110 protein-coding genes, 1 tRNA gene and 1 other RNA gene (1 of these 112 cut by a window edge) are annotated in these 113923 nt (G+C 61.2%); 63 read left to right on the top strand and 49 right to left on the bottom strand.

Annotated elements, in window-relative coordinates; all coding sequences use genetic code 11:
* On the top strand, positions 1-105 hold a 105-nt coding region (locus tag J2046_RS06215), incomplete at its 5' end, for a hypothetical protein (RefSeq protein WP_210050852.1).
* Positions 106-146: 41 nt separating this feature from the next.
* On the opposite strand, the gene J2046_RS06220 is transcribed toward J2046_RS06215, so the two are convergent.
* The 3 genes from J2046_RS06220 to J2046_RS06230 form a co-directional block, all read right to left on the bottom strand.
* Positions 147-1154, bottom strand: coding sequence for an NAD-dependent epimerase/dehydratase family protein (locus tag J2046_RS06220; RefSeq protein WP_210050328.1), 1008 nt, complete (start codon positions 1152-1154; stop codon positions 147-149).
* Between the two features lie 97 nt (positions 1155-1251).
* Positions 1252-1647, bottom strand: coding sequence for a response regulator (locus J2046_RS06225; protein WP_210050329.1), 396 nt, complete (start codon positions 1645-1647; stop codon positions 1252-1254).
* 95 nt (positions 1648-1742) lie between these two features.
* Positions 1743-2600: an alpha/beta fold hydrolase gene (locus J2046_RS06230; RefSeq protein ID WP_210050330.1), complete on the bottom strand. Its 858-nt coding sequence runs from the start codon at positions 2598-2600 to the stop codon at positions 1743-1745.
* 147 nt (positions 2601-2747) lie between these two features.
* On the opposite strand from J2046_RS06230, the gene J2046_RS06235 reads away from it, so the two are divergent.
* On the top strand, positions 2748-3305 hold the full coding sequence (locus J2046_RS06235) for a methyltransferase family protein (protein ID WP_210050331.1): 558 nt from the start codon (positions 2748-2750) through the stop codon (positions 3303-3305).
* 31 nt (positions 3306-3336) lie between these two features.
* On the opposite strand, the gene pncB is transcribed toward J2046_RS06235, so the two are convergent.
* From pncB to J2046_RS06275, 8 genes are all read right to left on the bottom strand, one after another.
* On the bottom strand, positions 3337-4644 hold the full coding sequence (gene pncB, locus J2046_RS06240) for a nicotinate phosphoribosyltransferase (protein ID WP_210050332.1): 1308 nt from the start codon (positions 4642-4644) through the stop codon (positions 3337-3339).
* A 164-nt stretch (positions 4645-4808) separates the two neighbouring features.
* The gene (locus J2046_RS06245) at positions 4809-5141 is read right to left on the bottom strand and encodes a hypothetical protein (RefSeq protein WP_210050884.1); all 333 of its coding nucleotides are present in this window, start codon (positions 5139-5141) and stop codon (positions 4809-4811) included.
* 78 nt (positions 5142-5219) lie between these two features.
* A complete protein-coding gene (locus tag J2046_RS06250) occupies positions 5220-6170 on the bottom strand; it encodes a 2-hydroxyacid dehydrogenase (protein ID WP_210050334.1) in 951 nt (316 codons plus the stop codon).
* A gap of 17 nt (positions 6171-6187) precedes the next feature.
* Complete coding sequence (locus J2046_RS06255; RefSeq protein WP_210050335.1) at positions 6188-7816, bottom strand: ABC transporter ATP-binding protein; 1629 nt, start codon at positions 7814-7816, stop codon at positions 6188-6190.
* Between the two features lie 4 nt (positions 7817-7820).
* On the bottom strand, positions 7821-8966 hold the full coding sequence (locus J2046_RS06260) for an ABC transporter permease (RefSeq protein ID WP_210050337.1): 1146 nt from the start codon (positions 8964-8966) through the stop codon (positions 7821-7823).
* Entirely contained in the window at positions 8966-10048 is a 1083-nt protein-coding gene (locus J2046_RS06265) for a microcin C ABC transporter permease YejB (protein ID WP_210050338.1), read from the bottom strand. The genes J2046_RS06260 and J2046_RS06265 overlap by 1 nt, the downstream gene beginning before the upstream one ends.
* Positions 10049-10192: 144 nt before the next feature.
* Positions 10193-12037: an extracellular solute-binding protein gene (locus J2046_RS06270; RefSeq protein WP_210050340.1), complete on the bottom strand. Its 1845-nt coding sequence runs from the start codon at positions 12035-12037 to the stop codon at positions 10193-10195.
* 85 nt (positions 12038-12122) lie between these two features.
* A complete protein-coding gene (locus J2046_RS06275) occupies positions 12123-12272 on the bottom strand; it encodes a hypothetical protein (RefSeq protein ID WP_210050885.1) in 150 nt (49 codons plus the stop codon).
* Between J2046_RS06275 and mepA the strand changes: the two genes are divergently transcribed.
* From mepA to J2046_RS06305, 6 genes are all read left to right on the top strand, one after another.
* Positions 12271-13290 carry a penicillin-insensitive murein endopeptidase gene (gene mepA, locus J2046_RS06280; RefSeq protein ID WP_233469600.1) on the top strand — a complete coding sequence of 340 codons (1020 nt, stop codon included), beginning with the start codon at positions 12271-12273 and terminating at the stop codon, positions 13288-13290. The genes J2046_RS06275 and mepA overlap by 2 nt on opposite strands.
* 118 nt (positions 13291-13408) lie before the next feature.
* Positions 13409-13789 (top strand): methylglyoxal synthase, encoded by a 381-nt coding sequence (locus tag J2046_RS06285; RefSeq protein ID WP_037151501.1) that lies wholly within the window; start codon positions 13409-13411, stop codon positions 13787-13789.
* Positions 13790-13797: 8 nt separating this feature from the next.
* Positions 13798-14820 carry a glucokinase gene (locus J2046_RS06290; RefSeq protein WP_210050342.1) on the top strand — a complete coding sequence of 341 codons (1023 nt, stop codon included), beginning with the start codon at positions 13798-13800 and terminating at the stop codon, positions 14818-14820.
* Between the two features lie 123 nt (positions 14821-14943).
* A complete protein-coding gene (locus tag J2046_RS06295) occupies positions 14944-16728 on the top strand; it encodes an ABC transporter ATP-binding protein (RefSeq protein ID WP_210050343.1) in 1785 nt (594 codons plus the stop codon).
* A 23-nt stretch (positions 16729-16751) separates the two neighbouring features.
* Positions 16752-17573 (top strand): 4-hydroxy-tetrahydrodipicolinate reductase, encoded by an 822-nt coding sequence (dapB, locus tag J2046_RS06300; RefSeq protein ID WP_210050344.1) that lies wholly within the window; start codon positions 16752-16754, stop codon positions 17571-17573.
* 22 nt (positions 17574-17595) lie between these two features.
* Positions 17596-18231, top strand: coding sequence for a 2,3-bisphosphoglycerate-dependent phosphoglycerate mutase (locus tag J2046_RS06305; protein ID WP_210050345.1), 636 nt, complete (start codon positions 17596-17598; stop codon positions 18229-18231).
* Positions 18232-18293: 62 nt separating this feature from the next.
* Here the strand turns inward: J2046_RS06305 and phnF are convergent, their stop codons facing one another.
* On the bottom strand, positions 18294-19034 hold the full coding sequence (gene phnF, locus J2046_RS06310) for a phosphonate metabolism transcriptional regulator PhnF (RefSeq protein ID WP_210050346.1): 741 nt from the start codon (positions 19032-19034) through the stop codon (positions 18294-18296).
* 83 nt (positions 19035-19117) lie between these two features.
* On the opposite strand from phnF, the gene phnG reads away from it, so the two are divergent.
* The 14 genes from phnG to phnN all read left to right on the top strand — a co-directional run bounded on the left by phnG (position 19118) and on the right by phnN (position 31462).
* The gene (phnG, locus tag J2046_RS06315) at positions 19118-19591 is read left to right on the top strand and encodes a phosphonate C-P lyase system protein PhnG (protein ID WP_210050347.1); all 474 of its coding nucleotides are present in this window, start codon (positions 19118-19120) and stop codon (positions 19589-19591) included.
* On the top strand, positions 19591-20193 hold the full coding sequence (gene phnH, locus J2046_RS06320; RefSeq protein WP_210050349.1) for a phosphonate C-P lyase system protein PhnH: 603 nt from the start codon (positions 19591-19593) through the stop codon (positions 20191-20193). Before phnG ends, phnH begins: the two co-directional genes overlap by 1 nt.
* A 93-nt stretch (positions 20194-20286) precedes the next feature.
* Positions 20287-21393, top strand: coding sequence for a carbon-phosphorus lyase complex subunit (locus J2046_RS06325; RefSeq protein WP_210050350.1), 1107 nt, complete (start codon positions 20287-20289; stop codon positions 21391-21393).
* Entirely contained in the window at positions 21390-22271 is an 882-nt protein-coding gene (locus J2046_RS06330; protein WP_210050352.1) for an alpha-D-ribose 1-methylphosphonate 5-phosphate C-P-lyase PhnJ, read from the top strand. Before J2046_RS06325 ends, J2046_RS06330 begins: the two co-directional genes overlap by 4 nt.
* A complete protein-coding gene (gene phnK, locus J2046_RS06335) occupies positions 22268-23044 on the top strand; it encodes a phosphonate C-P lyase system protein PhnK (protein ID WP_210050353.1) in 777 nt (258 codons plus the stop codon). Before J2046_RS06330 ends, phnK begins: the two co-directional genes overlap by 4 nt.
* An 11-nt stretch (positions 23045-23055) precedes the next feature.
* Complete coding sequence (gene phnL / locus J2046_RS06340) at positions 23056-23766, top strand: phosphonate C-P lyase system protein PhnL (protein WP_210050354.1); 711 nt, start codon at positions 23056-23058, stop codon at positions 23764-23766.
* A complete protein-coding gene (locus J2046_RS06345; RefSeq protein WP_210050355.1) occupies positions 23763-24380 on the top strand; it encodes a DapH/DapD/GlmU-related protein in 618 nt (205 codons plus the stop codon). Before phnL ends, J2046_RS06345 begins: the two co-directional genes overlap by 4 nt.
* 115 nt (positions 24381-24495) lie before the next feature.
* Positions 24496-25353: a phosphonate ABC transporter ATP-binding protein gene (phnC, locus tag J2046_RS06350; RefSeq protein WP_210050356.1), complete on the top strand. Its 858-nt coding sequence runs from the start codon at positions 24496-24498 to the stop codon at positions 25351-25353.
* 84 nt (positions 25354-25437) lie between these two features.
* A complete protein-coding gene (gene phnD / locus J2046_RS06355; protein ID WP_210050357.1) occupies positions 25438-26343 on the top strand; it encodes a phosphonate ABC transporter substrate-binding protein in 906 nt (301 codons plus the stop codon).
* A 77-nt stretch (positions 26344-26420) separates the two neighbouring features.
* Entirely contained in the window at positions 26421-27380 is a 960-nt protein-coding gene (gene phnE / locus J2046_RS06360) for a phosphonate ABC transporter, permease protein PhnE (RefSeq protein ID WP_210050358.1), read from the top strand.
* Between the two features lie 13 nt (positions 27381-27393).
* Positions 27394-28899, top strand: coding sequence for a phosphonate ABC transporter, permease protein PhnE (gene phnE, locus J2046_RS06365; RefSeq protein ID WP_210050359.1), 1506 nt, complete (start codon positions 27394-27396; stop codon positions 28897-28899).
* Between the two features lie 111 nt (positions 28900-29010).
* Positions 29011-29724 (top strand): DUF1045 domain-containing protein, encoded by a 714-nt coding sequence (locus J2046_RS06370; RefSeq protein ID WP_210050361.1) that lies wholly within the window; start codon positions 29011-29013, stop codon positions 29722-29724.
* Entirely contained in the window at positions 29721-30860 is a 1140-nt protein-coding gene (locus tag J2046_RS06375; RefSeq protein ID WP_210050362.1) for an alpha-D-ribose 1-methylphosphonate 5-triphosphate diphosphatase, read from the top strand. Before J2046_RS06370 ends, J2046_RS06375 begins: the two co-directional genes overlap by 4 nt.
* Positions 30860-31462: a phosphonate metabolism protein/1,5-bisphosphokinase (PRPP-forming) PhnN gene (gene phnN / locus J2046_RS06380; RefSeq protein WP_210050363.1), complete on the top strand. Its 603-nt coding sequence runs from the start codon at positions 30860-30862 to the stop codon at positions 31460-31462. Before J2046_RS06375 ends, phnN begins: the two co-directional genes overlap by 1 nt.
* Before the next feature lie 11 nt (positions 31463-31473).
* On the opposite strand, the gene polA is transcribed toward phnN, so the two are convergent.
* The gene (polA, locus tag J2046_RS06385) at positions 31474-34464 is read right to left on the bottom strand and encodes a DNA polymerase I (RefSeq protein WP_210050364.1); all 2991 of its coding nucleotides are present in this window, start codon (positions 34462-34464) and stop codon (positions 31474-31476) included.
* A gap of 416 nt (positions 34465-34880) precedes the next feature.
* Here polA and J2046_RS06390 point away from each other — a divergent pair, with 416 nt between their 5' ends.
* A complete protein-coding gene (locus tag J2046_RS06390; RefSeq protein WP_210050365.1) occupies positions 34881-35312 on the top strand; it encodes a MarR family winged helix-turn-helix transcriptional regulator in 432 nt (143 codons plus the stop codon).
* Between the two features lie 168 nt (positions 35313-35480).
* Positions 35481-36869 (top strand): dipeptidase, encoded by a 1389-nt coding sequence (locus J2046_RS06395; RefSeq protein WP_210050366.1) that lies wholly within the window; start codon positions 35481-35483, stop codon positions 36867-36869.
* Positions 36870-37304: 435 nt separating this feature from the next.
* On the opposite strand, the gene J2046_RS06400 is transcribed toward J2046_RS06395, so the two are convergent.
* The gene (locus tag J2046_RS06400; RefSeq protein WP_037151572.1) at positions 37305-37514 is read right to left on the bottom strand and encodes a cold-shock protein; all 210 of its coding nucleotides are present in this window, start codon (positions 37512-37514) and stop codon (positions 37305-37307) included.
* Between the two features lie 468 nt (positions 37515-37982).
* On the opposite strand from J2046_RS06400, the gene J2046_RS06405 reads away from it, so the two are divergent.
* The gene (locus J2046_RS06405; RefSeq protein WP_210050367.1) at positions 37983-38468 is read left to right on the top strand and encodes a YbaK/EbsC family protein; all 486 of its coding nucleotides are present in this window, start codon (positions 37983-37985) and stop codon (positions 38466-38468) included.
* Between the two features lie 78 nt (positions 38469-38546).
* Here J2046_RS06405 and J2046_RS06410 read toward each other — a convergent pair whose 3' ends face one another.
* The 5 genes from J2046_RS06410 to J2046_RS06430 all read right to left on the bottom strand — a co-directional run bounded on the left by J2046_RS06410 (position 38547) and on the right by J2046_RS06430 (position 40534).
* Positions 38547-38918 (bottom strand): hypothetical protein, encoded by a 372-nt coding sequence (locus J2046_RS06410; protein WP_210050368.1) that lies wholly within the window; start codon positions 38916-38918, stop codon positions 38547-38549.
* A gap of 78 nt (positions 38919-38996) precedes the next feature.
* Positions 38997-39197, bottom strand: a complete 201-nt coding sequence (locus J2046_RS06415) for a hypothetical protein (protein ID WP_210050369.1) — start codon at positions 39195-39197, stop codon at positions 38997-38999.
* Positions 39198-39701: 504 nt separating this feature from the next.
* The gene (locus J2046_RS06420) at positions 39702-39917 is read right to left on the bottom strand and encodes a hypothetical protein (RefSeq protein ID WP_210050371.1); all 216 of its coding nucleotides are present in this window, start codon (positions 39915-39917) and stop codon (positions 39702-39704) included.
* A gap of 130 nt (positions 39918-40047) precedes the next feature.
* Positions 40048-40230, bottom strand: a complete 183-nt coding sequence (locus J2046_RS06425) for a hypothetical protein (protein WP_210050372.1) — start codon at positions 40228-40230, stop codon at positions 40048-40050.
* A gap of 130 nt (positions 40231-40360) precedes the next feature.
* Positions 40361-40534, bottom strand: a complete 174-nt coding sequence (locus J2046_RS06430) for a hypothetical protein (protein WP_210050373.1) — start codon at positions 40532-40534, stop codon at positions 40361-40363.
* 211 nt (positions 40535-40745) lie between these two features.
* Here J2046_RS06430 and J2046_RS06435 point away from each other — a divergent pair, with 211 nt between their 5' ends.
* The 4 genes from J2046_RS06435 to J2046_RS06450 all read left to right on the top strand — a co-directional run bounded on the left by J2046_RS06435 (position 40746) and on the right by J2046_RS06450 (position 47967).
* A complete protein-coding gene (locus J2046_RS06435) occupies positions 40746-43136 on the top strand; it encodes a transglycosylase domain-containing protein (RefSeq protein WP_210050374.1) in 2391 nt (796 codons plus the stop codon).
* 205 nt (positions 43137-43341) lie between these two features.
* Positions 43342-45243 carry a molecular chaperone DnaK gene (dnaK, locus tag J2046_RS06440; RefSeq protein ID WP_210050375.1) on the top strand — a complete coding sequence of 634 codons (1902 nt, stop codon included), beginning with the start codon at positions 43342-43344 and terminating at the stop codon, positions 45241-45243.
* A gap of 95 nt (positions 45244-45338) precedes the next feature.
* Positions 45339-46478 carry a molecular chaperone DnaJ gene (gene dnaJ, locus J2046_RS06445; protein ID WP_037151876.1) on the top strand — a complete coding sequence of 380 codons (1140 nt, stop codon included), beginning with the start codon at positions 45339-45341 and terminating at the stop codon, positions 46476-46478.
* 307 nt (positions 46479-46785) lie between these two features.
* Complete coding sequence (locus tag J2046_RS06450) at positions 46786-47967, top strand: low temperature requirement protein A (protein WP_210050376.1); 1182 nt, start codon at positions 46786-46788, stop codon at positions 47965-47967.
* A gap of 5 nt (positions 47968-47972) precedes the next feature.
* On the opposite strand, the gene J2046_RS06455 is transcribed toward J2046_RS06450, so the two are convergent.
* The 3 genes from J2046_RS06455 to J2046_RS06465 all read right to left on the bottom strand — a co-directional run bounded on the left by J2046_RS06455 (position 47973) and on the right by J2046_RS06465 (position 50276).
* Positions 47973-48179 carry a SlyX family protein gene (locus tag J2046_RS06455; protein WP_210050377.1) on the bottom strand — a complete coding sequence of 69 codons (207 nt, stop codon included), beginning with the start codon at positions 48177-48179 and terminating at the stop codon, positions 47973-47975.
* A complete protein-coding gene (locus J2046_RS06460; protein WP_210050378.1) occupies positions 48172-48705 on the bottom strand; it encodes a cupin domain-containing protein in 534 nt (177 codons plus the stop codon). The genes J2046_RS06455 and J2046_RS06460 overlap by 8 nt, the downstream gene beginning before the upstream one ends.
* Positions 48706-48776: 71 nt before the next feature.
* Positions 48777-50276, bottom strand: coding sequence for a globin-coupled sensor protein (locus J2046_RS06465; RefSeq protein WP_210050379.1), 1500 nt, complete (start codon positions 50274-50276; stop codon positions 48777-48779).
* Positions 50277-50633: 357 nt separating this feature from the next.
* On the opposite strand from J2046_RS06465, the gene recF reads away from it, so the two are divergent.
* From recF to J2046_RS06480, 3 genes are read left to right on the top strand one after another with little or no spacing between them, the layout of a single operon-like run.
* Positions 50634-51758, top strand: coding sequence for a DNA replication/repair protein RecF (gene recF / locus J2046_RS06470; RefSeq protein WP_210050380.1), 1125 nt, complete (start codon positions 50634-50636; stop codon positions 51756-51758).
* A 36-nt stretch (positions 51759-51794) separates the two neighbouring features.
* The gene (moeB, locus tag J2046_RS06475; RefSeq protein ID WP_210050381.1) at positions 51795-52565 is read left to right on the top strand and encodes a molybdopterin-synthase adenylyltransferase MoeB; all 771 of its coding nucleotides are present in this window, start codon (positions 51795-51797) and stop codon (positions 52563-52565) included.
* Positions 52562-53035 carry a GNAT family N-acetyltransferase gene (locus J2046_RS06480; protein WP_210050382.1) on the top strand — a complete coding sequence of 158 codons (474 nt, stop codon included), beginning with the start codon at positions 52562-52564 and terminating at the stop codon, positions 53033-53035. The genes moeB and J2046_RS06480 overlap by 4 nt, the downstream gene beginning before the upstream one ends.
* On the opposite strand, the gene J2046_RS06485 is transcribed toward J2046_RS06480, so the two are convergent.
* Positions 53036-54040, bottom strand: a complete 1005-nt coding sequence (locus J2046_RS06485) for a 2-hydroxyacid dehydrogenase (RefSeq protein ID WP_210050383.1) — start codon at positions 54038-54040, stop codon at positions 53036-53038. It abuts the gene before it with no gap.
* A 155-nt stretch (positions 54041-54195) separates the two neighbouring features.
* Here J2046_RS06485 and J2046_RS06490 point away from each other — a divergent pair, with 155 nt between their 5' ends.
* The gene (locus tag J2046_RS06490; protein WP_037151613.1) at positions 54196-54735 is read left to right on the top strand and encodes an SH3 domain-containing protein; all 540 of its coding nucleotides are present in this window, start codon (positions 54196-54198) and stop codon (positions 54733-54735) included.
* A gap of 18 nt (positions 54736-54753) precedes the next feature.
* Here the strand turns inward: J2046_RS06490 and J2046_RS06495 are convergent, their stop codons facing one another.
* Positions 54754-55746 (bottom strand): adenosine kinase, encoded by a 993-nt coding sequence (locus tag J2046_RS06495; protein ID WP_210050384.1) that lies wholly within the window; start codon positions 55744-55746, stop codon positions 54754-54756.
* 367 nt (positions 55747-56113) lie between these two features.
* Between J2046_RS06495 and J2046_RS06500 the strand changes: the two genes are divergently transcribed.
* A complete protein-coding gene (locus tag J2046_RS06500; RefSeq protein WP_210050385.1) occupies positions 56114-57058 on the top strand; it encodes an AEC family transporter in 945 nt (314 codons plus the stop codon).
* An 87-nt stretch (positions 57059-57145) separates the two neighbouring features.
* Here J2046_RS06500 and J2046_RS06505 read toward each other — a convergent pair whose 3' ends face one another.
* The gene (locus J2046_RS06505; RefSeq protein WP_210050387.1) at positions 57146-57730 is read right to left on the bottom strand and encodes a c-type cytochrome; all 585 of its coding nucleotides are present in this window, start codon (positions 57728-57730) and stop codon (positions 57146-57148) included.
* A 151-nt stretch (positions 57731-57881) separates the two neighbouring features.
* Between J2046_RS06505 and J2046_RS06510 the strand changes: the two genes are divergently transcribed.
* The gene (locus tag J2046_RS06510) at positions 57882-58637 is read left to right on the top strand and encodes a 3-deoxy-manno-octulosonate cytidylyltransferase (RefSeq protein WP_210050389.1); all 756 of its coding nucleotides are present in this window, start codon (positions 57882-57884) and stop codon (positions 58635-58637) included.
* Positions 58638-58649: 12 nt separating this feature from the next.
* Positions 58650-59513 carry a prephenate dehydratase gene (locus J2046_RS06515; RefSeq protein ID WP_210050390.1) on the top strand — a complete coding sequence of 288 codons (864 nt, stop codon included), beginning with the start codon at positions 58650-58652 and terminating at the stop codon, positions 59511-59513.
* Positions 59514-59971: 458 nt separating this feature from the next.
* Here J2046_RS06515 and J2046_RS06520 read toward each other — a convergent pair whose 3' ends face one another.
* The 4 genes from J2046_RS06520 to J2046_RS06535 all read right to left on the bottom strand — a co-directional run bounded on the left by J2046_RS06520 (position 59972) and on the right by J2046_RS06535 (position 62612).
* Positions 59972-60343, bottom strand: a complete 372-nt coding sequence (locus J2046_RS06520) for a VOC family protein (protein WP_210050391.1) — start codon at positions 60341-60343, stop codon at positions 59972-59974.
* Between the two features lie 69 nt (positions 60344-60412).
* The gene (locus J2046_RS06525) at positions 60413-61108 is read right to left on the bottom strand and encodes a helix-turn-helix transcriptional regulator (RefSeq protein ID WP_210050392.1); all 696 of its coding nucleotides are present in this window, start codon (positions 61106-61108) and stop codon (positions 60413-60415) included.
* 119 nt (positions 61109-61227) lie between these two features.
* Positions 61228-62205, bottom strand: a complete 978-nt coding sequence (gene nudC / locus J2046_RS06530; RefSeq protein ID WP_210050393.1) for an NAD(+) diphosphatase — start codon at positions 62203-62205, stop codon at positions 61228-61230.
* 2 nt (positions 62206-62207) lie between these two features.
* Positions 62208-62612: an HIT family protein gene (locus tag J2046_RS06535; protein ID WP_233469601.1), complete on the bottom strand. Its 405-nt coding sequence runs from the start codon at positions 62610-62612 to the stop codon at positions 62208-62210.
* Between the two features lie 250 nt (positions 62613-62862).
* Between J2046_RS06535 and ffs the strand changes: the two genes are divergently transcribed.
* The 6 genes from ffs (at position 62863) to J2046_RS06565 (ending at position 68060) form a co-directional block, all read left to right on the top strand.
* Positions 62863-62959: signal recognition particle sRNA small type (gene ffs / locus J2046_RS06540), an RNA gene on the top strand.
* Positions 62960-63036: 77 nt separating this feature from the next.
* Positions 63037-64917: a DNA polymerase III subunit gamma/tau gene (locus J2046_RS06545; RefSeq protein WP_210050394.1), complete on the top strand. Its 1881-nt coding sequence runs from the start codon at positions 63037-63039 to the stop codon at positions 64915-64917.
* 17 nt (positions 64918-64934) lie between these two features.
* Positions 64935-65258 (top strand): YbaB/EbfC family nucleoid-associated protein, encoded by a 324-nt coding sequence (locus tag J2046_RS06550; RefSeq protein ID WP_210050396.1) that lies wholly within the window; start codon positions 64935-64937, stop codon positions 65256-65258.
* Between the two features lie 31 nt (positions 65259-65289).
* On the top strand, positions 65290-65901 hold the full coding sequence (locus J2046_RS06555) for a LysE family translocator (RefSeq protein WP_210050398.1): 612 nt from the start codon (positions 65290-65292) through the stop codon (positions 65899-65901).
* 98 nt (positions 65902-65999) lie between these two features.
* Complete coding sequence (recR, locus tag J2046_RS06560; RefSeq protein ID WP_210050399.1) at positions 66000-66605, top strand: recombination mediator RecR; 606 nt, start codon at positions 66000-66002, stop codon at positions 66603-66605.
* A 147-nt stretch (positions 66606-66752) separates the two neighbouring features.
* Entirely contained in the window at positions 66753-68060 is a 1308-nt protein-coding gene (locus tag J2046_RS06565; RefSeq protein WP_210050400.1) for a lytic murein transglycosylase, read from the top strand.
* Here the strand turns inward: J2046_RS06565 and J2046_RS06570 are convergent, their stop codons facing one another.
* Positions 68061-68516: a GNAT family N-acetyltransferase gene (locus J2046_RS06570; protein WP_210050401.1), complete on the bottom strand. Its 456-nt coding sequence runs from the start codon at positions 68514-68516 to the stop codon at positions 68061-68063.
* An 11-nt stretch (positions 68517-68527) separates the two neighbouring features.
* Positions 68528-70159, bottom strand: coding sequence for an MFS transporter (locus J2046_RS06575; protein ID WP_210050402.1), 1632 nt, complete (start codon positions 70157-70159; stop codon positions 68528-68530).
* A gap of 241 nt (positions 70160-70400) precedes the next feature.
* Between J2046_RS06575 and rimP the strand changes: the two genes are divergently transcribed.
* The 9 genes from rimP to J2046_RS06620 all read left to right on the top strand — a co-directional run bounded on the left by rimP (position 70401) and on the right by J2046_RS06620 (position 80963).
* Complete coding sequence (gene rimP / locus J2046_RS06580) at positions 70401-70988, top strand: ribosome maturation factor RimP (RefSeq protein ID WP_210050403.1); 588 nt, start codon at positions 70401-70403, stop codon at positions 70986-70988.
* 65 nt (positions 70989-71053) lie between these two features.
* The gene (nusA, locus tag J2046_RS06585; RefSeq protein WP_210050404.1) at positions 71054-72664 is read left to right on the top strand and encodes a transcription termination factor NusA; all 1611 of its coding nucleotides are present in this window, start codon (positions 71054-71056) and stop codon (positions 72662-72664) included.
* Positions 72664-73353, top strand: a complete 690-nt coding sequence (locus tag J2046_RS06590; protein ID WP_233469618.1) for an RNA-binding protein — start codon at positions 72664-72666, stop codon at positions 73351-73353. Before nusA ends, J2046_RS06590 begins: the two co-directional genes overlap by 1 nt.
* 101 nt (positions 73354-73454) lie before the next feature.
* Entirely contained in the window at positions 73455-76211 is a 2757-nt protein-coding gene (gene infB, locus J2046_RS06595; RefSeq protein ID WP_210050407.1) for a translation initiation factor IF-2, read from the top strand.
* Positions 76212-76288: 77 nt separating this feature from the next.
* Positions 76289-77047 (top strand): 2-dehydro-3-deoxy-D-gluconate 5-dehydrogenase KduD, encoded by a 759-nt coding sequence (gene kduD / locus J2046_RS06600; RefSeq protein WP_210050409.1) that lies wholly within the window; start codon positions 76289-76291, stop codon positions 77045-77047.
* Positions 77048-77360: 313 nt separating this feature from the next.
* Positions 77361-78437, top strand: coding sequence for a tonB-system energizer ExbB (gene exbB / locus J2046_RS06605; protein ID WP_210050411.1), 1077 nt, complete (start codon positions 77361-77363; stop codon positions 78435-78437).
* A 6-nt stretch (positions 78438-78443) separates the two neighbouring features.
* Complete coding sequence (exbD, locus tag J2046_RS06610) at positions 78444-78956, top strand: TonB system transport protein ExbD (RefSeq protein WP_210050412.1); 513 nt, start codon at positions 78444-78446, stop codon at positions 78954-78956.
* Positions 78953-79924, top strand: a complete 972-nt coding sequence (locus tag J2046_RS06615; RefSeq protein ID WP_210050413.1) for a TonB family protein — start codon at positions 78953-78955, stop codon at positions 79922-79924. Before exbD ends, J2046_RS06615 begins: the two co-directional genes overlap by 4 nt.
* Before the next feature lie 49 nt (positions 79925-79973).
* Complete coding sequence (locus tag J2046_RS06620; RefSeq protein ID WP_210050414.1) at positions 79974-80963, top strand: Ldh family oxidoreductase; 990 nt, start codon at positions 79974-79976, stop codon at positions 80961-80963.
* On the opposite strand, the gene J2046_RS06625 is transcribed toward J2046_RS06620, so the two are convergent.
* From J2046_RS06625 to J2046_RS06640, 4 genes are all read right to left on the bottom strand, one after another.
* Positions 80960-82318, bottom strand: coding sequence for an ABC transporter permease (locus tag J2046_RS06625; protein ID WP_210050415.1), 1359 nt, complete (start codon positions 82316-82318; stop codon positions 80960-80962). The two genes, J2046_RS06620 and J2046_RS06625, sit on opposite strands and share 4 nt — an antisense overlap.
* Positions 82315-83004 (bottom strand): ABC transporter ATP-binding protein, encoded by a 690-nt coding sequence (locus J2046_RS06630; RefSeq protein ID WP_210050416.1) that lies wholly within the window; start codon positions 83002-83004, stop codon positions 82315-82317. The genes J2046_RS06625 and J2046_RS06630 overlap by 4 nt, the downstream gene beginning before the upstream one ends.
* 2 nt (positions 83005-83006) lie before the next feature.
* Positions 83007-83471: a hypothetical protein gene (locus J2046_RS06635; RefSeq protein ID WP_210050418.1), complete on the bottom strand. Its 465-nt coding sequence runs from the start codon at positions 83469-83471 to the stop codon at positions 83007-83009.
* Between the two features lie 115 nt (positions 83472-83586).
* Complete coding sequence (locus J2046_RS06640; RefSeq protein WP_210050419.1) at positions 83587-85326, bottom strand: alkaline phosphatase; 1740 nt, start codon at positions 85324-85326, stop codon at positions 83587-83589.
* Between the two features lie 495 nt (positions 85327-85821).
* Between J2046_RS06640 and J2046_RS06645 the strand changes: the two genes are divergently transcribed.
* The 4 genes from J2046_RS06645 (at position 85822) to J2046_RS06660 (ending at position 90365) form a co-directional block, all read left to right on the top strand.
* Positions 85822-86445 (top strand): ribonuclease D, encoded by a 624-nt coding sequence (locus J2046_RS06645; protein ID WP_210050420.1) that lies wholly within the window; start codon positions 85822-85824, stop codon positions 86443-86445.
* Positions 86445-87344, top strand: a complete 900-nt coding sequence (locus J2046_RS06650) for a DUF817 domain-containing protein (RefSeq protein WP_210050421.1) — start codon at positions 86445-86447, stop codon at positions 87342-87344. The genes J2046_RS06645 and J2046_RS06650 overlap by 1 nt, the downstream gene beginning before the upstream one ends.
* Before the next feature lie 57 nt (positions 87345-87401).
* Complete coding sequence (locus J2046_RS06655; RefSeq protein WP_210050422.1) at positions 87402-88460, top strand: hypothetical protein; 1059 nt, start codon at positions 87402-87404, stop codon at positions 88458-88460.
* A gap of 216 nt (positions 88461-88676) precedes the next feature.
* Positions 88677-90365, top strand: coding sequence for a prolipoprotein diacylglyceryl transferase (locus tag J2046_RS06660; RefSeq protein WP_210050423.1), 1689 nt, complete (start codon positions 88677-88679; stop codon positions 90363-90365).
* Positions 90366-90458: 93 nt separating this feature from the next.
* Here the strand turns inward: J2046_RS06660 and rpsA are convergent, their stop codons facing one another.
* The 3 genes from rpsA to J2046_RS06675 all read right to left on the bottom strand — a co-directional run bounded on the left by rpsA (position 90459) and on the right by J2046_RS06675 (position 93623).
* Entirely contained in the window at positions 90459-92165 is a 1707-nt protein-coding gene (gene rpsA / locus J2046_RS06665) for a 30S ribosomal protein S1 (protein WP_210050424.1), read from the bottom strand.
* 164 nt (positions 92166-92329) lie between these two features.
* A complete protein-coding gene (cmk, locus tag J2046_RS06670; protein WP_210050425.1) occupies positions 92330-92959 on the bottom strand; it encodes a (d)CMP kinase in 630 nt (209 codons plus the stop codon).
* 22 nt (positions 92960-92981) lie between these two features.
* Positions 92982-93623 carry an FMN-binding negative transcriptional regulator gene (locus J2046_RS06675; RefSeq protein ID WP_210050427.1) on the bottom strand — a complete coding sequence of 214 codons (642 nt, stop codon included), beginning with the start codon at positions 93621-93623 and terminating at the stop codon, positions 92982-92984.
* Positions 93624-93827: 204 nt separating this feature from the next.
* Between J2046_RS06675 and J2046_RS06680 the strand changes: the two genes are divergently transcribed.
* Entirely contained in the window at positions 93828-94214 is a 387-nt protein-coding gene (locus J2046_RS06680; RefSeq protein WP_210050429.1) for a TIGR02300 family protein, read from the top strand.
* Between the two features lie 156 nt (positions 94215-94370).
* Positions 94371-94446 (top strand) — tRNA-Ala (locus tag J2046_RS06685).
* A gap of 458 nt (positions 94447-94904) precedes the next feature.
* Here J2046_RS06685 and J2046_RS06690 read toward each other — a convergent pair.
* The 9 genes from J2046_RS06690 to J2046_RS06730 all read right to left on the bottom strand — a co-directional run bounded on the left by J2046_RS06690 (position 94905) and on the right by J2046_RS06730 (position 105726).
* Positions 94905-95549, bottom strand: coding sequence for a recombinase family protein (locus tag J2046_RS06690; protein ID WP_210050430.1), 645 nt, complete (start codon positions 95547-95549; stop codon positions 94905-94907).
* A 421-nt stretch (positions 95550-95970) separates the two neighbouring features.
* On the bottom strand, positions 95971-96567 hold the full coding sequence (locus tag J2046_RS06695) for a Swt1 family HEPN domain-containing protein (RefSeq protein WP_210050432.1): 597 nt from the start codon (positions 96565-96567) through the stop codon (positions 95971-95973).
* Positions 96557-97183, bottom strand: a complete 627-nt coding sequence (locus J2046_RS06700) for a DUF5343 domain-containing protein (RefSeq protein ID WP_210050434.1) — start codon at positions 97181-97183, stop codon at positions 96557-96559. Before J2046_RS06700 ends, J2046_RS06695 begins: the two co-directional genes overlap by 11 nt.
* Before the next feature lie 262 nt (positions 97184-97445).
* Entirely contained in the window at positions 97446-99206 is a 1761-nt protein-coding gene (locus J2046_RS06705) for an AAA family ATPase (protein WP_210050436.1), read from the bottom strand.
* A gap of 93 nt (positions 99207-99299) precedes the next feature.
* The gene (locus tag J2046_RS06710) at positions 99300-100664 is read right to left on the bottom strand and encodes a tyrosine-type recombinase/integrase (RefSeq protein ID WP_210050437.1); all 1365 of its coding nucleotides are present in this window, start codon (positions 100662-100664) and stop codon (positions 99300-99302) included.
* 166 nt (positions 100665-100830) lie between these two features.
* Positions 100831-101139, bottom strand: a complete 309-nt coding sequence (locus tag J2046_RS06715) for a hypothetical protein (RefSeq protein ID WP_210050438.1) — start codon at positions 101137-101139, stop codon at positions 100831-100833.
* A gap of 27 nt (positions 101140-101166) precedes the next feature.
* Positions 101167-102078 (bottom strand): DMT family transporter, encoded by a 912-nt coding sequence (locus J2046_RS06720; protein WP_325169728.1) that lies wholly within the window; start codon positions 102076-102078, stop codon positions 101167-101169.
* Complete coding sequence (locus tag J2046_RS06725; RefSeq protein WP_210050439.1) at positions 102075-104477, bottom strand: PIG-L family deacetylase; 2403 nt, start codon at positions 104475-104477, stop codon at positions 102075-102077. Before J2046_RS06725 ends, J2046_RS06720 begins: the two co-directional genes overlap by 4 nt.
* A gap of 19 nt (positions 104478-104496) precedes the next feature.
* Positions 104497-105726, bottom strand: coding sequence for an ROK family protein (locus tag J2046_RS06730; RefSeq protein ID WP_210050440.1), 1230 nt, complete (start codon positions 105724-105726; stop codon positions 104497-104499).
* A 258-nt stretch (positions 105727-105984) separates the two neighbouring features.
* On the opposite strand from J2046_RS06730, the gene J2046_RS06735 reads away from it, so the two are divergent.
* From J2046_RS06735 to J2046_RS06760, 6 genes are read left to right on the top strand one after another with little or no spacing between them, the layout of a single operon-like run.
* Entirely contained in the window at positions 105985-107250 is a 1266-nt protein-coding gene (locus tag J2046_RS06735; RefSeq protein ID WP_210050441.1) for an extracellular solute-binding protein, read from the top strand.
* A 15-nt stretch (positions 107251-107265) separates the two neighbouring features.
* A complete protein-coding gene (locus tag J2046_RS06740; protein ID WP_210050442.1) occupies positions 107266-108219 on the top strand; it encodes a carbohydrate ABC transporter permease in 954 nt (317 codons plus the stop codon).
* Positions 108216-109070, top strand: coding sequence for a carbohydrate ABC transporter permease (locus J2046_RS06745; protein WP_210050444.1), 855 nt, complete (start codon positions 108216-108218; stop codon positions 109068-109070). The genes J2046_RS06740 and J2046_RS06745 overlap by 4 nt, the downstream gene beginning before the upstream one ends.
* 4 nt (positions 109071-109074) lie before the next feature.
* Complete coding sequence (gene argH, locus J2046_RS06750) at positions 109075-110589, top strand: argininosuccinate lyase (RefSeq protein WP_210050445.1); 1515 nt, start codon at positions 109075-109077, stop codon at positions 110587-110589.
* On the top strand, positions 110589-111629 hold the full coding sequence (locus tag J2046_RS06755) for an ABC transporter ATP-binding protein (RefSeq protein ID WP_210050446.1): 1041 nt from the start codon (positions 110589-110591) through the stop codon (positions 111627-111629). The genes argH and J2046_RS06755 overlap by 1 nt, the downstream gene beginning before the upstream one ends.
* Positions 111626-112525: a carbohydrate kinase family protein gene (locus tag J2046_RS06760; RefSeq protein WP_210050447.1), complete on the top strand. Its 900-nt coding sequence runs from the start codon at positions 111626-111628 to the stop codon at positions 112523-112525. Before J2046_RS06755 ends, J2046_RS06760 begins: the two co-directional genes overlap by 4 nt.
* Before the next feature lies 1 nt (position 112526).
* Here the strand turns inward: J2046_RS06760 and J2046_RS06765 are convergent, their stop codons facing one another.
* Both J2046_RS06765 and J2046_RS06770 read right to left on the bottom strand, forming a co-directional pair.
* Positions 112527-113528 (bottom strand): ABC transporter ATP-binding protein, encoded by a 1002-nt coding sequence (locus tag J2046_RS06765; protein ID WP_210050448.1) that lies wholly within the window; start codon positions 113526-113528, stop codon positions 112527-112529.
* Between the two features lie 12 nt (positions 113529-113540).
* On the bottom strand, positions 113541-113923 hold the end of the coding sequence (locus tag J2046_RS06770; protein ID WP_210050449.1) for a Gfo/Idh/MocA family protein. The gene runs 682 nt beyond the window's last position; the window shows 383 of its 1065 coding nt (coding positions 683-1065); its start codon lies beyond the right edge, outside the window; its stop codon occupies positions 113541-113543.

A 113923-nucleotide genomic window follows, 5' to 3' on the forward strand; every position in this document is an offset into this window, starting at 1 on the left:
GCCAACCCCGGCAAGATCATCCTCGAAATGATCGAGGTCCAGACCGGCTCCTATCTCGGAGAAGACGACATCATCCGTATAACCGACGAATTCGGGAGGGGCTGAGACGATCGGGGCCTCGGGCGGTTCCGGATCATTGGCACCGATCAGTCGATCTCGTGCCGATGATCCAGATACCACTGAACGAAAGCTCTGACGCCCTCTTCCAGGTTCGTCTCGGGTTTCCTGCCGGTGAGCGCAACAAGCAGATCTGGGCTTGCGAAGGTCCGCGGCACATCGCCTTTCTGCATCGGCAGCATCTTGCGTTTTGCCGGCTTTCCCATGATCCGTTCGATCGTCTCGACGAAGTCGAGGAGGCCGGCCGGCTGGCCACCGCCGATATTGACGATACGGAACGGCCCCTGACTGGAGAGCGTGTCAACCTCGGGGACGCGGTTATCCTCACCGGGATGGATGCGCGACAAATCGACGATCGAATCCACCAGATCATCGATATAGGTGAAATCCCGGCTCATCCTGCCTTCGCCGTAGACCTCGATCTCGCGATCCTCGATCATTGCCTTGACGAACTTGAAGAGCGCCATGTCCGGCCGGCCCCACGGTCCGTAGACGGTGAAGAAGCGGAATGCGGTGGTCGGCACCTTATAGAGATGGGCGTAGCTGTGGGCCATCACCTCCATGGCCTTCTTGCTTGCTGCATAGAACGTGAGCGGCTCATCGGCCTTGTCGGTCTCCCGGAACGGAACCTCCGGATTGGCACCGTAAACCGAAGACGTCGAGGCAAGCATCAGGTGTCCCACACCATAGGTGCGGGCGATTTCCAGGATGTTCCAGGACCCGACAAGATTGGAATCGAGATAGGCCTTGGGATTTTCGAGACTGTAACGCACGCCTGCCTGCGCGGCGAGGTGGACGAGGATATCCGGCTTGAAATCGGCCAAGGATCTTTCCAGCAGCGCCTTGTCTTCCAGCATGCCCATGATGGGGCGGAATGATGGAAACTGCGCCAATCCCGCATTGCGTGCCTCCTTGAGGCGAAGGCTGTAATAGGGAGTCATGCCATCGAAGCCGAGCACTTCGTGCCCTTGTTCAAGCAGGCGCCGCGCCAGATGGAAACCGATGAAGCCTGCCGTTCCGGTGATGAAATAACGCATTGTGAGCCCGCTGCTGCCTGGATGTATCCCAATCCGTTGATTGCCATAGCCTGTCGTCAACGGATTGAACAACCTGTTTTGGTCGAGCAGGCTGAATTTAATGGAAAAGCCGCAATCTTGCCGGCGGGGTTCCCGGCCGGCCGTTCTTGCGGTCGACGGCGAACTGGATCAGGTCCATGGAGGCCTGGTCGGTGAGCGGCTTCGCCATGACGCCGACCGCACCCGAGACCCCGGACGCGACCCGACCTAGATTGCCGGTAATCATGATCACGACGATGTCGTATTCGGCAAGCGCCCTTGCGATCTCGGGACCGGTTTCACCATCGGCAAGGTGTACATCCACGAAGGCGATATCCGTCTCATGCGTATAGTTCAGCGCGCCCGTCATGTCGGGCGCGATGCCGACGACCTCATGCCCACTTCGCTGAATCGCATCCTCGATGTCCATAACCACCAGCGGGCTGTCCTCGACAATCAGGAAACGGTATTCCATGGCCAGATCCTCCCGGCTTCAAGGAGGCAAATAGATTCCGATCGACCATTGGCAATGGGGCCGGCAAACCTGACGTGTTTTTTTGATCGCACCTCTCAAGATGAAGAGGCTGCACGCGGTGCCTGCATCGTACGTCTCACGAGCACGGTATCGACGAAGCGCTCCAAGATGGTGTTGAAAGGCTCCGGCCTCTCCCGAAACAAGGCATGTCCGGCGCCTTCGATCACTTCAACATGATGATCGCGAGCGCGATCCTCGAAGCCGACGACATAGCTTTGGCGGATGAATGGATCGTCCCCGCCATTGACGAGGAACACAGGCACATCGGCATCCAGCACGGCACGGCGCTGATTGTGGCCGTCGCCGCGCAGCATGCTTCGCGAGAAGACTGCCCGCAACCGGCCATCCGTACGGATGAGCCCATTGCGTATGTCGGGTGTCGCGCTCTGGCCGAAACAGATGCTTTCGAAGCGATCGATATCCCGCTCGGACCAGTTCGGCTTCGAGGCCAGCATGAGGTCGAATGACGGGTGAAACCCTCGCAGCATCCCGATCAGGCCCGGCGCGACGGGCGGAGTGCCGGCGATGAGTATCCCCTCCACCGCATGGTTGCGGGCCAGCAGCTCGATCGCGAGGTGACCGCCGAGCGACCAGCCGAATACCGTGAGCCGATGAATGCCCAACCTGCCGAGAACGTCCTCTACCGTCTCGGCAAGGCCGGTCATCGTATAGGCGATGTCAGGGTCAGCCGCATCGTCGGATTCGCCGTGTCCGGGCAGGTCGAGGGCCAGGATACGCGTCTTCTCCAGGAGCCTCGGATCATATTGCCGCTCGAAAACCTTCCGTGAGGAGGAAGAGCCATGCAAGAAGAGCAACGGAAGGCCGGCGCCCTGCGTATCGCTTATTCGGATGCGCCCGTGCCGGGTCGTGATCGTTCGTTCCGCGGCCTTCACGCCGTCATTCCTGACTTCAGATATAACATCGATAAAGTCTGGGGCTTTTTCACAAAGAAAGCTTTAAACTGTGAAGGCGCGCACCAAACTGCCTTGTAACAGGATGAACGGATCGTTAACCTTTGCATCGCTCGCGGGGACAGAGTTATGCAAGGCATTTTGGATACCCTCATTACCATCACCAGTATTACGGTCATCAGCTTTTATACGTGGTCGCTGAAGAACCACTTCACCTCGGTTGCCATGACCTGGAGAGCCCGTCTCATATCCGCGGCGGTGATACTGACGACTTTGCTTTTCCTTTACCTGCAATGGACGGGGACGCAACTGCTCTGGGTGCAGACCGTTGGCCTGATCATCGAGATCGCCGCCGCCGCCCTCTTCTGGTGGGCGATCTGGGCCTCGCGCCAGGCCCGCCTGCGGTTCGCTTTCGATCCCGCCCTGCCCCACGGCATCGTTTCCGATGGCCCCTACCGCTATCTCCGCCATCCCTTCTACAGTTCCTACCTGATGTTCTGGTCCGGATGGGCGCTGGCTTCCTGGTCGTCGATCTGGTCGCCGGTTCCCGTGATCTTCTTCGCGATCGTCTATATCGCCGCGGCGAGGATGGAGGAGCGCAATTTCGAGACCTCGCAGCTTGCCGACGAATACCGGGAATACAAGCGCAGGACGGGATTTTTCATCCCGCGCATCGGCCGGGACTGATTCTCTCCCGACCTGTTTCGTTGACGAATCCTCAAACCAGGACGGCCTGGTCGTGCCGTCCCTCCTGACCGAAGAATTTCAGATAGCGCTCCACCTCGGCCGGATCGCCGGTCGCCTTGCGGGGGTTGTCCGAAAGCTTAACCGCCGGGCGACCATTCGCCTCGCTGACCTTGCATACGACGGAGATCGGCATCAGGCCGGCGATCTCGCGAGGGGCACAGCCGGCAAAGTCGTTCGTGAGGTTGGTGCCCCAGCCGAAGCTCATGCGGGCCCGACCCTCGAAATGCTTGTAGGTGTCGATGATCGCATCGACATCGAGTCCGTCGGAAAAGATCAGCAGCTTGTTTTTCGGATCGCGGCCCATCTTCTTCCACCAGGCAATGATCGTCTCGCCGCCTTCGATCGGTGGAGCACTGTCCGGCCTGAAGCCGGTCCAATCGGCCACCCAATCCGGTGCATCGCGCAGGAAGGCGGCTGTACCAAAAGCATCCGGCAGGACGATGAGCAGGTTACCATGATAAAGCCGGTTCCAGTCCTTCAAAACCTGATAGGGCGCATTGCGCAATTCCTCATCGCTTCTGGCGAGTGCCGCGGCGACCATCGGCAGTTCGTGGGCATTGGTGCCGACCGCTTCGAGGTCGGAATCCATGGCGAGCAGCACATTGCTCGTACCGGTAAAAGCCGGGCCGATGCCCTCCTTCAACGCCTCGACACACCAGCGCTGCCAGAGGAAGCTGTGGCGCCGGCGGGTGCCGAAATCGGAGATGCGCAAGCCTGGAAGTTTCCTCAGCCGCTCGACCTTCTCCCACATCTTGGCCTTCGCCCGCGCGTAGAGCACGTCGAGTGTGAAATAGCCGAACGAGCGCATGGCGGCACGTGAACGCAGCTCGTTGATGATGGCCAGCGCGGGAATTTCCCAGAGCGTCGTCTCCATCCATTTCCCGTAGAAATTCAGCTCATACTGACCGTCACGCTTGGAGAGTTCGTATTCGGGCAGCTTATAGGTGGAGAGCCAGTTCAGGAATTCCGGTTCGAAAATCTGCTTGCGGCCATAGAAGGTGTTACCTGCGAGCCAGATCATCTCCTTCTTGGAAAGGCTCACCGTGCGGGCGTGATCGAGCTGTTCGCGCAGTGCTCCTTCGTCGATCTCCTCGGCCAGTTTGACGCTGGTCGTGCGGTTGATTACGGAGAAGGTCGCGTCGATCTGAGGATAGAGCTTCCAGATCATCTGCAGCATCAGGAGTTTGTAGAAATCCGTATCGATCAAGCTGCGGATGATCGGGTCGAGCTTCCAGGTGTGGTTGTAAACCCTGGTCGCGATATCGGTCTTGGTCGTCATGCTGCCCTTGCCCCGATCTCTGAGAAGACCGGCTCCACCGCCTGAGATGCATTCGGAGGCAACGGCTGATCAACCTCCGGCAGTTTTATCGAAAAAAATGCCGCGGAAGTCCAGAACACAATTCTGGCCGCTAAGATCGCGGCCGAGAGACCTTATCCCGGCTGTCAGTTGTTGGCCGGCGCGTTGCCTGCCGGAGGCATGGATGCCGGCGGATTGGCCGGATCGGCAGAGGGTGCGGCGTCCGGATTTTGCGGCGCCGTGCTGCCCGCAGGTGGCGTTGCTGTCTGTTCAGACGGAGGCGCGGTGGCCTCCCCCCACCATTCGGCGCCGCCCCATGCGAGCATCGCGAGGATGAGGCCTGCAATCAGAACCATCAGGACAGGAAAACCCCTTCGCCCCTGGCGGGCTTCAGTCGGGCTCATCGGTTCCTCTACCGGCGAGCCAATGGGGTTCGGATGCCGCTTCTCGGGGCCTTCTGGATCGGGACGGGTATCCATGAATTCGCTCCTTGTCCGAGCCGGACTAACCCGGCCCATGGACAAGAACGGCTGGCGGATGCGAATGTTCCGGGGTGCTTAGTAGCCGGTCCTGCGGTCCACCACGTGCTGAAGAGGCTGACCCGCTTCATACCGCTCCATCTGGGCCTCGGCATTGCGGAACAGTGCCCGGACATCGGAAGCCGAAGCTGCATGCGGCGTGACGATGACATTTTCCATCGCCCAATAGGGGCTATTGGCCGGCAGAGGCTCCTGCTCGAAAACGTCGAGCGAAGCGCCGCCGAGGATACCTTTCCGGAGTGCCGCGGTAAGATCGGCATCCACCTGGCTGCCGCCACGACCGGCATTGATGAAGACGGGTCTGCCAAGCGCGCCGCCCTGCCGAAGCTTTGCGAAAAGCGACGCATCGAAGATGCTGCGGGTATCCGGCGTCAACGGCAGGAGACCGACGAGAATGTCCGTCTTCGCCAGAAAGGCGTCCAATTCGCCACTGTCGAATGTTTCGATACCTTCGATCATCTTCCTGCTGCGCGACCAGCCGATCACGTCGAAGCCCATGGCCTTCAACTTTTTCACAGAATCGAGGCCAAGCACCCCGAGCCCCATGACCCCCACAGTGAGATCCTTCGCCTCCGGCTGCGAAAGCTCACGCCAGTGCTGTTCGCGCTGCTGTTTCAGATAGGCCGGCACCTGACGAAGGTGGCTCAGGCATTGCAGCACGACCCACTCACTCATCCGAGTGGTCAGGCTCTCGTCGACGAAACGAACGATCGGGATGTCCGGCAGGCTCGGCATGGACAGGATGTGATCGACACCCGCACCGCCCGAAAAGAGGACTTCCAGCTTCGGCGTGCGCTCAAAGAGGTTCGGCGCCGGTTTCCAGATGACTGCGTAACGTGCTTCCGAAAGATCGAGCTCTGGATCCGAGGCATGCAGCACCGTCCGGCCAGGAAAGGCACTGGCGAGTGCGGTATCCACCTCGCGGCGTTCGAACTTCAGATCGATGACGACCGGTTTTTTCGCAGACATGAGCTTACCTTTGACGATTATTGGCTGACGGCGCCGGTCTCGACGGCTTCGAGATTGAAGGCGGCGGCCATCAGCGCACGGGTATAATCCTCCTTCGGCGCACGGAAAATCCGCTCCGACGGCCCTGCCTCCACCACCTTGCCGAGCCGCATGACGATGACATGGTTGGCGAGCGCCTTCACGACTTTGAGGTCGTGACTGATGAAGAGATAGGCGAGATCGTGTTTCTTCTGCAGATCTCGAAGCAGGTCGACCACCTGCGCCTGCACGGTCATGTCCAGCGCCGAAGTGGGTTCATCGAGCATCACGAAACGCGGCTTCAGAACCATGGCGCGGGCGATCGCGATGCGCTGCCGCTGGCCGCCGGAAAATTCGTGCGGATACCGCCAGCGCGTGGCGGGGTCGAGCCCCACTTCCGTCAGCGCCCAGGCGACACGCTCGTCGCGTTCGTCGGCAGAAAGAGCTCGCTCGTGCACCTTCAACCCCTCCGCGATGATATCGCCCACCGACATGCGGGGGCTGAGCGATCCATAGGGGTCCTGGAAGACCACCTGCAGCCGGTCGCGGAACGGCCGCATCTCCTTGAACGAGAACTGATCGATCTGGTTGCCGATGAAGACAATGCGCCCTTGCGAGGAAATAAGGCGGGCAAGCGCCAATCCAAGCGTCGTCTTGCCAGAGCCGGATTCGCCGACGACACCCAGCGTTTCGCCGGCGCGCAGTGTCAGATCGACACCATCCACAGCCTTCACGTGATCGACGACCTTGCGCAACAGCCCTGCCTTGATGGGGAACCAGACGCGGATGTCCTTGCCTTCCATGACCACCGGTTTCGAAGGATCGGTCTGCGGTGGCTCGCCCCTCGGCTCGGAAGCGAGCAGATGGCGCGTATAGGTATGCTGCGGATTGGCGAAAACGTCTTCGACTGCCCCGGTTTCCACGATCTTGCCCTTGGTCATCACGCAGACGCGGTCCGCGAACTTGCGAACGATTCCGAGGTCATGGGTGATGAACAGCATGGACATGCCATGCTCACCCTTGAGACCCCGCAGAAGATCGAGGATCTGCGCCTGTACCGTAACGTCGAGAGCCGTCGTCGGTTCATCTGCGATCAGAAGCTTCGGACGGTTGGCGAGCGCCATGGCGATCATCATGCGCTGCCGCTGTCCGCCGGAAAGCTCGTGCGGATAAGCCTTCAGCCGCTTTTCCGGCTCACGGATGCCGACCTGGTTCAGAAGTTCCAGAATGCGGATGCGGGCCGCTTGCCCGGTGATGCCCTGATGCAGTTGGAGGATTTCGCCGATCTGCTTCTCGATCGCGTGGAGCGGATTGAGCGAGGTCATCGGCTCCTGGAAGATCATGGTAACGTCGTTGCCGCGCACGCGGCGCAATTCAGGCTCGGAAGCCTTGAGCAGATCCCTGCCCTCGAACAGAATCTCGCCCGAAGGATGGCTGGCGGACGGATAGGGCAGCAGTTTCAGGATAGAGTTTGCCGTCACCGACTTGCCGGAACCGGATTCGCCGACCAGGGCTAGGACCTCCCCCGGCCGGATATCGAAGGAAACCCCATCGACGGCAAGGGTAGTGTCTGCGCCCTGATGAAAGGCGACGGAGAGATTGCGGACGGAGAGCAAAGGATCAGTCATCGGCTCACCCGAACGTCTTTCTGGGATCGAAGGCATCGCGCACCGCTTCCCCGATGAAGATCAGCAGTGACAGCATGATCGACATGGTGAAGAAGGCCGTGAAACCCAGCCATGGTGCCTGGAGGTTGTTCTTGCCCTGCGAGATCATTTCCCCAAGCGAAGGCGAACCGGGCGGCAGGCCAAACCCGAGGAAATCCAGCGAGGTCAGCGTCGCGATCGAGCCGGACAGGATGAATGGCAAGAACGTCAGGGTCGCCACCATGGCATTCGGCAAGAGATGCCGGTACATGATCGTCCAGTTGCCGACGCCGAGCGCTCGCGCAGCCCTGACATATTCGAAATTGCGCGCCCTGAGGAATTCGGCACGCACCACGCCGACGAGGCTGACCCACGAGAAGAGCAGCAGGATGCCAAGCAGGATGAAGAAGCCGGGCGGCAGGATCGAGGCAATGATCAGCAGGATGTAGAGAACCGGCATGGCGGACCAGATCTCGATGAAACGCTGCATCAAAAGGTCGGTCCAGCCGCCGAAATAGCCCTGCACCGCGCCGGCAGCGACCCCGACGATCGCCGAACAGATGGTAAGCGCCAGACCGAACAGGACGGAGATGCGGAAGCCATAGATCATGCGGGCGGTGACGTCGCGCGCCTGATCGTCGGTGCCGAGCCAGTTGAGGTTGCCAAGAGTGCAATTCGGGTCTTGATCGCCCTGCGGATAGGCCTTGCAGCGATCACCCTTTTCCATCAGCCAGAAGGGCTTGGTCGGAGCCGAATGCGGGATGTTGGAATTGACCGTTTGGTAAGAATAGCGGATGGGGGGCCAGATCATCCAGCCGTTCGCCTCGATTTCCTGCTGGATATAGTCGGAGCGGTAGTCGGTCGTCGCCAGGAAACCGCCGAACTTTTCCTCCGGATAATCGATAAAGACCGGATAGAGGATTTCGTCCTTGTAGGAGGCGATGATCGGCCGGTCGTTGGCAATGAATTCGGCCAGCAGGCTGAGCACGAAAAGGACCATGAATATCCAGAAGGACCAGAAGCCGCGCTTGTTTGCCCGGAAATTGGCGAGCCGGCGCTTGTTGGTCGGCGACAGGAACGGCCGCTTGCGCGGCGGCGCTACGGGTGTCGTCGCAACGGCGGACGCTTCCATCACACGTCCCTCCGCTCGAAATCGATACGCGGATCGATCCAGGTATAGATGAGGTCGGAAATGAGATTCACCACCAGACCGATCAGCGAGAAGATGTAGAGCGTGCCGAAGACGATCGGGTAATCGCGATTGATGATCGAGAGGTAACCGAGCCTCCCGAGTCCATCCAGCGAGAAGATGTTCTCGATCAGCAGCGAGCCGGTGAAGAAGGCGGAAATAAAAGCCCCGGGAAAGCCGGCAATAACGATCAGCATGGCATTGCGGAATACGTGGCCATAAAGCACCTGCCGCTCATTGAGGCCCTTGGCGCGTGCAGTCGTCACATATTGTTTCTTGATCTCGTCGATGAAGGAATTCTTGGTCAGCAGCGTCGTCGTGGCGAAGGCGGAGAGCGACATGGCGATCAGCGGCAGTGTGAGATGCCAGAAATAGTCGATAATCTTCTCCCACCAGGAGAGTTCGGCGAAATTGTCGGAGACCAAGCCGCGCAGCGGGAACCAGTCGAAGAAGGAGCCGCCGGCGAAAAGCACGATCAGGAGGATGCCGAACAGGAAGCTCGGCACCGCGTAACCGATGATGATGACGCCCGAGGTCCAGACGTCGAAGCTCGAACCGTCCTTTACTGCCTTGCGGATGCCGAGCGGAATCGAGATTACGTAGGAGACGATCAGGATCCAGAAGCCAAGCGAGATAGAAACCGGCATCTTATCGATGATGAGATCGAGAACAGACGTGTTGCGGAAGAAGCTCTCGCCGAAATCGAAACGGATGTAGTTCCACATCATGTCGACGAAGCGCGTCAGCGGCGGCTTGTCGAAACCGAATTGCTGTTCGAGCTTCTTGATGAATTCCGGATCGAGGCCCTGGGCGCCGCGATAGCGGCTTTCTTCACCACCGCCCTGGACCGCAAGATCGTTGCTGCCGCCGGAAAGCCGGTCGCCGGTATCCTGGCCCTGGATCTGGGCAATGATCTGCTCGACAGGGCCGCCGGGCGCGAACTGCACGACGAGAAAGGAAATCGCCATGATGCCGACAATGGTCGGGATCATCAGCAGGAGACGGCGGAGGATGTAGGCGCCCATCAGAATTCCCTGCCCGGCACAACGAGCATTGCCTCACCGCGTATCTCAGCGCAAATCAAATGGCTTTCCCTCGTTTTCTCTTGCGAATCATCGGGCTCATTTGGAACAGTTGCCGAAGGCCCGCGCAAGCCCGCGCTCCATCCTTCACTTCCCAGCGGTTTTGGACCACCAGATATCGGGAAAGCCGATGCCGTATTCCGGCAGCTTTTCCGGATGCGTTATGCGGTCCCAATAGGCAATCTTCGCCTCACCGGAGTAAAAGAGCGGAATGACATAGTGGTTGGCCAGGAGTACCCGGTCCATCGCCTTGACGGCGGCAACCTGTTCTTCCCGATCGGTCGTGAAGACGATCTTGCGGATCAACGCGTCGATCGCCGGATCGGCAATGCCCGCATAATTGCGCGAGCCCTGACGATCCACTGATTCAGAACCCCAATATTCCGACTGTTCATTGCCGGGATTCATGGTCTGCGCCCAAATGCCCCATATCATGTCGTAGTCGAAGCTCCTGACGCGATTGATATATTGCGAGGCATCGACCGTGCGGATGCGGGCCTCGACACCAATCTTCTTCAGGCTGGCTACGTACGGGTTGACGGATCGCTCGAACGACGGGCTGTTGAGCAGTATCTCGAAGCTCATCGGTCGGCCGGTCTTCACATTGACCATGCGATTGCCCTTCAGTTCCCAGCCGGCCTCCTTGAATAGGTTGACGGCGGTGCGGAGGTTGTCGCGCACCTTGTTCGGATCGCCGCCGACGGGATTGGTATAGGGCGTGGTGAAGACTTCCGGCGGAACCTTGTCTTTCAGCTCCTGCAGGATCGCCAGTTCGCGGCCTTGTGGCAGACCCGAGGAGGCGAGTTCGGTGCCCCAGAAGAAGCTATCGACGCGTTTCAGGCCACCATAAGCGAGGTTTTTATTCATATCCTCGAAGTCGAAGGCGTAATTCAGCGCTTCGCGTACCCGCTCGTCCTTGAAGATTTCGCGGCGCATGTTCGGCACCATCGCCTGCATGACGCCAGTGGCCTTGAAAGGATTGGTCAGCGCCTCCTTCGTGACCCGTCCGTCCTTCACCGCGTCGAAATCATAACGGGTCGCCCAGCGGCTCGAACTGTTCTCCTGGCGGTAATCGATCGTGCCGGCGCGGAAGGCTTCGAATTCCACGTCGGCGTCGGCGAAATAGGTGTAGCTGACCGTCCGGAAATTGTACTGGCCGATATTGATCGGCAGGTTCTTGCCCCAGTAATCATCCCGCAACTCATAGCGGATGGTCGAGCCGGGCTGGACCGATGCAATCTTGTAAGGCCCCGATCCCATCGGCGGCTCGAGCGTGGTGCGGGAAATATCGCGCTGCTTGCCCTGCGCATCCTTGCCCTCCCACCAGTGCTTCGGCAAAACCGGAAAATCGCCGACGATGGAGGGCAGTTCGCGGTTGTTCTTTTCGTCGAAACGGAAGGTCACCTCGCGCTCGCCGGTCTTTTCCACGCCGGTGACGTGGCGGTAATAGCCGGAATAAAAGGCACTATGCTCCTTCAGCTTCTCCATGCTGAAGATCACGTCTTCGGGCGTGACCGGCTGGCCATCCGCCCATTTCGCCTCCTGCCTCAGCCGGAAGGTGACCGAAGACATGTCGTCCGGATAGGACACAGCCTCGGCCAGAAGACCATAGGTACCGAAAACCTCGTCCTCTGACCGCTTCATGAGCGTGTCGTAAATTATGCCGGCGCCCGCAGCCACTGTGCCACGGTCGATCACGGGATTGAGGTTGTCGAAAGTGCCTTCATCGCCGAGGCGCAATTCGCCGGCCTTCGGCGCATTCGCGTCGACATAGGGGAGTTGCTTAAAGTCTTCCGGCAGTTCCAGGTCGCCGATGACAGCCATGCCGTGACGCCATTTCGGTTCCTGGGCCGCCGTTGCCGATGCCGATGCCACAAGAACAGTCGTCGCGAGAACGACTGCAAAACCCATCTTCAGCCGGGCGAAGATCATCCATAACCCCTTATTGGTTTGTTTGTTGCCGTGAAGCATAGGGCAAAAGCAGGCAAAAAACAGGAGTTGACCACTCACAACCGTTTTATCCGCCAGGGAAATCGCGTGAAATTGCCGCTTCCGGCTTGATCTCCATTTCACCAAAATCTTGTTTCACGGTAGATTCAAAGCCATCGGGTGATTTGCGGCGGACGGGCATGACTTTGATTTCGAGGACAATTTTGCGGCTGACCATGGCCGCTTTCCTTTGCGGTACATTCACGGGGGCCACGATGGCTCAGGAAGCGACACCGGCAAAGCAGCTTTTCGGCGCCGCGAAGCTTCCAAGCGCCGCCGACGCCGAGCCGCTCGGTTTCTACGCCAAGGGCTGCATGTCCGGCGCAGTTGCGCTGCCCACCGACGGCCCGACCTGGCAGGCGATGCGCCTTTCGCGCAACCGCCGCTGGGGCAATCCGGAAATGATCGCGCTTCTGGAGCAATTCTCCCGCGATGCCGCTAAGCTCGGCTGGGGATCGGGCATCCTCGTCGGCGACATTTCGCAGCCCCGCGGCGGCCCCATGCTTTCCGGCCATTCCTCGCACCAAATCGGCCTCGATGCGGATGTCTGGTTCACCCCTAAGCCGGCGCAGCCGCTTTCGCCGCAGGAGCGCGAAAGCATGCCCTTCACCTCCATGCTCGACAAGAGCAAGTTCCTCACCGTCGATCCGAAGAAATGGACGAACACTCATGCGCGGGTGATCATGCAGGCGGCTAGCTATCCGCAGGTGGAACGCGTCTTCGTCAACCCGGCGATCAAGAAGAAGCTCTGCGAGACCTGGACCGGCGATCGGAGCCTGCTTGGCAAGGTGCGGCCGATCTACGGCCACGACGAACATTTCCACATCCGTATCTCCTGCCCGCCGGGTTCCGCGAGCTGCCGGAAGCAGGCTGCGGTGCCGAAGGACGACGACTGCAACAGCAAGGCGTTTGCCTGGTGGTTCACCAAGGAGCCATGGGCGCCGCCGAAGCCTGATCCGAACAAGAAGCCCATCAAACCGCGCCCGGTCACCCTGTCCGACCTTCCGAAAGCCTGCGCGGCCGTGCTTGCCTCCTCCTCCCGTTCCGAAGACGAAGCGACCTTCGGCGGCAGCGCCATGGCCTACACCGATCGGCCGGCGGCACCCTCGCCCGTGAAAAACATCGAGGCGATTATCAACGATCCGCCCGTCGCCGCCGCCAATGTGCCGATTCCTGTGCCGCGCCCGCTACAATAATCATCGAACGGGCCGGCGGTTGAAAGCGCCGGCCCCTCCTCCACCTTCCCAAGGATGAGCTGGCGCGCTAGAACGCGTTGCAAATCGATTGAATGTCGCTTTCGGGAAGGATACCCTCATGTCGGCCACAGCCTGCATCGCACTGATCGCGCACGATCAGAAGAAGGACGACATGGCCGATTTTGCCCGCCATCATCAGGACGCGCTCGCCCGTTTCCGCATCGTCGCGACCGGCACGACGGGCGGGCGGGTCCAGGACGCCTGCCCGGAGCTTGAGGTCACCAGGCTGAAGAGCGGCCCGCTCGGCGGCGATCAGCAGATCGGCGCGATGATCGCCACCGGCGAGGTCGATATGCTGATCTTCTTCATCGATCCCTTGAGCGCGCTGCCCCATGACGTCGACGTGAAGGCGCTGACGCGACTTGCGACCGTCTACGATATACCCATGGCACTCAACCGTGCTACAGCCGAAAAACTCATCGACTTTCAGAAGGACTGAGCTCCCCGATGGCCGATAGCATGAAGACCGACAAACTGCCCTTTCCGATCCTGATCGGCGATATCGGAGGGACGAACGCCCGCTTTTCGATCCTGATCGACGCCTATGCCGAGCCGAAGCCCTTCCCGCATGTCCGCACCGCCGATTATGCCACGATCGATGACGCGATCCAGACGGTCGTGCTGGACAAGACTTCGGTGCAGCCGCGTTCGGCAATCCTTGCCGTTGCCGGGCCAATCGACGGTGACGAGATCGACCTGACCAATTGCGACTGGATCGTCCGCCCGAAGATGATGATCGCCAATCTCGGCTTCGAGGACGTGCTGGTCGTCAACGACTTCGAGGCGCAGGCGCTCGCGATTGCGGCACTGCCGGAGGAATATCGCGAAGCGCTAGGCCCCCATGACGAGCCGCATCTCGCCTCCCGCGTCGTGCTAGGCCCCGGAACAGGGCTCGGCGTCGCAGGCCTCGTCTACGCCCGGCACATGTGGTTTCCGGTTCCCGGCGAGGGAGGGCATGTGGATGTCGGGCCCCGTTCCGAGCGTGATTTCGAAATCTTTCCGCATCTCAGGAGGATCGAAGGCCGCGTTTCCGCCGAAGAGATATTGAGTGGACGCGGCGTCGTGAACATCTATCAAGCTGTCTGTGCGGCAGATGGGCTAGAGCCGGCGTTTTCCGATCCGGCCGACATCACGGCGCATGGCCTCAACGGCGCGAACCCGCAGGCGATCGAAACGCTTGCGCTTTTTGCCACCTATCTCGGCCGCGTGGCGGGCGACATGGCGCTCATCTTCATGGCCCGCGGCGGCGTCTATCTCGCCGGCGGCATCTCGCAGAAGATCATCCCGGCGCTGAAAGGCCCGGAATTCCGCACAGCATTCGAGGACAAGGCACCGCATACCGAGCTGATGTGCACGATCCCGACCTTCGTGGTCACCCATCCGCAGGCGGCTCTCGCCGGGCTTGCAAGCTTTGCCCGCACGCCCTCCACCTATGGGATCTCCATGGATGGCCGCCGCTGGCTACGCTGATCCGACCATGCCGGAATGCAACAGCACACTCGAATCTGGGACCTGCCGCTTTCAAAAGCGTTCCTGAGCGTTTAATACGCCCCGCACGGATATCGCATCTTTAAAGCCGGTACGGGAAAACCTTTGAAAGCTGCCAAGGACAAAAGACACCATATCGACTCGGGCACAGCCGCCAGCGTTCTAAAACGCGTCATCGCTGAGAATGGCAAGGACCACGTCCGTGGCTACATCTTTGCGATTCTGTGTCTCGTGGCGATGTCGCTTTCCACCGCTTTCACCGCCTGGATCATGGAGTCGGTCGTCAACGAGGCCTTCGCCAACAAGCGAGCCGATATCGTATGGTGGATCTGCGGCTCGATTTTCCTGGCGTTTCTGCTTCGCGGCTTTGCGACTTATGGTCAGGCCGTTACTCTCTCGAAAATCGGCAACAACATCGTCGCCAGATATCAGCAGCGCATTTATAGACACCTCATGGCGCTCTCGGTCGGCTTTTTCGCCGAAAAGCGCTCGGCCCAGCTTGCAGCTCAGCTCAACCAGAATATCTCCGGCATCCGTGACGTGCTGAACCTGACGGTCACGTCCACGGCGCGCGACCTGCTAACGCTCATCGCCTTGATCGCTGTCATGGTTTCCAAGGATTGGGTTCTGTCGCTGATCGTGTTCGCCGTTGCTCCGCCGCTTCTTTATGCCCTGCGCTATGTTTCACGACGCCTTCGCGCAGCAACGCGGGAGTCGGTGGAAGTCAACAGCCAAGTGCTCGGCGCCATGCAGGAGACAATCCAGGGAATTACCGTCGTCAAGGCGTTTACCATGGAGGATGAGCTCAACCGCAAGGTCAATCGCATCATCGACACGGCGGAACGTCGCAGCAACCGCATAGCCCGGCTTTCGGAGCGCACCTCACCGTTGACCGAGACTTTTGCAGGCCTCGCTATTTCCAGCGTAGTCGCCTATGCGGCCTTCCGCTCGATCTATGACAATATCCCGCCCGGAGCTTTCTTCGCCTTTGTCGCTGCGCTCCTGATGGCCTACGACCCGGCCCGGCGACTTGCCAAAATGCAAGTCCAGATCGAGCGCGCGGTTGTAAACGCCCGAATGATCTATGATTTGCTCGACATGCAACCGCACCAGCGGGAAAAGCCGGGCGCCGGGGATCTCGTCGTTAAGGATGCCCGCGTCGAACTGCAGGGCGTCACCTTCTCCTATGCCAATGGCGGCCCGATTCTTCAGGGTGTCGATATCGTCGCCGAGGGTGGAAAGACGACCGCGCTGGTCGGTCAATCGGGAGCAGGCAAATCGACGATCATCAACCTCATCCCGCGCTTCTACGATCCGACGGAAGGTCGCATCCTGATCGACGGGCAGGACATCGCGGACGTCACCAGGCAATCGCTACGCCGCCAGCTCGCCTATGTCTCGCAACAGCCCTATCTCTTCGAGGGCTCGATCCGCGACAACATCCGCTACGGTCGGCCGGATGCGACCGATCAGGAAGTCGAGGAAGCCGCGCGGCTTGCCTATGCGCATGACTTCATCCTCGCGCAGCCCATGGGCTATGAAACGCCGGTCGGCGAAAATGGCATGACGCTTTCCGGCGGCCAGCGGCAACGCCTTTCGATCGCCCGGGCACTGGTGCGCAATGCGCCGATCCTGCTTCTCGACGAGGCCACATCCGCGCTCGACAACGAATCCGAAGCGGCCGTCCAGAAAGCGCTCGACACGGCCATGCGCGGCCGCACCGTGATTGTCATCGCCCATCGTCTTTCGACCGTTGTCAAGGCCGACAAGATCATCGTCATGCATGAAGGCCGCGTCGTGGAGGAAGGCACCCACGATGTGCTTGCACAGCGCAAGGACGGTCTTTACGCTCGGCTCAACAATTTACAATCGCCTGAAAAGCGCATCTGACGAAACTAGGGACGACGTCGCACATGGCCGTAAATGACATGAGACTGGTGGTGGTCGGCGCGGCGGGCCGGATGGGCCAAGCCCTGATTCGGGTTATCCATGAAACCGAGGGCGTGACGCTGCATGCGGCGGTGGGACGCGAAGGGTCGGCTTTCATCGGCAAGGACGCCGGTGAGATCGCGGGTGTCGGCCCGCTCGGCGTGCCCGTCAGCACCGATCCGCTGCAGGCCTTTCTCGATGCCGAAGGCGTGCTCGATTTCACCACCCCGGCAACAAGCGTCACATTCGCCGGCCTCGCCGCCCAGGCCCGTATCGTCCATATCATCGGCACGACCGGCTGCTTGATCGAGGACGAGGAGAAATTCAAGGCCGCCGCCCGTCACGCGCGCGTCGTCAAGTCCGGCAACATGAGCCTCGGGGTCAACCTGCTCGGCGTGCTTACCGAACAGGCGGCGAGAGCCCTTCCCGCAACGGGATGGGATATCGAGGTTATGGAAATGCATCACAAGCACAAGGTCGATGCACCGTCCGGAACGGCGCTGCTGCTCGGCGAAGCGGCAGCAAAGGGGCGCGGGATCGATCTGGCAAGCCAGTCCGTCAGGGTTCGCGATGGCCATACGGGCCCACGCCCTGTCGGCACGATCGGCTTTGCGACGCTTCGCGGCGGTTCGGTCGTCGGCGACCATTCCGTCATCCTTGCCGGCGAAGGCGAACTCGTCACGCTCTCGCACAGCGCGCGCGACCGCTCCATCTTCGCGCGCGGCGCGGTTGCGGCGGCGCTCTGGGCGCGCGACAAGAAGCCCGGCTTTTATTCCATGCTCGACGTGCTCGGGCTTTCCCGCTGAACTTTCCGGAGGATTTCTTTTCATGAGCGGCACCCTCGTCCTTGTCCGTCACGGCCAGAGCGACTGGAATCTCAAAAACCTGTTCACCGGCTGGCGTGACGTCGATCTCACCCCGCTCGGCATCCAGGAAGCCGAGACGGGCGGGCAGGCGCTCGCCGACACCGGCATCAAGTTCGACGTCGCCTTCACGTCGGCGCTGAAGCGCGCCCAGGAAACCTGCCGCATCGTGCTTGAAAAGGTCGGCCAGCCGAACCTCGAAACGATCCGCGACCAGGCGCTCAACGAACGCGACTACGGCGATCTTTCCGGCCTCAACAAGGATGACGCCCGCGCCAAATGGGGCGAGGAACAGGTGCATGTCTGGCGCCGCTCCTATGACGTGCCGCCGCCGGGCGGCGAGAGCCTGCGCGACACCGGCGCCCGCGTCTGGCCCTATTACATGACGGAGATCCTGCCGCGCGTACTGCGAGGTGAGACGGTTCTCGTCGCAGCACACGGCAATTCGCTGCGTGCGCTGGTAATGGTGCTCGATCGGCTCAGCAAGGAAGAGATCCTGAAGCTCAACCTCGCGACCGGCGTGCCGATGGTCTACAAGCTCAACCCCGACTCTACAGTCGCCTCCAAGCAGGTTCTCGGCGACATGTCCGGCGCGCACTGACATCGAGCGCCGCTTCTTCTATTCTGGATGCCGGCCTTTGTTTCGTACAGGGGCCGGCGTTGTCAATTCGCGATCGTGAACTGGACCATATCCGCCGGAAAACGGCTGACGGCATACTGCACGGGCACTCCGTCCGGATCGACGTTCAACGCCCGGGCGACAAGGATGATGGCTCCCGGCGACAATTGCAGGTCGGCAAGGTCTGCCCCATCCGCATGGGTTGCGGTGATCTCCGTCGAAAAGCGCCAGTAATCGGAAAGGCCGAGTGCCTGAAAGGCCGCAGTGATCGAACCACTGGCCTCATAAGCCTCCTTCATTCCGGCAAAACGGCCGGCGGGGAACCAGTTGGTCGAGCGCGAGACCGGTCGCCGGTCGGCCTTTCTCAGCGTTTCCAGCCGGATGACCGGAGCACCCTCGGCAATGCGCAGGCTTGAGGCAAGAGCGGCCGGTGCCGGCTCCTCCGCCGAACTCAGAAGCAAGCCTTCTTTTTTCCGCGCCTGATCGCCGATCCCCTCTGTGAAACGGGTACGCTGCGAGATCGGGAAATTCAAACGCTCCTTACGCTCGATCAGCGTGCCGCGTCCCTGCATGGCACGGACGATGCCCTCCTGGGCCAGCGCCGCAAGAGCGCTCCTCACCGTATGGCGGTTTACGCCGAACTGGGCGGCCAGCACCATCTCGGGCGGCACCATCCCGGTCGCGTCGTATTCACCGTTGGCGATCGAAGCCCGGATGCGGTCGGCGATCTGCCGCCAGAGCGCCACGCCATTCTGCCGTTGGACGTTTATCTGTCCCACATCCATGTCACACGCTTGTTATATCCGAGAGTTATGAATAATATGATTTGTATGGTTGTCTATATTAATAGACATTTGAGGGCTTGGCAATGGACCCAGCAAAACAAATCGAGGCGAGTGAAGAAACGGCCGGACGCCGCCGCGCGGCCAGCCTCCTCGCGCGAGCAAAGACGGTCGAACTGAATACCGCCTGGGAGGAGCTTCCGACAAAACCGGATGTGAAGCCCGTGCGCGGGCCGGAGACCGGGCTCGTCATGGTGCGCGGGCGCATTGGCGGCGGCGGAGCTCCCTTCAACCTCGGCGAGGCAACGGTGACCCGCGCAACGGTGCTGCTTGCATCCGGCACGGCGGGTCACGCGCAAGCGCTCGGCACGGATAAGGAAAATGTGCGGCTTGCCGCCGTGTTCGACGCGCTCTGGCAGGAAGCGGAGACGCGCGCTTTTGTGGAGGCCGCTTTGCTTGCCCCCATAGAGACACGCATTGCCGCGGAGGACCGGCAAAAGGCGGAGGAGACCGCAGCAACCCGGGTCGATTTCTTCACAATGGTACGGGGGGAGGATTGATGAGCATCAAGCCGCAAGCGTTTTCCGGCGGGTTCGGTGAACCGGTATTCGAATCCCAGAGCATGTTCCGTCTGCTGATGGACGGCATGGCGCGTCCGGGAACGATCCGCACCGTGAGTTCCGATGTCGGCCAGCCTGAACCTTTGGGAGGAGCGGCAGGCGCAATCGCGCTGACCCTCTGCGACCACGAGACGCCGGTCTGGCTGAGCGCGGGCCTCGCAAAATCCTCCGTCGGCGAATGGATAGTGTTCCACACTGGCGCGCCGGTTACCCGCGAGAAAGCGGAGGCCCGGTTCGCGTTCGTCGAGGCTGGCGCAACGCTCGCCTCCTTCGGCCTGTTTGCCGCCGGCACTCAGGAATATCCGGACCGTTCCACGACGCTGATGATCGAGGTCGCTGCTCTCGATGAGGGCCAGCAGCTTACACTGACCGGCCCCGGCATCCAGGATGCCACGACCACCAGGGTCAGGGGCCTTCCCGACGTTTTCCCGAGACTGTGGGCCGAGAACCGGGCGCTCTTCCCGCGCGGCATCGACGTCATCCTGACGGCCGGCAGGACCCTGTTGTGCCTGCCGCGAACGACCAAGATCGCAGTCCAGTGAACGGGTGTCTGACTTTTCAGCCCCCGAGGCAGAGTGACCAACCCTTTCCGGCATCTAGCGGGGATGCCGGACGATGGGCAGGAGAGTGAAACCATGTATGTTGCCGTCAAGGGTGGCGAGGCCGCCATCAATAACGCTCACGAGTTGCTGGCCGACCGGCGCCGGGGCGACCGCTCCCTTCCTTCCGTCACCATCGGTCAGATCATTGAGCAACTCGGGCTTGCCGTCGACCGGGTGATGGCGGAAGCTTCGCTCTATGATCGGGCGCTCGCAGCCCTTGCCGTCCGGCAGTCACGCGGTGACCTGATCGAGGCGATCTTCCTCCTGCGTGCCTATCGCACGACACTGCCTCGTTTCGGCGCTTCTGTTCCTCTCGATACCGCAACCATGAAAGTCGAGCGACGCATCTCGGCGACCTACAAGGATCTGCCGGGCGGCCAGCTTCTCGGGCCTACCTTTGATTACACGCACCGCCTGCTCGACCCCTCGCTGCTCACCGACGAGCCGGTCGATGAGCCGAAGCGGAAGGATGCTTCGGATGAACGCATCATGCGGGTTTCCGACATCCTTGCGCATGAAGGCCTGATCGAGCCGGACGGTGAGTTTCCCGCGGATCATCTGGCCGGTGACCTGACGCGCGAACCGATGGAATTTCCGATGAGCCGGGACCTGCGCCTGCAGGCGCTTGCCCGCGGCGACGAGGGTTTTCTGCTCGCCCTCGGCTATTCCACCCAGCGCGGCTACGGCCGGAACCACCCCTTCGTCGGTGAAATCCGCATCGGCGAAGTGGAGGTGGAAATGGAGGTCGCGGAACTCGGCTTTGCCGTCTCGCTCGGGCGCATCCGCGTCACCGAATGCCAGATGGTCAACCAGTTCAAGGGCTCCTCCAAGGCGCCGCCGCAATTCACCCGCGGTTACGGGCTCGTCTTCGGACAGAGCGAACGCAAGGCGATGTCGATGTCGCTGGTCGACCGCGCGCTGCGCGCCGAGGAGCTTGGCGAAGACATCACCGCGCCGGCCCAGGACGAGGAATTCGTCATCTCCCATTCGGACAACGTACAGGCCACCGGCTTTGTCGAACATCTGAAGCTTCCGCACTACGTCGACTTCCAGGCGGAACTCGCTCTGGTGCGCAAGATGCGCGCCGATATCGAAGCCGCCCGCAACAGCGGCAAGGACCTGCAGGAGGCTGCCGAGTGACCGACCTCGCCACCTATAACTTCGCTTATCTCGACGAGCAGACGAAGCGGATGATCCGCCGCGCCATCCTGAAGGCGATCGCCATCCCCGGCTACCAGGTGCCCTTCGCCTCCCGCGAAATGCCGATGCCCTATGGCTGGGGTACCGGCGGCGTGCAGGTGACCGCCTCGATCATCGGCCCCGAAGACGTCTTGAAGGTGATAGACCAGGGCGCCGACGACACGACCAATGCCGTCTCGATCCGTGCCTTCTTCCAGAAGGTCGCGAACGTCGCCGTCACCACCCATACCAAGGATGCGACGATCATCCAGACGCGCCACCGCATTCCCGAGCAGAAGCTCGCCGAAGGCCAGATCCTCGTCTACCAGGTACCGATCCCGGAGCCGTTGCGCTTCCTCGAACCGCGCGAGACCGAGACGCGCAAGATGCATGCGCTGGAGGAATACGGGCTCATGCATGTGAAGCTCTACGAGGACATCGCGCATAACGGCCGCATCTCGAAGACCTATGCCTATCCGGTGAAGGTCGCCGGGCGTTACGTCATGGACCCGTCGCCAACGCCGAAATTCGACAACCCGAAAATGCACCTGTCGGAAGCGTTGCAGCTTTTCGGTGCCGGCCGCGAGAAGCGCATCTACGCTGTGCCGCCCTATACGGAGGTGGTGAGCCTCGATTTCGAAGACTATCCGTTCGAGATCCAGAAGTTCGAACAGCCCTGTGCGCTCTGCGGCGCCGAGGGCGTCTATCTCGACGAGGTGGTGCTCGACGACAAGGGCGGCCGCATGTTCGTCTGCTCCGACACCGACCATTGCGAAGAACGCCGCGAACACGGCCATGCCGGCGCGATGCTGGCGCCAAGCAAGGAAGCTGCGGAATGACCGATACCCCTCTTCTCAAAGTCAGCGGCGTTTCGAAATTTTATGGCAGCCGCATCGGCTGCAAGGGTGTTTCCTTCGATCTCTGGCCGGGCGAAGTGCTCGCCATCGTCGGAGAATCCGGCTCGGGCAAAACGACGCTGCTGAATTGCCTCTCGACCCGGCTGATCCCGACGACCGGCAGCGTCGAATACCGCATGCGCGACGGCAATTTCCGCGACCTCTACCATATGGGAGAGGCGGAGCGCCGCTTCCTGATGCGCACCGACTGGGGCTTCGTGCACCAGAACCCGGTCGACGGGCTGCGCATGACGGTTTCCGCCGGCGCCAATGTCGGCGAGCGGCTGATGGCGATCGGCGACCGGCATTACGGCAAGATCCGCGAGACGGCGAGCGACTGGCTTGCCCGCGTCGAAATTTCGACCGACCGCATCGACGACCAGCCGCGCGCTTTTTCAGGCGGCATGCGCCAGCGCCTGCAGATCGCCCGCAATCTCGTCACCCATCCCCGCCTCGTTTTCATGGACGAGCCGACCGGAGGGCTTGATGTTTCCGTGCAGGCCCGCCTGCTCGATTTGGTGCGCGGCCTCGTCAACGACCTTGGCCTGTCGGCGATCGTCGTCACCCATGACCTTGCGGTCGCGCGCCTGCTGTCGCACCGGATGATGGTGATGAAGGACGGCCATGTGATCGAGCATGGGCTGACCGACCGGGTGCTCGACGACCCGCGCGAGCCCTATACGCAGTTGCTCGTTTCTTCCATTCTTCAGGTCTGAGGAGAAGACCAATGGCAACTCCCCTCGTCGTTTCGGAAGTCTTCAAGAGCTTCACCATGCACCTGCGCGACGGCATCAAGCTGCCGGTCGTCAACGACGTGAGCTTTTCCGTCGCAAGCGGAGAATGCGTGGTGCTCGGCGGCCCGTCGGGCATCGGCAAGAGCTCGATCCTGAAGATGCTCTACGGCAATTATGCCGTCGATTCCGGCCAGATCCTCGTGGATCACAAGGACCGGCTCATCGATATCGCCCGTGCTGATCCGCGCACCGTTCTCGATGTCCGTCGGCATACGATGGGCTATGTCAGCCAGTTCCTGCGCACCGTGCCGCGCGTGGCGGCGGTCGATGTCGTCGCCGAACCGCTCGTCGCACGCGGCGTTGAAGCGACCGAAGCCCGGAAGAAAGCCGCGGAATTGCTCGCCAAGCTCAACCTGCCGCAGGAACTCTGGTCGCTGCCGCCTGCCACTTTTTCCGGTGGCGAACAGCAGCGCGTCAACATCGCGCGCGGTTTTATCACCAGCCACCGCATCCTGCTCCTCGACGAGCCGACCGCCTCGCTCGATGCCGTCAACCGGCAGGTCGTGGTCGAGATGATAGCCGGGAAGAAGCGGGAAGGCGTGGCCCTTCTCGGCATCTTCCACGACGAGGAAGTGCGCGAGGCAGTCGCGGACCGCATTCTCGACGTCACGCAGTTCTCCCCCCGAAAGGCAGTTGCAGCATGAGCAAGAAGCTTGGTCTTGAGCCGGCTATCCATCCAAGCGCCAAGGTGTCCAACTCAACCCTCGGACGCTATACGGAAGTCTCCGAGCGCTGCCGCATCGACGAGGCCGAGATCGGCGACTATTCCTACATCATGCAGGACGGGTCGATCTGGTGCGCGACGATCGGCAAGTTCGTCAACATGGCCGCTTCCGTGCGCATCAACGCCACCAATCACCCCACCTGGCGGGCGACGCTTCATCACTTTACCTACCGCGCTGCAAATTACTGGGACGACGCGGAAAACGAACAGAGCTTCTTTGAATGGCGGCGCGACCACCGCGTGGTGATCGGGCATGACGTTTGGATCGGCCATGGCGCGACGGTGTTGCCCGGTGTCACCATAGGGAACGGTGCAGTGATCGGCGCCGGTGCGGTCGTCTCGAAGGATGTCGCGCCCTACACGATCGTCGGCGGCGTGCCGGCTAAACTCATTCGCGAGCGCTTTACAAAAGCGGTCGGCGAGGCAATGGACAGGCTCGCCTGGTGGGATTGGGACCACCTGAAATTGAGAGCCGCTCTTGAGGATTTCCGGGCTCTTTCGGCGGAAGAATTCCTGTCCCGCCATGCGGCGTAACACAACCGTTACAAACATCAGGGGATTGTAACAATACCGACATAAAACCGACATTCAGGCTTCACGAACGCCCGCTAATCGAAGCCCTATGATAGGGATGGACGGGCGAGAGAGCATGAAGTTCGAGCTGAGGAATGTCACCCGCCGTTTTGGCGATCGCATCGCGGTCAATGCCGTGAACGTGGAGATTCCCCAGGGCCAGATGGTCGGCGTCATCGGTCGCTCCGGCGCCGGCAAATCCACCCTCCTGCGCATGATCAACCGCCTGCAGGAACCGAGCTCCGGTTCCATCCATTTCGGTGGGGTCGAGGTGTCCGCGCTCAAGGGTGCGGCGCTGCGCAACTGGCAGCGCGACTGCGCGATGATCTTCCAGCAGTTCAACCTGGTGCCGCGCCTCGATGTGCTCACCAACGTGCTGCTCGGGCGGCTGAACCACCGCTCGACGGTGACGAGCCTTCTCAACATCTTCAGCCGGGAAGAGCGCTTGATGGCGATCGCCGCCCTTGAGCGCCTCGGCATCGAGCAGACGGCGCTGCAAAGGGCCGGAACGCTGTCGGGCGGGCAACAGCAGCGGGTCGCGATCGCGCGTGCGTTGATGCAGGCGCCCAAGATGGTGCTTGCCGACGAGCCGATCGCCTCGCTCGATCCGCTCAACGCCAAGATCGTCATGGACGCGCTGCGCGACATCAACGAGCGCGAAGGCATCACCGTCATCACCAACCTGCATACGCTCGATACTGCCCGCAAGTATTGCGAACGGATCATCGGCATGGCTGCGGGCCGCGTCGTCTTCGACGGGCCGCCGCATGAGCTCGATGCCGCCGCGGTGCGCGAGATCTACGGCTCTGACAAGGACGGCGCCGGTATTGATGAAACCATGACATCCACCAGCATCGGCACTTCCGGCACGGCAAGCCCGGCTGGTGTGCCTCTATCTGCAGGCATCGAGGCGCTGGCGACCGCCAGGGCCTGAGCCGCACCAGGATCGCCTGCCCGCGTCAAGGGTATCGTTCACAACAGCCAATCCGGGGGAACCCGGGAAACAGGAGATGAATCCATGTTGAAGAAAGCTCTTCTTGCAGCCGTAGCATTGGCTGCGCTTGCCGGCTCCGCTGCCGCCGAAGATCTCAAGGAATTCCGTATCGGTATCCTTGGAGGTGAAAACGAGGCGGACCGCCTGCGCAATTTCCAGTGCATGGTCGACAAGCTGCCGGCGGCGATCGGCGTCGAAAAGGTTTCGCTCTTTCCTGCCGCCGACTATGACGGCGTCGTTCAGGGCCTGCTCGGCGGCACGCTCGACTATGCCGAGCTTGGCGCCTCCGCCTATGCCAAGGTCTATCTCGCCAACCCCAAGGCCGTCGAGCCGATCCTGACCACGGTCCAGACCGACGGATCGATGGGCTATTACTCCATCATGGTCGCCCGCAAGGATTCGGGCATGACCAAGCTCTCCGACATGAAGGGCAAGAAGCTCGGCTTTGCCGATCCCGACTCCACGTCCGGTTTCCTCATCCCGACCGTTACCCTTCCGGAAGCCATCGGCGCACCGGTCAAGGAATACTTCAGCGAAACCGGCTTTGGCGGCGGTCACGAGAACCTCGTTCTCGAAGTCGTCAAGGGCACGTTTGCTGCCGGCACCACCTGGGGCTCGGGCGTCGGCGAATTCAAGGACGGCTATTCGTCCGGCAACCTGCGCAAGATGGTCGACAAGGGCATCCTCAACATGGACGACCTCGTCGAGCTCTGGAAATCGCCGCTCATCCCGAATGGCCCGGTCGTCGTCCGCACGTCCATGAACGCCGACATGAAGGCCAAGTTCAAGCAGTTCATGATGGATCTGCCGAAGGCCGATCCGGCCTGCTTCTCCGCCGTTCAGGGCGGTGACTTTACCGGCTTCGCCGAAGTGAATGCCGACTTCTACAAGCCGATCATCGACGCCCGCAAGGCAACGATCGGCGGTTGATAAACCCCGATGAAGCGGCCGTCGAACGGATATCCGCTCGACGGCCTTCTCTTGCCTGCCGGGATCAGGGAAAACATATGCCGACTTCCGTATTGCAGCCGCGATTGAGCGACAACGGGCTGATGGTCGAGCGCCACTGGCAGCAGCTTGCGGGCCAGCGCCGCCTCTACACGGTGCTGACCGCAGTCATCCTGCTGATCACGGTTTCAGGCTCGCTGTGGTTCGCCAACGAGACCAATGCCGGCAAGTTCTTCGACCGGCTCCCGCATTTCTTCGACTTCGTCGGCGAGCTCATACCGCGGGACGGGATGGAAATCTGGCGGGCGATGTTCGACCTGCCTTCGCCCTATTACGACGGCAGCATGAAATACGACTATGTCGAGGGCCGCCAGTACATAACCGGCAGCTTCTACATACCTGAATATTTCTACAAGATGGCGGAAACACTCAACATCGCGCTTCTGGCCACACTGATCGGGCTGGTTTTCGGATTTCTCCTGTCATTTCTTGCCGCCCGCAACATGACCACCAATGTCTGGATACGCGGTACGGCACGCCGGTTCATGGAAATCCTGCGCGCCTTTCCGGAAGTGGTGCTCGCCGGCTTCTTCCTCGCGATTCTGTCTCTCGGGCCACTGCCGGCGGTGATCGCGGTCGCGATCCATACCATCGGCGCGCTTGGCAAGCTCTTCTTCGAAGTGATCGAAAACGCCGACATGAAGCCGGAAGAAGGTCTGAAGGCCGTGGGCGCGAACTGGGTGGAGCGGGCCTGGTTCGGCATGGTGCCGCAGGTCATGCCGAATTTCATGAGCTACTTCCTGCTGCGCCTGGAGATCAACGTCCGGGCCTCGACCATCATCGGCGCCGTCGGCGGTGGCGGCATCGGCGAACAACTCCGCCTGTCGATCGGACGCGGTCACGAGGCGAAGACGCTCGCGATCATCATCCTCCTGCTTCTGACGATCATCGCCGTCGACCAGTTTTCCGCCTGGCTCCGCCGCAGACTGGTCGGCGAGCAGGCCTTCCATATGATCTGACCGGGGTTCCGCCATGACTGTTCTCAATACCGCCGAGATGGAAATGCTGGCGAAGCGCCACCCCGAGATATTCAGGCGCACGCTGTGGCAACGGTTTCACGTTCCGATCATCGTGTTCTCGTTTGCCCTCTATCTGATTTTCTCCTGGTGGTTCTTCGCGGTCGGCAAGGTCATCAACGATGCCAACTGGGGGATTGCCGGCAGCTATCTGGCCGACTGGATTTCCTACGAAATCCGCCCGGATATCGAGATCGACGCGGACGGCGCCATGCGGATCAGCTATCCCCGTTTCGACCCGATCGGCCCCAATCCGAACCCTGACTGGCTCGAGGCCACGCGCGAAACGGCAACCCGCACGATCGAGGCTCCGGCGGCACCCTCCACCCAGTCCGCGGCCCCCTCATCCAGCTTCAGCTTCATGGCGCAGGCACCGAAGCCGGGAGAAGCCGCACCGCAAGCAGCGACCGCCAGCCAGACACGCACGGAAGAGATCGTAACGCATGCGTTCGTCACGCTGGGGACATCGCGCACCATCGACGTGAAACCGGACGAGGTCGTGCTCACACGCGGTGCGGAAACCGTCAGGCTCATCCTCGACCGGACGTCCGGCGAAGTGCGCGCGGACGGCGTCCTGCCCGAATGGGCCGAGCAACGGTCTCCAGGCGCTCGCGTGGTCGCCTATTTCGGCTTCTCCGGCTGGGCGGAAATATCCGCGGAGCGGGTGCGCGTGCGCAAGCGGTTCCTCGGCTGGGAGAACTTCTTCTTCGACACCAATTCCGCCTTCTTCGGGAAATCCGCCGGCGAGGTGGCAGGTCTCGTCATCTCCGGCGAACGGCTCGATCCGTCGCGCAGCAACCTGTCGCTCGCCTGGAATGACATCCTCTACAATCCGTCCTGGCAACATCTGGACGTGTGGACCAAGCTTTTGCAGACGGTCGTCATGGCCTTCATCGGCACGCTGTTCGCCACGATGCTCGCCTTTCCGCTGTCATTCATCGCCGCCCGCAACATCCTGCGCAACCGGCCAGTGAACCAGATCACCAAGCGCTTCTTCGACTTCCTGCGCTCGGTGGACATGCTGATCTGGGCGCTGTTCTTCACCCGCGCCTTCGGTCCCGGGCCGCTTGCCGGCATCTCGGCGATCTTTTTCACCGATACCGGCACGTTCGGCAAACTCTATTCGGAAGCGCTGGAGAATATCGACGACAAGCAACGCGAGGGCGTGCGCTCCGTTGGCGCGCCGCCGTCCGCCGTGCAGCGCTTCGGCGTCGTGCCGCAGGTCATGCCGGTCTTCATGTCGCAGGCGCTCTATTTCTGGGAGTCCAATATCCGGTCCGCCACCGTCATCGGCGCGGTCGGAGCCGGCGGCATCGGCCTCAAGCTGTGGGAGGCGATGCGCACCAATTCCGACTGGGAGAACGTCGCCTATATGGTGGTGTTGATCCTGATCGTCGTCTTCCTGTTCGACAATATTTCGAATGCCCTGCGCTCCCGGCTCATCGGCAAAACGAACCATTGAACAGCCGGCATCATCATTCTGTCATGGAAATCTTTTAGCCGGAGGTCCTGTTTTGACGTGAGGCGGCGGGGTAGTCTTTAGCCGGCCTCTTTGTGATTCCGGAATCCTGTCTTGCGCTACGCTCTTTACTTTTCGCCCGCCGAAACCCATCCGCTGACGAAAGCCGCGACGCATTGGCTCGGCCGCGACGCCTTTACTGGCGAGACGTTCCCGACGCCGGAGGCGGACGGTTTGGCCAGGGACACTATCCATGAGCTGACCGCCGACCCGCACCGCTATGGCTTCCATGCGACGCTCAAGGCGCCGTTCGAGCTGCATTCCGACCGGACCGAGGCGGACCTGATCGCTGCTGTCGAGCGTTTCGCCGCAGACACTCCGGCATTCGACATTCCGAACGTCATCGTCGATCAACTCGGGCGTTTCTTCGCGCTCGTTCCCGACACGGTCTATCCCGATCTCCAGCATTTCGCCGCCCGCGTCGTCGAGGAATTCGAACCTTTCCGCGCCCCACTTTCGGATGCGGATATCGCGCGGCGCAAACCGGAGACCCTCAGCGCCACGCACCGCGCCAACCTCGACCGCTGGGGTTATCCCTACGTCATGGACGAATTCCGCTTCCACATGACGCTGACCGGTCAGGTGCCGCCCGAATATGCACCAGCCATGCGCAAAGAGCTGGACCGCCGATTTTCCGAGTTTGCAAACGCGCCGCTCACGATCGACGGGCTTGCGCTCTTCATCGAGACCGAGCGGGGCGCGCCCTTCACCGTCCATCGCTGGCATCCGCTCGCGCCCGTTTCCGAGAATAGAAAGATCGCATCATGACCGCCGAACTCGTGCTCACCAATGCCTGTATCGTCCTCGAAGACGGCATGATCCACGGCTCCGTCCAGATCCGTGACGGCAGGATCGCCGACATCTCGGAAGGCAATGTCCGGACCGGCGAGGATTTCGAGGGCGACTACCTGATCCCCGGTCTTGTTGAGCTGCATACCGACCATCTGGAACAGCACTATTCGCCGCGTCCGGGCGTGCGCTGGAACACGATCGCCGCGATCCAGGCGCATGACGCGCAGGTCGCCACCTCCGGCATCACCACCGTTTTCGACTGCCTGCGTATGGGCGCGGATGAAGACGGCGGCTTTGTCAGGGGCGAGATGCGCGAGATGGCCGATGCCATCCAGGCTGCCGGTCGGCAAGGCCGGCTGCGTTCGGAACACTTTATCCACCTGCGCTGCGAGGTCTCGGCCGACAACTGCATGGAGCATTTTGTCGATTTCGAGAACGATCCGCATGTCCGGCTTGTTTCGCTGATGGACCATGCGCCGGGCCAGCGGCAGTTCCAGACGATGGACCAGTATACCCTCTATTACCAAACGAAGCGGGGCCTCAGCGACGAGGCCTTTGCCGCCTTCGTGGCCAAGCGCCAGGGGGAGTCGGCCCGCAATTCGGGGCCGCACCGTAGCGCCATCTCCAAAGTCTGCGCCGAGCGCGGCATCACGGTCGCAAGCCATGACGATGCAACGCTCACCCATGTGGACGAGGCGATCGAAAACGGCGTCAGGCTCGCTGAATTCCCGACCAGCTTCGATGCGGCCAAGGCATCGCACGAGGCCGGCATGAGCGTGCTGATGGGCGCGCCGAACATCGTGCGCGGCAAATCCCATTCCGGCAATATCGCCGCCCGCGATCTCGCCGAACGGGGCGTGCTCGACGTGCTTTCTTCCGATTACGTACCGCTCAGTCTGCTGCACGCACCCTTCGTGTTGGCTGACGAAGTGGAAGGCATCTCCCTGCCGAAGGCGCTCGCCATGGTGACCGCGACGCCTGCCCGCACCGTTGGCCTCGATGATCGCGGCCGGATCGCGACCGGGCTGCGCGCCGATGTCGTGCGCGTCTACCGCATGGAGGGCGTTCCGGTCGCCCGAGCGGTCTGGCGGGAAGGACGGCGGGTAGCGTGATGGACGCGAGGCCGACAGGGGCCGAGCCGATCTCAACTGGCTGCATGGTCGCCGTCGTCGGTCCGAGCGGCGCCGGCAAGGACACGTTGATGGCCTATGCCGCCCGGTTCTTCGAGGGGCGCGACGACGTCGTCTTCGTGCGGCGGGTGATCACCCGTGATGCCGCCGCCGGCGGCGAGGACCATGACAGCGTGTCGGAAGCCGAATTCGAAGCGCTGGAAAAGGCCGGCCGTTTTGCCGTGTCCTGGGGTGCGCATGGCTTACGCTACGGCATCCCCGTCGAGACGAAAGAGGCAGTCGACCGGGGATGGCTCGTCGTTGCCAATGGTTCCCGCTCCGCCCTTGGCCGTTTCAAGGCGGCATATTCACGGCTCATCGTGATCAACGTGACAGCTAGCCTCGATGTGCTTGCCGCCCGTCTGGAGGGACGTGGCCGGGAGACGCGGGAAGAAATCCTGCGCCGGCTGGAGCGTAGCTCGCTTTCGGTCGAAGGCGATTATGAGGTCATGACGGTCGATAACAGCGCTTCGATCGAAATGGCGGGCGGGGCCATGGTCGAGGCACTCCTCTCCCTCTACCCGGATTCTCCGCGCGAGCACTGAGCCCAATCGTCTCAGTGAGCCTCGTCCCAGTTGCCCGCCGCACGCGCATCCACCTTCAGCGGCACTTTCATGGCAATCGCCGGCATGGCCGCCTGCTCCATGGTCGAAATGATCACCGGCAGTGTCCGTTCAATCTCCTCGTCCTCGACTTCGAAGATCAATTCGTCATGCACCTGCAGGAGCATGCGCGCCGACAGGCCCGCTTTCGCGAGCGCGGGCTCCATCTTCACCATGGCGCGGCGGATGATATCCGCTGCCGAACCCTGGATCGGCGCGTTGATCGATGCCCGTTCGTTGAATGCCCGCACGGAGGGATTGGAGGACTTGATCTCCGGATAATGCGCCCGGCGGCCGAAGATCGTCTCCACATAGCCGTTCTCTCGTGCAAAACTCTTGGTGCTCTCCATATAGTCGCGGATGCCCGGGAAGCGCTCGAAATATCTCTTGATGTAGTCGCCCGCTTCCGAACGTTCGATGCCGAGCTGGTTGGCAAGCCCGAAGGCGGAAATGCCATAGATGATGCCGAAATTGATCGCCTTGGCGCGGCGGCGAACCTCGCTCGGCATGCCTTCCACCGGCACGCCGAACATTTCGGACGCGGTCATGGCATGGATGTCGATACCGTCCGAAAAGGCCTGCCGCAGTTGCGGAATATCGGCGACATGGGCGAGCACGCGCAGCTCGATCTGGCTGTAGTCGGCCGAGACGAGCTTGTGGCCGGGCGTCGAGATGAAGGCCGTGCGGATTTTTCGTCCTTCCGCCGTGCGCACCGGGATGTTCTGCAGGTTCGGCTCGGAGGACGAAAGGCGCCCGGTCGTGGTGGAAGCCAGCGAATAACAGGTATGGACCCGCTTCGTCTCGGGATGGACATAGCCCGGCAGCGCATCCGTATAGGTGGACTTCAGCTTGGTGAGCTGCCGCCAGTCGACGATTTTACGCGGCAGTTCATGGCCTGTAGCCGCAAGGTCTTCCAACACGCTCGCCGATGTCGACCATTGGCCGGTCTTGGTCTTGGCTCCGCCCGGCAGGCCCATCTTGCCGAACAGGATATCACCGAGCTGCTTCGGCGAGCCGATGGTGAACTTCTCGCCCGCGAGCTGATAGATTTCGTCTTCGAAAGCAGCCGCCTTCTGGGCAAGCTCGCCGGAAAGGCGCGAGAGGATCTGCCGGTCGATCGTGATGCCGCGTTCTTCCATGCGCGCCAGGACTTCGACCAGCGGCCGTTCCAGCCGCTCGTAGACGGTGGTCAGCCCCATGGCAGCCAGTTGCGGCTTCAAGACCATCCAGAGGCGGAGCGTCACATCGGCATCTTCCGCCGCATAGGCTGTCGCCTTGTCGATGTCGACATAGTCAAAAGTCACGCCCGACTTGCCGCTGCCGGCGACATCCTTGAAGGCAATCGGCTTGTGGTTCAGCCAGCGTTCCGAAAGCGCGTCCATGCCGTGGTTGGCCTTGCCGGCCTCCAGGACATAGGACATCAGCATCGTGTCGTCGTAGCTTTCGACGGTGATGCCGTGGCGCTTCATCACCAGATAGTCGAACTTCAGGTTCTGGGCCACTTTGAGGACCGACGGATCTTCAAGCAGCGGTTTCAGGCGGGCAAGCGCCTCGGATGTTGGAATCTGGTTCTCTGCAAGTCCTCCGCCGAGCAGGTCGCCCACTCCCGTCTTGTGGATCAGCGGCACATAGGCTGCACGAACGGCAAGGCCGGTCGGATTATCGGTATTGTCGGCGATTGCCAACGAGAAGCCGACGAGTTCCGCCTGCATCGGATCAAGAGAAGTGGTTTCCGTATCGAAGCCGACGAGGCCTGTCTCCTGCGCCGCCCGGATCCAGTCGTCAAGCACCTCGACATCCTGGATCGTCACATAGCAACTCGGGTCGAGCTTGGCCTTGGCAAAAGCCTCGATGCGGGCCTGCGCCAGTTCAGCGGGCGTTGCGGCCCCGACACCCTTTGCGATGGCCGCCTTGGGGAGACTCGCCGGCGCTTCGGCCGCGGCCTCGCCGGTATCGATCGGCGCTTTCGCCGGAACCCCGGCATCGAGATCCGGGCCGCGAGCCCCCGCGCCCCATTCGATCTTCAGGGCGGCCGGCTCGATCTCTTCGGCGTTGCAATCGCAGGCCGCCGCCACGCGCCGGGTCAGCGTGGTGAACTCCATGGCCTTCAGGAAGGCGATCAGCTTCGGGCCGTTCTGCGGCTCCAGCACCAGCGCATCGAGGGCCAAGTCGAGCGGCACGTCGGTCCTGAGCGACACGAGCTGGCGCGACAAGCGCGCCTGGTCGGCATTGGCAACGATGTTTTCCCGCCGCTTCACCTGCTTGATCTCGTCGGCACGGGCAAGCAGCGTATCGAGATCACCGAATTCCTCGAGAAGCTGTGCGGCCGTCTTCGGACCGATGCCCGGAATACCCGGCACATTGTCCACCGAATCGCCGACCAGGGCCTGGAGGTCGATCATCTTTTCCGGCGGCACACCCCATTTCTCGATGACGTCCGGAATGCCGATCTGCTTGTCCTTCATGCTGTCGTACATGTGGACCATCGGCGTCACGAGCTGCATCAGGTCCTTGTCGGAGGAGACGACCGTCACGTCGGCTCCGATCGCCTCGGCCTGACGCGCGTAGGTGGCGATGATGTCGTCCGCCTCGAAACCTTCCGTCTCGATGCAAGGCAGGTTGAAGGCGCGGGTCGCCTCGCGGATCAGCCCAAATTGCGGGATGAGCTCTTCGGGCGGAGCCTGCCGGTTGGCTTTGTAGGCGTCATATATGTCCTTGCGGAAGGTCTTCGCGGAATAATCGAAGATGACCGCGAAGTGCGTCGGCGTCACACCGACGGATGTGTCGCGCGCATCGGTCAGCAGCTTCCACAGCATGTTGCAGAAGCCGGAGACTGCGCCGACCGGCAAGCCATCGGATTTACGGGTGAGCGGCGGCAATGCGTGGAACGCACGGAAGATGAAGCCGGAACCGTCGATAAGGAAAAGATGATCGCCTTTTTTCATGGGCCAAAGGAATAGCGTGAGGCATTTCATCCGTCCATGAAAACTTCGCCTGTCGCCCTGCTTCCGATCCTCACCCGAACGTTACTGATTTGTAATAGACGGTTCCCTTGAAAAGCCGCATTCAGCCTCACATCTGATGTGTACCGGCGATTGATCACGCCGCAGTCTGGCAGCCGGCCTGTCCCCCGCCGCACCAGACCGGGCAAAGACCTATCCCCCTCTCCGGGTCTTTGCCCCTCCATCAGAACCGCCATGGCTGTCCCCTCCCGGCCATGGCGGTTTTTCATTTTCCTGAGAACGAAAAACTTATCGTCCTGCATGTCTTCGCACAGGCTTGGCGAAAGCATGGCGTGCGATATATCTGCAGGATTCACATCTCAAAGGGCGCATCAAGGGAGGGGATGGAGACCTAGATCATGACATTCGACCGTCGGCATTCTGCCACCTATCTGGCCAGTCAATTGGCCAAAGGCTTCGCACGCTCCCTGCAGAGCCGGTCGATGGCACTGGGGTTCTCTCCAGGCCAATTCCCCGTCCTGCTCGAACTCTGGCAGGAGGACGGGCTTACCCAGAAGCAACTCCTCGACAGGCTGGACGTGGAGCAGGCAACGCTTGCGAATACGCTTTCGCGGATGGAGCGGGATGGGCTCATCCAGCGCGCGCCCCATCCCGGTGACCGCCGGGCGCAGATCATTACACTCACCCAGCTTGGCCGCGATCTCGAGGTTCAGGCCGTGGAAGCCGCAGCCGAAGCGGATGCCGCCCTTTTTTCAGGCTTCAAGCGCTTCGAACGGGAGCTGATGATCGAATACATGCGAATGATCGTCGAGAACGCGCGGAAACTTTAGCCTCTCCCGGCAGGCCCCCGCCTGCGGACGCAGTTTTCCTCTTTGCCATTGTGCCGACCCGCGGAGGCTTGCTAACACAGTCGGACGCCGTAACGATTGACACGTTTTTCCAAGAGACCCGCTTCCGAGAGGCTTCAGGGTCTCACATTTCAAAGACAGGACCTCTTCATGACTGATCTTTCCTCCGTTCTCGACCGCGCCGACCAGAACCTTACAGCCAGCCTCGAACGCCTGTTCGGCCTTGTCCGCATCCGGTCGATCTCCACCGATCCCGCTTTCAAGGACGATTGCCGCAAGGCCGCCGAATGGCTGGTGGCGGAGCTCGAGGATATCGGTTTCGAAGCCTCTGTGCGCGACACGAGCGGTCATCCCATGGTCGTCGGCCATCATCCGGGCGCGAGCACCGATGCACCGCACGTGCTCTTCTACGGCCATTACGACGTGCAGCCGGTCGACCCGACCGAGCTGTGGGAAGACGACCCCTTCGACCCCAAGGTCAAGGACCTCGGCAACGGCCGCAAGATCGTCACCGGTCGCGGCGTTTCCGACGACAAAGGCCAGCTCCTGACCTTCGTGGAGGCCTGCCGCGCCTACAAGGACGTGCACGGCAACCTGCCGGTGCGGGTTACCGTGCTTTTCGAAGGGGAGGAAGAATCGGGCTCGCCCTCATTGAAGCCTTTCCTCGAAGCTCACGCCGACGAGCTGAAGGCCGACTACGCGCTCGTCTGTGATACCGGTATGTGGGACGCGGATACCCCGGCAATTACAGCCTCGCTGCGCGGCCTGGTCGGCGAGGAAGTCATCATCACCGCCGCCAATCGCGATCTGCATTCCGGTATGTATGGCGGTGCAGCAGCCAACCCCATCCAGATTCTTTCGAAGATCCTCGGCGGCTTGCATGACGAAACCGGTCGCGTGACGCTCGAAGGCTTCTACGACGGCGTCGAGGAAACTCCCTCCAACATCAAGTCGTCATGGGAAGCGCTGGGCAACAGCCGCAGCGATTTCCTCGGCGAAGTCGGCCTTTCCGAGCTCGCCGGCGAAAAGGGCCGTTCGCTGCTCGAGCTCCTCTGGGCGCGGCCGACCTGCGAGATCAACGGCATCAGCGGGGGTTATGAGGGTCAGGGGTTCAAGACCGTCATCGCCTCGAAGGCATCGGCAAAGGTCTCCTGCCGCCTCGTCAGTGGACAGGACCCGGAAAAGATCCGCGAGAGCTTCCGCGCTTATGTGCGCTCGAAGATCCCGGCCGATTGCTCGGTGGAATTCCTGAAACATGGCGGTTCGCCGGCAATCCAGCTCGCCTATGATTCTCCTGTGCTGACCAAGGCCAAAACCGCCCTTACGGAAGAATGGGCGAAGCCGGCGCTCGTCGTCGGCGTCGGCGGCTCGATCCCGATCGTCGGGGATTTCCAGAAGATGCTCGGCATGGAGTCGCTGCTCGTCGGCTTCGGCCTCAGCGACGACCGGATTCATTCGCCGAACGAGAAATACGACCTGAAGTCCTTCCACAAGGGCATCCGCTCCTGGACGCGCATCATCGAAGCGCTTGCGAAGTAACTCCGGAGACATGAAAAGACCCTGCCGTGGAAGCGGCAGGGCCTGAAAAACAAAAAGGCCGGGCGAACCCGACCTTTCCACCCCATTCACCGGTGCCAGTACATCCGTGGTCACTCGAAATGGGGGCAAGCATTTCCGACGCGCCCGCTTGCGATCTTCTGTAAGATCACTCGGGCTCCAGCGGTCATCGTTTCGCCAAATGGAAAACATTCCGTTAACGCGGACATGAAAACCATTTTAGAGACGGCACGGTCGCCCGTATTTGCCGTTACACACATCATCGCCAGGCCTTCTCAAGCCCCGACCATGCGGTGCGTCGGAAATGCTGTTGAGCAACAGATGGGGATGATCATCAGCTTCTGCAAGAGACGAACTGGAAACATCAAAAAAGGCCGGACAAGCCGGCCTTTCGAAAAGCGTCGGTTGTCGCGCTGATCAGGCCGCCTGGAGGCGATCCGCCGAAACCTTGCCCGAACGCTTGTCGCTGACGAGTTCGTAGGAGAGCTTCTGCCCATCCTTGAGCTGACCAAGGCCAGCGCGCTCCACAGCGGAGATATGGACGAAGACGTCCTGCGAGCCGTCGTCCGGCTGAATGAAGCCATAGCCCTTGGTTGCGTTGAACCACTTTACAGTACCGGTCGCCATAACGATGCCTTTCTCTTGCAAATGACCGACTATTCCGCGCCTAGGCGCATAGGAACGTTAAAAGTTTCGTATTTGAAGGAGAGATCGTCGCAGGCGAGGCAAATGAGCCAAGTGCTGGCTATCAAACAAATATCGATAGTCGAGGATTTAGTGCCCGCAACGGCGTGCGTCAAGGCCGGCTGACACTTGCAGATGACTTGAAACAGGAGGGCCGTCAGCGTCGGCAAAAGCAGAAAGCCCGGCGCGGGAGGAGGTGCGCCGGGCTTCTGAAACTGACCAACAACCGGGAGGAGGAGGTGTTGCTGGTCCCATCGTGGACGCTTGGGAGGAGGAGTGCGCCCGTCGACGATTTGGTTATACATCATTGAAGCTCAAAAAACAGCCAAAATTTTGCACCGCAGCAATGCAAAAATTGCATAGCTTTCTTCCTCGCTTGCGATACGCCTTTTCCTGGGCCATGGTTCACTCATGAGTCTCGAATCCGTCCGCGCCTTCTTCGCCATCCGCGCTCCCGAAATCGAAGTCATCGTCACCGAGGAAAGCTCCGCCACGGTGGCGCTTGCTGCCGAAGCCCATGGCGTGGCTCCCGAACAGATCGCCAAGACGATCTGCGTGCGCGCGGGCGAAATGACGGCGCTTGTCGTCATGTCAGGCGCAAGCCGGCTCGACAACCGGAAATTCCGGGATCGTTTCGGCGCAAAGCCGCGCATGCTCGGTAGCGAAGAGGTCATGGCGATCACCAGCCATCCGATCGGCGGCGTCTGCCCGTTCGGACTTGCAACACCGGTGCCGGTCTATTGCGACGTCTCGCTCCGGAGATTTTCCGAGGTCGTGCCGGCGGCGGGCGCGATCAACGCCGCCGTCCGCATCGACCCGGACCGAATGGCAGGCCTGACCGAAGCAACTTGGGTCGATGTCAGCCAGGAGCCGGCGAACGGCGAGGCAACCTTCTAGAAGTGCGCGGCGTCACGGGCCACGCTTTTGGCTTCCCGTCCTTCCGCACCTGCCATCGGGAAACGACCTCCTCTTTCGCTAGAAGCGATCGTTGATATAACGACGATACCACGCCTGCTTGTTGTCGGCCGCGGCGGTCGCGACGACATAACCGATCGCAAAGCCGATCGCGCCGATCAGAGTAAAGAGGGTCGTCGTGGCGGCAGGATGTTCCCGGATCGTCCCGGCGACCGAAGAGGCCTCGTGCTGAACGTAACTTGCCGCACCGCTGGCACGTTCTGCGATCTTGCCATAGGCCATGCCGGTCTTTTCAGCGAGAAGCTCGCGCAGGCTGGTGATCTCGGAGCGCAGCGTTGCAATCTCGTTGCCGAAGTCTTCGCTGGGCTCGTGGTCGAAAGACGACCTATCCGATTTGATGGGCGTCTTCAGGTTTCTGACTGGCTCTGCCATACCGGCCTCCTTGTGCGTTGATCGAGAGATCGTTCAACTGCGGAAGGCCGGATAGGTTCCTCTTTTCAGGAAAAGAGCCTACCGGCTTTTGGCCAGAGCCTCGGCCAATGCCGACAGCTTTTCCTTGTCATCCGAGCCTTTTTGCAGGGAGTTCACGAGGATCAGCGCGAGCGCTTCTGCGTCGGGGCTGGCCTTGTCGATACGGTGCTCGGCGCAGGCCTGGTCAAAAACCTGCTGTAGCAGGTTGAGCTGCTCCGGATTGACAGGCTTGCGGATCATTTGTGTAGACATCGAATGTGCAGACATAGAACCTCGCTACATCTCGTCCGATCGGCAAACATATCCCTTCGGCCTGTTTGCAACGAAAACCGGAGACGATCATCGGCGGCTTTTTGCGACAGACTTGCGTCGAACTTGCCGCCACCCGAGGAGCGATAAGGTCTCCGACCGAAGGCTGCTTAACGTGAGACTTTCCTAATAAATTGGCAACAACAATTAAAGAGGGGTAGATTATTAGGGTAGACGCGTAGGGATTTCTACCTAGAGCACGCCACAATCTTCCAGATCCGCTTGAGCTCCCTGTTTTCCGCATATCGTTATCGCAAAACCGCTGTACACTTTTGCGCGCGTCATGCTCTTAGGGCCCTGCCTGCGTCAAGCCGGCATCAAAAAGGCTTTCTGCCCATGGCCATCTCCTTTTTGGAGACAGCGCCGGTCGGGACGGCCGGTTTCTCCCGCAAGCACGAGGAGCCCGCGCCGTGCGGGGGCCGGTGCGGGCGGCGACTATTCGGTGGCTTCGGTCTTCTGTCCTTCGGCCTGCTGACGCTTCAGCACCGCAGCCTGTTCATTGCGCGCACCCGCTGCCGGAGTTGTGATGCTCGCCGTGGTAATCTCCCTGTCCACCTTCGCGGAGGCCGTCACATTATGGCTGGGGCATTCCGCAAGGGCTACGGATGACGACAGACCAAGCACTGCGGCGATTACGAGAAATGTCTTCATGTCATTCTCCTTTCCCTGTGGCTGCAAGAGCAGGTTACCCCGCAATGCAATGAACCCGAAATCACGAATTTTCGTCTTCGAGTGCCATTATCCTGCCGTTTTCCCTGCTCCGTCGCTCGCGCCGGGCCAATTACATCAATTTCGAAAGGGTTTCGCGGTTCACGAATATATCTGTCTTTCCGGCTTCATAAGCCGGATGGCTGAATTCAAACGGTGGCTTTTCGGGCATCTCAAGGGCCTGCTTGATACTGACAAGCCCAACGGGAACAAACTCGTCCCCTTTGCGGACGACCGCCTCGACGATCTTGTACATTTCCTCCCCTCCTCCAGGGCGGAGTCCATCACAACACGGACCCTGCCAGCATCTTCCATACAGAAGCGGCTTTTTTAAGGTGAGGGAAGTAAAACTCCGAACCTCCACCCGGAAACAACTCCCGGATGCCTCAATGCAGGTCCAGTGGAAGCTGGATACCTTTCGGAATATTCGGTTTACGCTGGCTGGCGACCTGAATCTTCTGGAATATCTCGCGCCGACGCTCCGCCTCCGCCTCGCGGATTGCCCGGGATGCCGCAACGGCGGCCATGGCGCGCTCAATCACCTGTTCGGCTCTGGTCATCCTTGTTTTCCTTTGCGGCAACTCCTTTGTTCTCTTTTTGTTCTCATAAATCGGAACCGATGTCAAGCTTCCCATGGCTGGAGTGACGAAAGAACCTTCCTTTACCCCTCCTTAAATCGCCGCATTTAGAGTCCAGCGAAGGCCCGGGCGATCGGACAATCGAGTAACGGCCTGTTTTGACAGGCGAGTAACGGGGGTAAGCCGGCTCATCATGGCAGCCAGAGGCAGATCAGACAGGCGCGTTGAACCGTCCTTCGAGGGCCCGCGGGCGCGTGACGATATCCGTCTCGACGCGGACGAGCGCATCGTGGGCACAGGGCGGCCTGTCAGGCGGTTGCCAAAAGCGGAAAGAGAAGACGACCGCGCCGAGCGCCCTGAACGTCCTCGCCCCTCCCGAAAGAAGGCGTCTCAACGCCGGAGAGGCGGCGGCTTCTTCGGCCCACTGCGTTCCCTCGTCTACTGGTGCATCGTACTTGCGATCTGGGGCGGCATAGGCGTCGGCGGCCTTGTCCTTTATTATGGGGCACAGATGCCGGCTGCCAGCACATGGTCGATCCCGGACCGTCCACCGAACATGAAGATCACGGCGATCGATGGCTCCGTCATCGCCAACCGCGGTTCGACCGGCGGCGAGGCGCTGGCGCTCGAGGAAATGTCGCCCTACCTCCCGCAGGCGGTAATCGCCATCGAGGACAGGCGCTTTTATTCCCATTTCGGCGTCGATCCGTTCGGCCTTGCGCGCGCGCTTGTCAACAACCTGACGGGCCAGCCGATCCAGGGCGGTTCGACCATCACCCAGCAGCTCGCCAAAAACCTTTTCCTGTCGCCGGAGCGCACTTTCGAGCGCAAGATACAGGAAGTGCTGCTCTCGTTCTGGCTGGAGCACAAGTTCAGCAAGGACCAGATTCTTGCCATGTATCTGAACCGCGTCTTCTTCGGCTCGAATGCCTACGGCGTGGAAGCCGCCTCCCGGCGTTATTTCAACAAATCCGCCCGCGACGTGAATCTCGGCGAAGCCGCGACGCTCGCCGGCCTTCTCAAAGCGCCTTCCCGCCTGTCGCCTGCTCGCGATCCGCAGGCAGCGGAAGCCCGTGCCCAAGTCGTGCTCGGCGCCATGCGCGAAGAAGGGTATATCACCGACAGCGACCTCAAAACCGCCATGTCGCAACCGCCGGCCAAGGCAAAAAGCTACTGGTCCGGCGCGCAGCACTATGCAGCCGACATGGTCGTCGACGAAGTGAAGGGCCTGATCGGCGAACCGAAGGTCGACGTCGTCGTGGAGACCACGGTCGACCTCAGGCTTGAAGAAGCCGCCGAGAAGGCGTTGAACGATGTCCTGAAGAAGGAAGGCGGCAAGCTCAACGCATCGCAGGCGGCCCTCGTTTCCGTCGATGCGACGGGCGCGATCCGCGCGCTGGTCGGCGGCCGGGATTATGCGGAAAGCCAGTTCAACCGAGCGGTCAAGGCGAAGCGCCAGCCGGGCTCGGCCTTCAAGCCCTTTGTCTATGCCGCGGCACTGGAGGCAGGCGCCCGACCGGATTCCATCCGCAACGACGCGCCGGTGACGATCGGCAAATGGACGCCTGAGAACTTCGACGAGAAATATCGCGGCGATGTCACGCTGGCGTCGGCGCTTGCGCAGTCGCTCAATACGATTGCCGCGCAGCTCGTCATGGAAGTCGGACCGGAGAACGTGGTGAGCCTCGCACATCGGCTCGGCATCGATTCCGACCTGCAGGCCAATGCCTCGATCGCGCTCGGCACGTCGGAAGTGTCGCTGGTCGAGCTCACCTCGGCTTACGCCTCCTTCATGAACGGCGGCTACAAGGCGACCCCGCATATCGTCAAACGCATTCTCGATACCGACGGAAAGGTTTTGTACGAGGCCGATTACACCAATCCGCCGCGGGTCTTGAGCGAACCCGTGGCGGCAACGATGAACAGCATGATGAATCGCGTCATCAACGAGGGCACCGGCAGGGCAGCGCGGCTGGACGGATGGCAGGCCGCCGCCAAGACCGGCACGACCCAATCGTTCCGTGACGCGCTTTTCGTCGGCTATACCAGCATCATGACGACGGGCGTATGGTTCGGCAACGATGACGGCGCCTACATGAAGAAGGTGACGGGCGGCGGATTGCCGGCCAGGGCCTGGAAGGAATACATGACGGCGGCGATGAAGGGTTATACGCCGACGCCGCTCTTCGGCACCGGCCGCGGGCTTGTCCTGCCGCCTCCCGCAGCCCAGCCGGCGTCCGAGCCGACGACGATCGGAGACATTATTTCCGGCATCCTTCCCGGATCCGCCCGCCGTGCGCAGGAGGAGCTTCCTCCCGATTATCCGCCGGCGCCAAGGCCTCCCGCCCGGGATTCCGCCTCCGTCGAGCGCAACCCCTATAACGACCGCACCTATGGCAATCTCGTGCCGCCTGCCGATGTGCCGGGGCGCGACTACCGCCAGTATCGCGGCCCCTATGACGCGCGCGCCCCCATTCCGCCCGGGGGAGTCGGCGGCCCCGTTCCGCCCGGTGAGGTCGGCGCCACAGGCTCCACCGGCCAGCCGCGACAGACGACGCTCTTCGACATCCTCATGGGCCAGTGAAGCGCGATCGCAAAAGGATAGAGCAAAGTCTTATATTTGCTGAGATACAGGCGATTTCTCGCCTTGCAGTCGGAAAAACCCGTCCTTATATACGCGGCATGACCGCAGCCGGTGCTGCGAAATCTGAAAGACCATCCCAGTCGAGGAACTGTCAAGGGAATGCCTGAACGGGGTTCCGACGGTTCGCTTAAAGGAGAGAGAAGAAATGGCAAAAGTAATTGGCATCGACCTCGGAACCACCAATTCCTGCGTCGCCATCATGGACGGCAAGGATGCGAAGGTGATCGAAAACGCTGAAGGCGCGCGCACCACGCCCTCTATGGTCGCATTCACCGATGATGGCGAGCGCCTCGTCGGTCAGCCGGCAAAGCGCCAGGCAGTCACCAACCCGACGAACACGCTTTTCGCTGTCAAGCGCCTGATCGGCCGCCGCTACGAAGACCCGACCGTCGAAAAGGACAAGGGCTTGGTTCCCTATCATATCGTCAAGGGCGACAATGGCGACGCCTGGGTCGAAGCCCAGGGCAAAAAGTATTCTCCGTCGCAGATTTCCGCGATGGTTCTTCAGAAGATGAAGGAAACCGCCGAATCCTATCTCGGCGAGAAGGTCGAAAAGGCCGTCATCACCGTTCCGGCCTACTTCAACGACGCCCAGCGCCAAGCCACCAAGGATGCCGGCAAGATCGCCGGTCTCGACGTTCTGCGCATCATCAACGAGCCGACCGCGGCGGCCCTCGCCTATGGCCTCGACAAGAAGGACGGCAAGACGATCGCCGTCTACGACCTTGGCGGCGGCACCTTCGATATTTCCGTGCTGGAAATCGGCGATGGCGTCTTCGAAGTGAAGTCTACCAACGGCGACACCTTCCTCGGTGGTGAAGACTTCGACATGCGCCTCGTCGAATATCTCGCGGCCGAGTTCAAGAAGGACAACGGCATCGATCTCAAGAACGACAAGCTTGCCCTGCAGCGCCTCAAGGAAGCTGCCGAAAAGGCCAAGATCGAGCTCTCGTCCTCGCAGCAGACCGAAATCAACCTGCCGTTCATCACGGCCGACGCTTCCGGTCCGAAGCACCTGACGATGAAGCTCACCCGCGCCAAGTTCGAAAGCCTGGTCGACGACCTCATCCAGCGGACCGTTGCTCCGTGCAAGGCAGCGCTCAAGGATGCCGGCGTCACCGCCGCCGAAATCGACGAAGTGGTTCTCGTCGGCGGCATGAGCCGCATGCCGAAGGTGCAGGAAGTCGTCAAGCAGTTGTTCGGCAAGGAACCGCACAAGGGCGTCAACCCGGATGAAGTGGTCGCCATGGGCGCCGCGATCCAGGCCGGCGTTCTGCAGGGCGACGTCAAGGACGTTCTGCTCCTCGACGTGACCCCGCTGTCTCTCGGCATTGAAACGCTTGGAGGCGTCTTCACCCGCCTGATCGACCGCAACACGACGATCCCGACCAAGAAGTCCCAGGTCTTCTCGACCGCCGAGGACAACCAGCAGGCCGTGACGATCCGCGTGTCGCAGGGCGAGCGTGAAATGGCCGCCGACAACAAGCTGCTCGGCCAGTTCGACCTCGTCGGCCTTCCGCCGGCTCCGCGCGGCATGCCGCAGATCGAAGTCACCTTCGACATCGACGCCAACGGCATCGTGCAGGTTTCCGCCAAGGACAAGGGCACCGGTAAGGAGCAGCAGATCCGCATCCAGGCCTCCGGCGGTCTCTCCGACGCCGAGATCGAGAAGATGGTCAAGGACGCCGAAGCGAACGCCGAAGCCGACAAGAAGCGCCGCGCCGCGGTCGAAGCCAAGAATCAGGCCGAGAGCCTGATCCATTCGACCGAAAAGTCGCTTTCGGAATACGGCGACAAGGTCTCCGAGACCGACCGCAAGGCCATCGAGGACGCCATCGCTGCCCTGAAGACTGCCGTCGAGGCTTCCGAGCCGGATGCAGATGACATCCAGGCGAAGACGCAGACCCTGATGGAAGTGTCCATGAAACTTGGTCAGGCCATCTATGAGGCTCAGCAGGCGGAAGGCGCCTCCTCCGAAGGCGGCAAGGACGACGACGTCGTCGATGCCGACTACGAGGAAGTGAAGGACGACAAGAAGTCCGCCTGATAGCCGGTTGCCTGATGGCAAGACCTCGACCATAGTTGACAGTGTATCCGGCTGCCTTCGTGCAGCCGGAATCCTTTCCGGAGCCGGTTACCTCCATGGCAAAAGCAGACTTTTATGAAACGCTGGGTGTCGGCAGAACGGCTGACGAGAAGGAACTGAAGAGTGCCTTCCGCAAGCTTGCCATGAAGTATCACCCGGACAAGAACCCGGATGATGCCGAGGCCGAAAAGAAGTTCAAGGAGATCAACGAGGCCTACGAGACCTTGAAGGATCCCCAGAAGCGCGCGGCCTACGACCGATTCGGCCATGCCGCCTTCGAGCAGGGCGGAATGGGCGGCGGCTTCGGCGGCGGCGGGGCCGGCTTCTCCTCGGCCGGCGGCTTCTCCGATATCTTCGAAGACATCTTCGGCGAGATGATGGGCGGCGGGCGTGCCCGGCGCTCGGCCGGCGGTCGCGAGCGCGGCGCCGACCTTCGCTACAATATGGAAATTTCGCTGGAAGAAGCCTTTACCGGCAAGACGGCGCAGATCAGGGTTCCGACCTCGATCACCTGCGACGTCTGTTCCGGCTCGGGCGCCAAACCCGGCACGCAGCCGAAGACCTGCCCCACCTGCCAGGGCTCGGGTCGGGTGCGCGCAAGTCAGGGCTTCTTTTCGGTCGAACGCACCTGCCCGACCTGCCACGGCCGCGGCCAGACGATTACCGATCCCTGCACCAAGTGCCACGGCCAGGGCCGCGTCACGGAAGAACGTTCGCTGTCGGTCAACATCCCGGCCGGCATCGAAGACGGCACCCGCATCCGCCTGCAGGGTGAAGGCGAGGCCGGCACGCGCGGCGGTCCCGCGGGAGATCTCTACATCTTCCTGTCGGTGAAGCCGCACCAGTTCTTCCAAAGGGACGGGGCGGACCTTTATTGCGCCGTGCCGATCTCCATGACGACGGCAGCCCTTGGCGGCACCTTCGACGTGGCGACGCTCGACGGAACGAAATCCCGCGTCACGGTGCCGGAAGGCACGCAGCCCGGCAAGCAGTTCCGCCTGAAGGGCAAGGGCATGCCTGTACTGCGATCCAGCCAGACGGGCGATCTCTATATCCAGATCCAGATCGAGACGCCGCAGAAGCTCACCAAGCGGCAGCGCGAACTCCTGCAGGAATTCGAATCCCTCTCGTCGAAGGAGAACAATCCGGAATCCACCGGCTTCTTTGCTAGGATGAAGGAATTCTTCGACAACTGAGCTCGGGGCCCGAGCCGAAAACAGATACGCCGGTCCCCAAAGGGCCGGCGTTTCGTTTATGCTGGCGACTGGATGGACGAACTCGCGAGTACCGTCCGAAGAGAAACAGGCAGGCGGCAGCGCCTTGCCCAGCCACAGGCATAACCACCGAGCGCCATCAGCGTGTTCGCCGGCCCGTTCCGACGCGTTTTCGATCTCCAGACGCTTCCTCGTTGGCCTTGGTCAATCGCTTCGACTTTCGCGGTTGCCCCTCCTGCGTCCAGACCAGCGCCCTATCTACCTCGGTTATCCAGCGCAGGGAGCTCGCATGACCGAGAGCGGACAACAATGGCTTCGGCAGGACGACCAGGAAGCCACCAGGGCGAGCTTTCCGGAGCTCTTCTTCGATCTGGTTTTCGTATTCGCGCTGATCCAGCTCTCCGAGACGCTTGCCGCCGATTTCACGTTCGGCATCGCCGCAGAGACGCTTCTCTTCATCTTCGCGCTGTGGTGGGTCTGGATCCACACGACATGGATCACCAACCTCCTGAACACGGAGATCACTCCGGTCCGGCTGCTGCTCTTTGCCATGATGTTCCTCGGCATCGTGCTGGCGATCACGCTTCCTCGCGCCTTTACCGATATGGGCCTTGCCTTCGCACTCGCCTATTCGGCCATGCAGCTCGGCCGCTCGCTGTTCGCGCTCTATGCCTTCCGGCAGGCAGGCGATGCCGGCTCGTTCATGTCCCTCCTCAGGATCACCGTCTGGCTCTTTCTGTCGAGCGTCCTTTGGATCGCCGGCGGTGTTTCGGAACCGCGCCTGCGTGTCATCCTGTGGATTGCGGCACTTGCCATAGAATATATCGGTCCGGTGCTGCGGTACTGGCTGCCGAGGCTCGGTCCCTCGCCTCAGGAAACGCTTGATATCAGCGGAGAGCACCTCGCCGAACGCTGCGCGTTGTTCGTCATCATCGCGCTCGGCGAGACCATCATCACCACCGGCAAGAATGCCTCCGGCCATCTGGAGATCGAAGCCACGTCGCTGGTCCTCCTCTGTGCATTTTTGTCCACCGTGCTCATGTGGTGGATCTATTTCCACGACGGACAGGAGCGTGCCGCCGATAAGGCGGAAGAGACGGCCGAACCGCAGATCATCGCCCAGCAGCTCTTCACCTACGGCCATCTGCCAATCGTCGCAGGGATCATCCTGACGGCGGTCGGCGAGGATTTCAGCCTGTCGCATCCCGAAGAAACGGGATCGTATAGTCATGCTCTCGCGCTGCTCGGCGGCCCTATCCTGTTTCTCGGCGGCACGGCCTTGATGAAGACCATGGCCTCACGCTACGTCCCCTACTCGCACGTCACCGGCATCATCCTGCTTGTCGCCTGCTTCCTGCTCGTTCCCTTCATCGCGAATTTCCTCACGCAGGTACTCGCGAGCACGATCCTGCTTGTCGTCGCCCTATGGGAATATGTGGCGCTGAAACGGTTCCGCCGCGCCGCCGCCTGAGCGCCTCAGTAATGTGGCGGCCTGGTGATCGGCGCCGCCTCCCGCGAGGCTTCCTCCAGCTCCAGGAACCGCTCCGTCAATCGGTCGAGCTTGATGCGGGCCTGCTCAAGCGCCTTCCATTGGCCGGCGACCTGGTCGGACAGTTCCTCGATCACCTTGGCCTGATGGGCGGCAAGCTCTTCGAGCTTCACCAGCCTTTCCTCGTCACTCATCGCTGGCTTCCTTCGCCGCCTTCCAGGCGCGCACCGCATCGGGCATGCCGTCATGCCTCCCAAGCGGGCGTACCGGCGCATCGTCCCACCAGTCGGAGCGGATCGGCTTCATGTCCAGGTTCCTGGGATAAAAAATACGATTCTCCGGCTTGCTGGCTTCCCCGACCACCAGCAGCCGCACGTCGGCTTCGGTGTTGTTGATGAAGGTATGAGCGATCCCCGTGCCCGCAGGAAAGCCGACAGAATCGCCCGGCTTCAGGCGGAAGATCTCGCCATCCAGCCAGACATCCGGCGTGCCCTCGATGACATAGACGAATTCCTCCTCCAGGCTCTCGGCATGCGGGAAGGAGGAGCGGCGGCCAGGCGGCAGGCGCTCGTGATGGATGCCGAGCCGTGTCAGGCCGAAATGCCGGGCAAGTGCCGCACCAAAGCCCATCGGTTCGTCATCGCCGCGATAATGCCCCTCGGTCGGCTTTTCGACTTCGGCCCAATGGGCGATGCAGGAAGGTCGGTCCTTGTCGGTCATGGCGCAATCTCCCTTGGAAATTGGCCGACACTAACCGACCGGGACCGGCCGGTCCATGTGGATTTCGAAGATCAGGCTCGAAGGCGCGGCCGCTCCATGCGCGCGTCCCGGGCGTCCTTCGTCTTGAAACGGGCGACAAGTGACGCCAGACGGCTGCTGATGCCGACCAGGTTCTGGGCTGTTGCATTGGTCTCTTCCATCAGCGCGGCATTCTGCTGGGTGATCTGATCCATGCTGCGGATTGCGGAGTTGATCTCGTTTATGCCCGACGCTTGCTCCTGCGCCGATTGCGCGATGGAGTTGATATGTTCATCGATGGACTTCACCCGCCCTCCAAGGCCTACAAGGGCCTGGCCGGTCTGGTTGACGAGATCGACACCCCGGTGCACGTCGGCCGAGGACTGGTCGATCAGTTCCTTGATCTCCTTGGCGGCGGCTGCCGAGCGCTGGGCAAGCTCGCGCACTTCCTGGGCGACGACCGCAAAACCCTTGCCCTGCTCGCCTGCGCGGGCGGCCTCGACACCCGCATTCAAGGCGAGCAGATTGGTCTGGAAGGCGATTTCGTCGATCACGCCGATGATCTGGGTCATTTTCTGGGAAGATTGTTCGATGTCGCCCATGGCGGCAACGGCCTCTTCCACCACCTCGCCCGAGCGAACGGTCTCCGTTGCCGACTCCCGAACGATCGTCTGGACCTCTCGCGTACGTTTGGCCGACTGAGTCGCAATCGTAGTGATTTCTTCGAGCGCCGCCGCGGTCTGTTCCAGGGCTGATGCCTGCTGTTCGGTGCGTTTGGCCATGTTATCGGCAGCCGATGAAATGCCGCCCACTTCGGCGCGCACCTGCTCGACCGAGGTATTGACCTCCCGCATGGCGGTATCCAGTTCGGCGACGGAAGAGTTGAAGTTCTGCCGCAGAGCGGAAAAATGCGGCGCCAGTTCCTGCCAGAGTTCCGCCGTGAGATCGCCGTCGGCAAGGCTCTTCAGCGCCCCGTCCAGCGCGGCCAGCGCTGCGTCCTGTTCGGCCTTCGCCTTTTCGCGCTCTGCCTCCGCCTTTTCACGTTCTTCATTCAGCGCCTGCAGGTAGACGGAGATGCTGTAATCCATGTCGATCAGCGCGGCCTTGATGATGGCCGTGAGGTTTTCGGAAAGGGCCTTTGCCTTCCTGTCCTGGAAAAATCCCTTCATTTCCTCCTTGATCACCGCACGGACAAGGCCGTCCAGAACCATCGCATAGCCGCCGATATACCAGCGTGGTTCGAGGCCGAGGCGCGCGTGAACGCGGCCGATGGCAGAGACGGCGTTTACGTACTCGCCGTCGTACTTGCCGGACGCGATGACTGCCCAATGATTGGCCTGCCGGCTTTTCGCATGGGCGATGTGGCCGTCGTTGGAGAAGAACTTCGCTGTATGAGGATTGGCTTTGACCTTGTGGTAAAAGGCATCAAGCGAACCTCCCACTGCCTGCTTGATGATCGGCTGGAGATTAGCAAGGTGACGTCGCTCTTCCTCACCAAGACCTGCAAATTCCAGGCGGTCTTTCAAGTCGGCGCTAAAGTTTGGATCGGTCATGGGGGCTCCGAGACGGCGAGATAAGGGGTGTTCCAGACAGGGTTGGCTGATTGGTACTTTTTGTCATCGAGTTTTAACGCGCTGTTAGCCATGCCCCCTGAATTTTCAGCATGCATAAATTAGCATTGCTTCTGAAAAGCACTGATTCTCCGAAAAACAGAACTCCAGATCACCGCGCAGGCATGCAGCCAGTCGGCGTACCTGATATGTGCAAAGCAGGCGCGAAACGCCGCCCTCTTCCAATGACATCAATGTCTTGAGCCCCCAAGGCGCTTGGCCAGAGGAGTATCTACAGACGAAGCTTGCCTTCCTCGCTCCAAAACCTTAGCTCCTGTACAACGACACCCAAGATTCCCGATGGCGCAGAAAACCTCTCTTTCCCGGCTCAAGCTCACCGATTTCCGCAACTATGCGGAAGCGACGCTCGTCCTCGACGGGCGCCACGTGGTGCTGGCAGGCGAAAACGGTGCCGGCAAGACCAATCTCCTGGAAGCGGTCTCCTTTTTCTCGCCGGGCCGCGGCTTACGCCGTGCGGTCCTGACCGATGTCGCCCGCGTCGGCGCTGCCGGCAGCTTCACGATCTTCGCCGATGTCGACGGAATGGAAGGCGAAGTCTCGATCGGCACGGGCATCGAACCTGCCGATGGCGAGAACGTCACCCGCAAGCTCAGGATCAACGGGACGCCTGCGAAATCGACGGAAGAACTGTCCGACCACCTGAGCGTCCTGTGGCTGACGCCGGCCATGGACGGGCTTTTTACCGGCCCCGCCGCCGACCGGCGGCGCTTCCTAGATCGGCTTGTACTGTCGCTCGATCATGCCCATGGCCGCCGCGCCAGCGATTTCGAGCGCGCCATGCGAAGCCGCAACCGCCTGCTCTCCGAAGGCCGTTTCGATCCCGCCTGGCTTTCCGCGGTCGAAGCGCAGATGGCGAGCCTCGGCATTGCCATGGCCGCTGCGCGACAGGAGATGCTCGGCCTCCTCAGGACATTGTCGGCCAGTTCCGGCGAGACGCCTTTTCCCACACCGGTGCTGGCGCTCGAGGGCTTCATGGATCACGCCCCGGAGCGGCCCGCCGCCGAGCTCGAGGACGAATACCTGGAGATGCTGCGGAATAGCCGCGGGCGCGACGCTGCAGCGGGTCGTACGCTGGAAGGGCCTCATAGATCCGATCTGATTGTCCGCCATCGCGAAAAGGACATGGAAGCGGAACGGTGCTCGACCGGCGAACAGAAAGCGCTGCTGATCGGCCTCGTGCTTGCCCATGCCCGTCTCACCGCCGACATGACCGGTCATACGCCGATCCTGCTGCTCGACGAGATCGCCGCGCATCTCGACGAAGGCCGGCGCGCGGCGCTGTTCGATCTTGTCCACGGGCTCGGCGGCCAGTCCTTCATGACCGGTACGGACAAAAGCATGTTCTCCGCTCTCGCCGATCGGGCGCAGTTTTTTACCGTCGCACATGGCAGCGTCACATCCTGAGTTACACGCCTCGTCTCGCGATGATATGATGTCTTCATGGAAACCTTGACACCTGACGAGATCGAACGTTACCGCCGCCACATCCTGCTGCCGGAAATCGGTGGCACCGGTCAGCAGAAGATGAAGGGCGCGCGCGTTCTGGTAATCGGCGCCGGAGGGCTCGGCACACCGGTCCTCGAATATCTCGCCGCAGCCGGCATCGGCACGATCGGCATCATCGACGATGATCTGGTCTCGCTCTCAAACCTGCAGCGGCAGGTGATCCACGATACTGGCACGATCGGCGAGATGAAGACGAGAAGCGCCCGCGAGGCGATCGCGCGGCTCAACCCGCATGTGCGCGTCGTGGATTTCGAGGAGCGCTTTTCGCTCGAATGGGCGTCGCGGAACCTGTCCCGCTTCGACCTCCTCATCGATGGCTCGGATAATTTCGATACGCGCTATGCGGCGGCGGACGCGGCGGAACTTGCGAAAATCCCGCTGGTGACAGGCGCCGTCGGACGTTTCGATGGGTCCGTAACCGTGCTGAAACCCTATGAGACCGGCCCGGACGGTGCGCCTAATCCCACCTATCGCGATCTTTTCCCGGAAAAGCCACCGGAAGGGCTGATCCCGTCCTGCGCCGAGAGCGGCATCGTCGGGGCACTGACCGGTGTCATCGGCACGCTGATGGCCATGGAAGCGATCAAGCTTATCGTCGGGATCGGCGACCCACTGGTCGGCCGGCTGATGCTCTACGATTCGCTTGTCGCCCGCTTCGACATCATCAAATACAACCGCCGCACCGCAAGGGCTGCCGCCGAATGACCGACATCATCCGCATTGGAGAAGACTTCGGCCGCTTCGACGAACTTCTGGCGCTCATCCTCTCCTCCTTCGCCTATATGGACGGCGTCATCGACCCGCCCTCTTCCGCGCATCGGCTGACATTGGCGTCATTGGCCGGAAAGGCGAAAGATGAAATCGCCTTCGCGGCCGTCGAGGATGGCAAGCTCGCGGGCTGCGTCTTCCTGAAACCGGAGCCCGGCTTCCTTTATCTCGGCAAGCTCGCTATCGCGCCGGAATATCAGGGCAGGGGTCTCGGCCGCCGGCTGCTGGCAATTGCCGAAGATGTCGCCCGAAAAGAGGGACTGCCGTCGCTCAGGCTCGAAACCCGCATCGAACTCGCCGGTAACCATGCAACATTCGCCAGATGGGGCTTTTCGAAAACCGCCGAGAATTCCCATCCGGGCTTTGAGCGCGTCACCTCGATCGAGATGCAGAAGCGGCTTGCATGATCAATTGCGGCCCGGCAGCACCCGGTTCGGCGGACGGTGGCCGTCGAAAAAGGTTCGGATATTGATGATCACCTTGTCGCCCATGTCGATCCGCCCCTCGATCGTGGCCGAGCCCATATGGGGCAGGAGCACGACGCGGCCCTGATGGGCAAGCTTGATGAGCTTCGGGCTCACCGCTGGTTCGTTCTGGTAGACGTCGAGGCCCGCGCCGGCGATCTTGTTGTCGCGCAAAAGCTGGATCATCGCCGCCTCGTCGATGATGTCGCCGCGAGCAGTGTTGACGATGATCGAACTCGGCTGCATCAGCGCCAGCCGGCGAGCCGAAAGCAGGTGGAAGGTCGCCGGTGTCGAGGGGCAGTTAACCGATACGACGTCGACGCGGGCAAGCATCTGGTCGAGGCTGTCCCAATAGGTCGCCTCCAGTTCCTCTTCCGTCGCAGGATTGGCGCGCTTCCTGTTGTGGTAATGGATCGACAGGCCGAAGGCTTTGGCGCGGCGCGCGACGGCCGTGCCGATGCGACCCATGCCGACGATGCCGATGCGCTTGCCCCAGATGCGCCGTCCGAGCATCCAGGTGGGGCTCCAGCCCGCCCAGTCCCCCGGATGGTCGGTCAGCACGCGCGAACCTTCGACCAGCCGCCGGTTAACCGCAAGGATCAGCGCCATGGTCATGTCGGCAGTGTCCTCGGTCAGCACATTCGGCGTATTGGTGACGGTGATGCCCCGCTTTGCGGCCGCATCCACATCGATATGATCGAAGCCGTTGGAGAAGCTGGCGATCAGCTTGAGCTGCGGCCCGGCTTCGGCAATCAGCGCTTCGTCGATCCTGTCCGTGACCGTCGGCACCAGCACGTCCGCGAGTCTCATCGCGGCCGCCAGTTCGTCCCGCGTCCTTGGCGTATCGTCGATATTGAGCTCGGCATCGAACAGCTCTCGCATGCGGGTTTCCACCGCATCCGGCAGCTTGCGGGTGATATAGACCTTGGGTTTTTTCTTTGCGGTCATGAGTTTCGCTATCCGGCGCCCTTTAGGATGTCCTTAACCAAGTCGCGCGATATTCGGTTCATCCAGGGCGTTTTCTACCAGACCCATCGGCGAAGACAAACAAAACCTCGCAGGGTCCGCGTGGCGCCCCACGGTCTTTCAGCCGGAACCAACCCATGCGCCGCGTTATCCTTCGTTCGTTCATTGCCCTGACTCTCGGTCTTGCCGCCTGCCTGTCCGTTTCCGCGCCAGCTTACGCTCAAGGCGCGAAGGGGCCTAGCGGCCTGCCGCTCCCCCGTTTCGTCAGCCTCAAATCGAAGAAGGTGAACATCCGTATCGGTCCGAGCACGGATTATGCGGTCTCCTGGATGTATATGAAATCCGGCACGCCCATGGAGGTCATCCAGGAGTACGAGAACTGGCGGCGCGTCCGCGATGCCGACGGCACCGAGGGCTGGGTGAACCAGGCGCTGCTTTCCGGCGAGCGCACCGCACTCGCGGCACCCTGGATGCGAGGCAAGGGCAAGGACATCTACGTCAACATGCGCCGGGACCCGCAGAACAGCGCCGCCATCGTTGCCAAGCTGGAGCCAGGCGTCGTGCTCAAGATCAACGAATGCAATGGCGACTGGTGCCACGCGGAAGCGAGCGGCACCGAGGGCTGGATCGCACAGGGCGAGGTCTGGGGCGCATATCCTGGCGAGGCCTTCAAATAAGGTTTTCCCGGCGAGGCCTTAAACAAGGCCTTCGCTCGCCGCCGCTTCCTTGAGTGATTCCATCGGACGCGGACCTATCTGCTGAATGCAGATGGCGGCTGCCAGGCAACCGAGCTTGCCGCAATCTTCAAGCGAGCGCCCCTGGGTATAGCCGTAGAGGAAGCCGGCGGCGAAAAGGTCGCCTGCACCGGTCGTGTCGACCAGTTCCCGGATCGGGTAGGCAGCGACCTTCACGCGCTGGTTGCCGCGGATGATAATCGCGCCCTCCTCGCTGAGTGTGACGGCAGCAAGCTTGCAATCCTTGCCGATCTTTTCAAGAGCCAGCTCGAAATCATCCGTCTCGTAAAGCGAGAGCGCTTCCTGCCGGTTGGCGAAGACGATGTCGACCGTGCCGGAACGCATCAGGTCGAGGAATTCGGCACGGTAGCGATCGACGCAGAACGGGTCGGAGAGCGTCATGGAGACTTCGCGACCGTTCGCATGGGCGATGCGGGCGGATTCGCGGATCGCCTCCTTGGCGCGCGGCGGGTCCCAGAGGTAGCCCTCGAAATAGGTGACTTTGGATTCGGCCACCACATCCGCCTCGACATGCTCCGGACCGAGATCGACACAGGCGCCGAGATAGGTGTTCATCGAACGCTCGCCGTCCGGCGTGACGAAGATCATCGAACGGGCAGTTGGCGGATTGGTGCCTTCCGGCTTCGTCTGGTAGTGCACGCCCTGGGCACGGATGTCGTGCTGGAAGATCTGGCCGAGCTGGTCTTCGGCAACCTTGCCGAAATAGGCAGCCCTGCCGCCGAAACCGGCAATCCCCGCCGCGGTGTTTCCGGCCGAACCGCCGGAGGCTTCCACCGCCGGCCCCATCTTCGAATAGAGAAGTTCGGCGCGCTCTGCATCGATCAGGTTCATCGCTCCCTTGATGATCGCATTCTCGCTCAGGAAACTGTCCTCACAGCGGGCAAGGATATCCACGATGGCATTACCGATGGTCAGCACGTCGAATTTGGGCATCCGGTCTTGATCCTCTTCAACAGGTTAGTCCGGGAAAACCGGTATTCGGGTTTTGACGTGATTGGAAGCGAAAATAACGACAATGCCCGTAAAACCAGGCCTTCCGGCATCTGTCACCTCCCTGTCACGATCTACGTTTATGTGTTTGCCCATCCGGTTGCGTTGCCGACCACGGATGAACTGGCGGCAGACTTCCGGAAGCCCGGATGAGACCGGGAACGAAAGCGGGGATTGCCCCGCTTTTTTGTTTGGCATCTAGGCCATCTCATTTCCTCCCTCGAAAGGCTCTTCTGCGGTAAACGCATTTGTCCTCACCCGCGACATGCGTTAGACGCATAAAACCTCCCTCTGCCGAAAGCCCGCCTTCGTGTCCTCCGTCTTCGTGAATGTCGTGCCCGTCTTCGTCCTGATCCTCATCGGCTGGATGTCGGCGAAAACCGGAATATTGAAGGAGGAGACCGGCGACGCGCTCGGTGAATTCGTCTTCAAGATCGCCGTGCCGATGCTGATTTTCCGGACGCTAGCGGATGCGCATTTCGAAGGCGCTTCGCCGTTCCGGCTCTGGACGGCCTATTTCCTGGCCGTCGCCGTCACCTGGACGGTCGGCCATCTCATCGCCACGCGCATCTTCCGACGTGATGCGAAAGTCGGTGTCATTGCCGGGATGTCCGCCTCATTCGCCAATAACGTCTTCATCGGCTTGCCGCTCGTCGCCCACATTGTCGGGAAAGACGGATTGGTGGCGATCTCGATCCTGCTCGCCATTCATCTGCCGCTGATGATGGTGGCCGGCACCATCCTGATGGAGGGTGCCGCCTCGAAGGTCGATGGAGGGGAGAAACGCAGCATTCCGGCCATCCTGATGCAGATCGGCTCGAATCTTGCCCGCAACCCGCTGGTGATCGGTCTTTTTGTCGGCGTGACCTTCAATCTGCTTGGCCTGCACCTGCCGCAGGCGGTTGCCGTGGTCGTGGACCAGATTTCCGCAGCGGCAAGTCCTGTCGCACTGATATCGATCGGCATGGCGCTGACGAAATATCCGATCCGCGGCGATATCGGGCTTTCGGGAATGTCGGCCGTCCTGAAGCTCACCTTGCTGCCGGCCGTCGTCTTTCTCATGAGCCATCTTCTGGGTCTTCCACAGGATTGGACCGCAGCACTCGTGCTGACTTCCTCAGTGCCTACCGGTATCAATGCCTGGCTGATTGCCCAGCGCTTCCGTTCCGGCCACAGCCTTGCGGCATCGGTCATTAGCATCACGACGGCCTTCGGCGTGATCACCGTCAGCTTCTGGGCCTGGCTGCTGAGTTGAGTAGCCCCAAATCGGGAACCTTCAAGCACAAACGCAAAATGCCCGGCCAAAACCGGGCATTTTCATTGGAAAACATGCCTGGACCGATCAGTTCGTCGCAGGCGGAGCGGCCGGCGCTGCATTCGGGTCCGGAAGCGGAGCCGGGCTGTCAGACTGTTCGCGCAGATAAGCGAGCAGGTTGGCCCGTTCGGTATCGTTCTTGAGACCCGCAAAGCCCATGGCGGTGCCCTTGACGAAGCTCTTCGGAGCCGTCAGGAAATGGTTGAGGTTGTCGAAGGTCCAGTGCTCCGAACCGCCCTTGGAGAAATCCTTCATGGCAGCCGAATAAGCGAAGCCTTCATGCGAAGCGACCGGACGGTCGACAACGCCCCAGAGATCGGGGCCGACCTTGTTCGGACCGCCCTTCTCGATCGAATGACAGCTCTGACACTTCTTGAAAACCGTCGCGCCGGCTGCTGCATCGGCACTTGCAAGAAGCTGTCCAACCGGAACTGCCGCCGGCGCCGCCTCAGCCGCTTCGCCCCCTGCAGGCTCCTCAGCCGCAACAATGGCAAAGCCTTCCTTTTCAGGGATCGGTGAATGAAAAATGCCTTCCGAGGCAATCGACACCGACATCATGACGAAGACCGTAGCAAGCAGGGCGCCTGCCGCCATGTTCACGTAGGGGTTCATCCGCAACCGCTCCTTCGCAACCGCCTGTCCTAAGGCGAGCCATCTTGAAATTGCGCGGAACCTATGTCTTTTGCATCATTGTTGCAACACGATATTCATCCCGCGCGTGAGACTTTTTGACACTTTTCCCGCCGGGACAGAAGGGTCCCCCATGAAGAATTCGGCTTTTGACCGAACGCTGGTGCTGATCCCGGCCCGAATGGCCTCGACGCGCCTGCCAGGAAAACCTCTGGCTGATATTGCCGGATTGCCGATGATCGTCCAGGTAGCAAAACGCGCCCAGGAAGCGGAAGTCGGCCGAATCATCGTCGCGGTCGACCATCAGGACGTCTACGACGCGGTGGCGGCCGCCGGTTTCGACGTGGTGATGACCCGCCAGGACCATCAATCCGGTTCCGACCGCATCTTCGAAGCCGTCCAGAAGGCCGATCCGGACGCGAAGATGGATTTCGTCATCAACGTCCAGGGCGACCTGCCGACGATCGAACCGGAGGCTGTCCGCGCCTCGCTCCGCCCCCTCGAAAATTCCTCGACCGATATCGCAACGCTGACGGTCGAGATCACCGACGAACACGAGAAAACCAATCCGAATGTCGTCAAGATCGTCGGCTCTCCGCTTTCCGCCACGCGGCTGAGGGCGCTTTATTTCACCCGCGCGACGGCCCCATACGGCAACGGCCCGCTCTATCATCATATCGGGCTATATGCCTATCGCCGCGCCGCGCTCGAAAAATTCGTGGCGCTCGGGCCGTCGGCGCTTGAAAAGCGAGAATCGCTCGAGCAGCTCCGGGCGCTCGAAGCGGGCATGCGCATCGATGCCGAAATCGTTGACTCCGTGCCTCTGGGTGTCGATACTCCGGCCGACCTTGAAAAGGCGCGCGCGATCCTTTCCGCCCGCGCTTCCTGACGGATGTTTCCCATGAACGCTCCCACCAATCGCATCGCCTTCCAAGGCGACTTCGGTGCCAATTCCGACATGGCCTGCCGAGACATGTTCCCGACCATGGAACCGCTGCCCTGTGCAACCTTCGAGGATGCCTTCCAGGCGCTCGAAAACGGCGACGCCGATCTGGCGATGATCCCGATCGAGAACACGATCGCGGGCCGCGTCGCCGACATCCATTATCTGCTGCCCGAATCGCGGTTGCATATCGTCGGCGAATATTTCATGCCGATCCGCTTCCAGCTCATGGTGCTGCCGGGCGTGAAGCACGAGGAAGTCCGCACCGTCCACAGCCATATCCATGCGCTCGGCCAGTGCCGCAAGATCATCCGCGCCAATGGATGGAAGGCGGTCGTGGCGGGCGATACGGCTGGTGCTGCCAAGCTGATCGCGGAAAAGGGCGACCGCTCCATGGCCGCGCTCGCGCCCCGGCTTGCGGCAGAGCTCTACGGCCTCGAAATCATGGCCGAGAATGTCGAGGACACGGAAGACAACATCACCCGTTTCGTGATCCTGTCGCGCGACGAAAAATGGGTGCAGCGCGACGACCCGACCGATGTGATCGTGACGACGTTCGTATTCAATGTCCGCAATATTCCGGCCGCGCTCTACAAGGCGCTCGGCGGGTTCGCGACGAACGGCATCAACATGACCAAGCTCGAAAGCTACCAACTCGGCGGCAAGTTCGTGGCCACCCAGTTCTACGCGGATATCGAGGGCCATCCTGACGACGCGCCGGTGCGCCGGGCTCTGGAAGAGCTCCGGTTCTTCTCTGAAAAGGTCCGCATCCTCGGGACCTACAAGGGCCATCCGATGCGCGGGGCGCTGCAGAAGGGATGAACGGTCAGGCGTGAACTCGCGCATGACAAAGGATGGATTCCCCCTTGGCGACCTCGGTTATTTTTCTCCTCGGGTTTAACCCGAGGACGAGGATCGGCCGGGACACGTCGGGTGCCTCGAATAGATTTTTATAGTGACACGCGACGTGTCCCGTTCGGTGTGTTTTTCCGCGCAACAAGGCGCGGGGGAACCATTTTCTGCGCAGCCCCTTTCGACCCGCCTGCATCAACGGCAGGCCGAAAGGGCACCGGTCCGTCCTTCGGACCGTCGGCGATGCTTGAACCGGTGTAGCCGAAACAGGACGTGGAGATTGTAGGCATAGGCTGAAAGAGCGGGGACGAACGAAGGCGGTTTTTCCTGTCGATTTCCCGCAAGGTTTTGATTTGCCTCACCATACCCCCCTCTGCCCTGCCGGGCAGAGGGCTGCCGCGCCCACCACCGCCGACCGCCTTTCGCGCTTACTCCGCGCCCATCGAATAGACCCGCAGGCGATGACCATCCGGATCGGTCATGACGAACGTATAGCCGAAATCCATCTGTACCGGCGTTTGCAGTACCCGCAGGCCGCGTTTCGCCCAGTCCGCATAGATCCTGTCGACATCGGTCGCATCTTCACGCCTGAAGCAGATCTCCATCCCGCCGCTTCCGCCAGTGACGAGCGGCTGTGCCGTGTGCCGTGACCAGAGGCCGACCTTGAGACCGGTCGGCAGGATGAAAAGGGCGAAAGTCGCCGAACGTTCGACGGGGTCAACGCCGAAGAGAGACTGATAGAATTCCGCGCTTGCGAGGGGGTTGTCGACGAAGAGAATAACGAAATCTGGATGAACCATGTCTGCGCTCCTGTGTTTGAGACCGACATGACGCTATCGCAGCCTGCTGTCAGATAGTGGCAGCAGCGATCACGGCCCGTTCGGAATTCCCTGCGTCTCTCGCCACTCCTTGAGGAGCACCTGCCGACGGCGGGGATAGCGCTGTTCAGTCGAGGTGACGGAAATCATACGATCGGTGCGGAAATGCCGAAAATCCTGCCTGAGCTCACACCAGGCAACCAGAACCCGGACGCTGTCGAAGAAACCGAGCGCGAAGGGCCAGACTCTCCTCGTAGTCAGCGTTCCCTTGTCATCTTCGTAAGCGAGTTCGAGAATGCGTTCAGCCCGTATCGCCTTGCGGATCAGGCCAAGATCAGCCCTGCCCTCCTGCCTTTTCGCCGGCCCGACGAGCAGGGTCGAGGTGTCGACCTCTTGTCTGAGGTCGGGCGGCAGGACAGTGGCGATCTTGGCAAGCGCATCGACGGCACCGGCGGCAAGTCGTGGATCGGCCGTCTTCGCCACCCAGCGGGAGCCGAGCACCAGCGCCTCGATCTCCTCTTCGGAAAACATCATCGGCGGCAGCATGAAACCCGGATTCAGCACATAGCCGAGGCCCGCCTCCCCTTCGATGAAGGCGCCCTGTGCCTGCAGGCTTGCGATATCCCGATAAAGCGTACGCAGGCTGACGCCCGTCTCCGCAGCGAGCCTCGCGCCGCTGACAGGCTGACGATAACGTCGGAGCACCTGGAGAAGGACCAGCAGACGTTCCGAGCGGGCAATGGTCATGATGCTGAAACCCCTCGTGTCTTTCCACAGACTGGTAAGACAAATCCGCTTCGAACACCCCGGCCGCTCGCTATGGCTCGCGGCGTTCGTCGCTGCAATCGATTCACTGGATCGATTGCTCAGGCTGCGCCTGACCGCTCGTTACTCCACTCGATCCAGTCGCGCAGCAGGCGGTGGGCGATCGCGCCCTTCGCCGGCGCAAAATGAGGGCTGTCCGGACCGGCATCTAGCATCGCGGCGACCTCCGCGCGCTCGAACCAACGGACGTCCGCCATTTCCTGCGGATCGATACTGATCTCGGTGGACGTCGCTTCGGCATAGCAGCCGATCATCAGCGAATGCGGCATCGGCCAGGGCTGGGAGGCGTGGTAACGCACCCTTCCCACCTCAATGCCGGATTCCTCGAAGGTTTCGCGGCGGACCGCGTTCTCGATCGTCTCGCCAGGCTCAACGAAACCGGCAAGACAGGAATACATCCCTTCCTGGAAATGGTGACTGCGGCCGAGCAGGCAACGGTCCCGCTCGATATCCACCGTCAGCATGATCACCACCGGATCAGTACGTGGAAACGTCATATGCTGGCATTGGGTGCAGACACGCTTGTAGCCGCCGATCTTCGACTCAGTCGGAGAACCACATTTGCCACAAAAGCGGTTGGCGCCGTTCCAGTTGAGGAGCGCTACGGCCTGCGCAATCTCGCCCTGCAGTTCGCCCTCGATCAGCGAATCACGGAAGAGCGCCCGCGCCTCCGTCGGTTTGTAATGGCTCGCCAAGTCCTCGACCGGGATCAATACCGGCACGGCAATCCGCGGCTCACCATTCTCCTTGTAGCCGAGCAGAACGGCGTTATCGAAATCAGGTTCGAGTTCAGCGAGTTCGTAAGGCGCAAACAATGGATCGAGGACCTGGCCGTCGTGCTTCAGGATCAGCCGGCTGCCGGTGAAGGCGAAGATATGAGTGCCCTCCACCGCAAGTGCCTTCTCCAGGCAATCATCATCACGGTATTCGGCCTGCCGATCCAGCTTGTTGCCGGAAAAGGCGGTGAGTTCACTCGGCTCTGGATGCGGTGCATCGGTTTGGAAAAGAGTTGCAGTCATGATCAGAGGGCTTCAATGAGTTTCTTGAGGAAATTCTGCTTCTGCGATTCGTCATAAGGCACTGCCTGACCGAATCCCCAGACGGGACCGGGCCAATTGGGATCACCCTCGAACCTAGCTATGACGTGGACATGCAGTTGGCGAACGATGTTGCCAAGCGCGCCCACGTTGACCTTCGTCGCGCCGGTTGCCTCTTTCAACGCCGTGGCCACCGTATTCGTCTCGAAGGCCAAAAGCGCCTGGTCGAGCGGAGTGAGATCGAATATCTCGACCATGCCGTTGCGTTGCGGCACCAGCATCAGCCAGGGCCAGCGGCTGTCTTTTAGGATACGGAGCTGGCAGAGGCCCAGCACTGTCACGAGATCCGAATCCCGAGCGAGTCTCCCGTCCAATTCGAAATCGCTCAAGCTCTCCTCCCGTTTGTTTTTCATTCGATAGCAGTTTTCGCCGATCCGGCGGTCCGGTTCCAACATTTGCATATCCTTGGCGCACCTTCGCAAGCAAATGTTGGAAGCACAAGGACCACAAGCAAGCATATGATTTCCAGTGGAATTTTCGGGTCGACATACGATTTGAGAAGGACCGCGAACGAGATTCGGATGGCAAATTCATTCCACCAGCTTGCATTTGGAAGCGTTATTGCCGATATGTGCGACGGGAGGTTGGTGGTGGACGAGCCACTCGCCAACCGGGTCAGGTCCGGAAGGAAGCAGCCCTAACGAGCCCGGCACGGGTCGCCGTGCCAGCCTCCCACCTCAATTCGATACCATCTTGGTCAGCTTCCGGTCCGGTCAAGTGGCTGGAACGGCCCGCGCAGGCTGGCAGGACTTTATGAGCGATACCGGGCCCACACAGACGAGCACCCCCACCGGAAACGGATACCGGGTGCTCGCCCGCAAATACCGCCCCAAGGATTTCTCGGACCTGATGGTCGGCCAGGAGCCGATGGTCCGCACGCTGACCAACGCCTTCGAGACCGGCCGCATTGCGCAGGCCTATATGCTGACCGGCGTGCGCGGGGTGGGGAAGACGACGACCGCCCGCATTCTCGCCCGCGCGCTGAACTACAAGACCCCGGAAATCGACAAGCCGACGATCGACCTCAGGATCCCCGGAGAGCACTGCCAGGCGATTATGGAAGGCCGGCATGTCGACGTGATCGAGATGGACGCCGCCTCGCATACCGGCATCGACGACATCCGCGAGATCATCGAGCAGGTGCGCTACCGCCCCGTCTCGGCGCGCTACAAGGTCTATATTATCGACGAAGTGCACATGCTCTCGACGCAGGCCTTCAACGGCCTCCTGAAGACGCTCGAAGAACCGCCGGAGCATGTGAAGTTCATCTTCGCGACGACGGAAATCCGCAAGGTTCCGATCACCGTCCTCTCGCGCTGCCAGCGATTCGATCTTCGCCGCATCAGCGCCGCCGACCTCGTCGGCCTGTTTTCGACCATCCTGGAAAAGGAAGGCATCTCCGCCGAACCGGAAGCGCTCGCCATGGTCGCCCGCGCGGCGGAAGGCTCGGCCCGCGACGGGCTCTCGCTGCTCGACCAGGCAATCGCCCACGGCGGCGGCCGGGTCGAGGCCGAAACCGTGCGCGGCATGCTGGGGCTTGCGGACCGCGCCCGCATCGTCGACCTCTTCGAGCATATCGTACGCGGTGATGTGACGGCGGCACTTTCCGAATTCGGCGCGCAATACGAAGCCGGCGCCAATCCGGTCGTGGTGCTCACCGACCTTGCCGATTTCACCCATCTCGTCACCCGCTTCAAATATATTCCGGATGCGGCAAACGACCCGTCGCTCAGCGAAATCGAGCGCGTACGCGGCCGGGAATTTGCCGACAGCGTCGCGGTGAGCACGCTGTCGCGGATCTGGCAGATGCTGCTCAAGGGCATTCCGGAAGCGGAAAACTCTTCGCGTCCCGCCGGCGCGGCTGAAATGGTGCTGATCCGGCTCACGCATGCCGCCCATCTGCCTTCGCCGGAAGAGGCCGCACGCCGGCTGGCGGATTTCTCCGGTAACGAAGGCCAACGCCCCCCTGCTCCGAACGGGAATGGCGCCAATGGGGGCGCAAGCCGGCCTGTTTCACCGCCCCAATCGCCGCTCAACGCGCGCGGCACGGAAATATCGAGCCCCTCCGTACCGGCAGGCGGCCCGACGGCGATGTTGCAGGCCGTTGCAAGCACCGCGCCCAGCCATATGCCTGTCGGCCGCACGGAAGAGCGGCCAGCCGAGAAGCCGCAGCCGAAAGTGCCGGTCAATTCGCTCGATGACATTGTCGAGCTCTGCACCAAGAACCGCGATCCCAAGCTGAAGGCGCTGGTGCGCAACTTCGTGCGGCTGGTGAAGCTGGAGCCGGGGCGGCTCGACATGCGGTTGACCGATGGCGGTCCGAACACGCTGCCCGGCGAGCTTGGCGTCAAGCTCAAGGAATGGACCGGCATTCACTGGATCGTCAGCATCAGCAAGGAGGAGGGCGCGCCGACACTGGTCGAAGCGGATAACAATGCCCGCGAAGCCCGCCTGACGGATGCCCGCGCCGACCCGGACGTGGCGGCGATCCTCGCCCAGTTCCCGGGGGCCAAGATCACCGACGTGCGTATCCGCGCCGCAGAAGAAGAGAACGAAACCGAGGAAGCGCCGGCACCGGCGACCGCAGAATCCGAAGAGGGCGATATCCTGCCCGGCGACGACATCGAGCTATAGAAGAAGAGGACAGAAAGATGCGCGACATCATGGGCATGATGGGCAAGGTCAAGGAAATGCAGGCCAAGATGGAGAAGATGCAGGCGGACATCGCCGCTCTCGACGTCGAAGGCACATCAGGCGGCGGCCTCGTCACCGTCAGGCTGAACGGCAAGGGCGAGATGCTCGGCCTCAAGATCGACCCGTCGCTCTTCAAGGAAGACGATGTCGAAATCCTCGAAGACCTGATCGTCGCTGCCCACAAGGCGGCCAAGGAACGCGCCGAGCAACTCGCCGCCGAAAAGACCAAGGAACTGACCGCCGGCCTGCCGATCCCGCCCGGCATGAAGCTGCCGTTCTAATCATTCCATCGGATAGAAGAGGGAGGTTCCGATGACGCTGACATCGCTTCTGGTCTTCGCGGCGGCGCTGTTCGTTGCGGCCGGCTCGCCCGGTCCGAGCATTGCCGCGCTTGTCGCCCGCGTGCTTTCCAAGGGCTACCGCGACGTGTTGCCCTTCCTGGCGGCAATGTGGGTGGGCGAAGCCGTGTGGCTGTCGTTCGCCGTTGCCGGCCTTGCCGCGATCGCCGAAAGCTTTCACCTCGTCTTCGTGGCGATCAAGTGGATCGGCATCATCTATCTGCTCTATCTTGCCTGGAAAATGTGGTTCGCCGAGCCCGCAGGCCCCGGCGAGGACCTGCCGGAAAGCCGCTCGGCGCTGAAGATGTTCTTTGCCGGGCTGACCGTGACGCTCGGCAATCCCAAGATCATGATGTTTTACGTGGCGCTGCTGCCTTCGATCATCGACCTCGGCGGCGTGACGCTGACCGGCTGGCTGGAACTGGTCGCGGCCATGTTCATCGTGCTGGTCGTCGTCGATCTCGCCTGGGTGCTGCTTGCCGCGAAGGCGCGGCAGTTCCTGAGGAGCCCGCGGGCTGTCAGGATCGCCAATCGTTTCTCTGCCGGAACGATGGCGGGTGCGGCGGCGGCCATCGCCGCACGTTGAGGTGTCAAGACCCGGTGCTAAAACGCCCCGGCGGCCGGTTCCGACCCGTAGGCTTCTCGGCGATTCCGTTCTGCCGGCATTTGAGGTACAAGCGCCGCATGGCAAAACGAGTCACTGGTCCCGAAATCGAAAAACTCATCCAGCTTCTGGCGAAGGTCCCGGGGCTTGGGCCCCGCTCCGCACGCCGGGCGGCGCTGCATCTCATCAAGAAGAAGGAGCAGCTTCTAGGTCCCCTGTCGCATGCCATGGGCGAGGCCTATGACAAGGTGAAAATCTGCTCGCGCTGCGGCAATGTCGATACGGTCGATCCCTGTAGCGTGTGCACCGACGAGCGGCGCGACCAGTCGATCCTGATCGTCGTCGAGGACGTGTCCGACCTCTGGGCGCTGGAACGGGCCGGCGCGATGAACGCCGCCTATCACGTGCTCGGCGGCACGCTTTCGCCGCTCGACGGCATCGGCCCGGACGATCTCAACATCCGCGGGCTGATCGACCGGGTGAACGAGGGCAATATCCGCGAGGTCATCATCGCCGTCAACGCCACCGTCGAGGGACAGACGACGGCGCATTACATCACCGACCAGCTTTCCGGCATCGATGTGAAGATCACGCGGCTTGCGCATGGCGTGCCGGTCGGCGGCGAACTCGACTATCTCGACGAGGGCACGCTGACGGCGGCGCTCAGGGCGCGGACGGCAATATAGAGTTTCGGAAGGAGACCGATGAGCAAGCTCGCCCCCCTCTGGCCTGCCGACGAGGCACAATGGAAGCTCCGAGCTCCCTCTTCTCCCCAGCGGGGAGAAGGTGGTCCGAAGAACCGGATGAGGGGGGCGAAGCCAAATGAGCTGGCGATGAGTTTGTCGCGTGTGCACCTCCTCATCGCCTCGCTTTGCTCGGCACTTCTCCCCGTTGGGGAGAAGAGGGAAATCCGCCGGGCCGCTTTCATCGCATTTCTCGCCCTCATTCCCCTTCCCGCCTCTGCCCAAAACAAGCCGGATGTCGAAAAGCAGTTCCAGCGGTGGATTGTCAGCGACCTCGGTCCTGACGCAAAGAGGGCGGGGATATCCGAGAGGACGCTGAAAGCCGCGTTCCGGGGCATTGCCCTGAACTGGACCCTGCCCGATCTCGTGCCGCCAGGCACGAAGCCTCCGAAACAGCAGGACCAGAGCCAGGCGGAGTTCTCCTCTCCCGGCGCCTATTTTTCGGAGAAGCGGCTGCAGGGCCTGGCCGCAACCGGGCGCGGGCTTTTTTCCACCCATGCAGCAACGTTGAAGAAGATCGAGGCCGCCTATGGCGTGCCGGGCGAGATCGTCGTGGCCATCTGGGGCCGGGAATCCGGCTTCGGCCGCGCGAAACTGCCCTATTCCGCCGTGCAGGTGCTGGCGACCAAAGCCTTCATGTCGACCCGCAAGGATATGTTCCGCGAGGAACTGATCGCCGCGCTGACGATGATCGAGCGGGGCGATGTCGACGTGGCCACCATGAAAGGCTCCTGGGCCGGCGCGCTCGGCCAGCCGCAATTCATGCCGTCGAGCTACCTGAAATATGCCGTCGATTTCGATCGCGACGGGCATGCGGATATCTGGAACTCCGTGCCGGACGCGCTCGCCTCCATCGCCCACTACCTGCAGAAGGAAGGCTGGCAGCGCAGCCGCGACTGGGGTTTCGAGGTCAGCATTCCGGCCAATGTCTCATGTGCGCAGGAAGGGCCTGACCTTGCAAAGCCGGTCTCGACCTGGGCGGCAGCCGGCATCACCCGCATTTCCGGGAAGGCGTTCCCTTCCGCCGATCTCAAGGCCGCCGGAATGATGCTGGTTCCCGCCGGGCGGCATGGGCCGGAATTCATCGTCACACCGAATTTCTACGTACTCAAGCAATACAACAATTCCGACCTCTATGCGCTATTCATCGGCAACCTGGCCGACCGCATCGCCAATGGTGGCGGACCGTTCCGGGCAAGCTGGGGCGATGTCGGGAAAATGCTGCGTTCGGACGTGCTCGCCATGCAGAAGGCGCTGGTCGCCAGGGGATATGATGTCGGCAATGTCGACGGTCTGCCGGGCTACAAGACCCGCCGCTCGCTCGGCGACTGGCAGGCGAAGAACGGGCTTCAACCCACCTGCTTCCCCGATCCTTCCCTAAAGGGAAAGATCAGGTAGTCAGAGGCTGCGTTTCAGCCCTTCATGGCTCGCGGTGAACCCGAGCTTCTCATAAAACCGGATAGCGTCGGGCCGTGCCTTGTCGGAGGTCAGTTGCACCAGCTTGCAGCCGCGCTCCGCCGCCTTCTGCACCGCCCATTCGATGAACTGCGATCCAAGTCCGCTGCCACGCTGGTCCGCTGCGATACGCACGCTTTCGATCTGACCCCGCCACATGCCGGCGCGCGAGAGGCCGGGGATGAAGGAGAGCTGCAGGCAGCCGACCACCCTGTCCCCGTCATCCACCGCAACGGCGAGAAGCTGGTTTTCATCCGTCTCGATCGCCGCAAAAGCCTGCTCATAGCAAGGAGCGACCGGATCGGAGACAATCTCGCGCGACCGCCCGAGCGGATCGTCAGCCAGGAGGCCGATGATGGAAGGGAGATCGGAATGGCTCGCTTTTCGAAAGGAAAACATGCGCCCGTGCCTCAGTGATGCAGATCGGGTGGCGATTTGTGGAACACGTCGCTGCGTGGCGGGATGGTCTGGCGTTCGATCATGCGGTGGGCGCGCGGGCCTTCCTCGCCGCGATGGAGACGGCGGATCGCATCCCATACCTCGACATCCGCCTGGGTCCTGCGCTGGTTATGCCTGACGTAATCGGCCCAGGTCGCCGTGTGATACGTCTCGGTCCAGATCTCCGGATGTTCGAGATCCCTCATCAGTGCCCATTGCCGCGCGCCATCACGAATGCGAATGCGGCGCCGACGCGACATGAGGGTCAGGAATTCCGGCACGTCCTCGTCGGCGATGATGTAGTCCACCAATGATACGATCGGCCCGCTGCGCATCTGCAGATCGAGCCTCAGCGATGGGGCGCTGAACCGGTTCACCGGATCGAGGTTGAGATCAACGAACTGCGGCAGGGCGAGACGAAGCCCGATCATCACCCCCACCAGCATGGCAAGGCTGGACAGTGTCAATGCGATCGAAACTCCGAACGTCTCCGACAGGACACCCCATAACCAGCTCCCCCCGGCAATACCTCCGAAGGCTGCGGTTTGGTAAAACGAGAGCGCCCGTCCTACCACCCAGCGCGGCGTGGAAAGCTGTACGGTCGTATTGAAAAGCGAGAGCGCCAGGACCCAGCAGGCCCCCGGCACGAGAAGAGCAAGCGTGGTGATCCAGGCGCTCGAGCTCAGGGCGATGACAGCGGCGCTCGCCGCGAAGCCGAGGAAGGACAGCCGGACGATCATTTCGCTCGACATCTTCTCGCGCAGCCTTGAATTGGCCATGGCGCCGGCGATCGCGCCGACCCCGAAAGCGCCGAGCATGATGCCGTAGGTCAGCGGGCCGCCGGAGACGAGGTCGCGTGCGACGATCGGCAGGAGAGCCAGTATGGCGCTTGCCGAGATGCCGAAGACCAACGCCCGAAACAGAACATTCAGGATATTCGGCGACATGACCACATAGCCGAAACCGGCCGAAAGCGCGCGCAGAAGCGTTTCCCGCGGCAGCACGTCGTCGCGCTTTTCAGGTTTCCACCGTAAAAGCGCATAGATCAGTGCGAAATAGCTGCAGGAGTTGACGGCAAATGCCGCAGCAGCCCCCCCCGCAGCGACGATCGCACCGCCGATCGCCGGGCCGAGGCTGCGGGTGATGTTGAAGCCGACGCTGTTGATCGTCACCGCCGCCGGAAGGACTTCGCGCGGCACCATATCGCCGACGGATGCCTGCCAGGAAGGATTGTTGAGCGCAACGCCACAGCCGAGCAGGAAAGTGAAGGCAAGCAGCAGCCAGGGGGTGAGCAGGTCGAGATAGGCGAAGACCGTGAGCGTTATCGAAACAACGAGCATGAAGAGCTGCGCCGTCAACATCAGGCTGCGACGGTTGAAATTGTCGGCAAGCGCGCCGGCGATCATCGAGAAGAGCATGATCGGCAGGGCGGTCGAGGCCTGGACCAGCGCGACCATGTCTTGCGAGTCGGATATGGACGTCATCATCCAGGCGGCGCCGACGGCCTGGATGAGGCTGCCGAAATTGGATGCGAGGCTGGCGATCCAGATCGTCCTGAATGTTTGGTGCCGGAAGGGAGCGAGAGTCGATATCCGATCGGGCACTTTGCATCCTCGTTCTTTCGTGCGTCGTTACAAACGGTTATAGACCGAGCTTATGCAAATTCCAGCGGTTCGGACCAACGAAAGAGGCAACTCTTGCAATCCGGGGCCTGAGAGCGTATATGCAAGCCATATTCTTGATCGTCCGATGAAGAGTGGGCCCGACCGGACCCGCTCTTTTTTGTTAGGCGATCGCTCCAACCTCGGCCGGAACGCTGGACGAGGGCAATGAACCGGAGAGCTTATGCCACAAACCGAAACCGAGCCGCGTCTCATTATCGAGACCGGGCTCGACCTCAGGATCGCCGAAATCATCGAGCCGGTGCTGACCGCCATGGATTACCGGCTGGTTCGCGTGCGCATGCTGAACCAGAACGGCCTGACGTTGCAGATCATGGCCGAGCGCAACGACGGAACCATGGATGTCGAGGGCTGCGAAGCCGTATCCACGGCCATTTCGCCCGTCCTGGATGTGGAAGATCCGATCGATAAGGCGTATCATCTCGAAGTATCCTCGCCGGGCATCGATCGCCCGATGGTCCGCAAGTCGGATTTCACCCGCTGGAAGGGCCATCTCGTCAAATGCGAAACGTCGATCATGATCGACAATCGCAAGCGGTTCCGCGGCAGGATCACAGAAGCAGATGCGGAAGGTTTCACACTCGAACGGGACCAGGTCGCCTATGGTGAGGAACCACGAGTGACAATCCCCTTTTCGGCGCTGGCCGAGGCAAAGCTCATTCTGACCGACGATCTGATCCGCGAAGCGCTGCGAGCCGACAAGCTCGCCAAGACGCAGGCCGCGAACCAGAACGACGAAGACGACGAATAACCGAACAAGACACAATGGCCCTTCAAGAAGAGGCCATAACAAGCGACCTACGGAGACCAACGACAATGGCAGTGAGTGCGAACCGGCTTGAACTTCTGCAGATCGCGGATGCAGTGGCGCGCGAAAAGGTCATCGACCGCGAAATCGTGCTGGCCGCGATGGCCGACGCCATCCAGAAGGCTGCCCGCTCCCGCTACGGTTCGGAAACCAATATCCGTGCCGACATCAATTCCAAGACCGGCGAAATCCGACTGCAGCGCCTCCTGGAAGTGGTGGACCACGCCGAGGACTATTCGACCCAGATTCCGCTGGCGCTTGCCCGCGACCGCAACCCCGACGCCAAGATCGGCGACTTCATCGCCGATCCGCTGCCGCCGATGGATTTCGGCCGCATCGCCGCGCAGTCTGCCAAACAGGTGATCGTACAGAAGGTCCGGGAAGCCGAGCGTGACCGTCAGTTCGACGAGTTCAAGGACCGTGTCGGCGAGATCGTCAACGGTACCGTCAAGCGCGTCGAATACGGCAACGTCATCGTCGACCTCGGACGTGGCGAAGGCATCATTCGCCGCGACGAGATGATCCCGCGCGAGAACATGCGCTACGGCGACCGTGTGCGTGCTTATGTCTACGACGTCCGCCGTGAGCAGCGCGGCCCGCAGATATTCCTGTCGCGCACGCATCCGCAGTTCATGGTCAAGCTCTTCACCATGGAAGTGCCGGAAATCTACGACGGTATCATCCAGATCAAGTCGGTCGCTCGCGATCCGGGTTCGCGCGCCAAGATCGCCGTCATCTCGAACGACAGTTCGATCGACCCGGTCGGCGCCTGCGTCGGTATGCGCGGCTCCAGAGTCCAGGCCGTCGTCGGCGAGCTGCAGGGCGAAAAGATCGACATCATCCCCTGGTCCGCCGATCCGGCATCCTTCATCGTCAATGCGTTGCAGCCGGCCGAAGTCTCCAAGGTGGTTCTCGATGAAGATGCCGAGCGCATCGAAGTCGTGGTTCCGGACGAACAGCTCTCGCTTGCCATCGGCCGCCGCGGCCAGAACGTCCGCCTTGCCTCCCAGCTTACCGGTTGGGACATCGACATCATGACGGAACAGGAAGAGTCCGAACGTCGCCAGAAGGAATTCAACGAGCGCACCAACCTCTTCATGGAAGCGCTCGACGTCGACGAGATGATCGGCCAAGTGCTGGCCTCGGAAGGCTTTGCGCAGGTCGAGGAACTGGCCTATGTCGATCTCGACGAAATCTCCTCGATCGAAGGTTTCGACGAGGACACGGCGACGGAAATCCAGACGCGCGCCCGCGACTATCTGGAGCGGATCGAGGCCGAAAACGACGCGAAGCGCAAGGAACTCGGTGTGTCCGACGAGCTTCGCCAAATCAACGGCATGACCGCGCAGATGATGGTCGCGCTCGGTGAGGACGGCATCAAGACGATCGAGGACTTTGCCGGCTGTGCGGCTGACGACCTCGTCGGCTGGACCGAACGCAAGGACGGCGAGACGAAGAAGTTCGAAGGCCTGTTCTCGAAGTTCGACGTTTCCCGCACCGAGGCCGAGAACATGATCGTGCAGGCTCGTCTGCTCGCGGGCTGGATCACCGAAGAGGATCTCGCCCAGCCGGAGCCGGAACCCGAGACCGAGGAGGCGGACGCCGCAGAACAGGAATGATGCCGCTACGGGAGACGCCGGACGCCGACGGCGGTGGCGAGTGGGACGAGATCATCGTGAACGACCGGACCTGCATCGTCACACGCGAGACTGCACCGCCGGAAACCCTGATCCGCTTCGTGGCCTCTCCAGACGGGCGCGTCGTGCCCGACCTGAAGCGGCAGCTTCCCGGCCGCGGTTGCTGGATCAAGGCGGAACGGACACTTGTCGACCGGGCGGTGAGTAAAAAGCTCTTCGCTCGGGCGCTGAAGACCGAGGCGAAGGCTGATGCCGATCTTGGCGCACTCATCGACCGACTGCTCGCGGCCGATCTGGTGGGGATGATGAACTTGGCCCGCAAAGCCGGTCAGTTCATCTCGGGCGCCACGAAAGTGGATGCCGCCGTGCGTTCGGGCGCGGCGATCGCCGTTTTCCATGCCGCCGATGCGGCACCGGACGGCGTCAGAAAAATAGACCAGGCCCGCAAGGCCTGGAAGCTCGGCTCCGATGCCGAGGAGGACATTCCGTCCTTTTCGCTCTTTACCGGAGCGGAATTGGACGAAGTGATGGGCCAGAATGCTTTTATCCATGCTTGCGCGCTTGCAGGGCAGGCGGGTGAGGGTGTAGTGAAGCGCGCAACCATGCTCGAAAAGTACCGCGATGTCGGTCAATCCGGAGCAAATGGCGGCGCTGGCCGGCGAGAACAATGACGCGGTCACCGGCGAAGGCCGGCCGCCATTTTGGAATGTACGGATTAAACGACAGGTTCTGATGGCTTCCATCCGTTCCTGTCCGAAGGAACAGGAACGGAATGACCGATAATAAAGACGACAAGACACTCGGCGTAAAGAAGACCCTCACCCTGAAGCCATCGGGGATGAGCCAGGGTACTGTGCGCCAGGACATGGGTCGCGGTCGCACGAAGGCGGTCGTCGTCGAGACGGTGAAGCGGCGGCCAACCCGGCCGATAGACGAAAAGCCAGCCTTTACGGCACCCGCCCCCGCCCAGCGTCCGGCCGAGACCGCGCAGCCGTCGCAGCAGCGCCCGCAGGCTGCCGCGCCGCAACCCCGGATCCACCAGCCGGCGCCACAGAGCCAGCGCCCACTTCCGCAGCAGGGCCAGCGCCCGTCCGGCGGACCGTCCGGTCAGCCGCAGCGCCAGCAGCCTCAACGCCCGCAGGTCCTGCATGATCTCTCCGCCGGAGAGATGGAGGCACGCCGTCGTGCGCTGATGGAAGCCCAGGCCCGCGAAGTCGAGGAAGCCAAGCGTCGCGCCGAGGAAGAAGCACTCCGCAAGGTGGAGGAAGAACGCCGCAAGGCGGAAGAAGCGGAAGAAGCCGCCCGTCGTGCTGAAGAAGCCAAGGCGCAGCCGCCGGCCGCCGAAGAACCTGTCCCGGCCGGAGCACCTGCTCCGGCGCCTGCAGTTGCCGAGAGGCCGGCTGAACGTGCTGCCGCTCCGGCTGCCCGGCCTCAGGAAGCCCGCCCGCAGGCCCCGCGTCCCGCCGGTGCTCCGGCGCCCGCGGGCGTTCAACCGGCCGCCGGTCGTGGTCGCCGTGCCAATGAGGACGAGGATGATGATCGCGGTCCGCCGCGGGGCGTCCCGAGCCGTGGCCGCGTGGCGGCTCCGGCGCCCGCCAAGGTTCCGGCACGACCGAAGACGGAGGAAGAGCGCCGCCGCGGCAAGCTCACCATCACCACGGTGAGCGGTGAAGACGACGAGGGCAGCTCGCGCGGCCGGTCGCTCGCCGCCATCCGCCGCCGGCAGGAGAAATTCCGCCGCAGCCAGATGCAGGAGCCGCGTGAAAAGGTCGTCCGCGAGGTCATCCTTCCGGAGACCATCACCATTCAGGAGCTGTCGCAGCGCATGTCCGAGCGCGCCGTCGACGTCATCAAGTACCTGATGAAGGAAGGCCAGATGATGAAGCCGGGCGACGTCATCGACGCCGACCTTGCCGAACTCATCGCCGGCGAATTTGGCCATACCGTGAAGCGCGTCTCCGAATCGGACGTCGAAGAAGGCATCTTCAACGTTGCCGACGACGAAGGCGAATTGGTGTCGCGTCCGCCGGTTGTCACCATCATGGGCCATGTCGATCACGGCAAGACCTCACTGCTCGACGCGATCCGCCATGCCAACGTCGTCGCCGGCGAAGCAGGCGGCATCACCCAGCATATCGGTGCCTACCAGGTGGAGCAGAACGGCCAGAAGATCACCTTCATCGATACGCCCGGCCACGCCGCCTTCACGGCGATGCGCGCCCGTGGTGCCCAGGCGACGGACATCGCCATCCTGGTGGTTGCGGCTGACGACAGCGTGATGCCGCAGACGATCGAATCGATCAACCACGCCAAGGCGGCGGGTGTTCCAATCATCGTTGCGATCAACAAGATCGACAAGCCGACGGCCAATGCGCAGAAGGTCCGCACCGAACTGCTGCAGCACGAAGTCTTCGTGGAAAGCATGGGCGGCGAGACCCTGGATGTCGAGGTTTCGGCCAAAAACGGAACCAATCTCGACAAGCTGCTCGAAGCGATCCTGCTGCAGGCGGAAATTCTCGACCTCAAGGCCAATCCGAACCGGACGGCCGAAGGCACGGTGATCGAAGCCCAGCTCGACCGTGGTCGTGGCTCGGTCGCAACCATGCTGGTGCAGAAGGGGACACTGAGGCCTGGCCAGATCATCGTGGCCGGCGATCAGTGGGGCCGCGTGCGCGCGCTCGTCGACGACAAGGGCGAGCATGTCAAGGAAGCGGGGCCAGCCACGCCGGTCGAAGTGCTCGGTCTTTCCGGCACACCTCAGGCAGGCGATAAGTTCGCCGTCGTCGAGAACGAGGGCCGCGCCCGCGAGATCTCCGAATACCGCCAGCGGCTCGCCCGCGACAAGGCGGCGGCTCGTCAGTCGGGTTCACGCGGTTCGCTGGAACAGATGATGACCCAGCTCCAGACTTCCGGCGTGAAGGAGTTTCCGCTGGTCATCAAGGGCGACGTGCAGGGCTCGATCGAAGCCATTGCCGGCGCGCTCGAAAAGCTCGGTACCGACGAAGTTCGCGCCCGCATCGTCCATTCGGGCGCAGGCGGCATCACCGAGTCGGATATTTCGCTTGCCGAGGCCTCCAATGCGGCGATCATCGGCTTCAACGTGCGTGCCAATTCCCAGGCACGCGCCTTCGCCGAGCGTCAAGGTATCGAAATCCGCTACTACAACATCATCTACGACCTCGTGGATGACGTGAAGGCGGCAATGTCGGGCCTGCTGTCGCCGGAACGGCGCGAGACCTTCCTCGGCAATGCCGAAATCCTGGAGGTGTTCAACATCACCAAGGTCGGCAAGGTTGCGGGTTGCCGCGTCACGGAAGGCAAGGTCGAGCGTGGTGCGGGCGTTCGCCTCATCCGCGACAACGTCGTCATCCACGAAGGCAAGCTCAAGACGCTCAAGCGCTTCAAGGACGAAGTCTCGGAAGTGCCGGTCGGCCAGGAATGCGGCATGGCCTTCGAGAACTACGAAGACATCCGCGCCGGCGACATCATCGAGTGCTTCCGCGTCGAACACGTCACGCGCACGCTTTAAGCACTGGCTCAATAATGCTACGAACCGCCGGGAAGAAATTCCCGGCGTTTTTTTATCTTGGTGGAGGAAGACAGAATATGGCTGTTTCATTCGATCTGACCGGCAAGACGGCGATCGTCACCGGCGCCAATACAGGTCTCGGCCAAGCGGTCGCAGTGGCGCTGGCCGGAGCTGGAGCGGATGTAGCCTTGGTCGGCCGATCCTCCATGGCCGAGACGGAAGCGGCGATCAGCGCCGCAGGCGGGCGGGCCAAATCGATCCAAGCGGACCTTGCAACGATCAAGCCGGTCGACCGGGTGATCAAGGAAACGCTCGACTGGACGGGCCGAACCGATATCCTCGTCAACAATGCCGGCATCATCCGCCGCGCCGATGCGATCGATTTCACCGAGGCCGACTGGGACGCGGTGATGGACGTGAACCTGAAGACGGTCTTCTTCCTTTGTCAGGCCTTCGCGCGTCATCTGATCGCCGAGGGCAAGGGCGGCAAGATCATTAATATTGCCTCGCTTCTTTCCTTCCAGGGCGGCATCCGCATCCCCTCCTACACGGCTTCCAAGAGCGGGCTTGCCGGCCTCACCCGGCTGCTTGCCTGCGAATGGGCGAGCAAGGGCATCAATGTGAACGCCATCGCCCCCGGTTACTTCTCGACCAACAATACCGAAGCGCTGCGGAACGACCCGGACCGCAATGCGGCGATCCTCGGCCGCATCCCGGCCGGCCATTGGGGCCAGCCCGAAGAACTCGGAGGCGCTGCCGTCTTCCTCGCCGCAACGGCTTCGGATTATATCCACGGCATCGTGCTGCCGGTCGACGGCGGCTGGCTGGCACGATAATCCCGCCTGTTTTCATGGCAGACCGAGAGCGATCCCCGTGCCGGCGGCATGGCTGCCGCCGTGTAAGGTGAATTTGATCGGCATTCTCAAGATTTATTAGTTGCCATTCTTACTCATGTTTATTATCGGGTAGCAGCAACATCGCGAATGCATCGGCTGAGGCCGCCGGCGTTCCGATGTCTTCGTTTCCGTCAATGCCGATCCGCGCCCATGCGCTGTCTGCCTTGCCGAATAGTCCGGAGTATCGCCTGTTATGTCCGTTATCCTGAAGCCCGCTTTTTCCATGCGCCAGCCGATCAGGAGCCGGCTCCCGATGACGCTCACGATACTGGCTGCCACGCTGCTGGCCGTCCCGGCGGCGATGGCTCAAGCGCCCGCCCCGCAAACAACCGAGCCCGCTCAATCCGTCGCTCCTGCTCCTTCTGCTCCGTCCATCGCAACGCCTGAAACGCAGGCCGAACCTGCACCATCCGGTACAGGGCCGAACGAAGCTCCGCAGACAACCCCACCTTTGCAGCCAGAAACCCCAGCGCTTGCTTCTTCGACCGTGCAGCGCGACACAGACAATGGTGCGCAACCGACGTCCGCCGAACAGGAAGAACAGCCGGTCGCGCAAGAGCCCGCCGATGTGTTCACACAGTTCCTCGAACCGGAACGCCGCTCCGACCTGCCGCATGATCTTTCCCCCTGGGGCATGTTCATGGCGGCCGACTGGGTGGTCAAAGGCGTGATGCTGGGACTTGCCTTCGCCTCGCTCATCACCTGGACCGTCTGGCTTGCCAAGACGCTTGAGCTTGCCGGAGCGCGCACCCGCGCAGGCCGGACTTTGAAGACCATCCGCACATCCCGCACACTTTCGGAAGCGGTCAATGCAGCCGGCAGCCGCGGCGGGCCTGCCGCACTGATGCTGCGCGCCGCCGCCGAGGAGATGCAGCTATCCGAAGCCGCGCTCGACCATGCTCACGGCGACGGCATCAAGGAGCGCGTCAGCTCGGTTCTTTCCCGCATCGAGGCCTATGCCGGCCGGCGCATGTCGCGCGGCACCGGCGTGCTTGCGACCATCGGCTCCACGGCGCCCTTCGTCGGCCTGTTCGGCACGGTCTGGGGCATCATGAATTCCTTCATCGGCATCTCCCAGTCCAACACAACCAATCTGGCCGTCGTCGCACCGGGCATTGCGGAAGCCTTGCTCGCGACCGCAATCGGCCTTGTTGCCGCCATTCCGGCCGTCGTCATCTACAACGTCTTCGCCCGCTCCATCACCGGTTACCGGCAGCTTCTGGCGGACGCGGCCGCCGGCGTTGAACGGCTGGTCAGCCGTGACCTCGATTTCCGCAAGATCCCGCCGGGAGCCCGCAAGACGCCGGTCTCGCTGGTGGCAGGAGGCTGATCGACCATGGCCGGCGGCATTCGCGAACATCATGGCGAGGACCTTTCGGAGAACCACGAGATCAACGTGACGCCGTTCATCGACGTCATGCTGGTGCTCTTGATCATCTTCATGGTGGCCGCGCCGCTTGCGACGGTCGACGTCAATGTCGATCTCCCTGCCTCGACCGCCAAGCCGGCCGACCGGCCGGACGAACCGCTCTACCTGACCGTGAAGGAGGATCTGAGCCTCAACATCGGCAATGATCCCGTGGCCCGCGACCAGCTGGCGGCAGCGCTCGGTGCTGTGACAGAGGGCAACAAGGATACGCGGATCTTCCTGCGTGCCGACAAGGCCGTCGACTACGGGCAGTTCATGGAAGTCATGAACCTCCTGCGGGACGCCGGTTATTTGAAGATCGCGCTGGTGGGGCTCGAAACTCTCCCGACACAGCCCACACCTGCGGTCGGTGCTACAGAAGCGCCGTCTCCGCAGCCGCAAGCTCCACCGGCCACGCTCTCCCCGGGAGTTGCGCCATGAGCCTCGTCACCTCGCAGGCAGGCCCGAGCGGGCGCGCCGGCGAACTGGCGCTCTGGAGCGTCGCCGGGCTGTTGATGCTTTCGGTGCATATCGGTGCTGCTGCACTTCTCATACAGGAAACGCCGGATGCGCCGGCCGACAATTCGCCGCCGGCCGCGATCATGATCGAGCTTGCTCCGGAACCCGAGGCCGTCAATACCGAAGAGGACCAGATTTCCCCCGACCAGCTGGATCAGGAGGAGGTCAAGAGCGAGCAGGCGGAGCCGGTCGAGGAACCGCAGCCCGAACCGACGCCGGAACCGGTCGAGCAACAGCAGAAGGTCGCGGAGCCGGTGGAGCCAACTCCTGCCGAACCGGTGATCGAAGAACCGCCTCCGGAAATGCCAGAACCGGAACCCCAGATCACCCGGACCATTCCTGAACCGCCACCGGAGCCTGTCGAAGAGATCGACCCGATCGAGGAGCAGATGACGGCTGCGCTGGAAAATGTCGAGGTGCCGTTGCCGATGATGCGGCCTGAGCTGCCAAAACCGGATGAAGTGAAGAAACCTGAGCCCAGGAGGGAACAGGCCAAAAGGAGCCAGAAGCCGAAACAGCAACAACAACAGCAGGCTCGCCAGGATATGGCCGAGGCGAAAGTTCAGGCCAGGCAATCGGACCGCACCGCCGCCAGCCAGAACTCGACAGGCTTCTTCTCGCAATCGATTTCGCCGGCCAAATGGATGACGCGCGTGCGGACGAAGATTGCGCGCTACGCCCGCAAATGCCCCGGTAACGGAACGGGTATCGTGACGGTTCGCTTCAGTTTCGATGGCAGCGGCAATATCGGCAGCGTCTCCGTATCCCGGTCGTCAGGCGATTCGGCAATCGACAATTATGTCACATCAGCCGTCCGGCGCGCTTCGCCGATCCCGGCGCCGCCGTCCGGTGTTGCAAGTTTCCTGAGCCAGCCAGTAAAGTGCGAATGACCGCCTGATTTCTACGCGGCATCCGCTCCTGAACTGATCTGGATCCAGCATGCACATGACCCTCGAAGAAACCGAAGCGCTCGTGAAGAGTGTTTTCGAAACCAATGGCGTCCTCACCGAGACCGCTCGTTCCCTCGCATGCGCGCTCGTGCATGCGGAGGCCGCCGGGCAATACGGGCATGGGCTCAGGCGCATTCCGGCCTATATAGGCCAGGCACGCAGCGGCAAGGTGGACGGCAAGGCAAGGCCGGTCGCCACGCGACCCCGGCCGGCGGTGCTTTCCGTCGACGCCGCGCTCGGTTACGCCTATCCGGCTTTCGACCTTGCCGTCGCGGACCTGCCCGCAATCGCCCGCGAGCAGGGTATCGCGCTTGGCCTCGTGCATCGATCGCACCATGCCGGCGTCATGGCGCTGACAGTCGAAAGGTTTGCCGAACTGGGCCTCGTGGCGCTGATGTTCGCCAATGCGCCGGCCTCCATGGCCGCGTGGGGCGGGAGGAAACGCCTGTTCGGCACCAACCCGATTGCGTTTGCGGCGCCGGTAGCAGGCGAGGACCCGCTGGTGATCGATCTGGCGCTCTCCACCGTGGCGGCGGGCAAGATAATGGCCGCCAAGCAGAAGGCCGTGAACATTCCGGAAGGCTGGGCCTTCGACCGGGAAGGCAGGCCGACGACCGACGCTAACGAAGCGTTGAAGGGCCTCATGGCGCCTTCCGGCGGAGCCAAGGGCGCGGCACTGGCGCTAATGGTGGAGATACTTGCGGCGGGCCTGACGGGATCGAATTTCTCCTACGAGGCCAGTTCGTTCATGGAAGAGAAAGGCACGCCGCCTTCCGTCGGGCAAATGCTGATCGTTATCGATCCTTCTGCCGGGGCCGGATCGGCCGCCGAACGGATCGCCGAACTGGCGCGCGAGATGACGGCGGAAGAGGGTGTTCGCCTGCCCGGCCGGCGCGGCCAGACCGCCCGCCGAACGGCGATCGAACAGGGCCTCGATATCGAGGACGAGCTGATCGCATCGATCAGGGCATTGGCTTAAGCACGAAGCGCCGTTGCCGGCGACTGGCGATAGGCCAGTATCGCCGGTACGGCCGACAGCACGGCCGAGACGCCGAGCAGGACAAGCGCGAGCTGTAGATCCTCATAGGTGAATTCGACCGGCAGCACGATGCCGCTCTCGGCCGTGAAGAGGCCGGCAATCACCCCGGCGGCAACCAGACCTGCCAGGAAACCCAGGCCAATGCCGAGCGCGACCAGGGAAAAGAGTTCCAGCCAGACGATCGCGAAGACCGAAAGCCGTGGCGCTCCGAAAGCCCGCAGCGCGCCGATCTGGCGTCGCCGCTGGCCGATATGCGTGACGGTGACGAGAACCAGCGCAGCCGCCACGAGGCCCTGCGAACCCGCCGCCACGGCGCTCAAGACCAGTTTGGCATCACCGAGCGTGGCATAGAGGCCAGTCAGCACTTCGCCTGGAAAAACGGCCAGCGTATTGCCACTGCGATATTCCTGTCGCAGCTTGTAGGCGTCCGCGATCGTCTTCGGCTTCACCAGCACCGCAGGGAGGCCTGGAGTGTCGGCGGAAAAATCTTCAACGATCGGGGCATCCCCGTCGATGGCATGGTCGTCGTGGTCCTCATCATGCTCTTCGGCGGCTGCCACCTCGTTCTCGTGATCGTGTTCCTGCGCGGCTTCCAGAGGGCTATGGCCGTGCTCATCGGTGGCTGCGGCAGCGGGCGTCACTTCAGGCGCGTCGCCTTCGTGATGTTCTTCCTCTTCGTGCCCATGCTCGTGACCGAGTCCATGGACATGCCAGACGGCCTGGATCGGCACCAGAATGGCGCGGTCCCACGGCGTGCCCGTTGGCCGCAGTTTACCCGCGACATGATAGACGATGCCCGCATGGGTCTCTCCGCCCGTCGCAGCCGTGCCGTGCATCGGCTTGATTTCTGCACCGACCGGCAGCTTGACGGCCGCACCCAGCACGGCTTCGCCTTCCTGCTCGAACATGCGGCCTTCCGCAAAACCGGAGACGGTGCTGGAAATCAAGGCGCGCGTCGTGCCAACCAGCGGATAGCCGGCGAAGGAGTCCCCGAAGCCCACGGGCGCTGCCCAGGCGACCCGCGAATCCTTCGAGAGCTTCGCCAGGACTTCGCCCGGCATCAGCGGCAAGGGAGCGGGCTGGAGGAAAACGGAGGACAGGACAAGCTGGGTTTCGCTCCCCGCCGCGCCGATGACGAGGTCGAACTTGTCCGCCGCCCGGGCACTGCCCAGACGCAAAGCCCGCTCTTGCAATGTCACGGTGACGCCCAGTGCCGTCGCAAGCGCCACGAGGAGTATCACGACGGCGGCACCGGCCCAGAGACGGCGCAGATCGGCCAAGATGAAGCGAATCATGCCGCTACCTCTTCACGCATGCTATCGGCGACGATACGTCCGGCACGGAGGGTGAGGCGACGATCCAGCCGGTCGATCAGGCGCTGGTCGTGTGAAACGACGATCAGCGTACTCTTCGTCTCCGCCGCCATGTCGAGCAGCAGCCGGCCGACAGTCTCGCCCGCCTCCGCATCCAGACTTGCAGTCGGTTCATCGGCGACGATCACGCCCGGCTTGCGCAGAAGCGCGCGGGCGATCGCCACGCGCTGCATCTCGCCGCGCGACATCGTCTCGATCTTCTGACCCGGCCGGGAAAGGCCAACGGTCTTCAACAATTCATAGGCCCGGGTGACCATCGCCGCATCGGCGACGCGCGCAAGCCGCGCCGGCAGAAGCACGTTCTCAACGGCGGAAAGGCCCGGGAACAAGTGGAAATCCTGCATGACGAGGCCGATATGCTCGGCCCGCCAGCGATCGCGCGATGTTTCCGAGAGCCGAGCGATATCTCGCCCGTTCCAGACAACCTTGCCGGTCGTAACCCGTTCCAAACCGGTAACGACATTGATGAATGTGCTCTTGCCGGAACCGGAGCCGCCGGTCACGGCAACTCGATCTCCGGGAGAGAATGCCAGGGAATCTATCCGAAGGACGGGGCCATCCAGCCCGGGAAACGACTTGATCAGGCTATCAATATGCAACGAAAGCATGTTCAGACCGCCTGGTATGCGGCGTCGCGGATTCTCAGGCGACTGACGAACCCGGTATCGGGATCGGTCCATGAGCCGACCTCAAGCGTGCCGCGCACCTCGATCGTCTCGTTCGGCTGTGTGAAGGTCTGTTTGCGGTTGAGGTAGACGACGACGATATTGTCGGGCCAATCGGAATCGGACGAACAAAAGGGGCAGATGGACATGGGCACTTCGGTCAGCACGAAAAATTGCGCTTCTGCTTTCAGCGGTGGCGCCATGAAGCCGCGCATCGCAACCGGCTTTCCGGCAAGCTTCTTCACCTTTTCGGAGAATTCGAGCCCCAGAACGCTGATCTTGCCGTAGAGATCATCAAAGGTCAGGTCATCGGAAGCTTCGCCCCTGCCCCCCACCATCAACAATGGCAGACCGACCACGAAACCCAGTGTCCGACGGCGGCTCAATTGCGCCCCAAACGACTTTTTCATGCCGCTCTCCCTCAATCCAGATCACGTTACTTATTTTCTTCTTTCCGACCGGCAAAGCAAGCGGCCAAAGGAAGCAGCAGGCGGCACGCCAAATGGGCATGCCGCCATTGCCATTTTAGTTCGTCTGCTTCACGCCGAGCGCGAAGGCATCGGCGAGGACCTTGTAGACGTCGCTCTGCTCCATGTAGCCCTTGAAGTTCTCCGAAGCGGGACCGGTTGCCTGCAGCACCACGTCATCGACCGTATGGGCGCCCGAGCTCGCATCCTTCGGCAGGTTGCCCTGGACGAAGACTGCGCCGGGAACATCCTTGTACGCTTCGTTCGCGACGTATTCCTTCTTGTCGTTCTGAACAGCCGGGCTGAACGGACCGTCGAGCTTCGGGCGGAAGGTCTCGTAATGGTCCGGATAGTTGCTGACGAACATGGCAAGACGCTTCGTCACGTCGACGCTGTCCGGAAAACCGTCCTTGTTGGCATCGACATAGTTCGGGAAGCCGCGCACGCCGACCTTCTCGCGCATTTCGGTTCCTTCAGCCTCATCGTCGATCATGCCCACAATGGTGATGCCATGCGTATGGTCGCCGGTCACGACGAGCAAGGTATCCGGGTTCCTGGCGACGAAATCCTTGGCCACGCCGACCGCCTGATCGAATTCGATCGTGTCGACTACCGCACGTTCGTTGTCGAGCGGATGCGTCATCTTGTCGATATTGGAGGCTTCGACCATCAGGAAGAAGCCTTCCGGGTTCTTCGATAGCTGATCGATCGCCGTCTTCGTCATGTCGACGAGGCCCGGCTGATTGGGAAATTTGCCGACGGTGCCCTTCTTGAGGAATTCCCGGTCGAGAGCCACATCCATGTTGCCGGTGTGGAAGAGGCCGAGGATCTTGTCCGCGTTCGTGGCGGCGGCCAGTTCGTTCTTGTCGGTCGCAAGCTTGTAGCCTGCATCCTGGAACATCTTGATATAGTCCTTGTCGTCCTTGCGCTTCGATCCATTCGTCGCCTGCGGAAGGAAGTAGGCGGATCCGCCACCAAGGATGACGTCCGGCCTCAGGTCGAACATCATGCCGACGATCTCTGCCTTGTCGTCGCGGCGGCGGGTATGCGACACGACGGCTGCCGGCGTTGCATCTTCGATTTCCGAGGTGGCGACGATACCGATCGACTTCTTCGTCTGGCGACGCAGCGCCTCGCCAATGGTCTCGACGCGGGGATCGTCCAAGGTATCTGCAGTGCGATCGGCGTAGACGCCGAGCGAATTGATGGCACCCTTGTGCCCGGTCATGTAGGCCGACATGGTATTGGCGCTGTCGGTGGTGATCGAGTCGGCTGCCGAGGTGCCGATGAAGGCCATGCGATCGAGGTCGTCCATATTGAGGCGGCCGTTCGCCTTGCCTTCCGTCATCCCCTTGGACATGAGGCGAGCGGCAGTCCGGTGCGCCACGGAAAGACCGTCGCCCAGCATGAAGATGATGTTCTTGGCCTTCGGGGTTGTCCCGGTGTTATAGACGTTCCAGGTAACGCTCTTCGTTTCGGAACCGGCGGAAACCTCAACCTTGTAGTCGCCTGCATTGGCAATCGTCAGATTGCGCAGGATGACGGCAGAGCCAGCAACCTTGTCCTTCACCTTCTCTTCGGCGACGAACTGGACATCCTTGCCGAGAGCGGCCTTGTAGTCCTGGCCATTGACGGTGATCTTGACGTCCTCCGGCTTCACGACGCTGCTGAACTCAACCTTGAAGTCGAAAGGGGAGCCGGCGAGGATCGTCGCACGATCCAGCGGATAGACGGTAGTGGCCTGGGCAGCACCGGCGAGTGCGGTCGAAACGACCAGAGCGGCAAAAAGCTTGCGCATAGTAAACCTCACGAAAAGTTCAAAAGGGAAGGCGAGGATTGCTATATCGGCGGCCCGTGACACGCACGTGACGTTATCGCCATATCGTTCGGCGGAACCGGACGAGCCCGTCCGACGCATCAGCGTGTCGATCAAAGGGTAACGGAGGAGAAGGCTGAAAATAGAAAAGCCTGGCGCGGGAGGAGGATGCGCCAGGCTTTAAACTTGATCGACAACTGGGAGGAGGATGTTGCCGATCCGTATCCAGCGACGCTGGGAGGAGGAGTGCGTCGCTCGATGACTGTTGATATAGGATAATCGATTAAGCGTGCCAATCCATTCTGTTGCAATGCAGCAATGCATTTAGCGCAAAGCTGAGCATTTGCTCAGGCTTGAACTTGTCGCTCGGCAACAGGCTTTTCGGTGGTCCGGGCCTTCGCCTCCCGAAGATGACGGTATCCTTGGCGAAAAACGTGGTCTATAGCGGATGGCCGAACACAGGCGACGGAGACGGACATGGCAGAGATTCGATATCATGAAGGCGATATTCCGGCAGCCGATGCAGCTCGCTACCCGGGTGCTATCGCGATCGATACGGAAACACTCGGCCTCGTTCCGCGCCGCGACCGGCTCTGTGTCGTGCAGCTTTCGCCGGGCGATGGCTCCGCCGACGTGATCCGCATCGCCGCAGGCCAAAGAGAAGCGCCGAACCTCGTCGCCATGCTTGCCGATCCATCCCGGCAGAAAATCTTCCACTACGGCCGTTTCGATATCGCCGTTCTCTTTCAAACATTCGGGGTGACCACGGCTCCTGCCTTCTGCACCAAAATCGCTTCGCGCCTGACACGTACCTATACCGACCGGCACGGCCTCAAGGACAACCTCAAGGAACTGCTCGATATCGACGTGTCCAAAGCGCAGCAGCAGTCCGACTGGGCTGCGGAGGTGCTCTCGCCGGCGCAGCTCGAATACGCCGCTTCCGACGTGCTGTACCTGCACGCACTGCGCGACAAGCTGAACGAGCGGCTCGTGCGCGACAACCGCCTCGAGTTCGCCCAGGCCTGTTTCGACTTCCTGCCGACCCGGGCAAAACTTGACCTGCTCGGTTGGGAAGAGACGGATATCTTCGCCCACAGCTGATGGACCGGCGTCTCCCAGAACGTCCTCCGACGCATGAGACGGGGCCTTATCTCGAACCGCTGCGCCTTCTCATTCGCGGGGCGCTCGCGCCACTTCCCTGGTGGCTTTCCGAGCTCATCCTTTTCGGGCTGAAACAGGCCTGGGCCTGCCTGTTCGCCGCGATCATGCTCACCCTGCTGCTTGTCACCAAGTTCGTCTGGCAGCCGGACTGGGCGCTTTACCGATACGATTTCCTGTTCATCGCCGCATTGGCAATCCAATTCCTCTTTCTGCGTTTCAGGATGGAAAGCTGGGACGAGGCCAAGGTTATCCTAGTCTATCACGTCACCGGCACCGTCATGGAAGTCTTCAAGGTGCATATGGGATCATGGGCCTATCCGGAACCCGCGATCATTCAGATCGCCGGCGTGCCGCTGTTTTCCGGCTTCATGTATGCCTCCGTCGGTTCCTTCATGGCCCGCACGATGCGCATCTTCGACATGCGTTTCACCCACTATCCGCCAATGTGGCTCACCGGATTGCTGGCGATCGTGATCTACGTCAATTTCTTCAGTCATCACTACCTGCCGGATCTGCGTTATTTTCTATTCGCAGCAACTGTCGTCGTCTTCCGGCGCGTCGATATCCATTTCACGACAGACCGGACGACACTGCGTATGCCGCTGGTCGTGGCAGCGTTCCTCTCATCCGCCTTCCTGTGGGTTGCGGAGAACATCGGCACGCTGACCGGGACCTGGATCTATCCGACGCAGAAGACCTGGCATGTGGTTTCATTCGGCAAGCTCGGATCCTGGTACATGCTTCTTTACGTCAGTTTTGTGCTGGTCACGCTGGTCCTCAAGCCGCGGCCTCCAACTCTCATTGGAACATGTCCTAATCAGCCGGCAATAACTCGTTAACCTTCGAAACCTATCGTCGCCTCCGGCATATCTCTCAATGAGACCGGATAATCGGGCATGTTGCTTCCAACACAGCAGACCTACGGACTTGCGGCGACCAACGTGATGCAATCGATGCTCGACAGCATCGAGGAACAGCGCAAGGAAGAGGAAGCCGAACGGTCCGGCAAGGAACGCGATCCAGTCGCGGACGCACGGATCAGCGCCAGCGAGGAGGCCAAGCGCGCCAGGGAGAAGATTACCTCCGCGCTGTTCGGCACCAACCGCACAGATCCCAACGAATTGAAGATCGATCTCATCGACCGCCTGGCCAAGAAACTCGGCCTCGATACCGATGAGGCCCGCTCAAACTATCGGCTGGGCGAAGCGCTCAAAGATCTGCTCAAGCCGATGGATATGACCCAGATCAGCAAGTTGGAGGAGGATCTCGGGCTCAAGGATATCGGCATCTCCATCAGGACGCTGCTGGCGGCAATCCAGAATCCCTACGGCGACGACAACCAGCGCCTGATGGACGCCTTCACCAAAAAGGCCAATGGCGGCAAGCTCGGCGCGGAAGTCGACCGCGTGGTCCAGCGGCTTGAGGACGTTGCCGATCCGAAGACCCTGGAAGAATTGAAGCTCGGCCCGCAGGGTTACGATCCCACCCGCGTCGAGGACGAGGAAACCCGCGCCGAGCGCCTAGAAGACATCGAGGCCGCGGAAGCCGGGAAGAAGCTCGAAGACGTCCAGAAGGTCCAAGACGTCATTGAGAAGACGAACAAAAATGACGGAACTGACGTGGGCGGCGACGGCAAAACCGACGCTGCTTCCGTCGACGCGCAGACGCTACTGAACGTGTTTGCCGCTGCGGCCGATCAGGTCGCTCATTCCGATTCGGCCGAGCCGGGCCGCGACACTCCGGCCGTCGACCAGGCACCCTCTGCGGAAGATCAGAACCGCACCAGCAAGGTCCTCGTTGCCGGCGAGGCGCCCGCGAGCGAATTTACTGCCGACGCCGTGGAAACGCTGGTCGAAGGCCAAGCAGTCGAGGAAACCACGGCCGGCGAAATCCTGCCGGTTCGCGTGGACGAGATCGGCATTTATGAATTGTTGAGAAAGAAGTTGGCCGCGTGATCCCGCAATAATCCGGGCAGTCCGCTGACTGTGCCGTCCAAGATCATTCTTCGCGCGCATGTTAGCGAGACGTTAACCTTTTTGCAGGAGATTGAATGCCAGCTATCGGCATTGGGAACGCCATGAGGCGTTACGGCCGCAACGCCGTTCCGTTGCGAAAACACACAATCGCGTGGCCGAACTGTCCTGTCGTCGCAATCAGACATGGAGCGGAAAATGCTGCCTCCGGTTCGTGCCACGTTAAGTTCATTCATTGAATACCAGAACCCGGCGCAGCAACTGGCCATGCGCCAGCGTATCACTGTCGCCAATAATTCCGCGAATGGCGAGACCATCGCTTCCCCGTCTCTGTCAGGCGGCAGGCTGGACATTCTCTCACTTTCGGCCCAGATCCAGCTCGCGCAGGGTGCCTCGATCTTCGCGGAGACCATCGGCAAACTGATCAGAGTTCCTCGCCGTGAGGGGGAAGCCCTGCTCGATTATGCCAGGCGTCTTTCGGAAGCAGTCAAAGCGATGAATCCGGCTGAACGCGCTGTGCTCGAGCGCATGCTCAATCAGCTCGTCAAGGGTGTTTCGCTGCGGCTGCTGGCCGAAATTCTCAACAATCCCGCAGGACCGGATGCGGCCCGGCTCGCCTTGCGGATGGAAACCGCTCAATTGCTCGACCGCGATCTCGCCGCCAAAGCGGTCGTCAGTTCCTATCGCCAGAACGCCGGGACTGAGCAGGTACTCAACCCGCCATCTCGACCTGCCAATTCCATCCCACTCCCGCCCGATCAGACTGTTGGAACGAACTTTTCGTCCGAGGCAGAGTCGATTGCGGCTTCGGCGCCGCCGTCAGATGACGCCGGCAGCATTCCAGCCGGTCAACGCGACAACATCGGTACGAAGGCCATCGGCAGCGGCGAAGCGTCAGCGCAGCAAGTCGCCGCGGCTTCCGTTGAGGCGGACGAGATACTTTCCGCTCCCGACTCGAGCATGCTCTCCACAGATACGGAAATCACAACCTCCGCATTGCCCGAGGAAAGCGCGCTACACGCGGAAAACAATGCTGAAGGCGAGGTCACCAAAGCGGCTACGATCGAGCAGGAGGTCGTGGCGGAAGTTGCCGAAGGCGACCGCCCCGATCTCTCCGCGCGCCCGGCGGATGAGATACCCGAAACCCCACCCACGGCAAGGCGCCACGAGAACGGGGAAAGGAACAGCGCACGCCCTGCTTCGGGGGAAGGCCGCGCCTCGGCTGCTATCTACGACGGCCCGGCACTCGCCCGTCTTTCGCAACGAAACCTCGAACAGACGCATCCTTCAATCATGTCGAACAAGGCGACGCCTGCAGCTACGGCCGAGTGGCTTGCCGAGGTCTTCGCGGAAGGCAACAGCGAACTCCTGGAACCGCTGCCACCCGCAGCGAAGCCTTTGCCGGAGCATCAGGAACTGGAGGAACGGGCCGACGGCCAATTCCCCTCAAGACCTGATCCGCTCACCAAAGAAGCCACAGCCGATCGTTTGCCGAGGCCTGCCGCGCCCCGCCTCTCGGAACCGGACATTCCGGTTCCGGCGGCCCGTCCGGCTCTCACCCAGGCGAATACAAGCGGCCAGCCCGCCAGTGCGTCGCAGCTCCCTGAACAATTCGCCCTCCCCCTGCCAATACCGCTGCGTGAGGGGATTCCCCTGCCCTTTGTCCCCTATCCGCCCGAAGAGCGGGAAAAGGACCCAGAAGAACGCAAGACGCGGGAAATATCAAAAACCGACGAGGATGGTGAACAGCAGCATTCGCCCGAGGGCCAGGCGTTTCACGAGAACAAGTCGACCGAGGATCAGGACGAGGAAACAGGCGAGGGCACGAGCGACGAAGATGCCGGCCGGGCCAACGATCTCTACTGGCGCATGGCCGGGTGGACCTGATCCTCGGGTTTCATCCCGAGAACGACAGTTGGAAGAGCATGAAAAAACCGCCGGACCTTCGATCCGGCGGTTTCAATTTCTGCAAGACGTCGATTACTCGGCGTTGTTGCGGTTCTTGAGAGCCGCACCGAGGATGTCGCCGAGCGAAGCACCCGAGTCGGACGAACCGAACTGAGCGACGGCTTCCTTCTCTTCCGCGATCTCGAGAGCCTTGATCGACAGCATGACCTTGCGGTCCTTCTTGGAGAAGTTGACGACGCGGGCATCGACGACCTGACCGACCGAGAAACGCTCCGGGCGCTGTTCGTCACGGTCGCGGGAAAGATCGGCGCGACGGATGAACGACGTGATGTCCTCGTGGTTGACGAGCTTCACTTCGATGCCGCCATCGTTGACGCCGATGACTTCGCAGGAAACGACGGCATTCTTGCGCAGATCGCCGGAAGCGGCTGCTTCGCCAACCGAGTCACGGCCGAGCTGCTTGATGCCGAGCGAGATGCGTTCCTTCTCGACGTCCACATCGAGAACGACGGCCTTGACGACGTCGCCCTTGTTATATTCCTCGATGACCTGCTCGCCCGGACGGTTCCAGTCGAGGTCGGAGAGGTGGACCATGCCGTCGACATCGCCCTCGAGGCCGATGAACAGACCGAACTCGGTCTTGTTCTTGACTTCGCCTTCGACTTCAGTACCGGCCGGGTGGCTGTAGGCGAATGCCTGCCACGGGTTTTCCAGCGTCTGCTTGAGGCCGAGCGATATACGGCGCTTGGACGGATCGACTTCGAGAACGACGACCTCGACTTCCTGGCTCGTGGAGAGGATCTTGCCGGGATGGACGTTCTTCTTGGTCCAGGACATTTCCGAAATGTGGATCAGGCCTTCGATGCCCGGCTCCAGTTCAACGAACGCACCGTAATCGGTGATGTTCGTAACGGTACCGGAAATCTTCTTGCCGACCGGATACTTGGCGGCAATGCCATCCCACGGATCCGACTCGAGCTGCTTCATGCCGAGCGAGATACGATGAGTTTCCTGGTTGATGCGGATGATCTGAACCTTGACCTGCTGGCCAATGGACAGGATTTCTGACGGATGGTTGACGCGGCGCCATGCCATGTCGGTGACGTGCAGCAGACCGTCGATGCCGCCGAGGTCGACGAACGCACCGTAATCGGTGATGTTCTTGACGACACCTTCGACAACCTGGCCTTCTTCCAGGTTCTGAACGATTTCAGAACGCTGCTCGGCGCGGGACTCTTCGAGAACCGTGCGGCGCGAAACCACGATGTTGCCGCGACGCTTGTCCATCTTGAGGATTTCGAAGGGCTGCGGGTTGTGCATGAGCGGGGTGACGTCGCGGATCGGACGGATGTCGACCTGCGAACGCGGCAGGAAGGCAACGGCGCCGTCGAGATCGACGGTGAAGCCACCCTTGACCTGGTTGAAGATGACGCCTTCGACGCGCTCGCCGGCCTCGAACTTGGCTTCGAGCTTGACCCAGCTTTCTTCGCGGCGCGCCTTCTCGCGAGAGAGAACCGCTTCGCCGAGAGCGTTTTCGATGCGCTCGACATAAACTTCGACTTCGTCGCCGACCTTCAGCGATCCGTCCTTGCCCTTGGCGCCGAATTCTTTCAGCGCGATGCGACCTTCGACCTTGAGGCCGACGTCAACAACCGCGACGTCCTTTTCGATCGCCGTCACAATGCCCTTGGCGACATAGCCTTCAGCAAGATCGGTCTTAGCGAAGGACTCTTCGAGGAGGGCTGCGAAGTCCTCCCGCGTGGGGTTAGATACTGCCATGAAATCTCCTAGAGTGCCTCTAAACAGGCACGTATGCGCCGGTGGTTCGTGTTGCACATGCCTGAGCATCAGGTCCGCCTCCTTTGTAGAGGACAATCCGGCGCGGGGACCGAGCGTCAAGCGGGTTCTCAAAGACGAAGCCGGCCGCAAACCGGCTCACATCGTCAAGTCGTCTTCAAGGCGGCGTCGATGATAACCTTCGCTGCCTGAAACGCGGCCTCTATACTCATTTCCGACGTATCAAGCAAGTACGCATCCTCGGCAGGCTTCAAAGGGCTATCGGCACGGCCCATATCCCGCTCGTCGCGCTTCTTCACGTCGGCGAAAATCGCCGCATAGTCGGCCACGCCGCCCTTGGCGAGAATCTCGTCATAACGACGTCTCGCCCTCACGTCCGGCGAAGCGGTCACATAGAGCTTCACCCGTGCATCCGGGCAGACGACCGTTCCGATATCCCGGCCATCCAGTACCGTTCCCGGCTCTCTTTGCGAAAAATCACGCTGGGCCTCGACCAATGCCCGGCGGACGGAAGGCATGACAGCAATTTTCGAGGCCGCCTCGCCGATCTCATGGCTGGACAATATATCGCGATCGAGTCCTGCCAATTCAACGCCTTTTGCCACTTTCTCGGCGACCTTTTCATCATCAAGCGGCAGGCCGGCATCGATCAACGCCTTTGCGGTGGCACGGTAAGTGAGGCCGGTGTCGAGATGGTGAAAGCCGTATTCTTCTGCGAGGCGGCGGGAAAGCGTCCCCTTGCCGGAGGCGGCGGGTCCGTCGATAGCGATGATCATTCCAGACGTCAATTTCCCAAACTCAAGCTTCGCGCGCTGCGCCATAATGACGGACGAGTTCCGCCATATCGTCCTGTCCGGGCATTTCATCAAGCCCTGCCGCAACGCCTTCACGATCGGCGACCGGGCGGTTTTGGCTCACCTTCCACTTGCCTTCGATCTCGGCGATCTCAATCTCCACGCCGACGATGCCCTTCAGTTGCGCGCGAATGAAGTCTTCCGGCGCATCGCCTACCGACCAGGGCAAGGCGCGCTTGCCCTCATGCTGATTGGTCATGGCGTTGATCTGGGCAAGCAGCCAATCGGCATCCTCCATAACCCGGGCCGGCCCTCTTGCCTGGACGATCGCGTAATTCCACGTCGGCACGACTTTGCCGGTCTCGCGCTTGGTCTGATACCATGAGGGCGTAACATAGAAATCCGCACCCTGGAAAACAGTGAGAACCGGCGCTCCGTCTCGGATATCCTTCCACTGGCCGTTCGCGCGGGCAAGATGCAGCCTCAGCGTTCCCTTTGCAGAGGCATCGGCATCCAGATGGAATGGTACCGGATTGGCAATGAGGCCGGTATTGCCGGAGGTGATCAAAAGGCCGAGTGAATGCGCGCGGATCAATGCATGCTGGGTGCCCAGGTCTTCTTCTCGAAAATGCGGCGGTTGATACATGGGCGGCTTCCTTCCATCCTGACGGGGTGACTATCATAAAGCTGCCGGACGGTCACCCGGGACGCGTTGATGCAATCCATGAAAGTTTGTCTTTGACATCACGGGGTACAAGCCTTAAGGGGACCGGCTTAGTTTTTCACCCAATAGAGCCGCTTTCCAAGCGGCGCGCCGATCTACTCGGCCATCCCTCATGAGGCTCTGACTGTGGCAAAAGCGGAACTCGGAACCAAACGCACCGATCCGGATACCGGCAAGAAGTTCTACGATCTGAACCGCGACCCGGTGGTCTCCCCCTATACCGGCAAGTCCTGGCCGCTCTCCTTCTTCGAAGAAAACAGCGTAGCTGTGAAGATGGAACAGGCCGAGGAAGAGGACGTCCAGGAAGTCGATACCGAAAATCCGGAAGTCGAACTCGTTTCGCTCGAAGAAGGCGACGAGGCCGCCGGCGGCGATGACCTGCCGGATATGGGCGACGACGACGTCGATCTCGGCGATGACGACGACGATACCTTCCTTCAAACCGACGAAGACGATGAAGACGACGATATGTCGGGCATTATCGGCGTCACCGGCGACGACGACGAAGTCTGATCGGATTCCACTTCAAGGCCCGGCAAGTCAATAAAAGTTGCCGGGCCGACAAATTTCGGCTTGCACTCTCCGAAAACCGGAAGTAATAAGCCGCCACTCCGCGAGGCGCAGCGCCCAGGAGTTTCCCAGGACCGGAAGATACCGGACCACCCTGATGGGGCTATAGCTCAGCTGGGAGAGCGCTTGCATGGCATGCAAGAGGTCAGCGGTTCGATCCCGCTTAGCTCCACCAAATCCCCCATGGGGACAATTTTATTAGACAAATCAAAGCATTACGGCAGGCGCTAATTTTCATTCTGACCAATCATTCTGACCAAGATTGGCTTAAGCCTGTATCTGATGCTGCTGCGGCAGCGAATCTGGGCGTCCAAGATTTGGTCGAAAGTCCCGCCCCCGTCCAATCTCTCAACATCTCCCATGTGCCATCTTTGAGGTTTACGCAGACGTAGACCGAATGCCCCCGGCGGTATTCCAATTCGAAGCTTGCCGTCTTGATGTGCATCTTTATGCGCCTCCATTCCTTCCGGTCGTGTCTTTGTCGCGATGCCGGTCGGCGGGTACCAGCTCAAGCAGAGCACTCTCTTCAAGTACCCTGAGATTATCCATGAGGTGATCCGGCGCGAGATGGGCATAAATGACCCCGTCCCCCTGCATCTGTAGGGGGTATTGCTCAATCGAGACCGACTGCATCTACATCTCACGCTCAGGCCACAAAGCCAGGGCCTTCTCGGTTCCTTCCGGGTCGTCCTTGATCCGATAGACCGTCTGCCGCGAAAGCCCACTGAGCTTGGCAATCTCGGAAATGCCCGTGTTCTTCCCCAAGAGGTCCCGAACGATAACGACCTGCTTCCTATCGAAGCTTGGTTTGCGCCCGCGATACGATCCATCGTCCTTTCCTTTCGCGTGGGCGATACCGGCCCGCTGGGCTTCCTTCGTGGCTTCCGCTTGAGCCTGAGCCGTTGCGGCCATGAAGGCAATCAGAGCGTCCCTTACGGCCATCTGCATCGGGTCCTTGGTACTGCCGTCGAATGTCATCCCGTTGATGATTGTTCGGACGATCACGCCCCGCGAGAGGAAGGTCTTGATGGTGTCCGTCACGTCCAAATAGTTGCGGCCAAGCCTATCGACCCACCGAACGACCAGCGTATCCCCGGCCCGCAGCATGTCGAAGAGCCGCTTGCCTTCCGGTCGCTCCCTCATAGGGACGCTCACTCCTGAGACGCCCTTGTCCGCGATGACGTGGTCGAAGGTAAAGCCAGCAGCTTCCGCTTGGGTGCGCTGGTGGTCGAGGGTCTGCTCCGTGGTCGAAACACGGGCGTAGAGGAAGGTGGCCATCGGCGGATCTCCATGTGTCCGAAAGGATATCGTCCGCATGAATAGATGTCCGAAAGACAAAGGTCAACCCTATCGGACGTATAAAGTGTCCGAAATCCGAAGTCCGCTGAGGTATGCCCTATTGGACAAAGAAAAGTGGATGTGGTGAATGCGCACCCCAATCACTCCAGAACGATGACCGTTAGCGTCCGCTTTCATATCCCCCGCCTCATCATCATCCGCCCCAAGATTGGAAGTGACAATTATCTGCGCGATGGGTTGATTTCGCTGCCGAACTCACATTGGTGCGGTGATCGACTTGGGATAGATCACCGACCGCCGACCGCATGGCGGATCGAAGGGGTACAGGGGGGGGGCCTCGCGCGTGCCGCTAATCCGATGGGGCGCTCAGATTTTTCTACCAAACATTTCGGTAAGAACTTCACTTCTCCATAAGGCGAAACCAATCGCGCACCGTGAGCCTCAACCTGAGTTGCTCATCCTCCGCAAGGGGGCAGCAGTGGGCGATGGGATTACGCAGCGCATTGAGACTAGCGAAGACCTTCTCGACGGCTTTCTTACTATTGAAGATGGAGCCGAATATTGGCCAATTCGAAGTGATGATCACAGAAAGCTCGCCGAAGGTAGTATAGTCCAATTCATTCTGCGAGCGTCTGCTCACTCCAGCGTCCATTTCTTTTCTCACACGCTGAGTGACCTCGTTACGGATCGTCTCAGGGACGTACATGTCCCACCAGTTGCTCGTAACAGGTTCGGCTTCAAACGTCTCTGCCACGAGCCGCCGAATGGAAGTTTCTAGGCTATAGAAGACCTCATAGTGCTTCGCCATTCTTGCGCCTTCAGCCCGAAGATCTGCATCGAGCTGCGGGTAGTATTCACTCTCCACCACGACTGCGGCTGGCGGAAGGTGGCCGAACGTGAAGTCAAACCTTCTTTCGAGCGATGTCAGGTCTTCTGCGATCATTTGGTTCGTCATGCCGAACGACTTAATCTTCTCCCAGACATCTCTATTCGCCATTTAGAAGGTGCTCTCTTAGGCTGCGGAAGATGGCGTTGAAGACCGCCTGATCAGCGGTTGCAGGTAGGTTCAGGTTTATCGTGTAAGAAAGGTTGAGCCCAAGGCCGCGCTCTGACGGCGGCGGCGGTGGGTAAGAAGGTGTAATGAAGCTTTCGCTGTCGTTGACAACTTCTGCGGCCTTGGATGGCGCATCAAAATCTGCATAGCTTCGAAGATTGCGAAAGGACGACACTGTTTGCCGAGCCACACTACTATCAGATGCAGCCCCCGTAACTTGGCAAACAAGGGAGTGAAGCTCTTTCTCGCTCAACTCATAGCAATATTCGTTTACGTCGAACAACTCCCGATATCCAAACTTAAGCGCTTCAGCTATTGCTTGACCCGCTGTCTGCGAGTTTCGGAACTTGTGGTACAATATCGAGGGCGAGCCATCCGAATTGACCAGCCCTATTTTCTTCAAAAAAGGAGGGACACTCGCTCCTGTGCCGCCTTTTATCTGGAGCTTGGTTTGGACGAAATCTTGCGTCACTCGCTCAGGGGTCGCAGCAGATTTAATCCTGTCGAGCGCAGTCTTGATCGTGCCAGGGGCTGACATATAAGGAAGACTAGCTGGCATTTTCCGATATCCTAAGGGCTAATACTCATCTGATTCGTAGTATAGTTAGTATACCTCTAGCCATTCAAGCTAGCCGCGTTGATTGTGAATACAGCTACCGCGATTTCCACGAGAGAATTGCGGTCTGTCCGCCTTATGATCACCTTCATGGTCGGCCCAGACGACGTCAAAATCACCTGTGGAAACTCTGCTACAACCCAAGGCTATCCGCGAGATACCCATCAGTCTTCACGAAATCGGCATCTAGGGGTAACGGCCAATGTCATTTATTGGCCTCGCGGATCATGTTTACCAACTCTGCCACCCGCTCCTTGAGGTCAAGGACGTTTAGGTCAGCGGGGCTTGAGCAAACGACCCGCGCGACCGCGACCTTATCAACGTTTTTCTCGATGTTATCCGTTGGTGGAGGGGTCTCAGCAGCAACCTTTCGCCTCTTCTTGGGTGCGTTACGTTCGAAATAAAGAGCGTGGTCATACTGACCGCCGAGGTGCGGGCCCTTATAGTTCAGCTCGTAAACCGAGCGGACTGCATCTTGCAACACGCCATGAGCAACGTAGTTCTCGATTTCCCGCCCTTTCGTGACCCAACATACGCCACGGTCTTTGCTCAGTTCATCGAGAAGGCGCTGCTTGGTGTCGTTGATCTTCTCTTGCGGACGAGCTTTGTCGCTGTCCATTATGATCGCGAGATTTCGATTTAAGGACCGTAGAGCAATAAATTCGCCGATTTCGTCAGAGTTGGCGTCGAGATGGCTTAAAAGGCGGCCCCCGTAGAACATGATGGAATAATGAATGCCTTCCACAAGATCAGCGTCCACCGCTGAAATCCAGTGCTTCACATAAATCCGGTCCGATGGCCCTTCGACCCACAGGACTGCGTTCGATTGAACAATGTCAGAAGCCCGATACCCCAAGTCCACGCAAACCTGATGCTTACCGCTCGGCAGAGTCGCTTCCGTGATCCGCGTTTGCTCGCCGTCGTTGGTGACATGAAAGATTGCCGCACCGGGGGTATCGATAAAGCTCGCAGAATGGGTTGCGATGAAATACTGATTGGTGGTGTATTCCCGAAGGTAGCGGATGAGTTTTCGCTGAAGTATAGGATGTAAATGAATTTCTGGTTCCTCTACGCAGAGAATTTGCCGCTCAGCAATAGTACAGAACGCAGCAATCATAATCACTTCGTGAATACCTGTGCCGAGTGAGGCCAATGGCAGAACCTTGTTATCCATGTGAACAAGGATGTGCTCGCGATTGTGCGGTATTTCGATGGTTGCCTCGTCGGCCCCCGTAACCTTCCGCAGAAACACGTTGATCTTCTCGAAGATATCCCGTTCATGCCGCTTGTCGTGGTCGGGGCTTTGGATTTCGGCCAACCGATCTATAAGGCCCCGCCCGCTCAAGTCAGACAAGGTTTCGCCCTTAGGACCAATTTGTCTCTTTGCTGGTATTAACTGCGGCGCGGGCAAGGCAATCTCCTGTGCAGCGACCAGCGCGTCGATTATCTGGGGAATCCAGTGCCTGTGCAGATCGCCGCTAGTCTGGCCCGTTAATTTATTCCAAAGTAGTTGCCACTCTCGCGCAAGGAGGGCGCTTGTAAGGATATTTTGGCTGCCATTCCAAGTGAACCGGATTGACCGATGTTCATTCGCCGCTTGGAGCCAAACCACCCCGGCATCGCTTAGAGCGGAAGCTACCCTGCGGATGAGTTGTTGCCCAACTTGCGCAAAGTCGTTGGATAGTTTTCGGCTGCCATGGCTGATAAATTGTTCAATCGGAACCCCAATGGACACCATGGTTTCGCCAGTCTTCTGCCCCCTGTACTGCTCAAGCGCTGATACAGAGGGAAGGTTTCTTCTTCCCTGCGATGGCAGATAGTTTGATAGGTAATTCAAGACAGTCGATTTGCCCGAATTGTTCGCGCCTATAAAGAAATTAAATTCTGTGAAATTTGACAGTTTCTGCGTCTCGGGACCAATACCTCGATAGAATTGAAGGGAAAGAGCATGTAAGAAGACTGGCATACGGGGGCCTCGAGCTTAAAGAGTCCCACGTATACTGGTTGCAATGATTAGGCCAGCCGAAGTTGCAGTATTGACGGGCGTAGCGAACATGTTTCATCGCCTCGATTGCGCTTCAACTGCTGTCGGCAGATTCACGGCCTCGACACATCCCCTCATCTGCTCCCGGGACGCGCCCTGCGTGTAAACTCCGAAGGTGATGTCCTTCTTTTTATCAGCCACGTGCCCCACGACATCCTTAATCGTCTCACGGGGCTGCTCAGCGTGTCGTGCTTGGGTGATAAACCAACGTCTCGCCGAATGGAAATTTACGAGGCTTCTACGCTTGCCGGGCCGAACGTCGTCCACTTCAAGGTGCTTGCGGTATCGGTTGAAGCGCTTCCCGAAGGTATCGCCGGGGTCGCGTTCCTCTGCCAGTTCATGGAATAGCCAGGATTTCGGTCCCTTCCCTTCGGTTCGTCGCGCAACGATCTCTTTGAGGTCGGGATGAATAGGCACCTTACGAGCGGCAGATCGCGTCTTGCCCTGCTGGATATCAAACACATCGTCATGAACCTCTTCAACCCAAAGGGTCAGCACCTCCGCCATGCGCATCCCCGACAAGGCCGAAATTCGTAATGCGTCTACAATCTGCTGTTGGTGGTCAACGTCCATACCTTCCGGGTAGTCAGAGTATAAGAGCGTCTTCAGTTCCTTTTCGGTAAATGGCCGTTCCGTCTCTCCGTCGCCGCGCTCGACCCTTCGCCGGTTGTTAGAAACCTCCTGCCCCAGCCACGGGTTATCTTCGACCTTGCCGGTGACGTGACCCCGCTTAATAAGGTATTCCCAATAGCCGCGAAGAGCCGTCATATGCTTCTTGGCCGTGCTGCGGTCCATCGGTTCGATGATCTCGGTGACGTACCGTCCCGCAGCCTTACGTGTGATGTCGGGAAGCCGAAGCTTCTCCACTGTACACCATCGAGTGAATTTGTTGATTAGCCCCCGGCGCTCATTGGTGGTCTTTGGAGCGAGCTTGATGGCCGTCAGATACGCCTCTAGGAAGTGGTCAACTGGATGGTCCCCCGCGATTGCCCGTTCGAACCTCTCACGCGCTTTTTCTCGGAGGCGGTCGGCTTCCACCTCTGCTGCATTTACGATGTCGTGCAAGGCATCGTAATCTCGCTCTTGCTGAGCTTCTTGTATCGCGGCCCTCGTCAGTGCGCCCCGAAGCTCGGCCCGTTCCTCTGCGGATGAGATGACCTCTCCCGCTTTCACGCGGGCGAACAGTTTGCGAACCTCGGTCTCCAGAACATCCCGCTTCGCCATCGCGATCTTAATGTCCCCCGTCTGGAGGCTCTCAAGGTACATCGTCTTTTTGCTGAAGTAGTCCCGGCAAGCCTCTGGGATAGCCAGCCGGAACCACCATGTTTGACCTCTAAGGTCGAGTAGACGCCGTGCGCCCTTGCTGCTTTTTCCTGCCATTCTGACCAACCATTCTGACCAATATCAGTGGCTGATTATCCCCGTTTTTAAGCAATTTCAAGGAGCTGTCAGGATAAAACTTCGATCCCGCTTAGCTCCACCAAATCTTTCCTCTCAATAAATTCCTTTCAGCGGGAATTGAAGCGCGCGCTTCAAGACAAAACCGTCACCTCATCAGCACGGAGTGCGAATGATCTGACGGCAGCCGGGACGTGGGCTTTCGGGAGGTTGCAACGCCACGCGACAGCCGCACCTTGCGCGACGCCTTCTCATCAAACTCGCGCTGTCGGGCGTATGCAAGGTTATTGGCTGCCATTTCATCGCGATAATGCTGCCGATGAGCATCAGCCATCTGCCTGATGACGACCGTAAATACGCCGGCCAGAACCGTGACGCAGGAAAGAATGACAAATAGAGCGGCCATAGGCGCCTCCTTGTCTCTTTGTAACGACAAGGCCGGCAGAAAGTTCGACAACGAGGGTCTGATCCCGCTCACATTGGTTCACATCATCTTGCGCACGGCACGAGCGCGGCGCTGCTCAAGCCAAGCTGCACCTTGAAGCGAGGCAAGTATGATGACCACCCCGACGACCACCCGAACCGCCGGCACCTCGTCGAAGAACACGTAACCGACGACCGTCACGAATACGATCGAGAGATAGCCGACCGGCGCCAACACGCTGGCATCGGCGATACGGTAGGCCCGCAGGAAGCAGTATTGTCCCAATTGGGCAAGAAAGCCGATGCCGAGCAGCGGAAGCCAGTCGAACGGAACCACCGGCTGCCATGTGAAGATGGCCGGCACGGCGGTGATGACGGCGAGGCCGACGGTGTAGAAGACCATCATCACGGTCGTGTTCTCGTCCCTCAGGGCGCGGGTCTGGATGATCGCCAGCGAGCCGAAGACAACCGACACCAGCACGACCAGGACCCCCGCATGGAAGCTCGACGTACCGGGCGCCATGACGATCAGAACGCCGGCGAACGCTATGGCCGCGCCCAGCCAGCGGATGCGGCTCACGGTCTCTCCAAGCATCGTCACCGCCATCGCCATGGTAATCAGTGGCCGGGAGAACCCGACCGCATTGACCATGGCAAGCGGCAGCATGGTGATCGCGAGGAAATTGCTGGTCAGCGCCACCGCATTGCAGGAAATGCGGCTGATATTGCGCCAGGGATGCCTGATGCGCACCATCTCCGCGCGATGGTGCCAGATGAGCGGCAGAATGAAGAAAAGTCCGATCATCGCGCGGATGAAGACGAGCTGGAACGCGGGATAGGTCGCTCCTTGCGCCTTGACCAGCGCCGTCATGCCGCCGGAAACCAGCGTCATGTCGAGCAGCAGCCAGCCGATACCGATGCGGGCGTTCGATACCCGCTCCTGGTCTGCTCCTATCGCCTCTTCCGTGCTCACGCCGGTTGCACGAGGTTCGCCATCAGCCGGAAGGCGCCGGGGACCAGCTTGTCGAGCTGGTGATGCAGCACGAGGCTCGTATGGGTGTGCCGCCCCCTGCCAATCGCACCTGAAATCAGCGCGCCTTTCAGCGGCTGTTCGTTGGCGTCATGCATGGCGAGCAGCGGTTCGTAGATGTCATCCCAGCGGGAAACGAAATAGAGCCCGCGCTCTTTGTCCCAGTCCTGCCAGTCCTCCGGACCGATGACATTCGGACCTTTCAAGAGGACATGGCCGGGCGCAAGCAGGGTGACCTCGGCGCGCGGATCGGTGACCCGCCAGCGCAGCGACGGCGAGCCGATCTCGATGCGGCGAACCGGTGTTTCGTCCGGATTCCAGCCGTCGGTCGGCCGGTGATAGAGGGTGACGAGATGGCCGCCGTCCTCGACGAAACGATGCAGGCGACCAGTCGCTGTGGCAAGATCCTTGCGAATGCCGAAGGCGAAAATGCCGACGACGATGGTGGTGAACCGCGAAAGATCGCCGGACAGCGCCTGCGCATCGAGTTCCGTGACGTCGAGCCCCATGCGGGTGAGCCACAGGCCGACGCGATCCGCTCCGCCGCCCACATAGCCAATGCGGGCGCCTTCCGGCAGTTTCAGGTCGAGCGACAGAATTTTCAGCGTCGCAGGCGCACGAAAGCTCGCGCGGCCGATATGCCTGTAGGCGATCGGCGTCACCTGGAAGGCAGGGTGGCCATCGACCTGCGGTTCGATTTCGACGAGGCCGGGCCGGGCGGCGTCGGTCGCGGACGCGATCCAGCCGCCGTCGGCCTTCTTCATCGTCCAGCCTGTCGGCGTCGTGAAGGATACCGGCGCGTTGACGCCGGAGATATCCGCCTTGACCAGCCATTCCGTCTGCTTGGTCCCGAGCGGGACCACCAGCGCATCCGGCGACAGGGTCAGCGATTGGGCCGGCACGACGGCGAAAGGCTCTTCGAGATCGAACGCACCAGTGACAGTTCGGCCGGCGATTTCGGCCGAGACCTTCACATGCGCATGGCCATTACCGCCCATTGCCGACCAGGCGGGAAGGTAAAGACCGGAAAGCGGCGCGTCGGAGGCGGCGGTCAGAGAGAAGACACGCTCACCACCAAGCGATTGGAGAGAGGAAGAAACGCCGGAAGGCAGAACCGCGAGGACATCGACCTTATGATCGCCGGCCCCCTCGCCGAGTTCGACCGCAAGCGCTGCAGCACCACCCGGCGAAATGACGGACGGATCCGCGTAGGCCCGCTCGAAGATTGCGGCCGCCTCCAGGATCGCCGCATCCACTTCCGTGCGCTTGCGGGCGATGCGATGCCCATGCAGGGCGTTGAAATCGTCCGGAGCGGATGCTGCGACGACATCCAGCTTGCCGGCCGCGTCCAGCAGTGCGGCAATGATCGCATCGCGATCCGGAAAGGCCGAAATGGCCACCGCAATTGCATTATCCGCCGATCGCAACGCATTCGCCGCATCGCCCGGAAGACCGGAAAAATCGGCAAGCGCTGAAAGCGAAGCCGGCAGGTTTTCGAGGACGGACCGTTCAGCCACCGAGCCGGCGGCGTAGAGCTTCAGGTGCAGTTCCCATTGCCGCTCCGGCCGTTTCGGCCAATGCCCCATGCCTTGGGAGGCATGGTAATAACGCGACCATTCACCGATCCGATCATAGTCTGCGCCGGTCGCAGGTTCGCGGCCTTCCGCCAGCACCGTCACGGTCGTATCCGGCGGCGGCACCTCGTCGTCGTAAGTGTCACCGCCTCCCGACCAGGCCGGCAGGTAGTATTTCGCGACCTGCCAGGGCCTCAGGCCCTCGGAGAAATGCTTCGGATAGGCATTGGGGTCGGCGGCGAGCGCGATCGCCGCCTCCGCGGCCCGCGTCATGGCGCGGTGATGGCCGTGCTGGCCCGGAACATCGAGGAATGTCGGAATGACAATATCCGGCCGCTCCTTGCGGTAGGCGCGCACCAGACGCTCCACCGTGCGGGTCTCGCCCCAGCGGATGAACGTGGCGTCGCCATCCTTGGAGAAACCGAAATCGTGGACCGGATCGGATGGACCATGGCCAAGCCAGGAAACATCCGAGTCAATCGCGCGGGCCGCCTCCTCCAACTCGCGGGAGCGCAGCACACCGAGCGGGCCGAGACGTTCGGGGCCGAGCGCATTCTGGCCTCCTTCGCCTCGCGTCGAACAGGCGATAATGACACGCATGCCGAGGCCGAGGCGAAACCAGGCAAGCATGCCGTTCTGCTCGTCGTCCGGGTGCGCCCCCGTGTTCATCATCGTGACCGTCGATTTCAGCCGCGAAAGCTTGCGATGGAGCCGGACGAGCGAGGGATCGGCCATCTGCCGTTCAATGCGTTCGCGGGCGGTCAGCATGAAATCTTCTCCCAATATGTCAGGCAGGAATATCGGCGAGCCCCGCAAGCGAAGTCTCGAGCTTGGGTGTCACCACGTCGAAAAGCGGAAGGGCCGCAGCGCCGAGCGCGGCCGTCAACTGGCCCGTCTTTCCACGCAGCACGCGCGGCAGGGCGCGCTGGCGGCGGCTGGCGACCGAGGTGGGCAGGTTATTGCCCAGGCGGGTGATGATATCGTCAATGACGGCATCCGGAAGCGCGCCGCCCAGGATCACCGTCTGCGGGTCAAGGATGTTTTCGAGCATCGCCACCATCGGGCCGAGATAGGTGGCAGCCTCGTCCACCCACTCCTCCACGACCGGATGATTTGCGGCATGAAGCCTCTCGATATCGGCGAACTCGCATTCCGGGATACCGGCGCGGCCAAGTTTCTCCTTCAGCACATAGACGGAGGCGTAACCTTCCAGGCATCCGAGCTGACCGCAGGAAGGGCAGGGCCTTCCCCGGGGAACGACGGTCACGTGGCCGATTTCGCCGGCATTGCCGAAGGCACCGCGATACGGCGCGCCGTCCTGAATGATCCCCAGCCCGATGCCGACGCCGAAGTAGATCATGCAGAAATTGGATATCGTCAGCCCCGCGCCGAACAGGCGTTCGCCGACGGCGGCAGCGGTTGCATCATTTTCGACCACGACCGTATGTCCGCAGGCCTCGCCCAGCGCCTGCGCCGCATCGAGCCCAGCCCACCCAGGAAGCGTGGTCGGACCGACCGACGTCATGCCGTCGATCTCGAAGGGACCCGGCATGACAACGCCGGTGCCAAGCAATTTCGACCCCACAGATTTCTCGACGGTCGAAAGTTCCGACGTAAAGGCCGAAAGAATATGCTCCGGTGTCGTGTCCTTAAGGGAAGTGATCCGCTTCTCCCTTAGCCTGCCAGACAGATCGAGGGCGACAGTGACCATGCGGTCGGCAGCGATTTCCACGCCGATCGTCGCGCCACCCTCCGGATTCACCGCAAACTGGATGGGCGGCTGGCCGCGCCCGGAACGCAGGCGCCCCATCTCCATCAGCAGGCCCTCGCCCACCAGCTCGTCGACGATATTGGCGACGGCCTGAGGAGTAAGCTGCGTGATCTTGGCGATGTGGGCGCGACCAAGCGAGCCGTGCCGGCGCACCACGTCCAGCACGACGCGACGGTTGTGATCGCGGCTTCGTTCAGGGTTCTTCCCGATGGCCACCGGGTGCGTGCCGATCGTGTGTATCGTCATGTCGCCAACCTTCCGTTGCCGCGATTCATAGCTCCGGGAAACGGGTTCTCGCAATAGAATAATTCAAGTAAATTATCTTATTGACAAACAGGCTCAGTCGGGGAACCGTAAGGAGAGGGCTGGGGCAAAGGGGTCGCAGCACTTCAAACGGGAGGCATCGAAGTGGTCCTTCCGGAAACCAAAAACGCATCGGACCGCACAATGCAGCCGAATGCAGGGAACAATCAAACCCCAAGACCGGCGGACCCGGCGGGGCAAATGGAGGCTCACATGCGCAAGGCAACCTTGTTCGCCGGTCTCGTCGCCGGCTTCAGCACGTTCGCATTCAACGCCGCGCAGGCGGTCGAAATCGAATACTGGCAATATGTGTTCGATACGCGCGTGAAGGCGATGGATCAGCTTATCGCCGAGTTCCAGAAGGCCAATCCGGATATCACCGTCAAGCAGGTCACCTTCCCCTATGCCGATTACCAGACCCGCGTGATCGCCGCCAACATGTCCGGCAACGGCCCGGACGTCATGCAGCTCTTCTATGGCTGGCTTGACAAGTTTGCGGCCGGCGGCATCCTGCAGCCGCTGCCGACCGACGCCTTCCCGCATGACAAGATCGAGAGCGAGTTCTTCCCGATCGTGACCGCGATGAAGCGTGGCGACGACTACTACGGACTACCGACGGCCGTGCGCTCGCTCGCCCTTTTCTACAACAAGAAGCTCTTCACCGAGGCCGGCCTCGACCCGAACAACCCGCCGAAGACGCTCGACGAATATGTCGCTGCGGCCGAGAAGATCGCTAAGCACGATGCCGCGGGCAACCTGACGGTGGCCGGCTCCACGCTCGACATGGGCGGCCAGGACCACCAATGGTGGCGCGAGGTGCTGATCCGCCAGTTCGGCGGCGTTCCCTATACCGACAACGACCAGAAGGTTGCCTATGACAGCGAGGCCGGCATCATGGCGCTGAAATTCTACACGAGCCTGCAGCTTGAAAAGAAGATCGGTCAGGCCGGATTCATGGACGAAGGCCAGGCTGCCTTCCGCGGCGGCAAGGCCGGCATGACGATCGACGGCACGTTCCGCCTCGGCTCCTTCCGGACCATCAAGGATTTCGAATGGGGCGTGACCGAACTGCCCGCCAATGCCGAGGGCGTGCGCTCCAACTACGCCAGCTATTTCGCCAATGGCATCGGCGCCAAGACCACGGGCGAGGAACTCGAAGCCTCCAAGAAATTCCTGGCCTATATCTCCTCTCCGGCAGCCATGGACATCTGGCTGAAGACGGTCGGCGAACTGCCGGCACGCCGTTCCGCCGCTCTCACCGAAGCGAACCTCAAGGATCCGATCTACGGACCATTCCTCAAGGGCCTGGAATACGCCCATACCACGCTGTTCCTGGATGAAGCCGCCCAGCGCCAGAATGCCATCGACATGGCAAACCGCGTGCTGCTCGAAGGCCAATCCGTCGAGGATTCCATCAAGCAGGCGGCTGAGGCCGAGCAGGAAATCATCGACTCGGCCAAGCCGTAATCCCTGGAGCCGGCCATGGCATCGATCGAACAGCAGGGGACGGCATCCGGCCGTCCCGGCGGATCTCCAGGGATATCCTTTGGGGACCGCCTTTCCATGCGGACGAAGCGGCTTCTCTGGGTCTGGGGATTCCTGTTTCTGCCGATCCTCTTCTATGCGGTCATCCGCTTCTATCCCACCGCGCAAGCCTTCTGGCTGTCCTTCACCAACTGGGACCTGCTCCGCCCGGCGAAATTCATCGGGATCGCCAATTACACCAAGCTGTTCAAGGACCCGCAGTTCTGGAAGGTGTTCCGGAATACCTTCACCTACCTGATCATCGGCACGCCGATCAGCCTCGTGCTCTCCTTCACGATCGCCTTCTTTCTCGACCGCGTGCGCTTCATGCACGGCTTCATCCGGGCGCTCTATTTCCTGCCCTATCTCACGACCGCCGCGGCCATGGCCTGGGTCTGGCGCTGGTTCTACCAGCCGCCGCCGATCGGCATCATCAACGACGTGTTCGGCATGCTCGGCATTCCGCAGCAGCCCTTCATCCGCTCCGTGGATCAGGCGCTCTATTCGATCATGGTCACCGCCATCTGGGCGGGTCTCGGCTTCCAGATCATCATCTTCATGGCCGGGCTTCGCGCCATTCCGACCACCTTCTACGAGGCCGCCCGTATCGACGGCCTCGGCGAATGGGCGATCCTGCGCAAGATCACCCTGCCGCTCCTCAAACCCACGACCGTATTCCTGGTGGTCTTCTCTTCGATCGGCTTCCTGCGCATCTTCGACCAGGTCTACAACATGACCACCAACGACCCCGGCGGGCCGCTCGGGTCGACCAAGCCGCTGGTGCTGATGATCTACCAGACAGCCTTCAACTCCTATGCCATGGGCTATGCCGCGGCGCAGACGGTGGTGCTCTTCTCCATCCTGCTTGTTGTCTCGCTGCTGCAGCTCTTCATCCTGAGGGAAAAGAAATGAGCGACGCTGCACCCGTCTCCCCGCCGCTCTACAAGGCCGATCTGCGCCCCGGCAGGATCATCGCCTGGACAGTGCTCTTCATCGGCGGGCTGATCATGGTCTCGCCGCTCGCCTTCATGTTCTCCACCTCGCTGAAGACGGCCGATCAAGTCTACGACCTGCGCCTCATCCCCGCCGCACCAACGCTCGCCAACTATATCGCGGTGCTGGCGGACGGGCGCTTCATGCGCTGGTTCTTCAACTCGATGCTGGTCGCCACGATCGTCACGCTGTCCAACTGTTTCTTCGATAGCCTGGTCGGCTATACGCTCGCCAAGTTCGAGTTCCGCGGCCGCTATTTCATCTTCCTGGCGATCCTCTCGACGCTGATGATCCCGACCGAGATGCTGGTCATCCCGTGGTACCTGATGTCGAGCCAGCTCGGCTGGCTGGACAGCTACTGGGGCATCATGTTCCCCGGCATGATGACCGCCTTCGGCACCTTCCTCATGAAGCAGTTCTTCGAGACGGTGCCGAACGACTTCATCGAGGCGGCGCGCGTCGACGGTCTCAACGAGTTCCAGATCTGGTGGAAGGTCGCCATGCCGCTCGTCACGCCGGCGCTCTCGGCGCTCGCCATCTTCACCTTCCTCGGCAACTGGACGGCCTTCTTCTGGCCGCTGATCGTCACCACCAGCAAGGAACTCTATACGCTACCGGTCGGGCTTTCGAGCTTTGCCGTGGAGCAGCAGATCCAGTGGGAAATGATCATGACGGGGGCGGCGATCGCCACCATTCCCACGCTCATCGTCTTCCTCGTCCTGCAGCGCTACATCGTCCGCGGCGTCATGCTGGCGGGCCTGAAAGGATAATGCCATGGCGGATATCAACCCGCGCCTTTCCGACACCAGCAAATTCCCCGATCCGGTCTACAAAGAGACCGTGCTCAGGCCGCTCTTCGACGGCGCCAAGAGCCATCATGTCGACGGTTTCCGCCGCATCGACCGCGCCCATCTCGTGATGCTCGTCGAGACCGGCATTCTCGATCTGGACCTCGCCGGCAAGATCGCCGATGCGCTGGAAGCGATCGACCGGGAGATCGATCCCTCGACACTCGTCTATACCGGCGAAGTGGAGGACTTCTTCTTCCTGATCGAGAAGGAGCTGAAGGCCCGCATCGGCGTCGACATCGCCGGCCGGCTGCACACCGCCCGCTCCCGCAACGACATCGACCACACGCTCTTCAAGCTCGGGCTGAAGGAAAAGATCGACGCGCTGATGGGCAAGGCCAGGCTGTTGCTTGCCGCGATGATCGATGCGGCCGAACGGGAGAAATCCACGCTGATCGTCGCCTATACGCATGGCCAGCCCGCCCAGCCGACGACCTTCGGCCACTATCTCTCGGCCGCAATCGAAGTGCTGATCCGCGATATCGAGCGCTTTGCCGAGGCCCGCCGCATCGTCGATCTCTCGCCCATGGGCGCTGCGGCGATCACCACATCGGGCTTTCCGATCGACCGCGCCCGCGTCGCCGAACTGCTCGGCTTTTCCGCGCCGCTGCGCAACTCCTATTCCTGCATCGCGGCGGTCGACTATACGACCGCCTCCTATTCCGCCATCGAACTGATGTTCCTGCATCTCGGCCGCCTCATCCAGGACTTCCAGTTCTGGACGAGCTTCGAAGTGAGCCAGATCTACGTGCCGAACGCGCTAGTGCAGATTTCGTCGATCATGCCGCAGAAGCGCAATCCGGTGCCGATCGAGCATCTGCGCCATCTCGCCAGCCAGACTTTTGGCCGGGCGCGGACCGTACTCGACGTGATGCACAATACGCCGTTCACCGACATGAACGACAGCGAGGGAGAGACGCAAGGCATGGGTTATGAGGCCTTCGCCTCCGCCTCGCGCGTGCTCGACCTGCTGGCAGCCCTGATCAGCCAGATCAGCATCGACCCCGAGCGCGTCGACCAGAATATCCGCCGCTCCTGCATCACCATCACCGAGCTCGCCGACTCGCTGGTGCGGATCGAAGGCCTCTCCTTCCGCGAAGCACACGAGATTGCAGCAGCGACGGCGAAAAGCGTCGTGGCTGCCAAGGGCGACCTTCCCAACGACGGTTACGAGCCCTTCCTCAAGGCCTTCGAACATTCAGCCGGGCGCAGGCCATCAGTCGATCTTGCGAAGTTCAGGGAGATCGTCTCGCCGGAGCACTTCGTCGCCGTGCGCGCCCGCTTCGGCGGCCCGGCACCCGAACCGATGCAGGATGCGCTCAAGGCCTATCGCGAAAAGCTCGCGCTCTTCGAAGCTACGGCGAAGGAAGCTTCCGACCATGAGGCCGCTGCTGCTGCGGAATTGAGAGAAAAGTTCACCGCGCTTACGGGAGCCCGCTGATGGCGACGATAGAACTTGAAAAACTCGTAAAGCGCTACGGCAAGGTTGAAGCCGTCAAGGGCATCGATCTTTCGATCGCCGATGGCGAATTTGTCGTCTTCGTCGGCCCGTCCGGCTGCGGCAAATCGACAACGCTCAGAATGATCGCCGGCCTTGAAGAGATTTCGGACGGCACGCTGAAGATCGGCGATACCGTGGTCAACCAGCGGGAGCCGAAGCAGCGCAATATCGCCATGGTGTTCCAGAACTATGCGATCTATCCGCATATGACAGTGCGCCAGAACATCGGCTTCGGCCTCTACACGTCAAAGCTCAGCAAGGCCGAGAAAGACAAGCGGATCGAGGAAGCTGGCAGGATCCTCGGGTTGGAAGCCCTGCTCGACCGCCGGCCGGCGGCGCTTTCCGGCGGCCAGCGCCAGCGCGTGGCGATCGGCCGCGCCATGGTGCGTGATCCGGCCGCCTTCCTGTTCGACGAGCCCCTGTCCAACCTCGACGCCCAGCTTCGCTCACAGATGCGCATCGAGATCAAGCGCCTGCATCAGCGACTGAAGACCACCACCGTGTATGTCACACACGACCAGATCGAAGCCATGACCATGGCCGACCGGATCGTGGTGATGAAGGACGGCAACATCCTGCAGGTCGGCACGCCGTCGGAACTCTACGAAAGCCCGGTCGATGTCTTCACCGCCCGCTTCATCGGCAGCCCGTCCATGAACCTCGTGCGCGGCAGACGCAACGGCTCCGGCGTGGACATGGCTTCCGCCGGCGACATCCTGATCGGAATCAGGCCCCACGACCTGATCGCCCATGCCAATACGGCAGACAGCAATGGCTTCAGACTGACGGGAACGGTAACCGCTGTGGAACCCCTGGGACCTGAAACACTGGTGCATCTGGACATTGCCAACGCCTCGGTGATAGCCACGGCGCGAGACAAATCCGTGCCGGCCGTCGGCAGCGAGCTCACCTGCGAAGCAGCCCCCGGCAGCCTTTATCTCTTCGACGCCAGCACAGAGAAATTTCTGGGCCGTTCATGATGACGCATACAGAGACCAGATCTGCGGTGCTCAGCATCGGGCGGGTCTATTGCGACCTTATTTTCACGGGCCTCGATCACCTGCCGGTGCTGGGGCGCGAGCTTTTTGCAACCGGAATGGAGATCGCGGCGGGCGGTGGCGCCTTCATCGCCGCGGCGCATCTGGCACATGCCGGCCGCAAGGTGGCGCTCGCCGCACGGATCGGCACGGATTCGCTGTCCGCCGGCGTCGAGGCACAGCTCCGCGAGAGCGGAGTCGACCTGCGTTTTATCGAACATGCCGGGGATGCCGGCCCGCAGATCACCGTGGCCGCCGTCGTCGGGCAGGACCGCGCCTTCCTCACCCGCCGGGCCGGGCCGGCACTGCCCGCGACGCTTGATGCCGCGCTCGATTGGGAGGAGGCAAGCCATCTTCACATTGCCGAGTATGCGACCCTGCACGAGATCCCCGATCTCGTCTCCCGCGCCAAGGAAAAGGGACTGACCGTTTCGCTCGATCCGAGCTGGGATGCGACCCTGATCTATGACCGCGGCCTGCTTCATGCCTGCGAGGGCGTCGATCTTTTTCTGCCCAATCTGGAGGAGGCCGAGGCGATCACCGGTTCGGCCGACCCCCAGGTCGCGATCCGCAAGCTGTCGCTCGCCTTTCCGCTTGTGGTGCTGAAGGGAGGCGCTCAGGGCGCCTGGGTCATGTCGGGCGGCCGGATGCTGCATGCGCCGGCGGAAACCGTGCCGGTCATCGACACGACCGGTGCCGGCGATGCCTTCAATGCCGGTTTCATCAATGCCTGGCTGAACGGAGCCTCGGAAGAGATGTGCCTTCGGGCCGGCATCCGCTTCGGCAGCCTGGCGGTCCAGGCCGCCGGCGGTGCCAGGCTGCTCACGACCGCAGAGTGAATCAGACGATCGCGCGGTCGTCTGCGTCGAAGCGGTGCTGGCTTGGCTTGTCGGGCGTGGCGAAGACCACGTCGTCCGGCGCGTAACGGTGCTCCCCGAACAGGCGAACCGTCAGAAGCCCGGTCGCCTCGGTCTCCAGATAGACGATCGTATCGGCACCGAGGTGTTCCACATGGACGACCTTGCCCTTCCAGTCGCCGCTTTCGCGCGAGAGGGCAATATGTTCCGGGCGGATGCCGATGGTTTTGGCACCGGCGTCACCCAGCTTTTCGGCCGGAATGAAGTTCATCTGCGGCGAGCCGATGAAACCGGCCACGAAAATATTAGCCGGCTTATTATAAAGCTCCATGGGCGAGCCGACCTGCTCGATCGCGCCGGCATTCAGCACGACGATCTTGTCCGCCAGCGTCATCGCCTCGACCTGGTCATGGGTGACATAAATCATCGTCGCCTTCAGTCGCCGGTGCAGGCCGGCGATCTCCAGGCGCGTCTGCACACGCAGCGCCGCATCGAGGTTCGACAGCGGCTCGTCGAACAGGAAAAGCTTTGGTTCGCGCACGATGGCGCGGCCGATCGCGACGCGCTGGCGTTGACCGCCGGACAATTCGGCAGGGCGGCGGGCGAGATAGGGATCGAGCGAGAGCATGGCGGAAGCCTTGGCGACGCGCGTCTCAATCTCGGCCTTTTCCGTGCCCGCCTGCTTGAGGCCCAGACCCATATTGTCCTTGACCGTCAGGTGCGGATAGAGCGCATAGGACTGGAACACCATGGCGATGCCGCGTTTGGCAGGCGGCACATTGATGACCTCGGCGCCATCGATCCGCACGCTGCCCGATGTCGCGTCCTCAAGGCCGGCTATCACTCGCAGCAACGTGGACTTGCCGCAGCCGGAGGGGCCGACGAAGATGACGAACTCGCCGTCCTTCACCTCGAGATCGATGCCCTTCAGCACCTCGTGGGTGCCGAAGGCCTTGCGGATGGATTTCAGTTGGAGGGAACCCAAGGGCTTTTTCCTTCAGAGTCGGATAGGCTTACCGGTGCGCACGCTCTCATCCGCCGCGAGGCAGATGCGCAGCGACTGCACGGCATCATCCATATGCCGGGAGAGATCGATATTCTCGCGGATGGCCTTCAGCACATAGGCCTGTTCGAGATCGCAGAGTTTCTGGTGGTCCGGTTCGCCAGTCATCGACAGGTCCTGGTCCGGGCGGATGAACCGGCCGTCCGGGCCGGTTTCAGCACTATGGACGCGTATCACGGAGGTCTTCGTATGCGTGTCGATGTCGTCGGATTTCGCTTTCGCGTCGACGAGGATCGAGACCGAGCCCCCAGGCGACATGACATCCTTCACGAAGAAGGCCATTTCCGACATCATCGGCCCCCAACCCGCCTCATACC

Source organism: Neorhizobium petrolearium, from assembly GCF_017873175.1.
GTDB lineage: Bacteria > Pseudomonadota > Alphaproteobacteria > Rhizobiales > Rhizobiaceae > Neorhizobium > Neorhizobium petrolearium.

What these genes read in the sequence shown, in the direction of transcription:
- rpsA (WP_210050424.1), bottom strand. Translation starts at nt 92,165, where the DNA reads ATGGCAGTATCTAACCCCACGCGGGAGGACTTCGCAGCCCTCCTCGAA.
- exbB (WP_210050411.1), top strand. Translation starts at nt 77,361, where the DNA reads ATGACGCTCACGATACTGGCTGCCACGCTGCTGGCCGTCCCGGCGGCG.
- moeB (WP_210050381.1), top strand. Translation starts at nt 51,795, where the DNA reads ATGGAAACCTTGACACCTGACGAGATCGAACGTTACCGCCGCCACATC.
- J2046_RS06690 (WP_210050430.1), bottom strand. Translation starts at nt 95,549, where the DNA reads ATGGCCACCTTCCTCTACGCCCGTGTTTCGACCACGGAGCAGACCCTC.
- J2046_RS06515 (WP_210050390.1), top strand. Translation starts at nt 58,650, where the DNA reads ATGAACGCTCCCACCAATCGCATCGCCTTCCAAGGCGACTTCGGTGCC.
- J2046_RS06760 (WP_210050447.1), top strand. Translation starts at nt 111,626, where the DNA reads ATGATGACGCATACAGAGACCAGATCTGCGGTGCTCAGCATCGGGCGG.
- exbD (WP_210050412.1), top strand. Translation starts at nt 78,444, where the DNA reads ATGGCCGGCGGCATTCGCGAACATCATGGCGAGGACCTTTCGGAGAAC.
- phnE (WP_210050358.1), top strand. Translation starts at nt 26,421, where the DNA reads ATGCCGACTTCCGTATTGCAGCCGCGATTGAGCGACAACGGGCTGATG.
- J2046_RS06420 (WP_210050371.1), bottom strand. Translation starts at nt 39,917, where the DNA reads ATGAAGACATTTCTCGTAATCGCCGCAGTGCTTGGTCTGTCGTCATCC.
- J2046_RS06285 (WP_037151501.1), top strand. Translation starts at nt 13,409, where the DNA reads ATGTCGGCCACAGCCTGCATCGCACTGATCGCGCACGATCAGAAGAAG.
- J2046_RS06410 (WP_210050368.1), bottom strand. Translation starts at nt 38,918, where the DNA reads ATGGCAGAGCCAGTCAGAAACCTGAAGACGCCCATCAAATCGGATAGG.
- mepA (WP_233469600.1), top strand. Translation starts at nt 12,271, where the DNA reads ATGGCCGCTTTCCTTTGCGGTACATTCACGGGGGCCACGATGGCTCAG.
- J2046_RS06625 (WP_210050415.1), bottom strand. Translation starts at nt 82,318, where the DNA reads ATGATTCGCTTCATCTTGGCCGATCTGCGCCGTCTCTGGGCCGGTGCC.
- J2046_RS06245 (WP_210050884.1), bottom strand. Translation starts at nt 5,141, where the DNA reads ATGGATACCCGTCCCGATCCAGAAGGCCCCGAGAAGCGGCATCCGAAC.
- recR (WP_210050399.1), top strand. Translation starts at nt 66,000, where the DNA reads ATGGCAAAACGAGTCACTGGTCCCGAAATCGAAAAACTCATCCAGCTT.
- J2046_RS06695 (WP_210050432.1), bottom strand. Translation starts at nt 96,567, where the DNA reads ATGGCGAATAGAGATGTCTGGGAGAAGATTAAGTCGTTCGGCATGACG.
- J2046_RS06700 (WP_210050434.1), bottom strand. Translation starts at nt 97,183, where the DNA reads ATGCCAGCTAGTCTTCCTTATATGTCAGCCCCTGGCACGATCAAGACT.
- dnaJ (WP_037151876.1), top strand. Translation starts at nt 45,339, where the DNA reads ATGGCAAAAGCAGACTTTTATGAAACGCTGGGTGTCGGCAGAACGGCT.
- J2046_RS06325 (WP_210050350.1), top strand. Translation starts at nt 20,287, where the DNA reads ATGTATGTTGCCGTCAAGGGTGGCGAGGCCGCCATCAATAACGCTCAC.
- phnK (WP_210050353.1), top strand. Translation starts at nt 22,268, where the DNA reads ATGACCGATACCCCTCTTCTCAAAGTCAGCGGCGTTTCGAAATTTTAT.
- J2046_RS06375 (WP_210050362.1), top strand. Translation starts at nt 29,721, where the DNA reads ATGACCGCCGAACTCGTGCTCACCAATGCCTGTATCGTCCTCGAAGAC.
- J2046_RS06270 (WP_210050340.1), bottom strand. Translation starts at nt 12,037, where the DNA reads ATGATCTTCGCCCGGCTGAAGATGGGTTTTGCAGTCGTTCTCGCGACG.
- J2046_RS06290 (WP_210050342.1), top strand. Translation starts at nt 13,798, where the DNA reads ATGGCCGATAGCATGAAGACCGACAAACTGCCCTTTCCGATCCTGATC.
- J2046_RS06465 (WP_210050379.1), bottom strand. Translation starts at nt 50,276, where the DNA reads ATGACCGATCCAAACTTTAGCGCCGACTTGAAAGACCGCCTGGAATTT.
- J2046_RS06730 (WP_210050440.1), bottom strand. Translation starts at nt 105,726, where the DNA reads ATGACGATACACACGATCGGCACGCACCCGGTGGCCATCGGGAAGAAC.
- J2046_RS06415 (WP_210050369.1), bottom strand. Translation starts at nt 39,197, where the DNA reads ATGATCCGCAAGCCTGTCAATCCGGAGCAGCTCAACCTGCTACAGCAG.
- J2046_RS06225 (WP_210050329.1), bottom strand. Translation starts at nt 1,647, where the DNA reads ATGGAATACCGTTTCCTGATTGTCGAGGACAGCCCGCTGGTGGTTATG.
- phnN (WP_210050363.1), top strand. Translation starts at nt 30,860, where the DNA reads ATGGACGCGAGGCCGACAGGGGCCGAGCCGATCTCAACTGGCTGCATG.
- dnaK (WP_210050375.1), top strand. Translation starts at nt 43,342, where the DNA reads ATGGCAAAAGTAATTGGCATCGACCTCGGAACCACCAATTCCTGCGTC.
- J2046_RS06705 (WP_210050436.1), bottom strand. Translation starts at nt 99,206, where the DNA reads ATGCCAGTCTTCTTACATGCTCTTTCCCTTCAATTCTATCGAGGTATT.
- J2046_RS06740 (WP_210050442.1), top strand. Translation starts at nt 107,266, where the DNA reads ATGGCATCGATCGAACAGCAGGGGACGGCATCCGGCCGTCCCGGCGGA.
- nudC (WP_210050393.1), bottom strand. Translation starts at nt 62,205, where the DNA reads ATGACTGCAACTCTTTTCCAAACCGATGCACCGCATCCAGAGCCGAGT.
- J2046_RS06650 (WP_210050421.1), top strand. Translation starts at nt 86,445, where the DNA reads ATGGACCGGCGTCTCCCAGAACGTCCTCCGACGCATGAGACGGGGCCT.
- infB (WP_210050407.1), top strand. Translation starts at nt 73,455, where the DNA reads ATGACCGATAATAAAGACGACAAGACACTCGGCGTAAAGAAGACCCTC.
- J2046_RS06425 (WP_210050372.1), bottom strand. Translation starts at nt 40,230, where the DNA reads ATGTACAAGATCGTCGAGGCGGTCGTCCGCAAAGGGGACGAGTTTGTT.
- dapB (WP_210050344.1), top strand. Translation starts at nt 16,752, where the DNA reads ATGGCCGTAAATGACATGAGACTGGTGGTGGTCGGCGCGGCGGGCCGG.
- J2046_RS06220 (WP_210050328.1), bottom strand. Translation starts at nt 1,154, where the DNA reads ATGCGTTATTTCATCACCGGAACGGCAGGCTTCATCGGTTTCCATCTG.
- J2046_RS06505 (WP_210050387.1), bottom strand. Translation starts at nt 57,730, where the DNA reads ATGAACCCCTACGTGAACATGGCGGCAGGCGCCCTGCTTGCTACGGTC.
- cmk (WP_210050425.1), bottom strand. Translation starts at nt 92,959, where the DNA reads ATGATCATCGCTATCGACGGACCCGCCGCCTCCGGCAAGGGGACGCTT.
- J2046_RS06550 (WP_210050396.1), top strand. Translation starts at nt 64,935, where the DNA reads ATGCGCGACATCATGGGCATGATGGGCAAGGTCAAGGAAATGCAGGCC.
- phnC (WP_210050356.1), top strand. Translation starts at nt 24,496, where the DNA reads ATGAAGTTCGAGCTGAGGAATGTCACCCGCCGTTTTGGCGATCGCATC.
- J2046_RS06460 (WP_210050378.1), bottom strand. Translation starts at nt 48,705, where the DNA reads ATGACCGACAAGGACCGACCTTCCTGCATCGCCCATTGGGCCGAAGTC.
- phnH (WP_210050349.1), top strand. Translation starts at nt 19,591, where the DNA reads ATGAGCATCAAGCCGCAAGCGTTTTCCGGCGGGTTCGGTGAACCGGTA.
- J2046_RS06305 (WP_210050345.1), top strand. Translation starts at nt 17,596, where the DNA reads ATGAGCGGCACCCTCGTCCTTGTCCGTCACGGCCAGAGCGACTGGAAT.
- J2046_RS06520 (WP_210050391.1), bottom strand. Translation starts at nt 60,343, where the DNA reads ATGGTTCATCCAGATTTCGTTATTCTCTTCGTCGACAACCCCCTCGCA.
- J2046_RS06480 (WP_210050382.1), top strand. Translation starts at nt 52,562, where the DNA reads ATGACCGACATCATCCGCATTGGAGAAGACTTCGGCCGCTTCGACGAA.
- J2046_RS06275 (WP_210050885.1), bottom strand. Translation starts at nt 12,272, where the DNA reads ATGGTCAGCCGCAAAATTGTCCTCGAAATCAAAGTCATGCCCGTCCGC.
- J2046_RS06255 (WP_210050335.1), bottom strand. Translation starts at nt 7,816, where the DNA reads ATGACTGATCCTTTGCTCTCCGTCCGCAATCTCTCCGTCGCCTTTCAT.
- J2046_RS06455 (WP_210050377.1), bottom strand. Translation starts at nt 48,179, where the DNA reads ATGAGTGACGAGGAAAGGCTGGTGAAGCTCGAAGAGCTTGCCGCCCAT.
- J2046_RS06725 (WP_210050439.1), bottom strand. Translation starts at nt 104,477, where the DNA reads ATGCTGACCGCCCGCGAACGCATTGAACGGCAGATGGCCGATCCCTCG.
- J2046_RS06510 (WP_210050389.1), top strand. Translation starts at nt 57,882, where the DNA reads ATGAAGAATTCGGCTTTTGACCGAACGCTGGTGCTGATCCCGGCCCGA.
- J2046_RS06620 (WP_210050414.1), top strand. Translation starts at nt 79,974, where the DNA reads ATGCACATGACCCTCGAAGAAACCGAAGCGCTCGTGAAGAGTGTTTTC.
- J2046_RS06390 (WP_210050365.1), top strand. Translation starts at nt 34,881, where the DNA reads ATGACATTCGACCGTCGGCATTCTGCCACCTATCTGGCCAGTCAATTG.
- J2046_RS06660 (WP_210050423.1), top strand. Translation starts at nt 88,677, where the DNA reads ATGCTGCCTCCGGTTCGTGCCACGTTAAGTTCATTCATTGAATACCAG.
- J2046_RS06745 (WP_210050444.1), top strand. Translation starts at nt 108,216, where the DNA reads ATGAGCGACGCTGCACCCGTCTCCCCGCCGCTCTACAAGGCCGATCTG.
- phnL (WP_210050354.1), top strand. Translation starts at nt 23,056, where the DNA reads ATGGCAACTCCCCTCGTCGTTTCGGAAGTCTTCAAGAGCTTCACCATG.
- J2046_RS06235 (WP_210050331.1), top strand. Translation starts at nt 2,748, where the DNA reads ATGCAAGGCATTTTGGATACCCTCATTACCATCACCAGTATTACGGTC.
- J2046_RS06675 (WP_210050427.1), bottom strand. Translation starts at nt 93,623, where the DNA reads ATGTATCAACCGCCGCATTTTCGAGAAGAAGACCTGGGCACCCAGCAT.
- J2046_RS06495 (WP_210050384.1), bottom strand. Translation starts at nt 55,746, where the DNA reads ATGCCCAAATTCGACGTGCTGACCATCGGTAATGCCATCGTGGATATC.
- phnD (WP_210050357.1), top strand. Translation starts at nt 25,438, where the DNA reads ATGTTGAAGAAAGCTCTTCTTGCAGCCGTAGCATTGGCTGCGCTTGCC.
- rimP (WP_210050403.1), top strand. Translation starts at nt 70,401, where the DNA reads ATGCCACAAACCGAAACCGAGCCGCGTCTCATTATCGAGACCGGGCTC.
- recF (WP_210050380.1), top strand. Translation starts at nt 50,634, where the DNA reads ATGGCGCAGAAAACCTCTCTTTCCCGGCTCAAGCTCACCGATTTCCGC.
- J2046_RS06400 (WP_037151572.1), bottom strand. Translation starts at nt 37,514, where the DNA reads ATGGCGACCGGTACTGTAAAGTGGTTCAACGCAACCAAGGGCTATGGC.
- nusA (WP_210050404.1), top strand. Translation starts at nt 71,054, where the DNA reads ATGGCAGTGAGTGCGAACCGGCTTGAACTTCTGCAGATCGCGGATGCA.
- J2046_RS06250 (WP_210050334.1), bottom strand. Translation starts at nt 6,170, where the DNA reads ATGTCTGCGAAAAAACCGGTCGTCATCGATCTGAAGTTCGAACGCCGC.
- J2046_RS06395 (WP_210050366.1), top strand. Translation starts at nt 35,481, where the DNA reads ATGACTGATCTTTCCTCCGTTCTCGACCGCGCCGACCAGAACCTTACA.
- J2046_RS06525 (WP_210050392.1), bottom strand. Translation starts at nt 61,108, where the DNA reads ATGACCATTGCCCGCTCGGAACGTCTGCTGGTCCTTCTCCAGGTGCTC.
- J2046_RS06630 (WP_210050416.1), bottom strand. Translation starts at nt 83,004, where the DNA reads ATGCTTTCGTTGCATATTGATAGCCTGATCAAGTCGTTTCCCGGGCTG.
- J2046_RS06635 (WP_210050418.1), bottom strand. Translation starts at nt 83,471, where the DNA reads ATGAAAAAGTCGTTTGGGGCGCAATTGAGCCGCCGTCGGACACTGGGT.
- J2046_RS06570 (WP_210050401.1), bottom strand. Translation starts at nt 68,516, where the DNA reads ATGTTTTCCTTTCGAAAAGCGAGCCATTCCGATCTCCCTTCCATCATC.
- kduD (WP_210050409.1), top strand. Translation starts at nt 76,289, where the DNA reads ATGGCTGTTTCATTCGATCTGACCGGCAAGACGGCGATCGTCACCGGC.
- J2046_RS06645 (WP_210050420.1), top strand. Translation starts at nt 85,822, where the DNA reads ATGGCAGAGATTCGATATCATGAAGGCGATATTCCGGCAGCCGATGCA.
- J2046_RS06655 (WP_210050422.1), top strand. Translation starts at nt 87,402, where the DNA reads ATGTTGCTTCCAACACAGCAGACCTACGGACTTGCGGCGACCAACGTG.
- J2046_RS06450 (WP_210050376.1), top strand. Translation starts at nt 46,786, where the DNA reads ATGACCGAGAGCGGACAACAATGGCTTCGGCAGGACGACCAGGAAGCC.
- J2046_RS06555 (WP_210050398.1), top strand. Translation starts at nt 65,290, where the DNA reads ATGACGCTGACATCGCTTCTGGTCTTCGCGGCGGCGCTGTTCGTTGCG.
- pncB (WP_210050332.1), bottom strand. Translation starts at nt 4,644, where the DNA reads ATGACGACCAAGACCGATATCGCGACCAGGGTTTACAACCACACCTGG.
- J2046_RS06710 (WP_210050437.1), bottom strand. Translation starts at nt 100,664, where the DNA reads ATGGCAGGAAAAAGCAGCAAGGGCGCACGGCGTCTACTCGACCTTAGA.
- J2046_RS06735 (WP_210050441.1), top strand. Translation starts at nt 105,985, where the DNA reads ATGGAGGCTCACATGCGCAAGGCAACCTTGTTCGCCGGTCTCGTCGCC.
- polA (WP_210050364.1), bottom strand. Translation starts at nt 34,464, where the DNA reads ATGAAAAAAGGCGATCATCTTTTCCTTATCGACGGTTCCGGCTTCATC.
- J2046_RS06590 (WP_233469618.1), top strand. Translation starts at nt 72,664, where the DNA reads ATGCCGCTACGGGAGACGCCGGACGCCGACGGCGGTGGCGAGTGGGAC.
- J2046_RS06545 (WP_210050394.1), top strand. Translation starts at nt 63,037, where the DNA reads ATGAGCGATACCGGGCCCACACAGACGAGCACCCCCACCGGAAACGGA.
- J2046_RS06405 (WP_210050367.1), top strand. Translation starts at nt 37,983, where the DNA reads ATGAGTCTCGAATCCGTCCGCGCCTTCTTCGCCATCCGCGCTCCCGAA.
- J2046_RS06565 (WP_210050400.1), top strand. Translation starts at nt 66,753, where the DNA reads ATGAGTTTGTCGCGTGTGCACCTCCTCATCGCCTCGCTTTGCTCGGCA.
- J2046_RS06430 (WP_210050373.1), bottom strand. Translation starts at nt 40,534, where the DNA reads ATGACCAGAGCCGAACAGGTGATTGAGCGCGCCATGGCCGCCGTTGCG.
- phnF (WP_210050346.1), bottom strand. Translation starts at nt 19,034, where the DNA reads ATGGATGTGGGACAGATAAACGTCCAACGGCAGAATGGCGTGGCGCTC.
- J2046_RS06485 (WP_210050383.1), bottom strand. Translation starts at nt 54,040, where the DNA reads ATGACCGCAAAGAAAAAACCCAAGGTCTATATCACCCGCAAGCTGCCG.
- J2046_RS06265 (WP_210050338.1), bottom strand. Translation starts at nt 10,048, where the DNA reads ATGGGCGCCTACATCCTCCGCCGTCTCCTGCTGATGATCCCGACCATT.
- J2046_RS06640 (WP_210050419.1), bottom strand. Translation starts at nt 85,326, where the DNA reads ATGCGCAAGCTTTTTGCCGCTCTGGTCGTTTCGACCGCACTCGCCGGT.
- J2046_RS06260 (WP_210050337.1), bottom strand. Translation starts at nt 8,966, where the DNA reads ATGGAAGCGTCCGCCGTTGCGACGACACCCGTAGCGCCGCCGCGCAAG.
- phnE (WP_210050359.1), top strand. Translation starts at nt 27,394, where the DNA reads ATGACTGTTCTCAATACCGCCGAGATGGAAATGCTGGCGAAGCGCCAC.
- J2046_RS06490 (WP_037151613.1), top strand. Translation starts at nt 54,196, where the DNA reads ATGCGCCGCGTTATCCTTCGTTCGTTCATTGCCCTGACTCTCGGTCTT.
- J2046_RS06615 (WP_210050413.1), top strand. Translation starts at nt 78,953, where the DNA reads ATGAGCCTCGTCACCTCGCAGGCAGGCCCGAGCGGGCGCGCCGGCGAA.
- J2046_RS06435 (WP_210050374.1), top strand. Translation starts at nt 40,746, where the DNA reads ATGGCAGCCAGAGGCAGATCAGACAGGCGCGTTGAACCGTCCTTCGAG.
- J2046_RS06345 (WP_210050355.1), top strand. Translation starts at nt 23,763, where the DNA reads ATGAGCAAGAAGCTTGGTCTTGAGCCGGCTATCCATCCAAGCGCCAAG.
- argH (WP_210050445.1), top strand. Translation starts at nt 109,075, where the DNA reads ATGGCGGATATCAACCCGCGCCTTTCCGACACCAGCAAATTCCCCGAT.
- phnG (WP_210050347.1), top strand. Translation starts at nt 19,118, where the DNA reads ATGGACCCAGCAAAACAAATCGAGGCGAGTGAAGAAACGGCCGGACGC.
- J2046_RS06755 (WP_210050446.1), top strand. Translation starts at nt 110,589, where the DNA reads ATGGCGACGATAGAACTTGAAAAACTCGTAAAGCGCTACGGCAAGGTT.